The organism is Paraburkholderia phenazinium (genome assembly GCF_900141745.1).
GTDB classification, from domain to species: domain Bacteria; phylum Pseudomonadota; class Gammaproteobacteria; order Burkholderiales; family Burkholderiaceae; genus Paraburkholderia; species Paraburkholderia phenazinium_B.
The window spans coordinates 456,720-572,062 of sequence record NZ_FSRM01000002.1 but is presented as its reverse complement, the minus strand read 5'-3'; the positions used below and the strand labels follow the sequence as shown (position 1 = coordinate 572,062).

General features: G+C 61.4%; 88 protein-coding genes (2 of these 88 cut by a window edge). 53 read left to right on the top strand and 35 right to left on the bottom strand.

What is annotated here, in order from left to right; genetic code table 11:
* Positions 1-215, top strand: partial view of a methyl-accepting chemotaxis protein gene (locus tag BUS06_RS22590; protein WP_074269239.1) — the 3' portion only. Its footprint begins 1,405 nt before the window's first position; 215 of the gene's 1,620 nt are visible here — the last part of the coding sequence; its start codon lies off the left edge, out of view; its stop codon occupies positions 213-215.
* A gap of 36 nt (positions 216-251) precedes the next feature.
* Here the strand turns inward: BUS06_RS22590 and BUS06_RS22585 are convergent, their stop codons facing one another.
* Positions 252-1,349: an AGE family epimerase/isomerase gene (locus BUS06_RS22585; RefSeq protein ID WP_074266660.1), complete on the bottom strand. Its 1,098-nt coding sequence runs from the start codon at positions 1,347-1,349 to the stop codon at positions 252-254.
* A 154-nt stretch (positions 1,350-1,503) separates the two neighbouring features.
* Between BUS06_RS22585 and BUS06_RS22580 the strand changes: the two genes are divergently transcribed.
* The 10 genes from BUS06_RS22580 to BUS06_RS22540 all read left to right on the top strand — a co-directional run bounded on the left by BUS06_RS22580 (position 1,504) and on the right by BUS06_RS22540 (position 8,552).
* Positions 1,504-2,190 carry an MgtC/SapB family protein gene (locus tag BUS06_RS22580; RefSeq protein WP_074266659.1) on the top strand — a complete coding sequence of 229 codons (687 nt, stop codon included), beginning with the start codon at positions 1,504-1,506 and terminating at the stop codon, positions 2,188-2,190.
* A gap of 119 nt (positions 2,191-2,309) precedes the next feature.
* Positions 2,310-3,650 carry a hypothetical protein gene (locus BUS06_RS22575; protein WP_074266658.1) on the top strand — a complete coding sequence of 447 codons (1,341 nt, stop codon included), beginning with the start codon at positions 2,310-2,312 and terminating at the stop codon, positions 3,648-3,650.
* Between the two features lie 255 nt (positions 3,651-3,905).
* A complete protein-coding gene (locus BUS06_RS22570; protein ID WP_074266657.1) occupies positions 3,906-4,214 on the top strand; it encodes a hypothetical protein in 309 nt (102 codons plus the stop codon).
* Between the two features lie 210 nt (positions 4,215-4,424).
* Positions 4,425-4,583 carry a hypothetical protein gene (locus BUS06_RS37910; RefSeq protein WP_167379418.1) on the top strand — a complete coding sequence of 53 codons (159 nt, stop codon included), beginning with the start codon at positions 4,425-4,427 and terminating at the stop codon, positions 4,581-4,583.
* Positions 4,584-5,025: 442 nt separating this feature from the next.
* Positions 5,026-5,316: a hypothetical protein gene (locus BUS06_RS22565; protein ID WP_074266656.1), complete on the top strand. Its 291-nt coding sequence runs from the start codon at positions 5,026-5,028 to the stop codon at positions 5,314-5,316.
* Positions 5,317-5,460: 144 nt separating this feature from the next.
* A complete protein-coding gene (locus BUS06_RS22560) occupies positions 5,461-5,805 on the top strand; it encodes a type II toxin-antitoxin system RelE/ParE family toxin (protein ID WP_074266655.1) in 345 nt (114 codons plus the stop codon).
* On the top strand, positions 5,802-6,113 hold the full coding sequence (locus tag BUS06_RS22555) for a helix-turn-helix domain-containing protein (protein ID WP_074266654.1): 312 nt from the start codon (positions 5,802-5,804) through the stop codon (positions 6,111-6,113). Before BUS06_RS22560 ends, BUS06_RS22555 begins: the two co-directional genes overlap by 4 nt.
* A 260-nt stretch (positions 6,114-6,373) precedes the next feature.
* Complete coding sequence (locus tag BUS06_RS22550; RefSeq protein WP_254369070.1) at positions 6,374-7,249, top strand: 3-hydroxyacyl-CoA dehydrogenase family protein; 876 nt, start codon at positions 6,374-6,376, stop codon at positions 7,247-7,249.
* A 137-nt stretch (positions 7,250-7,386) separates the two neighbouring features.
* Complete coding sequence (locus BUS06_RS22545; protein WP_074266652.1) at positions 7,387-8,001, top strand: flavin reductase family protein; 615 nt, start codon at positions 7,387-7,389, stop codon at positions 7,999-8,001.
* 116 nt (positions 8,002-8,117) lie between these two features.
* Positions 8,118-8,552, top strand: coding sequence for a cupin domain-containing protein (locus tag BUS06_RS22540; protein ID WP_074266651.1), 435 nt, complete (start codon positions 8,118-8,120; stop codon positions 8,550-8,552).
* A gap of 67 nt (positions 8,553-8,619) precedes the next feature.
* Here the strand turns inward: BUS06_RS22540 and BUS06_RS22535 are convergent, their stop codons facing one another.
* Entirely contained in the window at positions 8,620-10,011 is a 1,392-nt protein-coding gene (locus tag BUS06_RS22535; protein ID WP_074266650.1) for a polyhydroxyalkanoate depolymerase, read from the bottom strand.
* A 226-nt stretch (positions 10,012-10,237) separates the two neighbouring features.
* Here BUS06_RS22535 and BUS06_RS22530 point away from each other — a divergent pair, with 226 nt between their 5' ends.
* The gene (locus BUS06_RS22530; protein ID WP_074266649.1) at positions 10,238-10,891 is read left to right on the top strand and encodes a glutathione S-transferase family protein; all 654 of its coding nucleotides are present in this window, start codon (positions 10,238-10,240) and stop codon (positions 10,889-10,891) included.
* 62 nt (positions 10,892-10,953) lie between these two features.
* Here BUS06_RS22530 and BUS06_RS22525 read toward each other — a convergent pair whose 3' ends face one another.
* The gene (locus BUS06_RS22525; RefSeq protein WP_074266648.1) at positions 10,954-12,930 is read right to left on the bottom strand and encodes a methyl-accepting chemotaxis protein; all 1,977 of its coding nucleotides are present in this window, start codon (positions 12,928-12,930) and stop codon (positions 10,954-10,956) included.
* 331 nt (positions 12,931-13,261) lie between these two features.
* Here BUS06_RS22525 and BUS06_RS38685 point away from each other — a divergent pair, with 331 nt between their 5' ends.
* Positions 13,262-13,603: a helix-turn-helix domain-containing protein gene (locus BUS06_RS38685; protein WP_143787632.1), complete on the top strand. Its 342-nt coding sequence runs from the start codon at positions 13,262-13,264 to the stop codon at positions 13,601-13,603.
* Complete coding sequence (locus tag BUS06_RS22515) at positions 13,584-14,891, top strand: type II toxin-antitoxin system HipA family toxin (protein ID WP_074266646.1); 1,308 nt, start codon at positions 13,584-13,586, stop codon at positions 14,889-14,891. Before BUS06_RS38685 ends, BUS06_RS22515 begins: the two co-directional genes overlap by 20 nt.
* Here the strand turns inward: BUS06_RS22515 and BUS06_RS22510 are convergent.
* On the bottom strand, positions 14,884-17,256 hold the full coding sequence (locus tag BUS06_RS22510; RefSeq protein WP_254368935.1) for a heavy metal translocating P-type ATPase: 2,373 nt from the start codon (positions 17,254-17,256) through the stop codon (positions 14,884-14,886). The genes BUS06_RS22515 and BUS06_RS22510 overlap by 8 nt on opposite strands.
* A 125-nt stretch (positions 17,257-17,381) precedes the next feature.
* Positions 17,382-18,023: an FMN-binding negative transcriptional regulator gene (locus tag BUS06_RS22505; protein WP_074266645.1), complete on the bottom strand. Its 642-nt coding sequence runs from the start codon at positions 18,021-18,023 to the stop codon at positions 17,382-17,384.
* 203 nt (positions 18,024-18,226) lie between these two features.
* On the opposite strand from BUS06_RS22505, the gene BUS06_RS22500 reads away from it, so the two are divergent.
* From BUS06_RS22500 to BUS06_RS37175, 5 genes are all read left to right on the top strand, one after another.
* Positions 18,227-19,645 (top strand): DUF1254 domain-containing protein, encoded by a 1,419-nt coding sequence (locus tag BUS06_RS22500; RefSeq protein ID WP_074266644.1) that lies wholly within the window; start codon positions 18,227-18,229, stop codon positions 19,643-19,645.
* Positions 19,646-19,938: 293 nt separating this feature from the next.
* The gene (locus BUS06_RS22495; RefSeq protein ID WP_074266643.1) at positions 19,939-23,859 is read left to right on the top strand and encodes a DUF748 domain-containing protein; all 3,921 of its coding nucleotides are present in this window, start codon (positions 19,939-19,941) and stop codon (positions 23,857-23,859) included.
* Between the two features lie 219 nt (positions 23,860-24,078).
* On the top strand, positions 24,079-25,116 hold the full coding sequence (locus BUS06_RS22490) for an OmpA family protein (RefSeq protein ID WP_367946965.1): 1,038 nt from the start codon (positions 24,079-24,081) through the stop codon (positions 25,114-25,116).
* 28 nt (positions 25,117-25,144) lie between these two features.
* Positions 25,145-25,786, top strand: a complete 642-nt coding sequence (locus BUS06_RS22485) for a response regulator transcription factor (RefSeq protein ID WP_074266641.1) — start codon at positions 25,145-25,147, stop codon at positions 25,784-25,786.
* A 25-nt stretch (positions 25,787-25,811) separates the two neighbouring features.
* Positions 25,812-26,519, top strand: coding sequence for an Hpt domain-containing protein (locus tag BUS06_RS37175; protein WP_083611556.1), 708 nt, complete (start codon positions 25,812-25,814; stop codon positions 26,517-26,519).
* Between the two features lie 26 nt (positions 26,520-26,545).
* Here BUS06_RS37175 and BUS06_RS38680 read toward each other — a convergent pair whose 3' ends face one another.
* The 13 genes from BUS06_RS38680 to BUS06_RS22415 all read right to left on the bottom strand — a co-directional run bounded on the left by BUS06_RS38680 (position 26,546) and on the right by BUS06_RS22415 (position 38,781).
* A complete protein-coding gene (locus BUS06_RS38680) occupies positions 26,546-27,010 on the bottom strand; it encodes a lytic transglycosylase domain-containing protein (RefSeq protein ID WP_367946964.1) in 465 nt (154 codons plus the stop codon).
* 407 nt (positions 27,011-27,417) lie between these two features.
* Complete coding sequence (locus BUS06_RS22470) at positions 27,418-28,245, bottom strand: TadE/TadG family type IV pilus assembly protein (RefSeq protein WP_438803564.1); 828 nt, start codon at positions 28,243-28,245, stop codon at positions 27,418-27,420.
* Between the two features lie 2 nt (positions 28,246-28,247).
* Positions 28,248-28,598, bottom strand: a complete 351-nt coding sequence (locus BUS06_RS22465; protein ID WP_074266639.1) for a DUF192 domain-containing protein — start codon at positions 28,596-28,598, stop codon at positions 28,248-28,250.
* On the bottom strand, positions 28,595-29,476 hold the full coding sequence (locus BUS06_RS22460; RefSeq protein ID WP_074266638.1) for a type II secretion system F family protein: 882 nt from the start codon (positions 29,474-29,476) through the stop codon (positions 28,595-28,597). The genes BUS06_RS22465 and BUS06_RS22460 overlap by 4 nt, the downstream gene beginning before the upstream one ends.
* Before the next feature lie 3 nt (positions 29,477-29,479).
* Positions 29,480-30,328, bottom strand: a complete 849-nt coding sequence (locus BUS06_RS22455) for a type II secretion system F family protein (RefSeq protein ID WP_074266637.1) — start codon at positions 30,326-30,328, stop codon at positions 29,480-29,482.
* A 10-nt stretch (positions 30,329-30,338) separates the two neighbouring features.
* Positions 30,339-32,264 (bottom strand): TadA family conjugal transfer-associated ATPase, encoded by a 1,926-nt coding sequence (locus BUS06_RS22450; RefSeq protein WP_074266636.1) that lies wholly within the window; start codon positions 32,262-32,264, stop codon positions 30,339-30,341.
* 22 nt (positions 32,265-32,286) lie between these two features.
* Positions 32,287-33,987, bottom strand: coding sequence for a type II and III secretion system protein family protein (locus tag BUS06_RS22445; RefSeq protein WP_074266635.1), 1,701 nt, complete (start codon positions 33,985-33,987; stop codon positions 32,287-32,289).
* 24 nt (positions 33,988-34,011) lie between these two features.
* Complete coding sequence (cpaB, locus tag BUS06_RS22440; RefSeq protein ID WP_074266634.1) at positions 34,012-35,121, bottom strand: Flp pilus assembly protein CpaB; 1,110 nt, start codon at positions 35,119-35,121, stop codon at positions 34,012-34,014.
* A gap of 21 nt (positions 35,122-35,142) precedes the next feature.
* On the bottom strand, positions 35,143-35,349 hold the full coding sequence (locus BUS06_RS22435; protein WP_074266633.1) for a hypothetical protein: 207 nt from the start codon (positions 35,347-35,349) through the stop codon (positions 35,143-35,145).
* Between the two features lies 1 nt (position 35,350).
* Positions 35,351-36,064 (bottom strand): hypothetical protein, encoded by a 714-nt coding sequence (locus tag BUS06_RS22430; RefSeq protein ID WP_074266632.1) that lies wholly within the window; start codon positions 36,062-36,064, stop codon positions 35,351-35,353.
* The gene (locus BUS06_RS22425; RefSeq protein ID WP_074266631.1) at positions 36,061-36,948 is read right to left on the bottom strand and encodes a hypothetical protein; all 888 of its coding nucleotides are present in this window, start codon (positions 36,946-36,948) and stop codon (positions 36,061-36,063) included. Before BUS06_RS22425 ends, BUS06_RS22430 begins: the two co-directional genes overlap by 4 nt.
* On the bottom strand, positions 36,945-38,474 hold the full coding sequence (locus tag BUS06_RS22420) for a pilus assembly protein TadG-related protein (RefSeq protein WP_074266630.1): 1,530 nt from the start codon (positions 38,472-38,474) through the stop codon (positions 36,945-36,947). The genes BUS06_RS22425 and BUS06_RS22420 overlap by 4 nt, the downstream gene beginning before the upstream one ends.
* Positions 38,475-38,499: 25 nt before the next feature.
* A complete protein-coding gene (locus tag BUS06_RS22415) occupies positions 38,500-38,781 on the bottom strand; it encodes a Flp family type IVb pilin (protein ID WP_074266629.1) in 282 nt (93 codons plus the stop codon).
* A 689-nt stretch (positions 38,782-39,470) separates the two neighbouring features.
* Here BUS06_RS22415 and BUS06_RS22410 point away from each other — a divergent pair.
* The 5 genes from BUS06_RS22410 (at position 39,471) to BUS06_RS22390 (ending at position 51,672) form a co-directional block, all read left to right on the top strand.
* A complete protein-coding gene (locus BUS06_RS22410) occupies positions 39,471-46,784 on the top strand; it encodes a YadA-like family protein (protein WP_074266628.1) in 7,314 nt (2,437 codons plus the stop codon).
* Between the two features lie 96 nt (positions 46,785-46,880).
* Positions 46,881-48,023, top strand: coding sequence for an OmpA family protein (locus BUS06_RS22405; protein WP_074266627.1), 1,143 nt, complete (start codon positions 46,881-46,883; stop codon positions 48,021-48,023).
* Positions 48,024-48,542: 519 nt separating this feature from the next.
* Positions 48,543-49,148: a response regulator transcription factor gene (locus tag BUS06_RS22400; RefSeq protein WP_074266626.1), complete on the top strand. Its 606-nt coding sequence runs from the start codon at positions 48,543-48,545 to the stop codon at positions 49,146-49,148.
* Positions 49,149-49,159: 11 nt separating this feature from the next.
* Entirely contained in the window at positions 49,160-50,761 is a 1,602-nt protein-coding gene (locus BUS06_RS37170; protein ID WP_083611555.1) for an ATP-binding protein, read from the top strand.
* The gene (locus BUS06_RS22390) at positions 50,758-51,672 is read left to right on the top strand and encodes a hypothetical protein (protein ID WP_074266625.1); all 915 of its coding nucleotides are present in this window, start codon (positions 50,758-50,760) and stop codon (positions 51,670-51,672) included. Before BUS06_RS37170 ends, BUS06_RS22390 begins: the two co-directional genes overlap by 4 nt.
* A gap of 137 nt (positions 51,673-51,809) precedes the next feature.
* On the opposite strand, the gene acnA is transcribed toward BUS06_RS22390, so the two are convergent.
* The 6 genes from acnA to BUS06_RS22360 form a co-directional block, all read right to left on the bottom strand.
* Positions 51,810-54,527 (bottom strand): aconitate hydratase AcnA, encoded by a 2,718-nt coding sequence (acnA, locus tag BUS06_RS22385; protein ID WP_074266624.1) that lies wholly within the window; start codon positions 54,525-54,527, stop codon positions 51,810-51,812.
* A gap of 40 nt (positions 54,528-54,567) precedes the next feature.
* Complete coding sequence (locus BUS06_RS22380; RefSeq protein WP_074266623.1) at positions 54,568-56,019, bottom strand: bifunctional 2-methylcitrate dehydratase/aconitate hydratase; 1,452 nt, start codon at positions 56,017-56,019, stop codon at positions 54,568-54,570.
* Between the two features lie 36 nt (positions 56,020-56,055).
* Positions 56,056-56,571, bottom strand: a complete 516-nt coding sequence (locus BUS06_RS22375; protein WP_074266622.1) for a hypothetical protein — start codon at positions 56,569-56,571, stop codon at positions 56,056-56,058.
* Between the two features lie 104 nt (positions 56,572-56,675).
* Positions 56,676-57,863 carry a bifunctional 2-methylcitrate synthase/citrate synthase gene (gene prpC, locus BUS06_RS22370; RefSeq protein ID WP_074266621.1) on the bottom strand — a complete coding sequence of 396 codons (1,188 nt, stop codon included), beginning with the start codon at positions 57,861-57,863 and terminating at the stop codon, positions 56,676-56,678.
* 25 nt (positions 57,864-57,888) lie between these two features.
* Positions 57,889-58,905, bottom strand: coding sequence for an HpcH/HpaI aldolase/citrate lyase family protein (locus BUS06_RS22365; RefSeq protein WP_074266620.1), 1,017 nt, complete (start codon positions 58,903-58,905; stop codon positions 57,889-57,891).
* Positions 58,906-59,086: 181 nt separating this feature from the next.
* A complete protein-coding gene (locus BUS06_RS22360) occupies positions 59,087-60,070 on the bottom strand; it encodes a malate dehydrogenase (RefSeq protein WP_074266619.1) in 984 nt (327 codons plus the stop codon).
* A 511-nt stretch (positions 60,071-60,581) separates the two neighbouring features.
* Between BUS06_RS22360 and BUS06_RS22355 the strand changes: the two genes are divergently transcribed.
* The 23 genes from BUS06_RS22355 (at position 60,582) to BUS06_RS22245 (ending at position 86,432) form a co-directional block, all read left to right on the top strand.
* A complete protein-coding gene (locus BUS06_RS22355; RefSeq protein ID WP_074266618.1) occupies positions 60,582-61,385 on the top strand; it encodes a GntR family transcriptional regulator in 804 nt (267 codons plus the stop codon).
* Between the two features lie 193 nt (positions 61,386-61,578).
* Positions 61,579-61,995, top strand: coding sequence for a succinate dehydrogenase, cytochrome b556 subunit (sdhC, locus tag BUS06_RS22350; RefSeq protein ID WP_074266617.1), 417 nt, complete (start codon positions 61,579-61,581; stop codon positions 61,993-61,995).
* A 4-nt stretch (positions 61,996-61,999) separates the two neighbouring features.
* Entirely contained in the window at positions 62,000-62,368 is a 369-nt protein-coding gene (gene sdhD / locus BUS06_RS22345) for a succinate dehydrogenase, hydrophobic membrane anchor protein (RefSeq protein ID WP_074266616.1), read from the top strand.
* A 4-nt stretch (positions 62,369-62,372) separates the two neighbouring features.
* Positions 62,373-64,148 carry a succinate dehydrogenase flavoprotein subunit gene (sdhA, locus tag BUS06_RS22340; protein ID WP_074266615.1) on the top strand — a complete coding sequence of 592 codons (1,776 nt, stop codon included), beginning with the start codon at positions 62,373-62,375 and terminating at the stop codon, positions 64,146-64,148.
* Between the two features lie 24 nt (positions 64,149-64,172).
* Positions 64,173-64,877: a succinate dehydrogenase iron-sulfur subunit gene (locus tag BUS06_RS22335; RefSeq protein WP_074266614.1), complete on the top strand. Its 705-nt coding sequence runs from the start codon at positions 64,173-64,175 to the stop codon at positions 64,875-64,877.
* An 83-nt stretch (positions 64,878-64,960) separates the two neighbouring features.
* Complete coding sequence (locus tag BUS06_RS22330) at positions 64,961-65,230, top strand: FAD assembly factor SdhE (RefSeq protein WP_074266613.1); 270 nt, start codon at positions 64,961-64,963, stop codon at positions 65,228-65,230.
* 72 nt (positions 65,231-65,302) lie between these two features.
* Positions 65,303-66,604, top strand: coding sequence for a citrate synthase (gene gltA, locus BUS06_RS22325; protein ID WP_074266612.1), 1,302 nt, complete (start codon positions 65,303-65,305; stop codon positions 66,602-66,604).
* Between the two features lie 326 nt (positions 66,605-66,930).
* Positions 66,931-68,340 (top strand): 3-isopropylmalate dehydratase large subunit, encoded by a 1,410-nt coding sequence (gene leuC, locus BUS06_RS22320; protein WP_074266611.1) that lies wholly within the window; start codon positions 66,931-66,933, stop codon positions 68,338-68,340.
* A gap of 82 nt (positions 68,341-68,422) precedes the next feature.
* Complete coding sequence (gene leuD / locus BUS06_RS22315; RefSeq protein ID WP_074266610.1) at positions 68,423-69,073, top strand: 3-isopropylmalate dehydratase small subunit; 651 nt, start codon at positions 68,423-68,425, stop codon at positions 69,071-69,073.
* A gap of 73 nt (positions 69,074-69,146) precedes the next feature.
* Entirely contained in the window at positions 69,147-70,214 is a 1,068-nt protein-coding gene (gene leuB / locus BUS06_RS22310) for a 3-isopropylmalate dehydrogenase (RefSeq protein WP_074266609.1), read from the top strand.
* 391 nt (positions 70,215-70,605) lie between these two features.
* Complete coding sequence (gene asd, locus BUS06_RS22305) at positions 70,606-71,727, top strand: aspartate-semialdehyde dehydrogenase (protein WP_074266608.1); 1,122 nt, start codon at positions 70,606-70,608, stop codon at positions 71,725-71,727.
* 139 nt (positions 71,728-71,866) lie between these two features.
* Positions 71,867-74,665, top strand: a complete 2,799-nt coding sequence (locus tag BUS06_RS22300; protein WP_074266607.1) for a FimV/HubP family polar landmark protein — start codon at positions 71,867-71,869, stop codon at positions 74,663-74,665.
* An 8-nt stretch (positions 74,666-74,673) separates the two neighbouring features.
* Positions 74,674-75,486 carry a tRNA pseudouridine(38-40) synthase TruA gene (gene truA / locus BUS06_RS22295; protein ID WP_074269234.1) on the top strand — a complete coding sequence of 271 codons (813 nt, stop codon included), beginning with the start codon at positions 74,674-74,676 and terminating at the stop codon, positions 75,484-75,486.
* Positions 75,483-76,211 (top strand): phosphoribosylanthranilate isomerase, encoded by a 729-nt coding sequence (locus BUS06_RS22290; RefSeq protein WP_074266606.1) that lies wholly within the window; start codon positions 75,483-75,485, stop codon positions 76,209-76,211. The genes truA and BUS06_RS22290 overlap by 4 nt, the downstream gene beginning before the upstream one ends.
* 60 nt (positions 76,212-76,271) lie before the next feature.
* Positions 76,272-77,465 carry a tryptophan synthase subunit beta gene (trpB, locus tag BUS06_RS22285; protein ID WP_074266605.1) on the top strand — a complete coding sequence of 398 codons (1,194 nt, stop codon included), beginning with the start codon at positions 76,272-76,274 and terminating at the stop codon, positions 77,463-77,465.
* 11 nt (positions 77,466-77,476) lie between these two features.
* Complete coding sequence (locus BUS06_RS22280) at positions 77,477-78,442, top strand: DNA-methyltransferase (RefSeq protein WP_074266604.1); 966 nt, start codon at positions 77,477-77,479, stop codon at positions 78,440-78,442.
* Positions 78,443-78,548: 106 nt separating this feature from the next.
* Positions 78,549-79,364, top strand: coding sequence for a tryptophan synthase subunit alpha (gene trpA, locus BUS06_RS22275; protein ID WP_074266603.1), 816 nt, complete (start codon positions 78,549-78,551; stop codon positions 79,362-79,364).
* Positions 79,365-79,446: 82 nt separating this feature from the next.
* Positions 79,447-80,319, top strand: a complete 873-nt coding sequence (gene accD / locus BUS06_RS22270) for an acetyl-CoA carboxylase, carboxyltransferase subunit beta (RefSeq protein WP_074266602.1) — start codon at positions 79,447-79,449, stop codon at positions 80,317-80,319.
* 174 nt (positions 80,320-80,493) lie between these two features.
* Positions 80,494-81,807, top strand: coding sequence for a bifunctional tetrahydrofolate synthase/dihydrofolate synthase (gene folC / locus BUS06_RS22265; protein WP_074266601.1), 1,314 nt, complete (start codon positions 80,494-80,496; stop codon positions 81,805-81,807).
* Between the two features lie 29 nt (positions 81,808-81,836).
* Positions 81,837-82,748: an SPOR domain-containing protein gene (locus BUS06_RS22260; RefSeq protein WP_074266600.1), complete on the top strand. Its 912-nt coding sequence runs from the start codon at positions 81,837-81,839 to the stop codon at positions 82,746-82,748.
* 7 nt (positions 82,749-82,755) lie between these two features.
* Complete coding sequence (locus tag BUS06_RS22255; protein ID WP_074266599.1) at positions 82,756-83,250, top strand: CvpA family protein; 495 nt, start codon at positions 82,756-82,758, stop codon at positions 83,248-83,250.
* Between the two features lie 111 nt (positions 83,251-83,361).
* The gene (purF, locus tag BUS06_RS22250) at positions 83,362-84,909 is read left to right on the top strand and encodes an amidophosphoribosyltransferase (protein ID WP_074266598.1); all 1,548 of its coding nucleotides are present in this window, start codon (positions 83,362-83,364) and stop codon (positions 84,907-84,909) included.
* Positions 84,910-85,241: 332 nt separating this feature from the next.
* On the top strand, positions 85,242-86,432 hold the full coding sequence (locus BUS06_RS22245) for an O-succinylhomoserine sulfhydrylase (protein ID WP_074266597.1): 1,191 nt from the start codon (positions 85,242-85,244) through the stop codon (positions 86,430-86,432).
* A gap of 39 nt (positions 86,433-86,471) precedes the next feature.
* On the opposite strand, the gene BUS06_RS22240 is transcribed toward BUS06_RS22245, so the two are convergent.
* Positions 86,472-87,263, bottom strand: a complete 792-nt coding sequence (locus BUS06_RS22240) for a helix-turn-helix domain-containing protein (protein ID WP_074266596.1) — start codon at positions 87,261-87,263, stop codon at positions 86,472-86,474.
* Positions 87,264-87,284: 21 nt separating this feature from the next.
* Entirely contained in the window at positions 87,285-87,626 is a 342-nt protein-coding gene (locus tag BUS06_RS22235) for an FKBP-type peptidyl-prolyl cis-trans isomerase (protein ID WP_074266595.1), read from the bottom strand.
* Positions 87,627-87,833: 207 nt separating this feature from the next.
* Between BUS06_RS22235 and BUS06_RS22230 the strand changes: the two genes are divergently transcribed.
* The 3 genes from BUS06_RS22230 to BUS06_RS22220 all read left to right on the top strand — a co-directional run bounded on the left by BUS06_RS22230 (position 87,834) and on the right by BUS06_RS22220 (position 90,812).
* Entirely contained in the window at positions 87,834-88,631 is a 798-nt protein-coding gene (locus BUS06_RS22230) for a sensor histidine kinase (RefSeq protein WP_074266594.1), read from the top strand.
* A gap of 102 nt (positions 88,632-88,733) precedes the next feature.
* Entirely contained in the window at positions 88,734-90,077 is a 1,344-nt protein-coding gene (locus BUS06_RS22225) for a hemolysin family protein (RefSeq protein ID WP_074266593.1), read from the top strand.
* A gap of 12 nt (positions 90,078-90,089) precedes the next feature.
* A complete protein-coding gene (locus BUS06_RS22220; RefSeq protein WP_074266592.1) occupies positions 90,090-90,812 on the top strand; it encodes a sulfite exporter TauE/SafE family protein in 723 nt (240 codons plus the stop codon).
* Positions 90,813-90,862: 50 nt separating this feature from the next.
* On the opposite strand, the gene BUS06_RS22215 is transcribed toward BUS06_RS22220, so the two are convergent.
* The 9 genes from BUS06_RS22215 to BUS06_RS22175 form a co-directional block, all read right to left on the bottom strand.
* Positions 90,863-92,350 (bottom strand): dipeptidase, encoded by a 1,488-nt coding sequence (locus BUS06_RS22215; RefSeq protein WP_074266591.1) that lies wholly within the window; start codon positions 92,348-92,350, stop codon positions 90,863-90,865.
* A gap of 79 nt (positions 92,351-92,429) precedes the next feature.
* A complete protein-coding gene (gene treY / locus BUS06_RS22210) occupies positions 92,430-95,276 on the bottom strand; it encodes a malto-oligosyltrehalose synthase (RefSeq protein WP_074266590.1) in 2,847 nt (948 codons plus the stop codon).
* Entirely contained in the window at positions 95,273-97,507 is a 2,235-nt protein-coding gene (malQ, locus tag BUS06_RS22205) for a 4-alpha-glucanotransferase (protein WP_074266589.1), read from the bottom strand. The genes treY and malQ overlap by 4 nt, the downstream gene beginning before the upstream one ends.
* On the bottom strand, positions 97,504-99,417 hold the full coding sequence (gene treZ, locus BUS06_RS22200) for a malto-oligosyltrehalose trehalohydrolase (protein ID WP_074266588.1): 1,914 nt from the start codon (positions 99,415-99,417) through the stop codon (positions 97,504-97,506). The genes malQ and treZ overlap by 4 nt, the downstream gene beginning before the upstream one ends.
* 48 nt (positions 99,418-99,465) lie before the next feature.
* Positions 99,466-101,682, bottom strand: a complete 2,217-nt coding sequence (gene glgX, locus BUS06_RS22195) for a glycogen debranching protein GlgX (protein ID WP_074266587.1) — start codon at positions 101,680-101,682, stop codon at positions 99,466-99,468.
* A 95-nt stretch (positions 101,683-101,777) separates the two neighbouring features.
* Positions 101,778-103,994: a 1,4-alpha-glucan branching protein GlgB gene (gene glgB, locus BUS06_RS22190; protein ID WP_074266586.1), complete on the bottom strand. Its 2,217-nt coding sequence runs from the start codon at positions 103,992-103,994 to the stop codon at positions 101,778-101,780.
* Positions 103,987-107,454 carry a maltose alpha-D-glucosyltransferase gene (gene treS, locus BUS06_RS22185; RefSeq protein WP_074266585.1) on the bottom strand — a complete coding sequence of 1,156 codons (3,468 nt, stop codon included), beginning with the start codon at positions 107,452-107,454 and terminating at the stop codon, positions 103,987-103,989. The genes glgB and treS overlap by 8 nt, the downstream gene beginning before the upstream one ends.
* A complete protein-coding gene (locus BUS06_RS22180) occupies positions 107,454-110,897 on the bottom strand; it encodes a maltotransferase domain-containing protein (RefSeq protein ID WP_074266584.1) in 3,444 nt (1,147 codons plus the stop codon). The genes treS and BUS06_RS22180 overlap by 1 nt, the downstream gene beginning before the upstream one ends.
* A 446-nt stretch (positions 110,898-111,343) precedes the next feature.
* Complete coding sequence (locus BUS06_RS22175; protein ID WP_074266583.1) at positions 111,344-112,006, bottom strand: DUF1345 domain-containing protein; 663 nt, start codon at positions 112,004-112,006, stop codon at positions 111,344-111,346.
* A gap of 276 nt (positions 112,007-112,282) precedes the next feature.
* On the opposite strand from BUS06_RS22175, the gene BUS06_RS22170 reads away from it, so the two are divergent.
* From BUS06_RS22170 to BUS06_RS22160, 3 genes are all read left to right on the top strand, one after another.
* On the top strand, positions 112,283-112,864 hold the full coding sequence (locus BUS06_RS22170) for a sugar dehydrogenase complex small subunit (RefSeq protein ID WP_074266582.1): 582 nt from the start codon (positions 112,283-112,285) through the stop codon (positions 112,862-112,864).
* A gap of 88 nt (positions 112,865-112,952) precedes the next feature.
* The gene (locus BUS06_RS22165; RefSeq protein WP_074266581.1) at positions 112,953-114,554 is read left to right on the top strand and encodes a GMC family oxidoreductase; all 1,602 of its coding nucleotides are present in this window, start codon (positions 112,953-112,955) and stop codon (positions 114,552-114,554) included.
* 19 nt (positions 114,555-114,573) lie between these two features.
* Positions 114,574-115,343 carry the 5' portion of a c-type cytochrome gene (locus tag BUS06_RS22160; RefSeq protein WP_074266580.1) on the top strand. Its footprint extends 658 nt past the window's final position, so the window shows 770 of its 1,428 coding nt (coding positions 1-770); the start codon lies at positions 114,574-114,576; its stop codon lies off the right edge, out of view.

The window sequence follows — 115,343 nt, the reverse complement described above, 5'->3', positions numbered from 1 at the left end:
ACCAGGCCGTGGTGCAGATGGACGAGATGACGCAGCAGAACGCGGCGCTGGTCGAAGAAGCTGCTGCGGCCGCGGCCTCGTTGCATCAGCAGACGCAGCAACTGAAGGCGGCCGTCTCGGTGTTCGAGATTTCCGATGTCGTCCTAAGGATGCAGCAGTTCGACGAGTTGCGCGGCGAGCACGAGCGGGAGTTTTCGTTCGGTGCAGCGGTTTAAGCAGGCTTTTCTTAGGTTTATCCAGATCTAGCCGCGTCAGGCAGGCAGCGCTGCATACGCGGTGGCGAGATGATAAGGCGTCGTCGACGGCATGTCGGCGCGCGAAACCTCGCCTGTAGCCGTTTTGCACTCGTACCATCCTTGCGGGTGCAGAAAGCGTTGCTGGAAATGTTCGATCTGCCTTGGCAAGACAGCGCGCGCCGCGTCGTCATTCCGTGTAGCTAGAGCGCGCAGATATTCGCTCTGTGCCCAGATCCGCTGCGTCGCGTCCTTGACGCGCCCAGCTTCGTCGAGCGATGCAGCGACGCCGCCTGTCACCGGATCGACGCCATGCTGTTGCGCAAAGTCAAAAGCGCGCGTCAGAGCCTCGTCGAGTCCCGATCCTTCCAGCAACGTACCTGCCTGTTTGACCAACCAGAACCATTCGAACTGGTGACCCGGCTCCAGACGATTGTCATCCGCCCCTAACGGCAGCTCCGCGATGGAGCCCGTCGGCGCATGCACGAAAGTGCGTTCGATCGCGCCTGCCAGTTTGCGCAGCGCTGTATCGAATGCGCTATCGCCGGTCGCTGCGCGCGCGGCGAGCCACGCTTCCGTGAGGTGCATCAAGGGGTTTTGCACAGGCGTGCCGGTCACCGTCGAAAACGTTGCGTCCAACGCGGCGTTGAGCAGACCATCCTGCGCCGCGAAGCGGTCTTCGATCAGCCCCGACGTACTGTGCACCAGGTCCAGCGCATCCCGATTGCCCGAACGCGCGCCGTATTCGGCACACGCGAAGACCAGGAAAGCGTGCGTATAGAGGTCCTTGGTCGTATCGAGCGGCGTACCTTCTGAATCGACGCTATAGAACCATCCGCCCCGCTGCTTGTCTTGAAAGTAGTGCACGAGCGCATCGAACAGGCCTTCGGCGTGGGCCGTATCACCTGCCTGGGAGAAAACGAACAATTGCCGTGCGCAAGCCATCGCGCGGTAGCGTTCGGCCGGCAGGGGGCGATGGCTTTCGGCGCTGACTGCCTCGTACGGCAGTTTCAATGCAATGTTGAAGCCCGGCCCGCGCCAGATGGGCAGAACGACGCGTGCAAAATGATCGCGCAGGGCGGCGGCAAGGGTGATCGCGGAGGCGGGTGTGTTCATGCTATGAATCTGCTTGGGGTAGAGCCGTACAAGGTTGCGGGCGCTGGGTCCGGCAAGGCAGCGCGGGTCCAAGCATAAAGCAAACCGTCAGCGAGGGCACGTTTGCGACCCTCTCAAATGCGGTTCCAATAATTTCAGATAAGGAGGAACAACCATGCTGGGCAATGTCGAACTGGTCTCGCGGCTGGTGTTGGCCGCGGCGCTTGGCAGCGTCATCGGTATCGAGCGTGAGCGGCTGTCGTGGGCCGCGGGCTTGCGCACGCACATGCTGGTGTGCGTCGGCTCGGCGCTCATCATGATTGTCTCCGCGTTCGGTTTTGCCGATGTGCTCGGCGCCCAGAACGTCGTACTGGATCCCTCGCGGATGGCTGCCCAGGTGGTCTCCGGTATCGGCTTTCTGGGAGCGGGTTCGATCCTGATGCGCGGCGAGATCGTGCGCGGGCTGACGACTGCGGCGAGCCTGTGGTCGGTGGCGGCGATCGGGCTGGCGGTGGGCGGTGGCATGTACACGGCGTCGATCGCGGCGACCATCATCATCCTGATCATCCTGGCGGGGATCAAACCGCTCGAGCGGCGTTTCATCACAGTCAAGCAGCGGCGTCAGCTGACGTTGCTGGTCGAGCGCGGTGCGCTCACGTTTCACTCGCTGCACGATGCGCTCGGCGCGGCGAGCCCGCGTGTCAAACAGTTCGTGATGCAACAGAGCGACGATGCGCCCGAGTTCGATGTGGTGATGATCACGCTGCACCGGGTCTCCTCAACCGAATATGCTGCGATTCGCGATCGCTTGCGTGAACTGCCTTGCGTCAAGGAGCTTCGCGAGGACGATCCGACGGTTTAAATCGGCGATGGGCTTTAGCTGGCGCGGTTGGCCGTGAGACAATGCGCTCTCGAAAAAACTGATGGCATTTTGTAGCGGCATTCGGCGCCCGGTGGCCGGCGACGACCGCTTCTTTCTCTATGGCAGATTCCGCAGCATCCACGCAGTCCCGTACACCCCGCGCCGGCTCGAAGAAGCGGCGCGCCAATACCGTCTCCACCGAGACCGAAAATAAACTGGCACGCGCTGCCCGCTCGGCGCAGCGCTTAGCCCAACTGAGCGACGCGTCGCGCGACGACAGCACGCTCGACATGTTCCCCGACGATCCCACCCGCGCGACGCTGGAGGCGATGAATATCGACATCCGGCAAGGCACGCTGCATGGCTTTGAATTGCCGGACATTGTACTGGCTGCGGTTGGTGCGGCGACCAGTCTGGAGGGCGCGGCGAGCACTTCGTCCGAAGCGCGGGCGGCGCGCCGTGCGCCGCGTGAGAGGACCGAAGCGGCTTATGCGGCGGTGCCGTTGGCCGGGTTTGAACGTATCGAGCCGACGCAGAAAGTGAGTGCGCCTAAGGATTTATCTTCCGATGCTGCGGGCGCTGGCGGGGTGGTGCCTGAAGTGGTAGACGTGGCGGATGGGCAGGCGATACGGGTGGACGATTCGCAGCAGACCTCGCCGGCTGTTAGCTCGACGCTCGTCTCACCGTCGATGGCGGCGGCGAGCCTGGTGCGCAGCGTGACCGCACGGCGTCCGAGCGGCGATTCATCGTTCAGCCCGACTGTGCCGGCTACGTCGATCGCCACGACTACGCCGAGCCCACCGACTACGCCGACCTCCACGGCCGACAATTCTAAGCCGGCGGCTTTGCCGTCTCAGCGCATTGCTGCAAGCTTTGCGAAGTCAGCAACCGCCTCCAGCGAGACGGCGGATGTGAACGGCGAGGCATTGGATCGCGCGTCGACTGGGCCCACGACGGTGGAGGCCAAGCCCTTGCCCAACGACGCGGCGGGATTATCCACCCCGCCGGCGAGCGCACCGGAACTCGACCGGGCTCGCGCGACGGCATTCGCCGACACAGTCGACGCGCTGTACGGCGTGATCTCCGATCAGCGCCACGCGGCGACCGACCATACGCGCCGGATGAAATGGATGCTGTCGATCGTCGTCGGGGCGCTGCTGATGACTGTGGCGATCGGCATCACGCAGACCGTTCTGCTGATGCGTCTGACTCGTGAAACCACGGCGCAGCAGCACCGTATCGAACAGTTGATGCAGAACGAGCAGACGGCAATGACGAGTCTGCTCGACGCACACCTCGCAATGGCGAATCCGGTAGCAGGTGCCGCGTCTACTGCCGCGGCGCCGATTGCGACGCCTCCTCCCGCTGTTGCTACCGCGGCGCCTGCTGCTGCACCCGCCAGCAAGCGAAAAGCGCACACGCACGCTCACAAGCCTAAAGCGCTTCCCGCTGCCCACTGATCGAATCGGGTCGGAAGACGCGATGCCGCTTGCGGCATCCGTCGCCCGCTCAACCTGTTGCCCCTCTTGTCGTCTCGCAAGGCCAAGCCACCACGCCGCTTTCAAAGACACGGCGCGCCGACGCTCGCAAATGATAGGTGCGGTAAGGCGAGGCGACGCCAGCACGCCTCCTGAGGCGAATCGCGGGATTTAAACTTGCATTGTCAAAGCACAAACGATGGCCGGACCCCCGGCCGGCTTTCTGACGAGCGCAAGATGGCGACCAGCGAACACAAATTTTCAATCGACGAACTGATTCAGGCGCTGCTGCGCGCCCAAGGCATCCACGAGGGTCACTGGGCATTGAATGTCGAGTTTCTGGCGAGCGGCACCGCCGCGAATTCCCCGACCGACCCCGCAAAGACGTTGCCGGCGCTGTTGGTATCGGTCGTTAGCGCCACGCTGGTCCGTACCGAAAATGCCGCGCGGGGTACGTTGGACGCAGCCGTCGTCAATCCGCGCAAGCGTGTCGCAGCGGCGAAAACCGCGCGGACAAGGAAGGCGCACCCCAGTACGCTGCAATGATCGCGGAGCTGATAGGGCCGAATCGCGTGTTGTTCGCCTGCGCGCCGGCATAGCTTTCTTGTTGTAATGACGCAACGCAACATCCCGTCGAATGGGTGCGACAAGCGACCACAGTCAAAAAATGTTGCAACGCACTAGCTTTTCCCTAGGGAAAACCCCTATAATGCTTCTTAAGGGAAAACCCTAGCAACCAATCAACCGGGAGTCGCCATGAGCGTTATCTTTGCATTGTTCCAAAAGGTCAGCGACCTCTTCGCGTCGCCCCATCTGCCGATGGATTCGGATTACTCGTACGAAGCGCGTAGCCGCGAAGCTGAACGTCAGCGTCGTGCGCAGTCCACGCTGTTCGGCATCAAGCTGAGCGACTAATTCGCTCAGGTCTGGCGCGGTGAGCCGCGCCGGGTGCGCGCCCTTGGCGCGCGCTGCTGCATACGAGCCACGGCCTTGCCGTGGCTTTTGTTCGTTTACGGCCTGGCATTCGTGCATCTACGGGCCTGAATTAGCTGTCAGAAGAAAAAACAGGGCTTTCGAATGCATTGCTGAATATTTCAACGCCGAAATGAATGTAACGATGACTGACTGCCGTAGCGCGCTGGATCGGCGTAGAGGGGCTCGCCAACGTGCGAAAAAGCTTGCACTTTCCCGACGGAAAGGCTCGTTCATCGATCCCCGAATATTGATACTTCTTCTTACAAGCGCTCACGTCTTTAATCGTTTGGCCCCGTTAAAGTTGTTTTCAAGCGCAGGGCACCGGGCGTCGTGGCGATCAGCCAGCCTGCACCTGAGCAAACCTTGAATCGGAGGTCTCACTATGAAAACGTTGAACAAGACATCGCGTACCATCCTCGCCGCTCTGGTAGCTGGCGGCGCATTGCTCACCGCAGGCAGCGCTTTCGCACAGGCAGACCGCGTCGTGATTTCGGCGCCGGGCCCGGTTGCAACTTATGACCAACCGCGAATGATCCCGGTGGGCGTGCAGATCGATATCGGCTGGCACGGCGACCGTTATTGGGACGGCCATCGTTATTGGGCGCACGACGACTGGATGCGTCACCACCCGCACGATCGGGATCCGTATCGGCACGACGACCACCGTCAGTAATGGTGCGGTGGTAACGGCGCCTTTGGCGCCGATGTGAGGTCTGACGAGGCCGGTCTCTCATGATGAGGGGCCGGCTTTGTCGTTTTGCAATTCCGCCTAGGTCGCCAGATTGCTAAAATATGCGCAAATAGCGTATATTTCGAGATGAGAGCCGTTTTTGTCGAGTTGGTAGCATTCCGGAAGCATCGTAGCGACTATCTGTCGGATGATGAATACAGGTTTTTGCAAGAAGAGTTGCTTGCCGAGCCTGGCGCTGGAGATGTCATTAGAGGCACGGGTGGTCTGCGCAAGCTTCGTTTTGCCGATAAGCGGCGAAACAAGGGCAAGCGTGGCGGTCTGCGCGTGATTTACTACTATTGGGTCGGTGGCTTCCAATTCTGGATGTTCACGCTCTACGACAAAGACGAAATGAGCGATCTAACGAACGACGAGCGCAAAGAGCTGGCGCGCATGCTCGAAGTCGAAATTGCGCAACGGAGTGCACGATGAAGCGGAACCTGTTTGCCGAATTGAAGGAAGGCATGGCTGAACTTGCCGGCGAACGCGAAGGCAAACTGACGCTGCGCACGGTAGACGTCGAGGTTCCTGACGCACTTGACGTTTCGCCGGAGGAAATCAGAACTGTTCGAGAGGCGCTACACGCATCGCAGGCGGTGATGGCTCGACGTTTGCGCGTTAATCAGCGTACGTATCAGAATTGGGAGCAAGGAAAGGCAAAGCCCAATGCGCAAGCGGCCGTTTTGATCAAGCTGGTCGAGAAACATCCAGAGACACTGAGACTGCTCGAAGCACTGTGACTTCCTAAGTGATTAGGCCGCCTTCGGGCGGTTTTTTATTTCCGCTATGTGTTCTCTGCTTTTCTTGGCGCTTTCGCCTGGACTCATCTAGCCGGAGCCGCCGCCATGATGCGACAGCCATCACAAGGCAGCGAGCGAGGTTGACGTCAGCCCGTCCGTCGCAAATCCCGCCTCTGCGCTATCCTTAAACGCTTTCATCGACGCCCCAGCGGGAGAGCAGCTTGGATAACGCAGTAGTAGGTGTGGTAGGCACGGGCCTGATGGGCGTGGGTATTGCGACGCAGAGCGCGTTGCATGGATATCGGACGATCGTGCATGACGTCGACGCAGCGCGTCTCGCCAGCGTCGCGCCCAAAGCGGAAGCGGTGCTCGACGAACTGATCGACGCTGGCCGCATTGATGCAGCAGCCAAGCGCGCGGCCCTCGCGCGCATCGAAACGCACACTACGCTCGAAACGATGGCGGCCGCGCAATTCGTCATCGAAGCGATCCCCGAGGTACTGGAGCTGAAGCATCGCGTTTACGCGTCGCTCGCTCAACTGCTTGCTGACGACACCATTCTCGCCAGCAATACCAGCGGCTTTACTCCCGATCAGCTCGCCGCTCCATTGCGTCACAAAGAGCGCTTCCTGATCGCGCATTTCTGGAATCCTCCGCATATGATTCCGCTCGTCGAGGTGGTGCCCGGCACGCTCACTGACCCGTACGTTACCCAGCAGACGGTGGCCTTGATGAGCCGCATCGGCATGGAACCGGTTGTGCTGACGAAGGCGATACCGGGCTTTGTCGGAAACCGCCTGCAGTTTGCCGTGCTCCGTGAGGCGCTCAACATCGTGCGCTCGGGCGCGGCGACGCCGGAGGTGGTGGATCGTGTGGTGAAGGCTTCGCTTGGACGCCGCTGGGGTGTCGTGGGACCGCTCGAGGGCGCCGACCTCGGCGGCCTCGACACCTTCCTCGATATCGCTTCCCACTTGATGCCTGAACTCGCAAAAGATGAGGACGTACTCGATCTTTTACGCAAGCAGGTCGGTGTGGGGCGCGTAGGCGTTCGCAGCGGCGCCGGCTTTTATGATTGGGACGATGCGCATCTGGCGCAGGTGAAGGAAGGACGCAAAAAAGTGATTAGCCGCGGTTGATCCGCCGTGATCCGGATGGTCGATGCCGTGAAGCCCGAAGGGTTTGCGACACCGCTCCACAAACCAGGCCGCCAGACACGAAACCGGCGCCAGCCATGCAATTAACCCAAAAGTTCCAGACAACCGCTCCCTCCAACATGAACGACACCTACTTCTACGACCCGGCCACAGGCCACGGTCTCAAGCACGATCCGTTCAAGGCGATCGTTGCTCCGCGCCTGATCGGCTGGATCTCGACCCGCAGTGCTGCCGGCCACCTCAACCTGGCGCCGTACAGCTTCTTTGGCGCCTTCGCGACCTTCCCGGCCATCATCGGTTTCTGCAGTGAAGGCCGCAAAGACAGCATCGGCAATATCGAGGAAACCGGCGAATTCGTCTGGAATCTCGCCACCAAGCCGCTTGCCGAGCAGATGAACCGCAGCTCCGCACCGGTTGCCCCCGAGGTCGACGAATTCCAGCTCGCCGGACTCACGCCGGTGCCGGGCCGCAGCGTTTCGGTGCCGCACGTCGGCGAATCGCCCGCAGCGCTCGAATGCAAGCTGCTACAGATCGTGCGCCTGAACTCCCTCGACGGAACACCGATGGATAACTACCTCGCCCTCGGCCAGGTGGTCGGCGTCCATATCCAGAATGCCTATCTCAAGGACGGTCTGTTCGACACGCACGCGGCCCAGCCGATCATGCGCGCGGGCTATCGCGCCGACTATGCGCAGATCGGCGAGATGTTTCAGATGATCCGTCCGACTGCGTGAACCATTGTGGTTCGCCGGTTTGAAAATAGCCACCAGCGAAGCTGGAACGCTTGATGCTTGAAAACGGCGCTCACCGTGCCGTTTTCCTTGCCCGTTCATCTTCCTGGAGCGCGATCATGTCTACCGAATTCGCCACGCAGTTTTCGCATGTCCGTCCGCAAGACACTTCGTATGAGGACCAGGGCCTGCGCGACTTCTTTCTCTATCGCGATCTCGGTATCGCGCAAGCGACGGGAGGCAAGGTTCTGGCGCAACTCGTGAAGGCGAACCATGCACCAGAGCAAGGCACCGGCTGGCACCGTCATGAGGCCGATTTCCACATTGTGATCATGCTGAAGGGCTGGGCGCGCTTCATGTATGGCGAGAAGGAGACGCTTGTCGCCGCCGGCGATTGCGTCCATCAGGCGCCCGGCATCGTTCACTACCTGTTCGACTACTCCGAAGATATGGAGTACATCGAAATTGTTTCGCCTGCGGATTTCAAATCGATCGACGTGGAGGGGCCGTGCGACGTCCCGGCCGTCACGCCGTGGAAAGGCGTAACGGCTTGAACGTGGCAGAAATCGTATCAGGCCGCCGGTAGGGCGCAGGCAACGAAGCGTCTCCTACCGGTTCAACTCAAGCGACGTTGCTTCGTGGCGATGCCAGCGACGCTTTACCCGAAGATGACGCGTCCGCAGCCGCCGCCGTTACAGCAGATGCGGCTGGCGCGGCAATCGGCGCCGCTGCCACAGGCACCGGCCGGATCGCCTGTGCACGTGAGCTGACCGCGACCGCACGCGGCTCGTTGTCGTAGATCACTGCCCGCACACGTGGATAGATATGCCGCTCCCAACGATGGCCGTTGAACACCCCGTAATGGCCGACGCCCGTCTGCACATGATGGGTTTTCAGATAAGGCCGAAGCTTGTCGCACATATCTTGCGCCGCGAGCGTCTGGCCGACCGCGCAGATATCGTCCTTCTCACCCTCGACGGTTAACAAGGCCGTGCGGCGAATCTTCGACGGTTCGATCAGGCGTCCGCCCACCTCCAGCTCATGCAGCGGCAACGCATGGCGTTGAAATACGGTCTCGACGGTTTCCAGATAGAAATCCGCCGTCAGATCCATTGTTGCGAAGTATTCCTCGTAGAAGATCCGGATGGTGTCCGCCTTGGCCGGATCGCCTTTGGCGCGCTCGTAATACATCGTCTCGAACGAATCGAGGTGACGGCCAAGATTCATCGCCATGAACGCGTTGAGCTGCACGAAGCCGGGATACACGCGGCGGTGTGCGCCGGCAAAGCCGAACGGCACCGCGCTGATCAGATTGCGTTCGAACCATTCAATCGGCTTGCTCTTGGCGAGCGCGTTGACCTTGGTCGGATTGATGCGCGTATCGAGCGGTCCAGCCATAAGCGTCATGCTCGCGGGCTGCGCGGGATGGTCGTCCGCGGCCATCAGCGACACCGCCGCGAGGGCGGCAACCGTCGGCTGGCAAACAGCCAGCAGATGGGTACCGGGACCGATTGCTTCAACGAAGTCGATAATGTGCTGGACGAATTCCTCAAAGCCAAAGCGTCCCTGCGACAACGGGACGTCGCGCGGGTTGTGCCAGTCGGTGATGTAGACGTCGTGCTCGGCGAGCATCGTCTTGACGGTGCCCCGCAACAGGGTCGCGAAGTGGCCGGACATCGGCGCAATCACCAGCACGCGCGGCTGAGCGGGTGAGGGGGCCTGTTCCTTGCGGAAATGCAGCAGCGAGCAGAACGGCGTGCGCGCAGCAACTTCCTCGACAAGCTTGATGGGCTTGCCGTCCACCTCGATGGTGTCCAGCTCGAACGGTGGTCTCGAGTGCGTCAGACCGGCCAGCGTGATCAGGTCGCAAGACGCACGTAGCGAACGGCCGTGTGGCGTTTCGCTGAACGCCGGCCATGCGTTCAACGAATGATTGATAAGCGCCGCGCCGTGCCGGGCCGGAAGCATCAGGTCGGCAAACGCCTGGTAAGCGGGATATGCGAACAGGTTCATAGCCTTCGCACGAATGCCCAAAAGGAAGGAGCCCGAATAGAGGCAATACGTGTGCCAATGCGCCAGGCAGTGCCCGGCACCCGCCCACGCTGGCATAGCATTTGCACCATTGCGAGCAGGGTGCTGGTTTTGCCGCGGTTTGGTGCGCGCACGCACCACAGCGTGCATAGGGCGACCCGACACCATGGGCAGCACAGACAGGGCTCCCGCTTAGGAGGAGATTGGTATGGCGAATACGACGCTCACCATCAGCAGCAAGAACTATTCGTCATGGTCCCTGCGGGGCTGGCTGCTGACGAAGTTCAGCGGATTGCCTTTCGAAGAGATCGTGATGCCGGTGGATGACCCCAGCGCGCGCGCCGAACTGCTCCTGCTTTCGCCATCGATTCTAGTGCCTTGTCTGTTTCACGACGGCATCAAGGTGTGGGACACATTGGCGATAGCCGAGTATCTCAACGAGGTGCAGCCCGATGCGAAGCTGTTGCCGGACGACCGGCGCGCCCGGGCGCACTGCCGGGCGATCAGCGGCGAGATGCATTCGGGGTTTGGTTCGTTGCGCTCGGCACTGCCCATGAACCTCAAGGCGCACTTTCCAGGTTTCAAGGTGTGGGCACGCGCGCAGTCCGACATCGACCGGATCGTCGCAATCTGGCGCGAGTGTCTCGAGCAATACGGCGGCCCTTATCTGTTTGGAGAACGTAGTGTCGCCGATGCGATGTATGCACCTGTGGTGACCCGCTTTGTCACCTATGACGTCAAGCTTGACCCGGATATCGTCGAATACGGACAGCGCATCCTCGCGCTGCCGGAGATGCAGCAATGGATCGCCGACGCGCAGCAGGAAATCGACGAGATCGATGAGCTGGACGTCGAATTCTAAGCACCCTCACAACTTCGCGTTTCGCTTCAGACCCGGCACACGTCGGACGGCAGGGCTCCGGATCAATCCCGACGCCCTGCGTCCAGCTTGAACACGCTCACCACCTGCGCGAGCCGTGCGGCTTGATCGCGTAGTTCTGCGGCGGCCTGTTCTGCGTTGCCGACAATCGCGGCGTTCTGCTGGGTCGCTTCGCCGATCTGCGTAACGGCGATATTCACCTGTTCGATGCCGCCCGACTGCTCGCGCGACGCGACGCTAATTTCACCCATGATCGCGCGCACCTGGCCGACCCGTTCAACGATGCCATGCATCGTCGCGCTCGCCTCTTCGGCGATCTTGAAGCCACTTTGAACCCGCGCGGTCGATTCGCCGATCAGCGCTTCGATTTCCTTCACGGCAGCAGCGCTGCGTTGAGCAAGTGCACGCACTTCGGATGCGACCACTGCGAATCCCCGGCCGTGTTCGCCGGCGCGCGCGGCTTCGACCGCTGCATTCAGCGCGAGGATATTGGTCTGAAACGCAATGCCCTCGATCACGCTGGTGATGTCGGATATTTTCTGCGAAGAGCGCGTGATGTCGCCCATCGTCGAGACGACGCGTTCCACTGCGCGGCCGCCTTCCAGTGCTGCTTCAGAGGCGCTCGTCACGAGTGTATTGGCCTGTGCGGCGTGGTCCGCGTTCTGCTGGACGTTCGACGTCATCTGTTCCATGCTCGCGGCAGTCTCTTCGAGGCTGCTCGCCTGCACGGCGATGCGCGAGGCGATATCGCCGCTGTCGGTGGCGATCTTCGCGGTGCCTTGCGTCATGTCGGACGACGCATTGCGCACCTGGACCACAATGCGCGCGATGCCCTCGCCGATGCCGTCTATCGCCAGCATCAAGCGTCCGATCTCATCGGCGCGGGCGCTGTTCCCATCCACGAGCCGCACGCTCAGATCGCCCGCGGCAAGACGCTCGGACGCCTTGGCGGCTTCCTCGATCGGACGACTTACCAGACGCCGCACGGCGATCAGGAAAGCCACGGCGAACGCGACGACCAGCGCGAGGCCAATCAGCAGGAAGCGGTTACGGGTCGCTTTGACCTCGGCCATCACTTCATCGCGCGGTGCAATCCCACCCACCAGCCAGTGCCATTCCGGCACCGTGGCAAACGACACATATTTGTCTTGCGCCGAGCTCTCGCCGAGTGTCGCGTCGGCCGAGCGGTATTCGAGCTGGCCTTGCTGCATGTCGAGCATCTGCTTGTACGGTGCGGTGGTGTCGTCGGCGAGCTGGCCGGCGGCGGCCGGATGCACGAGTAACTTGCCGCGGTCCGCACCGTTCGACGCGTCGAGCACGAAGTAATAGCCGCTGTCGCCGATCTTGAGCTGACGGATGCCGTCTTGAACCGACTGGATCTGCGCGCCCACGTCCACGCCGACGAAGAACGCGCCGATCACCTTGCCGCTGGCGTCCGTGATGGGCCGGTACTGCGTGATGTAACGCTTGCCGAACAGCGTGGCGAGACCGGTGAAGGTTCTGCCTGCAACGATCAGACCGTAGGCCGGGCCTTTACGGTCGAGCAGCGTGCCGATGGCCCGGCTGCCGTCCTGCTTCTTCAGCGACGTGGTGACGCGCACGAAGTCGTCGCCGGTGCGCGCGAATACGGTGGCGATGGCGCCGCTGCTTTGCAGGAATTGGTCGGGGATCGAGAAGTCCATATTGAGGACTTTGTCGCCGGCTTTAATGGTGGGTGTCGCGACGCCGTTGATGTCGACTTTCTGCGATTCGTCGAGCGTGTACGTGGCCGGCAGCAGACTGGCGAATAGTGTCATCGAACGGCCAACTTCGGCTGACAGACCCTGGTTGAACAGGGCGATCATTGCGGCGATCGAGCGGTCTTTCTCGGCAATACGGGCCAGCACCTGCTCGCTCACCTGTTCGCCGGCCGAGCGGGTCAGCGCCCACGTGAACGCGGCAAAGATCAGCGCGACCAGCGTGCACGAAAGCATGGCGAGCCTGGCCCCGACGCTGGCGCGACGCAAAGAGAGTAGTTCCATGGGTTTCTGCGGGTAAGAAGATGAGAGGAATAGAGCGCAGCCGTGCGCCGATACAAAGTGCGCCCTTGCTCTTTTTACGGCAGATCAGGTGATTTCTTGAGGTCGAAAACGTTTGCAGCGGGGAGGGATACAACTCTGGACAGCGCAAGCTGCGGGCGCAGATGAAAAGCCCAGCCCCGACGATTTTGGAGGAGTGATTTAGTCTATGTTGACAAAATAAGGCCTATATTTAGTCAGGATAGACCAATTCTGTTTGGGCTGGAAACTTGATTAACTGTAAAATTTGGTCTATGTTGGTCAAATAACCCGCCTAATTTGTCAACATAGACCTATGCGACGCCAGAACAAGGAATTTGTCTCCCCGGACTTGAGACGCCGCTCCGAAGCGCTAGGTTCGGCAATCTCCGCGGCTCGTATTGCCCGGAACATGAGTCGACAGGACTTTTCAGAGAGGGCCAGCATCAGTCCGAGCACGCTGATGCGAATAGAGAGAGGTGACGTGTCGGTCAATTTTCTGGCGTGGCTTCAGGCCTTGGAACGAGCCGGCTTGCTTGGGCTGCTTGAGCCCTTGTCGCTTCCGCAAGCCGACGTCGTAGGGGAGTCGAAACGAAAGGCCGAGGCGCGCAAGCGGCCTCGCAGGAGCAAGGTAAAGGATGATCCGTACGACTTCTGAAGTAACGGACTGGACGAAAACTGTCTTCATCTGTCTCGACGGCGAGAGTGGGGCCGTTCCCGCCGGCCTGCTTACCATCTATGAGCAGGGTATCAGGCCCGTGCGTTCAACTTTCGTATATGGAAACCGATACCGGGAGCGCAAAAACGCGATTGCCGTCGACCCTGAAAGCCTGGCGCTGGCCGAAGCGAACCGAACAGGTAAGCCTGTCACGTTCGAACCGCCGGCGGGGCTCGCTCTCTTCGGCGCCATAAGGGACGCCGCACCCGACTCGTGGGGACGGCGCGTAATCGAAAACAGTCTCGACGCCGAACCGAATTCGCTGCCTGAGACTGACTACCTGGCCCACGCAGGCCCGCACAGAACAGGAGCGCTCGACTTTCGAGACTCGCCAACGGCCGCAGCGCAAATCGGCAAACTGCCCGACGCGAAAGACCTGAAGTATCTGCTCGATGCGTCCGCGATGATTCAGGAGGGCAGACCTGTACCGCGCAATCTCGACGTGTACTTTACGGTTGGCGCAACATTTGGTGGCGCGCGGCCTAAAGCCGTCGTGCTCGACAAGGCGCGGCAGTGGGTGGCCAAGTTCCCGGCAATCAATGACGGGTTCAACGTGCCGCTGATCGAGAAGGCAACATTGCAACTCGCGCGTCAATGCGGCCTGCGCGTGCCGGATCTCGCGCACGTGCGGCTTGCCGATGGGCGCGATGTGATGCTGATCGAACGCTTCGACCGGTTACCGTTAGCAACAGGCGGGTTCGCACGCCGTCATATGGTCAGCGCGTTGACGATGTTAAGGCTGCACGAGAGCGATACAGCGGTGGCGCGGTACGCCGATCTCGCCGAGGTTCTGAACAATCATGGTGCGAGCGGATTTGTTGCGCTCGATAAGGTCGAGCTTTTCAAGCGGATGGTGTTCAATGTGCTCGTGTCGAATGACGACGATCATTTGCGCAACCATGCATTCGTTTGGGACGGTGCAAGGAACGGGTGGCGCTTGAGTGACCTGTACGACGTAGTGCCGAAACCTCAGGTCGCCACACAACGATATCTGGTTCTTGGCGTCGGCCAGAAAGGCCGGCTCGCTACGCTCGAGAACGCGCTTTCTGCTGCCGGCCAGTTCGGTATCCTGGCCGGCGACGCTGTGGCATACATCAATGAGATCGCGAGCGTCGTGCGTGAGTGGCGAACCTGGTTCGACGAATATGGCGTGCCGCAAAGTGAATGCGACAAGGTGGCGAGCGCTTTCCGCAACCCTAAAGACATAGGGCTCGCGCACATCAAGTAGTCGTCTTTGCGCCGCGCCAGGTTCGCAACAACAGCGCATTGGTCACGACGCTCACGCTTGAAAACGCCATCGCCGCGCCTGCCAGCATGGGGTTCAGCAAGCCGAACGCGGCAAGCGGAATGCCGATCAGGTTATAGACGAACGCCCAGAACAGGTTCTGCTGAATCTTGCGCCAGGTGCGGCGCGAGATGTCGATTGCGTCGGCGACGAGTGCGGGGTCACCGCGCATCAGCGTGATACTCGCGGCATGCATGGCGACGTCTGTGCCGGTCGCCATGGCAATGCCGAGGTCCGCGGCCGCGAGGGCCGGGGCGTCATTGATGCCGTCGCCTGCCATCGCGACTATGCCGGCGGTGCGGATCTTCAGATCGCGGATCACACGCGCTTTATCCTCGGGCAACACGTGGGCGTGGAATTCGTCGATACCGAGCGCCGCCGCGACGCTGGCCGCGCTGCCCTCGTTGTCGCCGGTCAGGAGCACGCTACGGATACCCATTTGCTTGAGGCGTTCGATCGCCGCGCGTGCACTCGGCTTGATGGTGTCGCCAAAGGCGAGCAAGGCAAGCGCTTGTGCGGGCGCGGCGTTGGCGTCTTCACTGTTCGCATGGTCCGCGTAGCTCATCAGCCACGAGACAGTGTTGCCTGCGTGTTCAAGTTGTTGGGCGCGGGCGGCGAGTTCGGGTGTCAGCACGATGCCCAGTTCCTTGAGCCAGCGGCTGCTGCCGATCGCGATAATCCGGCCGTCGATCTCGGCTTCGACGCCACGTCCCGGCACAGCGCGCGCCTTGGAGGATGCTCCAAGGAGGGAGCGGCTGGAAGAGGTCGCTTCGGAGTTCGCCCCGGAGGCCACGGCCGCAAGGGCGTGGCCGGACGCGGCATCCTCGCGGCGCGTGTCTTCATAAGCCTTGACCACTGCCCGCGCAAGCGGATGATCGCTATCCCGCTGCACGGCCGCCGCCAATGCGAGCGCCTCGTCGCGCGCCGTGCCGATCGGCTCGAACGCCGTCAGCGACGGTTGTCCCACGGTCAAGGTTCCGGTCTTGTCGAACGCGACGAGGTTCACTCGATGCGCGATTTCCAGCGCTTCGGCGTCCTTGATCAGCACTCCGTGGCGCGCAGCTACACCGGTGCCCGCCATGATCGCTGCGGGCGTCGCCAGGCCCAGCGCGCACGGGCAGGCAATCACCAGCACGGCGACCGCGTTGAGGATCGCAGTTTCGACGCCCGCGCCGGCGATCAGCCAGCCGACTAGCGTGAGCAACGCAATTACCAGAATCGCAGGTACGAAAATCTCGCTTACCCGATCCACCAGCCGCTGGATCGGCGCCTTTTCGGCCTGCGCCGTTTCGACGAGGCGAATGATCCGCGCCAGCGTGGTCTCCGCGCCGATCGCCTTCGTCGTGATGGTGATCGCGCCCTCGCCGTTGATCGAGCCGGCCGTGACCGGGTCGTCCGGCTGCTTCGGCACGGGCAGGCTCTCACCGGTAATCAGCGATTCGTCAATGTGAGTCCGGCCTTCGAACACCGCGCCATCGACCGGCACCCGTTCGCCGGGTCGCACGACGACGATCATGCCGACCCGCACCTGCGCCAGCGGCAACTCATGTTCCTTCTCGCCGACGCGGATGCGTGCTCGCTCGGGCCGCAACGCGTTCAACGCGCGGATCGCGTCGGTAGTTTGACGCTTGGCGCGCGCTTCCAGCCACTTGCCGAAGCGCACGAGCGTAATCACGACCGCCGAGGCCTCGAAGTAGAGATGTGCCGCGCTGCCCGGATGGGCGACCAGTTCGTAGACGCTGATGCCGTACGCCGCCGACGTGCCGAGCGCAACCAGCAGGTCCATATTTCCCGCGCCGGCCCGCACTGCACGGTACGCAGCCCGGTAAAACCGCGCGCCGAACGCAAACTGGACGACCGTGGCGAGCGCGAACTGTAGCCATGGGGGCACCATCGCGCCGATGCCGTGCGGTGCGAAGCTGCCGCCGAATCCTTCGCCGATCATCGGCAAGACGAGCGGCAGCGTCAGCAGCGCGGAGATCACGACGGCTACGAGTTCGCGGCGGGTTCGGTCCTCGGCGCGGTGTGCGCTGGAAGTTGCCGCGGCCGCCGCGGCTTCTTCGACAATCGGTGTCGCCTGATAGCCGGCCTTGGTCACCGCGGCAATGAGCGCATCGACGCCGGTGGCCGCATCGCTCAGATTGACGGTCGCCTTTTCAGTCGCAAGATTGACCGACACGCTCGCGACGCCTGGCACTTTAGCCAGCGCCTTTTCGACCCGCGCCGAGCACGAAGCGCAGGTCATGCCGCTGATTTCGAGTTCTGCGCTGGCCTGCGTCGCGGCTTCGGGAATGGAAAGATCAGTCATGGTTTGGGCTCGGGCGGCATGTGGCCGCATCATGAGTCCCAGTATTCACCTTCCCATGATGGGAAGGTCAAGGGCTAATATCGGCCAAAATAATGACCGGGGCCAGACCGCGCGCCAAACCACATTTAAAACGCCGGTGGTGCGTTCAGCATTGCCTCGGCGACAGCCTCCTGCGCCTCGCCGCCGCCGGCCAGCAGCGCATCGACCGCGCCACGCCGGTCGCGTGCTTCCTTGTTCTGACCCAGCTTCCATTTGCCGACCAGCCGCGTAACTTCGATCTCGATTCCAACGATGGCCCCGAGCATTTGGGAAATATAGTCAGCCGGTGCGTCCCCCATCTTCCAGGGCCGCGGCTCATTGGCCTCCATCGCGCGGGTGAGCCGCGCCACAAGTCCGCGGACGAACGCTTCATCGTCGCGTACGACGATCTTGCCGTGGGCGTGAACCACCATGTAGTTGTACGTCGGCACCTGACGGTGCGCCTCGTGCTTGCTCGGATACCAGTTCGGCGAAATATAGGCGGCCGGTCCCTGGAAAATCACCAGCGTGTCCGGTTGCGAAGCCACTTCCTGCCAGACCGGGTTGGCCCGCGCCACGTGCGCCCGCAACGTGCCATGCGAACCTTCGGCCGGTGCGAATTCGAACGGCAGATGATTCGCGTCCAGACCGTTGGGACCGGTGGTCACGAGCGTGCCGAACGGCTGATCGGAGATGAGCTGATGAAGAACCTCTGGACGGTTCTCTTCGAAATGGGCAGGGACGTACATGGGCGCTCCGGGGGCGTGAAGGTGCGAGTTGTGCAAAAGGTGCGGTTGTGCCTTTGCGCTTGCTAGCTGTCAAGGATACGATACAACCCGTTGTTGTCGGGATCGAGATATGTGGCGAGTTCGCGGGGGCTTGGGAACCACGTGGGCAGAGCCGCCGCCGACCGACGCCTGTCCCTGGACCGAACGTTCTGCCACCTGAACGAATGATAAAAAATCGCCGAACACTGTTTTCGCTTCATTGGACCTGCGCTTCGTTCGCAGGCTTCGCCTTTCTCGCCGGCTGTGCCTCGACTCACACCGACGCACCCAAGCCCACCGGCTGGATCAAGGACGAGGTGGCCGACTCCTACGTGTTCGGCTACCCGCTGGTGCTGATGGAAGTGGCGCGCGATGTCGCGGTCGGCACCGATCCGGGTCAGGCGCCCCTCAATGCGCTGCGCCACGCGCAGGCGTTGCCGCCGGTCGGCTCGGCGAATCCGCCCACACCCGGTATCGACACGTTCGATTCGAGCGGCTGGCTCGACTTGAGCGCGGAACCCGTGATCCTGACGCTGCCCGATTCGCACGGCCGCTACGTCGATGCCCGCACGCTCGATATGTGGACCAACGTGGTCTGGTCGACCAGCGCCCAGATCGGTCCGCGATCCAGCGGGATCAGGGAGCAGGCGATCGCCTTTGTCGGTCCTGGCTGGCAGGGCGATTTGCCGGCGAACGTCAAACGCGTTGACGTGCCGACCCGCAACGCGTGGGTGACCGTGCGGATCCAGTCGAACGCCGGTCGCGACGTCACGGCGGTGCGCAAACTGCAGCGCGGCATGCGTCTCGTACCATTGAGCGCGTACGCGAGCGATAAGCGTTCGGCGTCGATCGCGCCGGGCGGCAACGCCGCGGCTGCTGCGGCGTTGGCGGCATCCGGATCGCCGGCCGCGCAGGTTGCCGCGCTCGACGCGAGCGGCTTTTTCAACCGGCTTGCGCAGGGGTTGCAGGACAACCCGTCCGTGCCTGACGATCCGCACGCATTGAAGATCCTCGCCGACCTGGGCGTGAAGCCTGGTGAGCCGGTCGAACTGCCGAACGCCAAGGACGTTATTACCGAGGGGATGGCCGACGGCCGTGAGCGTGTGGTGACGCCTCCGCCGAATCTGCTGAGCGTGAACGGCTGGAGCTGGTTCGGTGACGGCGTCGGCAACTACGGTCCGGATTACGCGTTACGTGCTTACGCAGCCTACGAGCAGCCGGGTATCGGCACGAAAGACGACGAAGTGCGCGCCACGGTCACGCTGGATAGCGACGGCCACGCGTTGAATGGCGCCAACCGGTATGTGATCCATTTCGCGCCGAACCAGTTGCCGCCGGTGCGCGGCTTCTGGTCGATCACGGCCTACACGAAGGAAGGCGCGCTCGGTGAAAGCGCGCCGGCACGGCTTGCCGTCGGCGATCGCAACGGCGCGCACCGCAACCGGGACGGATCGCTTGACGTGGTGGTGTCGTCGGCGCACGTGCGGGCGGCCAACTGGCTGCCGGCGCCGCGCACCGACCTTCAACTCGTGCTGCGACTCTACGCACCCAAGCCGCAAGCCACCGACGGCACCTGGCAACCGCCCACCGTCGTACGTCAATGATGACGGGGTGTGCATCGCGCCATTGCGATGCACACCTTCGCTGCTTCCGCAGCAGCGCCGTCAAATAGCCCGCAAATCAATTGTTTCCGAACCCGCAACGCGGGTTCGCAGCGTTGCAAAGATTGTCACAAACGCGTGACTAAACTTTGTGCTCGCGCGCGCCCATGCGCATCGGGTGTTTGTTTGCTTTCGGCTTACATTTCTATCCCGCCTACGTCTCACGACATATACTTGCCCGAGGCAGGACTCCAGTTATCGCGGCGGGCTTGCCGCCGCATCACCCATGACCGAGCATGGCAAGCCTCAATAAAGCAACTCTGACATCTTCCCTGCAGGCCGTGCGCGGTGTCGCGCAGGCGCGTCGTACACGCCGTATCGTGATCGGCCTGCTGATCTTCCTGGTGTTGTTCGGTCTGTTTGGCTTCTTCGCGGCGCCGCCGCTGATTCGCCATATTGCCGAGCAGCAACTCAGCAAACAGCTCGACCGGCCCGCGACCATTGGCCGGATCGCGCTCAATCCGTACACACTCAGGCTCGAAGCCGATCGCATTCATATTGGCGAGCGTGGCGGCCAGGGCGATTTCGTCGATATCTCGCGGTTGATCGTGAAGCCGTCGTGGAGCTCGCTGTTTCGCGCAGCGCCGATTGTCGATGAAGTGCAGCTCGATTCACCGCGCTTCACCATCGTTCGCTACGACGCTCAGCGCTTCAATTTCACGGATCTGATCGAGAAGTTTGCCAAGCAGCCGTCCAGGCCGGATAGCAAACCGACGCTGTTCTCTGTGTCGAACATCAGGCTCGAAAACGGCCAGATCACTTTCGATGACCGCCTGCTCGGCGTGAAGCACGTGATCGATCAGTGGAAACTCGGCATTCCGTTTATCGCCACGTTGCCGTCGAAAACCGACATCTTTGTCGAACCGCTGCTGCGCGCGCGCATTGACGGCAGCCCGCTTGCGATCGATGGCAAGACCAAGCCGTTCGCCGCGTCGCGCGAGTCGGACGTGTCGCTGCGGTTCGATGGGCTGGACGTGCCGAAGCTGCTCTCGTACTCGCCGCAGAAGTTGCCGGTGACGGTGCAGGCGGGCAAGCTCTCGACGGATCTCAAGCTCAATTTCATCATGTCGGACGACGCGCCTTCGTTACGCGTGACCGGTACCGTCGACCTGAACGATATCGACGTCCTCGATGAGAAGAAGCAGCCGTTTTTTGCCGCGCACGCGCTGCATGTCGCGGCGGCCACGCTTGAGCCGATGAAGAGCGTCTATCACTTCGACGATATCCGTCTCGACACGCCTACCGTGAATCTGGCGCGGGACAAGGACGGTGTGCTGAGCGTCGAGCGGACGTTTGCTGCGCCGCCGGCGGCAGCGGCAGCGCCTGTGTCTGCCAGCGAGGCGCAGGCAGCCAGTGCAAACCCAAGTGCGAATGCAGGTGCAGGTGCAAGTGCGCCCGCAGCGGCATCGTCGACGGCTGGCGCAGCCAAACCCGCTGCGCCGCTCGACCTTGCGATCAAGCGCTTTACGCTCAACGACGGCACGGTCAACGTTCAGGATGACGCTGCGTCGAGGCCGGTCGCGCTGGGACTGAAGAGTCTCGCGGTGTCGCTGGCGGACTTTTCGACGATGGCTAAGGCGCCGGCACGCTATACGGTGAGCACGGCATTCAAGGACAGTCCGGGTTCACTGGATGTGGCGGGCTCGCTCGGTCTGGTCACCAAAAGCGCCGATTCGAAGATCGACCTCAAGTCGCTTCCGCTGCCGATGCTGCAGCCGTATCTCGACAGCATGACCGCCGCCCAGGTGACCGACGGCGCGCTCTCCGTGACGACCAACCTCAGCGCCAACTGGGCGAAGTCGCCACCCGACATCCAGGTGGGCGCAACGCAACTGGACCTGCAATCGCTGAAACTGGCAGCGCGCGGCGACAAGGAGGCGGCGGTGGCGCTCGCGCAGGGTCACGTGGACGTCAAGCAGGTGGACGTGCCGGGTCGCAATGCGGCGGTCAATGCCGTTGACGTGACCGGTCTCGTGATCAACGCGCAGCGTATGAAGGACGGCAGCATCGACCTCGCTGCGCTGGCCGGACCGCACCAGGAGGCGCAGCAACGCACCGCGATCCACGCTGCCAAGCAGGCGCAGGAACAGGGGCCGGCGTGGCATTACACAATTGGCCAACTGAGCCTGAAGGACGCGACGGCCAACTTCACCGACAACAGCACGCCGCGTCCGGTCAAGCTCGCCATTTCGCCGCTGCAACTCAAAGTGCAGCAGATCAGTGACGATTTGAGCAAGCCTCTACCGATCGATCTGCAGGCGACGCTCAATCGCAAGGGCACGCTTGGCGTGACGGGCGACGTCACGGCGACACCGCTCAAGCTCGCGCTGAAAGTGGATGCCAACCGGCTGGATGCCGCTGCGTTCGAGCCGTACTTCGGCGGCAAGCTCAACGCGACGATCGCGAGCGCGTTGCTGAACATGAAGGGCGACGTGGCGATGTCGCAGGCATCGAAAGCGCTGAAGGCTTCGTATCGCGGCAACGCGGCGCTCGTCGACGTTCGCATGCTGGACAAGGCGACTTCGGACTCGTTCGCGGGCTGGGGATCGCTCGCGCTGACTAACCTGAAGGCGAACTACGACGAACACGGCACCGATGTCGACGCCGGACGCGTGACATTTTCGAACTTCTACGGGCGTGTGTTGCTGGATCCGCAAGGCAAGCTCAATCTGACGGATGTGGTGGCCCATGAAGGGGGCGGCACGCCGCAATCGCTGACGCGGAGCAAGAGCAAAACGGAGCCGGTGCCGTTGACGCCTGGTACCGCGCCTGAGCCCGCGGAGCCAGCTTCTGCTGGCGTGGCGGCTGTGGTGCCGGCCTCGGAGCCTGCGGTGGCTTCGGCGTCGGTGCCGGCATCCACGGTGGCGTCTGTGGGTGCGTCGGCGCCGCGCGTAGCGTCCGCGAAGGCAGCTTCGGGTGCGACGGTTGCTGCCGGCCAGGCGCAGCCACAGCCGCCCGCTAGTCCGGTTCGGCTGCACTTTGGCCAATTGGTGCTTCAACAGGGCCGCGTGACGTATACCGACAACTTCATCAAGCCGAACTTCACGGCCAACCTGGTGGGGATTCAGGGGACGATTGGCGCGTTCGGCACGCAATCGACCACGTCCGCTCCGGTGGACGTTTCCGCCAAGCTCGCGGCAAATGGTCCGCTATCGATTCGCGGCACGGTTAATCCGCTGATTGCCAAACCTGCGCTCGATTTGACCGCGAGCGCGCACGATATCGAACTGACCAACCTCACGCCGTACTCGGCTAAGTACGCTGGCTATCCGATCACGAAGGGCAAGCTCAACGTCGATCTGCACTACAAGCTCGATAACGACCAGTTGAGCGCGAACAACCACATCTTCATCGATCAACTGACGTTCGGCGATCACATCGACAATGACACAGCGACCAAGCTGCCGGTGCGCTTCGCGATTTCGCTATTGAAGAACTCGAAGGGCGAGATCGACGTGAACATTCCGGTGTCCGGCTCGTTGTCGAATCCGGAGTTCAGTATCGGCGGCCTGATCTGGCATGCGGTGTTGAATCTGCTGGAACGGGCTGTGACCGCGCCATTCTCGCTGCTTGCAAACGCGTTCGGTGGCGGAGGTGGTGAGGAAATGGGCTACGTCGAATTCGATGCCGGGTCCGCGAAGCTTTCGGACGCGGCGGAAAAGAAGCTCGACACCATTGCAAAGGCGCTGGCCGACAAGTCTTCGATCCGGATCGATGTGATCGGACGCGTCGATCCGGCTGTCGACACGCCGGCCTTGCGCACGGAGTATGTGGAGAAGCTGGTCAAGCAGGAAAAGATCAAGGACGTGGTCGGGAACGGTGAAAGCGTCGATCTGTCGACGGTCACGGTTGATCCAAAGGATTACGACAAGTACCTGACCAAGGCCTATAAGGATGCCGACTTCAAGAAGCCGCGCAATTTTGTCGGCCTCACGAAGAGCATGCCTGATGATGAGATGAAGAGCGCCCTGGCCGAACATGCGCCGATCAACGATGCCAGCCTGCGCGACCTCGCGCAGGAGCGCGCGCAGAGCGTGCAGCAGTACTTCGAAGGCAAGATCGACAGCAGCCGGGTGTTCATCGTCGCACCGAAACTCGACGCGCAAGGCATCAAGGACAAGGGCGCCACAACGCGGGTGGACTTCGGCCTGAAGTAATACTCCAATGTCGCGAGGACCGCCGGGCTGCGACGCTCGTGGCGGTCCTGCGCAATGTCAGCGCTGGTCTGCCGCTGGTGGGCGCCATTAGCTCTCTTCTTTTTCGGGCACCACTCTAAGACTCTTCCCATTCCATGCCCGTAGACGTCTCCCCATACTCCTGCTCATTACAAAACAAACGCGTTTGGACGCGGGGCACTGATGAGATTTCAGCTAACTATGGTGGCGTGTGCGCTAGCTTTAACAGGCTGCGCGAGTCGGGCCGACAGGGATCGACTGGGCATTGAAGATCCTACAGTTCTGAAGACTGGTCTTGGCACTGCACAAGATACTGCCTCGGGTGCGGTGACGCCGCAATGGCTGAACACCTACGCGCCGGTTACCCATGGTGGCGAAGCGCTTGCCGCGCTTCAGCAGCGGCTGAACAACCTACCCGCCGACAAGAACAGCTACTTTCACACCAAGGCCCAATGTTGGATCGACGCTGGACGAGCTCAGCGGGATGCGCACGATCAATGGGGTTTTGTTGAGGAAGCCATCGGTCAAGCTGCAATCATCACCTTCGGTCTGGAAAACGACACGCCGCTGTCCGCAGCCAATCCCGAGTTGCGTACTGTATCGACGGTGCGTCCGGATTTGTGGAAGATCGTCAACGTCATCAAGAGCGATCCGGTCACCGCCCGCTGCCCGGAGGCGCAAGCGCCGCTCGCCTGTGCCGAAGTCGAATTGATGCTCGCCGGTCACTACGCATGGACCCGCAATTTCTCAGCTGCCGAAAAGGCGCTCCCCGGTATTAAGGGGAATTTGCACAAATCGGCAGAAGCAGCACTGCAATGCGCACAACCATCCACACCCGCACCCGCCGCAAGCGTCGCCGCACCGGCGATTACGCTTAGAGCCGACTCGGCGTTTCGCTTCAACGGTAGCGATGTCGCCGCACTGTTGCCACGTGGCAAGACTCAGCTAAACGGGGTGGCCGCTGCCTTGCAAAAAGCGAAGGGCATTCGTCGACTGAGTATTAGCGGCTATACCGATCGTTTGGGCAGTGATGCGTACAACCAGAGGCTTTCGCTTCAACGCGCACTGACTGTGAAGGCTTATCTGGTCAAACGCGGTGTGACCTTGCCGATCACCGTCACAGGACTTGGCAAGGCCAGCCCAGTGGTGGAATGCAACCAGACCGATCATGTCGCTCTGGTGCAGTGTCTTGCGCCAAACCGGCGTGTCGAGATTGGCTTCGTGCGCAATAGCGACTGAATCGAAATACCGTTAGGAGGACAACTGTATGAGCACCATCCTGATTGTGGACGATCATCCCGCATTTCGGCTCGTTATTAAAATGCATCTCGCCAAACTGCTCGGCGTCAACGATGTCTTCGAGGCCGACAATGGGCAGACGGCCGTTGAGATAGCCCGGCAGCACTTGCCGGACCTCGCTATACTCGATTTGGACATTCCGCGTATTAATGGGCTCGATGTCATTCCAAGGCTGAAGCTGGCCCATCCGGATATCCGCGTTCTGGTGCTGTCGGGTCAAGATCCTTCAACCTTTGCGCCGCGTGCCATGCGTGCGGGAGCACAGGGTTTCGTCGGCAAATCGCAGGAGATGAAGGAAATCATGCGCGGCGTCGAAGCGGTGATGGCCGCCTATACAGTTTTTCCGATGAACATCGGGGCTACAGGAACAAGCCCAACCTTGGCTGCCGGTGAAGAGGAGGAGAAACTTGAGCTGCTCTCTGACAAGGAGTTGATGATTCTGCAAATGCTTGCGAAGGGCATGTCGAATAAAACTATTGGCGATGCGTTGTTTATTAGTAATAAAACGGTGAGTAGTCACAAAACCCGAATAATGAGCAAACTACGGGTTAAGTCATTGGTTGAACTGATCGATTTTGCGAGGCGTTGCCGCGTCTCACCAGCGCAATGAAGTCAACCGATTTGACGACGACATCATGAACCGCGCATTGCTGATGAGAGCCGATAGAGAATGGGTGCAAGCCAGCGGAATTGAAGCCATGCTCGCCCGTCTCGGATTTACAGTGTCTACCGAGCCAGAAAAAGCGTTGGCCGAGCCGCGACGCGTCCGCCTGGTGGTGGAACACCGCTTGTCCGTTGAGTTCGGCATTGCTTCAATGCCCACCGGAATTTTCCCGCTGCCTGCGGAGACCCTGCGCTTTGCGGTGGTGCCGCATCAAGCGCAAGTGGTTGGGGCGTTACCAGGCTTCCACGCCACCTTGAGCTTGCCGATTGACGAATGCGCGTTCGTCGACGCATTGGCGACGTGCCGGTATATCGCCATTTCCGCGCACGAACGCGACTCGCTCCATACCAGAATCGGGGAACTGGCCTGCGACGACCAGGCAGTTGCACGCCAGCTTGTCCGCTTGCTGATCGACACAAATGCTTCCACGCTCGCGGCGCTACGCGATGCGTTTAGCACCAGGTCTTGGGATGCCGTTGGGCGCGGCGTGCACCGCATTGCCGGATCTGCCCGCATGCTCGATTGTCCGGGCCTGCTAGCGTTGCTGTCGCGGCTCGAAGGTGCCGCGCGCGCACATCAGGTCGAGCTGGCAAGGCCGCTCTTGCAGGTGATCGTCAATACGATCGACAGTCTGGACGTTTCGCTGCAGAAACTGCTCGATGCAGCGTCAACGTTCTAACCGTATAGAACGGCTCGTTGTCTTTCTCACTCTTCCGCTCTGCCGTTTTGCCGGACCAGCAAAAAGCGGCCTTGGCTCGCATCGGTTCCAGAGTTTGAAATCGCTCCATTCGGCAAGCCGGTTACGTTACGATAGTGAAGATAACGTGCCATCACTCGTGGTACATAGTTCATCGTTTCCGCGTAGGGCGGTATTTGGCCGCCATACTTCTGCACCGCACCTTCACCGGCATTGTACGCAGCCAGCGCCAATCGCAGGTCGCCAAACTGCTGCATCAACTGGCGCAAGTAGCGCGCGCCGGCCTCGACGTTTTGCCGTGGATTGAACAGATCTAAGGCACCTTGTCGGGCGCCCGTGTCCGGCATCAACTGCATGAGCCCGGTTGCGCCCTTGCGTGACACCGCCAGCGCATTTCCACCGGATTCGACGTCGATCACCGCCATTAGCAGCGCGCTGTCCACGCCGGCGGTGCGCCCAATTTCGTCGACCATGGGGGCGAGTGCCGTTACACGGGACGCGGTAGACGAGGAGGATGCTATCGATAAGTCTGAAGGCGAGCGGCCGGGCTCCATGATCATGGACAGATGGCCCCCATCATCAGACGGTGCAACGCCTTTGACTTGAACCACAGGTTCTCGGGTTTGCGAGAGAGGCGCGCTGTCGTCGCCGTCCGTCATCCCGCCTATCACCATCACAACGCCAGCCGGTTGACGGGAGCGCAATACCGAAGAGTCGGCTGCTCGCGTGCAGACCGGCGCGCATGTAATACCCACCATCAGCATGCGGAGCAGCAGTTGATGCCACCGCGCTTTCCGCGGCAATTCGCGATGCACGGCGCGACGCCCTATCAGCGGACTGCCGTGAGCGTAATGCATTACGCTGCTTAGCCGGCGGGCCATCACAAACCCGTAGGATTCGGAGAGTCGTTGATCGCTGAATACCGCAGTGGCGACTGCATGCGGACCATCGCTTCCGAATCGAGTGAGAGCGGCCAGCGGTCCGTGGCGATGCCATCCACCAATTTGGTCCTGCAGAGCGCGTCGCCGTTTAAAGGTGCGCCATATGGATCCTGATTGGCCGGTTCGTGCGTCAGGATGCCCATCGTACCGATGCTGCCAATAACGTTGACGGCGTAGTAGATCACCTTGCTAGCGAGCGGCACATACATGTTGTAGCAGTAGTGCACGTGAATCTTGAGCAGGTTCGCATCCTGGATGTTGATGCGAGAGCCCGGCCCTAACGTAGTGGAGTCGCGATACATCAGCGAGTCATTTGGGATTTCGCTATACGTCACACCTTGGTCGGGATAGAAGCGTGGCTGCGAAAAATCCTGTATCGCCGCCTCAGTGGGACTGATGACAGTAATTACCGCAAAATTGCTCGCGTCGATCTGAGCGGCGGCGAGTGCTGCATCGACGCCGTCAGCATCGGCGTGGCGTGCGTAGATGGGTGTAAGACCGCGAGCAAGACCCGCGCGCATGGCCTTCATGGAACCGTTGTTTACTGCGCCTTCACGCGCGGCCTCCAGCACTGCGACGTCCAGTGTCGACTTCGCCTGATAAAGCAGCACGAACTGGATAATAGCGAAGCAGACGAACAGCAACGCCGGAGCGATGATGATGAACTCCACCATCGCCTGGCCCGACTGCCCTGCCCAGCGCGCACGACGGTTCAATGAAGGCCCACGTAACGGCGACTGCTGCAGCATGCCTTGTCGATCACACATACTCATGCGGTCGCCTCAAAAGCAAGAGAAGCCCCGACGGAAAGTCCATGCAGTCGGGCGGCACCACCCGACATCTCAAGGGTTTGGGTTGCACGCAGGTTAAGCAACATACGCCGCTTCGGCACGTCATGATGAATCGCAACAATGCGCTCATGCCGGTCGAGAAACAGCACATCAATGCTGAATTCCATCCCAAACGTATGAACCGAGCGGCATCGCTTGAGAAGCAGCGCTTCATCCGGAGGCAAGTGGTCACGGCCAAGCAGGCCGCGCATGCGCTCATGCGTCGTTTCCGTCACGAAGACCGTGACGCTGGTCTTCTGTCCGCAAACATGCAGGCGGGTCAGTTTCATAGCAGACCTTCCTGCACGAATTTCATCACAATCGGGAATCCCAGCACGATGAAGGTGATTGGGAAGATAAAAAACAAGAGTGGAAACACGAGTTTCACCGGCGCTTCCATGGCCTGCTTTTCAGCCCGTTGAAAGCGTTCACTGCGGCGTTGCTCAGATTGAAATCGTAGCGATTTCGCCAGACCCGAACCCATCCGCTCGGCCTGAACAATTGCGCCGACGAAGTTCGTCACTTCCTTGATACGAAGCCGGTCGTCGAACCGGCGAAGCGATTCAGAGCGATTCAGGCCGGACTTCAGGTCGCGCAGCACGTGCTCGAACTCCCAACGCAACGGTCCCTCAGGTCCTTTCTCAACGGCCTTTTGCAGCGCACCGTTGATATTAAGACCGGCCTCGACCCCAAGGGTGAGGAAGTCAAGATAGATTGGCAAGTGCTTCAGGATTTGCGCCACACGGCGGCGCCGGACGTTCCGTGTCCAGATACGCGGATAAAAGTAGCCGAGCGTGGCCATCCCGACCAGCACCAAAAACGAGAACATGCCGAGCGCCAGCATGAGCAGGACGGAGATCAGCGCCGCCAGAATCGAGACGATGATGGACAACGCAAGAAACTGTCGCGCGTTCATCAGGAACGTGAGCGAGGTTAGGCGCAACTGCAGTTCGGTCTTTTCGATGAGCTTCGCGCTGAACCGATCGCCGAAGTGGTACACGACGAAGTTGACCAGCGGCCATACCATCCGCAGCGACTTTGGTAGCGGATCGAGGAAGGTACGATCTTCTGGCGGTATCGAACCGGTCAAACCGGTGATCGACTTGTAGCCAATCGCGATGAAGGCGATCAAGCCGATACTGATAACAAAAGCAATAACTAGCAGCATAGGTCACACGTCGATGTTGGTGATCTTGGTGATCGACTTGTAGCCGAGAAATTCCATGATGGAGATAACAGCCAGCGTGGCCCACCCGACGGGTTGGTTGAACAGTGGTGCCATTGCCTTTGGCTCCATGAAACGCAGAACCAGCATGAGGAACAATGGCAGACAGGTCATCACAATGCCCTGCATTCGCCCCTGCGATGTCAACGCCTTGATCTTGCCCTCCATCTGCAGTTTTTCACGCAACGTGCGAGCGACGGACTCCAACGCCTCGGCCAGATTTCCGCCCACTTCCCGCGCGATGGAAACAGCGGCTGTGACCATCATGAAATCGGGTACAGGAATGCGCTTCTCGACGTTGCGCATGGCGACGTCCAGATCGATCCCAAGGCGGATTTCCCGCATCAGCAGGTCGAATTCCTGGGAGATCGGCGCGGCGGCTTCGTGGACCACGGCCTCTAGCGCTGTCGGAAAACTCGCGCCCGCGCGCAGTGCGCCGGAAAGCATCAGGAGTGCATCAGGCAATTGCTTCTCGAGCGTATCGATGCGCTTTTTGCGCATGTGCGCTAGGTACTTCTTGGGCAACGTCAACGCGATCGGAACCGTTGCCAGCGCAATGATGATGCTATGGCTTAGCAGGAGCGCAAGAATGGGCAACCCCACGATAGCGACCATGCTCCACGCGGCCATTTTCTGCCGGTTCACGAACACGAAGGCATCGGCGAGCGACGACTCGATTTCACCGACCATCTGGCGTGACCCGGCTTTGACCGTGGACGTACCCATCCGGGCGACTATCCAGATGAGAAAGATGATGCCGAAAAACGCCAGCCCGAGAATGATGGAGAGACTCATGACCGACCTCTCATTCCACGCCGGTAAAGATGTCGGTGTTGACCGGAATACGTCTGCGAATCAACTCCTGATAGAAATCGGGAATATACGCAGTCGGAACAAATTTGCCTTGAATCTTGCCGTTTTCTCCGAAACCCTCTTCCCGGAAGACGAACACATCCTGTAGCGTGATGACGCCCGACTCCATGCCACTCACTTCTGTGATGTGCGTGACGCGGCGCGAACCGCAGGAGAAGCGGGACTGCTGGACGATGATGTCGATCGCCGAGCAGATCTGTTCGCGAATCGCCTGTGCCGGCAGATCGAGCCCAGCCATAAGCGTCATCACTTCGAGGCGAGCAATGCAGTCACGAGGAGTATTGGCGTGAGCCGTAGTCAACGATCCATCGTGACCGGTGTTCATTGCTTGCAGCATGTCCAATGCTTCCCCGCCCCGGCATTCGCCGATGACGATCCGGTCAGGACGCATGCGCAGGCAGTTCTTCACGAGGTCACGGATGGGCACCGCGCCCTTGCCCTCCATGTTGGCGGGACGGGCTTCGAGTGATACGAGATTCGGTTGGGACAACTGCAGTTCCGCCGCGTCCTCGACGGTGACGATGCGCTCGTTATCGGGAATGTAGTTCGAGAGGACGTTCAGCAACGTCGTCTTACCCGAGCCTGTGCCGCCGGAGATGATGATATTGGCGCCTTGCTCGACAGCAGTGTGCAAGAACTCGAGCATATCTGGCGACATAGAGCCGAATTTGATCAGATCCTCACCTCCCAGCTTTTGCCTGGAGAATTTCCGGATGGTGATGCTCGGGCCTTTCAGTGCGAGCGGTGGGATCACGGCGTTCACACGCGAGCCGTCCGCGAGACGGGCGTCGACCATCGGCGAGCTTTCGTCGATACGGCGGCCAATAGGCGCCACGATCCGTTCGATTGCACCGATTACGGCACGGTCATCGGTGAAGATCACGGGCGATCGGGTCAACTGCCCAGCTTGCTCGATAAAGATTTCGTTGTGGCAATTAACCATGATTTCGGAAATCGACGGATCTGCGATGAGCTCTTCGAGCGGACCCAGGCCAATGACTTCGTCAAACACGCTTTTCTTCAGAATCTCTAGCGGAATATCCTTCGTGTGAAAGGTCGGATCGTGGGCGAAGATGTCGTCGAGTGCCGAACTGACGGTCTTGCGCAATTCTCCGTCTTCCATGCGCGCCACGTTCAGGCGGCGCAAGTCGAGCGCCGCGATGACTTTCATGTGCGCCTGTTTGCGCAATTCAATACCAACCGTGCTGTTGATCGGTGCGACGGGCATGGGTTCGGTCGCCGACTTTCTGACGCGCGCTGACGGTGTGCGCGCGGACATTGCCGCAGCATGTGCACCCTCGCGAGCAGCCGGCGAATGGACGACGAACGGGTCCGGGTGGGCCGGTGTGCCCGGCTGGGTTGCGTGGAGTTGCGGTTCTGGGGTCGTTGCGTTGTGGGACGACAGGAGATCGTGCACTGTGTTCGCCGGTATCGAGAGCGCCGGATCAGGTGCAAACGGCGCCATCGTGGGCGGCGAGTGGTGCAGCGCGGCGTGGCCGCCATAACTGGCCTGTGGCGCGCCGAGAGCCGCTTGCGCCGCCATGACCGGTTGCATAGCTTGCGCGGTGACAGCGGCACGGACGATCTTGATCGTCGTGTTGCCAATCTCGATCTGGTCGACTTCGCTCAGCGGACCGTATCGCGTGACAGGCGATCCATTGACGAGCGTCGCAGCAATGCCACCTTGGTCCTCGATGTAATAGGCGTTACTTTCCCTGACGATACGAGCCTGCGTCTTGCCGACAAGCATCCCCTTCACCACGATATCGCAACTGGCATCTTTGCCGATCGTACAACCGAGATCGATCTGGAACGTGCGGACCGGCGCATTGCGCGCGTGTGCTTGTAGATTGAGCATTTTGAGTCTCCGGATCGTCCGGTTAATTGCCTGAGCTACCGAGCACGCCGACCTGTTGCGGAGGGACTTTGCCGTTGGTCGCCGGTTGGGTGCCGTTCGGGACGCTAGCTGGGGAACCCGGTGGATGTTGAGCGGCGCTCAACATGCGTAACGCCTCGGCGACGCCTGCGGGCGGTACGCCTGTTGTGACTGGAGCCGGAGCCGGAGCGGGAGTTGGAGTGGGCGCCGGAGCCGCGGTCGTGGCCGGTGCCTTTTGAGTTGGCGTGCTGCTTGCCGGGAAAGAATGCGTAGCGGGGACGGGGGCAACAACCGCGTCGGTGCTGCGGACCGGCGCGGGAAGGAGCGCAGACGTAGGCTCGATGGCCTGACGCGGTGCGGGCATATGCGAGGCCTCCTCCTTATCTGCGATCAACGGATTCGGATTGCCATACTCCTTGCGATACCGCTGATCTACATTGTCAGCGCGCGCGAGAAGATCTGCATTTGGACTCAGTTCCGGGTCCGAAATAACTGGCGTGACGAAAATCACCAGATCGCTTTTCTTCGCGCGGAAGCTGTCCGAGCGGAACAGATGGCCGATGATCGGCAACTGGCCGAGGAACGGCATGCCGTTGCTGTCATTGACCGCGTCCGAACTGACGAGACCCGAGATGGCGAGTGTTTCGCCTGCACGCATCGAAATATCGGAGGTCGTGCTGCGGGTCAAAAATCCAGGCATGCCGGCGTAGGTCACCGTAGGATCGATCTGGCTAATTTCGGTTGTCAGATGCGCGGAGATAACGTTATTCGTATCGACGACGGGAATGATGCTCAGCTTGACACCGTACGGCTTGTACTCGACATTGGTGGTGCCGAGTGCGCCGGATTGCGGAATGGGGACTTCCCCGCCCGCGAGAAAACTTGCGGTACCGCCGCTCTTGGTGTTCAGTTCGGGCGCTGCGAGGAGATAGGCATCGCCATTGTCGACGGCGAAGTTAATCTGCGAGGTGATATTGGAGGCGAGACCGGCGAGGAAGTAAGTGGTTCCCGCCGTGACGGCCTTTGCGGCGCCGGTCGCAACGCTGGTCGCTCCGCCTACTTGCGGCCCATTGAAGCTGCTGTCCCATGCGATGCCAAGGTTCTTCTGCGCATTTCGGGTGACCTCCATGATCTGCACCTTGAAGTGGATGGTCTTCTTGAGCGCGTCCCCTTCATCGACCGTCGTGGTATCGATCACGTTCTTCATGTCTTGCGTTGCCGCCTTGACGATCGACACCATATCGCGATGGACGACGCCCGACAGCACGATGTTCGAACCAATCGCGTCGATGCGTAACCCCGTCACCGATTTCAGCACGGCACGCAACTGCTCCATCGACGCATTCACTTCAGCTTTCGCGATACGCACGGTGGTTTGCAGCGCGATGCCCTTTTCGTTCCAGACGACGAGCGACGTGACGCCATCTTGTTCGCCAAGCAACATCAGACTACCGTCGACCACATTGGCGGTAATCAGTTTGCCGTTGCCAATCGCGATACGCTTGATGGTGCCGGGCAGATGCAAAATGCGCACCTCGCCGCGGAACATTTCGAGCACACGGCTGTTGGCGGCCGCGGTGTCGTTGACGGACGATAGAGCAGCCTGTGCAAGCGCCGCGGGCGCGGCATTGCACAAGAGGAGGCCGATGAGAACGGATGGCAGAACCCGGTGGCGCAACACCGACGCGTTGTTGTTGACTTTCATGATTCGAAACCTGTGCTCTTTACTTTAATTCTGCTTCGACGTGCTGCGGTCAGCGGCTTTCTGCAGTTGTTGGGCGATCGCGTTGGCCTGCTCGTAGAGGCTCGGCTGATGGCTTGCGGCGGCGGCCGCTGGGTCGGCGAGCGCGCTGGAAGTCGGCTGCGTCGCATTTGACGGCATCGGGTTGGGCTTCTGCGTATCTTGAGCGGCGGAGGACGAGCCTTGAGGCGTCAGCACCGTGCTGCTTACGCCACCACCCGTGATCACCTCGACACCCGGAACGCTGGTGGCGCCGTTCGTCGTGGTCCGGTCAGGGTCCATGAACACGTCGCTTTCCTTGACCAGCGCGGGGCCATCTGCGCCCTTGTCGTCTGCGTTTCGCAAAATCAGGCGGAGTCCGCCAATCTTTTGCGCAAGAGCCACACGCGCAACTTCATCCACCGGCACCTGCAGCGTGACGGTTGTGAAACCCATGCCTTCCTGCCTGCTCATCGCGCTGCTGTTGGCGTTGGCCTGGTCAGGCCCGGCGGCCTCGCCCGCATCGCGCGCCCTCATGTCCTGGCCGGTAGCGAGCACCAGCACATCCGGCATGATCAGCTGAGCCATCTTCTTCTCGTCGGATGCCTGACCCTCGTGGTAGATCTTGCCTACCCAATAGACGTCGACTCGATTGCCTGGACGCACCATCAGTGCAGTCGAGTTGACCGTGTCGATTTCGACCGTTACGGCGCGCTGGCCGGCAGGCAGAATGTCGGAGAAGTCGCGCCCGCGCAGCGCGTCAATGTCGCCGGCGCGTAACGGCAGGCCACGACGCACGGCCTTGACCAGATGAGAAGCGCGGTACTTGGGGAAGTCGTCAACGCGGATCATGTCGTCGTACACCATGTCCGAGTCGATTTCCCTCGAGACGAAGTCGTTGCTTGTTAGCGGCGTGCCGACGGGAACATCCTGTGCGGGCACAACCACCTCGACGCCAGCCCGCGCACGATGAGCCGTGATGTCGGCTTTGAGCTTGTTCTCACGGTCAGTCAAATACTTGTACAGCAGGAAAGTCAGGCCACCTGCGACCAGTACAGCCAACGTGAGCAGAACCCAGGAATTCCCGAGGAGCGAGCGAAAATTGATTTTTTTCAACATGACAAATTGATCCTTGCCGGATCAGGGCAACGAAAGAGCGAAGCTATAAGCACTAAAGAACGATTTAAAGCCGGCGATGAGCGCGGCAATCGGGGACATCGTGTCGCCCGCCTCCATTAGCAGGAGACCGGCAAGCGCGGCGGTAACCACGAGGTACTCGGCATAGGCCTGACCGGATTGGCGGCTGCGCGGTGCCCCTGGGTGATTGACCTTTCCCGGTAGATTCATCTCAACGGTTCCTTGTTACGTTGATGACCGCCGCGGTCTTTCCGTCGCGATCCGAAAAACTCACATCCAGGCTGTCGACGCCATGCTGCATGGCGAAGGCAGTGTTCGAGACCATCCGGCCACCGTCCGACTGATACGTAGGCTGAAGGCCGACGCTTACCCATCCTTCCGTCACCAGCAGGTCGCGGTATCTCTGGGCATTCCAGCGCGCACTTCCCGAGATTTCGACTAGCCATGTGCGCCCGGTTTGGCCCGGATCGTGGCTTTCGATATCCGAAACGGTCTTTCCGCCTTCGGGTAGTGGTACGGCGGAATCGGGTACTTGATGTCTTGTAGCGTCACCGCCCATCCTGATCACGCTCATGAGCCCCCGGGTGTGCGCACCGTTTTGTTGTGGCGAGATACTCAGTACATAGAGGCAGTGATCGTCCAGGGCGCTTAGAAGCAGTCCGGATGGGCCGGTTTGAATCTTTGTCCGCACGTTTTCGCGGGACCAGAACTCCCGGAATTCGCTAGACACGTCACCTGGAGTTCCTGCCATCTCGACACCGACGATGGAAGTGGGCACCCCGTTCACGATCATGTCGCGACCGATAGCGACGACGCTTCGTGTCTCGACAGGTTGCTTGTTGCAGGCGGTGTCGGCGAATGCCGCGCCGGAAATCAACGCACAGGTGAGCCAACTGCTACGCGCGAGACCAGGAATAACTTTCATGGGCTTAAACGGTTCCCAGGTACGACGTCTTGCTGGATGCGACCGAACTGAAGCGTGGAAATCTCAGGCGCATACTTTTGCAGCCCCATATAGGTGGACGAGGGCACAAGCGCGGCGTTGGCGGCCGGAACCGCAGGGTTAAAGACGGCTTTCGCGTTGTCTGTACCTTCCGGCACCCAGGTGTTGGTCATCAGCACGTTTGTGTCCGTGAAAGTCAATCCGCTGAACGCGGGCAATGAACCGTTCTTCGGCCACAAGCGTTTCAATGTTTCGTTGTTCTGGGCGATGGAAACGCTCAGCGTGCCGAATTGCGTCGTGCGTGTCGGAACGCTTAACTTCGCACCGTATGCGTTGCCGGCAGCGGTCTGTATGGATCCAAACGGTACGTTGGCGGAGCTCGTCTGACTGGTCGACGGATCGTTGCTCACGCCCGTTGAGACAAGCACGTCGCCGGTAGAGGCGAGCAGCGGCTGGCCGCTGTAGTCGTCCCACATTGCCGGCCGGACTGCGGGCAACTGGGTTTGTGTTCGGTCGGCGCTCGTAGGCGTTGTGCTGTCACCCGCCATGAATCGCTGTATGACCTCGCGCTCAATCTCCGTATCAGCCTTTGAGGCTGCGAGAGCTGAACTGCCGTACTTCGTCGACCAGCCTTCGGTGGTAGCAGGATCGCTGGCGTAGTTCTTCGATGGATCGTTGTCCGTCCATACCGTGCGTTCCCATGCCACATAGCGCGAACCCATCAAGGTCCGGTTGCGCACGTCGTTGAACTTGCCGAGCATCACGATTCCGAGGAACAGCACGCTCATGACGGCGATCATCGAAACCAGGAATTCCGCCATCGCCTGTCCAGCCTGGGCGGACCTCTTTGCGTCGATTCGTTTCATTGCTTTGAAGCCTGAGGTGTCGCCGACATCTGGCTGCTTTGAGCGGCTTTGCGCTCGCTTTCGCTCACGGGTGCCAGCGTGGCTTGCCAGTACGGACTGAACAGGCTTGGGTATTCGGTTTTGTTGTCCGCACGAGCCCATTCGTTGGCGTGTACCAGCCCGCCTGCAAACGAACCAGACGACGTTTCATCGGGACGAACTAAGTAGGCGTGCGCGCTCGACAGCGCGCGCATCGCGCCGCCGGCGCCGTTGTTGTCTATTTCCATACGTCCGCCGCCTTGCAGGCCTATGGTTTGAATCAGAGTGTTGGTGTTGCGCGTGACTTCGATGGTGATGCGAGGAGCAGCGTTGGCGAATGGCGCACCGCTTACCTCGTCGTACGGAAGCAAGCCGCCGTTCGCTGCATCAAGGGATGGTCCGGGGCCGTCTCTGAACTGCTCAGCCATCGAATCCGGAACTTGCCATCCGGGTGTCGAGCTTCCCTGATAACCGAAATTGATATAACCGCCATAGCCCGCCCAGTCTTGCCACGCAGCGAACGGTGGATTTGCCATGAAGCTGCTGACGTTGCCATTGGCGCTGCCTCCGGACCCCGACGAGGCCTCAATCGGGCCGATGCAGCTAATCTGCACATGCCCGGTACTGGCATCGATCGATTCCCAGCCGGCCTTGTCGTTGCGCAACTGAGTGCCGCCATCATGGGTAACGTTGATAGTGATGGTGCCGCCCGCGCCGCAGATAGTCGCGGCCGTATCGTTCAGCTGCTGAAAATTTGGTGCGACGCTCCGGCTGGAATCGCGATTTTTAACGAAACCGTCGAGTGTGTGGGTGTCTGTGACCACATCGGCAAAGTCGTCCGAGCCGTTTGTGCCGGCGGGGGCGACAGTACCCGCGTAGGAGCGCCACGCAGCAAGCTGCGCCGCGTTGCGCGAGCTTACGAAGTAGCCCTGTGTAACCTGCGTGTTCGGCTGATTTTGTTGAGCGATGACATTGGCGGTATTGGGTACCGCCGCGAAGACCGCCGCATGGTAGCGGACCTGAGCATTGCTAAGTGCACGGTTAATGGAGCCGATGCCTCTTTCCACAGTGGGCAGCAGTGCATCCAGGGCCGCGCGCACCGGTGCGGTGTCCGCCTTTCCAGCGTTTCTGGGCGTATTCCATTTGTCTGGATGGTCAGCAAGTCCTTCATTGACGATATCGTCGATCTCCGTCGGACTGTATGTAGAGTCGAGTTCGTCGATCCAGGATTTCAGTGCTACGAGTTGCGCGGCAGTGACCTGGTTGGCAACCATCGCCCGGTTGGTATAGGCGGAAAAATTGTAGTCGCGCGCCTGCAGCACGGCTGCGCTATAGGCAGCTGCGTCAGCGGTATTCTGGAGCTTGATCTTGGCGCTCGTCATCTGAAACGAGTTGAACGCCACATAGAGGCCGATACTGCCTACCAGAAGAAAAATCATTGCAGGGACCAGCGCCTGCCCGCTAGCGCTGGCGACCCTGGCCCTGCCCTTGCGGGCAGAGCGTTTCATGATGGATGTCGCTAATCTGAAGAGATTAGTTGCCCGAGTTGTTGTCGGCGTTATACGTACCCATGTTCTTCGTATGGTTCGCATTGCTCGTCGCGGTGTTCGCGTTGGTTTGCGACGTCGTGATGTTGCTCTGGGCGTTCTGGCCGGACATTTCTACTGCGAGACCAGCGGTCTGATTGCGCAGGGTTTGGCCGAACAGCGAGTACACACCGATTGCCGAAACGGCGATCAGAGCGACGATGATGATGTATTCGGTCATGCCTTGACCGAGCTGTGTGCTTTTGCGACGAATTTGAGAAATTTTCATGATCTATATTTCAAATAAATAACGCGGTTATTAAATGTTGCCTGGAGGCAGCTTTAAATGATTTGGTGTGTCGAGCAGGAGTGGAATGAAAACGACTGCTCAAAAAACAGGCGCAACGATGCCGGACCCGAAGTATAGGAACGTACCGGTTATGTAGGAGTGGGAAATTTCCGAACGTGTTGGGCGGAATTCTGCGTGACGGGTGATACGGCGTGTTGACGAGTTGAGCGCGTCTTGAGTTGGGTGAGATCGTTCGCCGAGTTGCGGCTAGTCGAGGGTTCGGCCTGTCAGGTTGTGGTGGCTGCGCATGACTTGGCGTAGGCGTGCAAGCCCCGAATTTTCTAGATTCCGGAAGGCGCAGGCGTGCGTGTTTCGTTGCAACGAGATCACGATGGAGCGCCGCATAAAAAATTGTTCGTTGTACTTATAACTAATGGATATCAGGATCGAAAGCGACGCGTTAGGTAGCGGTGACATGTCTCGCAGCTGTTCGGAAATTTCCCGCCTGCGTTTCGTGTTTCCTGATTTTTAGGGATAGGTGTGACAGTTAAATTTTGCCGCGTGTGAAAAGTCTGGGTCGAGCCATTGCGGAGCGCGGCCAGTTTTTTGCCGCGACCGTGTTCCACGGTTTCTCAATTCAACTGCAATCGGGACTCGCCCGCTACAGCTACATAGGGAATGCAAGAAAAATGAACAAGTCGTATATCAGCGTCTGGAACGACGCGTCTGGAACGTGGGTTGCTGCGCCCGAAACTGCTAAAACTCATTGCGGTACGGGAGTCGCGACCTCCCGCGCCATCTCGGCAAATGTCGATGGGGTGGACCGGCCGGCAACCCGGTTGAGGGCCTCCTTTATGCCGATTGCTATGGCAATCGGCACGGCGATGTTGCCAGGCATGGCATTTGCCCAGGCTGCAACCGGTAACGGTGGCCTTGAATTATGTCCAGGGGGGGTAGGTGGAACCGGCTCTTCCTGGGGGATATTGTCGAGTTCGGCGTTGAATTGCAACGGTGCCAATGGTTCTGCCGGGATGTCGTTCTCGTTGAACAACGGTGCAGATACTAGTGGCGCCTGGGGCTTCAACGATAACGCAATCAGTGCCCGCGTGACCGGCTATGACGACGGCCGCCTCGTGCTGGTGGGTGGTGCTGGCATTACGATGCAAGATACCGTCTACATGAGCAGCAATAACATCACGGGGTTGGCGGCGGGTGACCTGTCGACGGCGAGCACGGATGCGGTGAATGGCTCACAACTGTACCAACGCACGCGATACTTCCAGGCAAACTCTCCTTCGGACGACCCATCTACCGATGCAAAGGCAACAGGAGCCAACTCGGTTGCCTCCGGGCCAGCATCGATGGCAATTGGTCGAAATTCGAGTGCATATGGCGCGAACACCGCCGCGATTGCGGCCAATTCAGTCGCGCTGGGCGAAGGTTCGATCGCCAGTCGTAGCGACTCCGTGTCAGTCGGATATCTGTCGGCGGACGGCACCTCGCAGTACACGAGACAGATTACCAACGTGACCGCAGGCGCCGCTGGTACGGATGCTGTGAACGTTAATCAGTTGAATGCCGCGATCGCAAACCTCAGCGGCGGCGGCGGTCCAGTGCCTAACGCCGTAACGTACGACAGTTCCGCGGCTGACCTGATTACGCTGCAGGGTGCAAAGGGCACCAAGATCACAAACCTCACGGCTGGCGATATTTCGTCTGCGTGGAGCACGGATGCAGTGAATGGTTCGCAGCTGTATCAGACGAACCAGAACGTGACGAACGTTGTCAACAACGTCGCCAACGTGTCCGGAAATCTTGCGAATGTGACGAACATCGTCAACAACATCGTGAACAATGGCATTGCCGGGTCGCCTCTCGTGGTGACCTACGACACGTCGGCCCGTGACACGGTGACGCTCGGCGGCGTCGGCGAGACGACTGCGGTCAAGTTGACTAACGTGGCAGCTGGCGATATCTCGTCGGCCACCAGCACTGACGCAGTCAACGGCGGGCAGTTGTACTCGACTAATCAGAACGTCATCGCTCTTGCAAACAACTTGAGCAGCGTTGTGGTGAACATGTACAACAGCGGCCTCAAGTATTTCCAGGCCAATTCGGCGCTTGCCAATGCGTCGGCGGCAGGCGCAGAGTCTGTGGCGATCGGCGGTTCGTCCGTTGCGACTGCAAAAAATTCGGTAGCGCTGGGTTCGAACTCGTTGGCTGATCGTGAGAATGCGGTTTCGATTGGTTCTGCGGGTGCGGAGCGACAGATCATTAACGTGGCCGCCGGCACTGACGATACCGACGCGGTGAACGTCGCACAATTGAATCAGGCAATTGGAAGTGTCTCCGGCGGTGGTTCGGCTGACGCGGTTATTTACGACACGTCGCTGCACAACAAGCTGACGCTGGGTGGCACGGGCGCCACGGCTGCGGTCGGCCTGACGAACGTGGCAGCAGGCCAGGTTGCGTCCGGCAGCAAGGATGCGATTAACGGTTCGCAACTGTACGGTACGGCAAACAGCGTGGCCGTTGCCCTTGGTGGCGGTACGGCTGTCAACGCGAACGGCACTCTTTCGGCACCTGCGTACGCATTGGAAGGTACCACGTACAACGACGTCGGCTCCGCGCTCAGCGCGATGGATTCGGCTATCAGCGGCCTCGACAATCAAGTCACCAATACGTCGAAGTACATCAAGGTCGTGTCCTCATCGTCCGCAGCAATCGCAACTGGCGCGGAATCTGTTGCTATTGGTGGGGGATCGTACGCGAGTGGGGCGAATTCGCTGGCTATCGGATCGGGCGCACGTTCACAATTCGCAGACTCTGTGGCGATCGGCTCAGACTCGAGCACCACGGTCGCGAATACGATTTCGGTTGGCTCCAAAGGTTCGGAGCGTCGCATCATGAATGTGGCGAACGGCGTAGCGGCAACTGACGTAGCAACGTTCGGTCAGTTGAGCGCACTGCAAACTTCATTGCAACAGCAGATCACGCAGCAGACACAACAGTCGAGCGGTGTGAAATCGATGCTCCTGGGCGCAACGCAGGTGGGTGCGACACCAGTGGGTGCGACGCCGCCGGTCACGAGTTACATCTCAGTTAGCACGAACGTGACTCCGGGTACCGAGACCAATACAGACAATTCAATGGACGCTATGGCGATTGGTCCGACCGCCACCGCAGATGGTCAAGGCTCGTTGGCCGTCGGCGCGGGCTCTGGCACGTCGCTCGCCGGCTCTACGGCTATTGGTTCTGCCGCGGCGGCATTGGCATTGAATACAACTACGGTGGGTGCTGGCGCGTCGACTAGCAGCAAGGCGACTAACGGCGTGGCAATTGGTTACTACGCCAATGTCCAGGGCGTTGACGCACTAGCACTTGGCTCGAATAGCCAGACGAACGGCGCGGAATCCGTTGCTATGGGCACGGGCTCGTTTGTGGGCAAAACAGGTACGGGTGCGATGGCTTTGGGCGCGGGCGCTACGGTTCGGGGTGCCAACGACGACGATACTATCAGCGTGGCGTATTCGCTTGCATTGGGGACCGCTTCTAGCGTCAGCGTGGCGAATTCCGTCGCGCTAGGTTACGGCTCGACCGCAACTCGCGCGAATACGGTTTCCGTTGGCAGCAGCACGGCGCAGCGCCAAATCGTCAACATGGCATCGGGTACAAGCAGCACCGACGCGGTGAACGTTAGCCAGTTGGCCGGCGTCGCCGCCGCATTGGGCGGCGGAGCGGGTGTGAATGGCACCGATGGCTCGATCACGAAGCCGTCCTATACCATCGGCGGGAAGACTTATAACGACGTCGCCTCGGCGCTTGTGGCGGTGGCCACAGGTTCTTCGCCTGACTCGGTGCAATACGATACGTCAGCGCACGACAAGGTCACATTGGGCGGTTCTGGCACGACGGGGCTGGTGACGCTGTCGAACGTGGCAGACGGCAAGGCGAACAACGATGCGGTGAACGTTGAACAGCTGAAGGCGATGGGTGCAAACATCGACACCAGCGGTAACATCACGAACGCATTCGTTTCGTACGACAGTTCGGCGAAGAACAAGGTGACGTTGGGCGGAGCCGGTTCGACGACGCCAGTGGCACTCTCGAACGTGGCCGACGGTAAAGCGAATACCGATGCCGTGAACGTTGAGCAGCTGAAGGCGATGGGCGCAAACATCGACACAAGCGGCAATATCACGAATGCGTTTGTTTCGTACGACAGCTCCGCGAAGAACAAGGTGACGCTGGGCGGAGCCGGTTCGACGACGCCAGTGGCACTCTCGAACGTGGCGGACGGTAAAGCGAATACCGATGCCGTGAACGTTGAACAGCTGAAGGCGATGGGCGCAAACATCGACACGAGCGGCAACATCACGAACGCGTTTGTTTCGTACGACAGCTCCGCGAAGAACAAGGTGACGTTGGGCGGAGCCGGTTCGACGACGCCAGTGGCACTCTCGAACGTGGCGGACGGTAAAGCGAATACCGATGCTGTGAATGTTGAGCAGCTGAAGGCGATGGGCGCAAACATCGACACGAGCGGCAACATCACGAATGCGTTTGTTTCGTACGACAGCTCCGCGAAGAACAAGGTGACGTTGGGTGGCGCCGGTTCGACGACGCCAGTGGCGCTCTCGAACGTGGCCGACGGTAAAGCGAATACCGATGCCGTGAACGTTGAGCAGCTGAAGGCAATGGGCGCAAACATCGACACGAGCGGCAACATCACGAACGCGTTTGTTTCGTACGACAGCTCTGCGAAGGACAAGGTGACGTTGGGTGGTGCGGGCACGACCACACCGGTTGCGCTGACGAATGTGGCTGCGGGCAAAGTGAACACTGACGCAGTGAACGTCAGCCAACTGACGGGTGTAGCGACTGCATTGGGTGGTGGTGCCGGTGTGAATGGCACCGACGGTTCGATCACGAAACCGACGTATGCCCTCAGTACCGGGACGTTCACCGATGTCGGCTCGGCGCTCACCGCACTAGATTCGACCGTTGGTTCGATCAACAACACGATTACTGACACGACGAAGTACATCAAGGTCGTGTCGACCTCGTCCGCAGCGATCGCGACCGGCGGAGAGGCTGTCGCGATCGGTGGCGGAGCCTACGCAAGCGGAGCGAATTCGTTGGCCATCGGTGCGGGCGCTCGTTCGCAGTTTGCCGATGCGATGGCACTGGGTTCGGATTCCGTGACGAGCGTAGCGAACACGATTTCGGTCGGCTCTAAGGGTTCGGAACGCCGCATCATGAATGTGGCGAACGGGGTGGCAGCAACGGACGTTGCAACGTTCGGTCAATTGACTGCACTGCAGAGTTCGCTCCAGCAGCAAATCACGCAGCAGACGAGTGGCGTCAAGTCGACGCTCCTTGGCGCAACCCGAGTTGGGGCGGCGACGCCGGTCACGGACTATATCCAGGTGAGTTCCAATATCACTCCGGGTTCCGCACCGACGTACACCGATGACTCGATGAATGCTATGGCGATCGGTCCTCAAGCTTCGGGCATGGGTGTCGACTCGTTGGCCATTGGCGCGGGCGCTACGACGTTCCATGACGGCTCGACCGCGATAGGGTCTAACGCGGTTGCAGGTTCGCTGAACACAACGGTTATTGGTGCGGGCGCTTCGACCAGCAGCAAGGCGCCGGATGCCGTGGCAATCGGCTATATGGCTAACGCTCAAGCAAGCGACGCAGTTGCGCTGGGCTCAAACAGCCAGACGAATGGCTCGGATTCGGTTGCAATGGGTAGCGGCAGCTTTGTAGGCTCTGCCGGTACAAACGCTATGGCTCTGGGTGCCGGCGCATCTGTTCGCGGCGCGAATGACGATGACACCATTAGCGTGGCCTATTCGTTGGCGTTGGGCTCGGGCTCAAGCGTGAGCGTGGCGAACTCCGTTGCCCTGGGTGCGGGATCCGTCGCGGATCGTGCAAACACGGTATCGGTTGGCGCCGCTGGTGCAGAGCGTCAGATCATCAATGTCGCGGCGGGTACAGCGAACACTGACGCAGTCAACGTTTTGCAGCTGAATAACGCGATCGCAGCGGTTTCGGGCGGAGGATCACCCGATTCGGTCATGTATGACTCGCCGTCCCATAACAAGGTGACGCTGGGCGGTACCGGCACGTCGACGCCGGTTGCATTGACCAACGTGGCAACGGGTTTGATCACGTCGAGCAGCACGGACGCAATCAATGGCTCGCAACTGTACAACACGGCAAACAGCGTGGCAGCGGCCCTCGGCGGCAACGCCACCGTGGGTACGGACGGCAAGCTTTCGAAGCCAGCCTACGCCCTCGACGGCACCACCTACAGCGACGTTGGTGCAGCACTGGCCGCAGTCGATGCGAAGGCCAGCAGCGGTTCGACGAACGGCGTTTCGTACGATTCGTCGGCTCATGACAGGGTGACGCTTGGCGGTACAGGCGCGTCGACGCTGGTGACGGTATCGAATGTGGCTGATGGTGTGGCGAATAACGACGCGGTGAACGTCGAGCAGTTGAAGGCGTTGGGTGCGAACATCGATAGCAGCGGTCATGTGGTGGGTGCTTTCGTTGCGTATGACGACACGTCGAAGAGTACGGTCACGTTCGGTGGTAGCGGTGCAAACCCTGTTTTGCTGACCAACGTGGCAGTAGGCCAGGTGACGCAGAACAGCCGGGATGCGATCAACGGTTCGCAACTGTACGGCACAGCCAATAGCGTGGCTCAAGCGCTAGGCGGCAATTCGTCGGTGAATTCGAACGGCCAGATCACTAAGCCGTCGTACAACATTGAAGGCGGTACCTACAACGACGTCGGTTCGGCGATCAACGCAGTGGCTGCACTCGCCGCTACGGGCTCGTCCAACGGCGTGGTGTACGACACCTCGAAGCACGACATGCTGACGCTTGGTGGCGCGGGTGCAGAGACCGGTCCTGTGACCGTAGCGAATGTGGCAGCCGCCACGACTGACGACGAAGCGGTCAATCTCAAGCAATTGAAGGACGCCGGTCTTAACGTCGACACGTCGGGCAACGTGACCAACGCGTTTGTCGCATACGACAATGCTCTGAAGAACACTGTGACCTTCAACGCAGGCGGGGATCCGACTCAGTTGAAGAACATTGCTGCAGCAACCGATCTGACAGACGCGGTCAACTTCGGTCAGATGCAGTCGTATGTTGCGGACCACGCAGGCAGTGGCGGCACGCCGAACGCGGTGGCATACGACGACTCGACGAAGAGCCAGGTGACGCTGGGCGGTGTGGGCTCCGCAACGCCAGTGGTGTTGACGAACGTGGCGGCCGGTTCGAACGCGACCGATGCAGTCAACTACTCGCAGTTCTCCAGTCTGGAAAGCCAGGTGAACAACCTTGCAGCCGGCGGTGGAACGAGTAACACATACGTCAACATCGGCGTTCCCGCAGACGGTACGACCGGTACCGCAGCCTCCGCCGCAGGCACGGACGCGATCGCGATCGGTAACGGCGCCGTTGCATCGGGTGATTCGGCGATTGCTATCGGCGCGCGCACCACGACGACGGGTAACCACTCGGTTGCGCTGGGTGATGGTGCATCGGCATCGAACAACAACTCGGTCGCGCTGGGTTCGAACTCGACGACGGATCGCGATAACTCGGTATCGGTGGGTTCTGCCGGTGCGGAGCGTCAGATCACCAACGTCGCAGCCGGTACGCAGGCAACCGACGCAGTCAATGTCGGTCAGTTGAACAACGCCATTGGCGGTCTGAACAACTCGATCTCGAACGTGGACCGCAGTGCGGCCAAGGGTATCGCTTCGGCGTCGGCGCTGAACATCGTTACGCCGTACCTGCCGGGTCGTACCACGCTGAACGCGGGCGTTGCCAACTACCGTGGCTTCCAGGCCCTCGGTATCGGTGTGTCGCGCTGGAACGAGAAGGGCACGATCAACTACAACCTTGGCGTGTCTACCTCGGGTGGCAATAGCACCATCGTCCGCGCCGGTATCGGCATCGTCCTCGGCAACTAAGCAACGGCCCCAAGGCCTTGAATAGAAGCTCGAGACGTTAGCTGTCTGGGTCGCACGGGAAGCTTCCGTGCGACCCTCTTTCCATGAGAAACAGACATGAAGTATTCATTGATTGCCATCGCGCTTGCCGCGATGCTCAGCGGCTGTTCGTCGTCCGCGACGCGCGACCGGCTGCAGATCCAGGACCCCACGGTCTTGCAGACGGGCTTTAGCGCGACGCAAGGCACCCCCGCGGGAGCTGTCACGCCGCAGTGGATTGCGACGTACGGCGGTATCCACAACGCGCAGATGCTGGGTACGGTGCAGGCGCGCCTGAACGCGCTGGGCGACCGCAAGAACAATTACTTTGGCGATAAGGCCCAGTGTTGGCTCGACGCCGCGCGTAACGAACGTTCCTCCCACGACGGCTGGGGCTTCGTTGAGGAAGCGCTGCATGAGGCGGATCGCTTGACCGCAGCGCTGGAAACCGGACGGGGGCTGTCGGTCGATAATCCGCAGCTACGCACCGCTTCAGTGATCCGGCCGGATTTGTGGAAGCAGGTCCTGGCCGCAAAAACCTCGCCGCTGTTCCCGCAGTGCCAAGAGGCGCAGCGCCTGACGGCTTGCTCCGAGGTCGAGTTGATTCATGCAGGGCATGAGTCGTGGATCCGCAACTTTGCCGAGAGCCAACGCCTCGTCGACGGTGTAGAGAAGGGCGTGCCGGGCGTCGCTGCGGCACTGGGAGCCTGCACGCCGCCGCCAGTCGCGGCGCCCGTGGCTTCGCCAATCCCACCGAAAATGACGCTACAGGCGGATGCAACCTTCAAATTCGACCGTAGTGATCTGGTTGGCATGTTGCCGGAAGGTAAAGCCAAGCTCAGTCAGTTGATTAGCGATCTGAAGCGCGTGGATGATGTGACGGGTATTCGCATCGAAGGTTACACGGACCGCTTGGGTAGTGACAGCTACAACCGGCAGTTGTCGGCGAAGCGCGCTGAAACCGTGAAGCGCTATCTGCGCGACGGTGGCGTGCAGGTGCCGATGAGTGCACGTGGTCTGGGCAAGGACGATCCGCTGGTGCAGTGTAACAACCGGAACCAGCAGGCCTTGATCGACTGCCTCGCCCCGAATCGCCGGGTTGAACTCGACTTTATGCGCAGCAATGCACAGGCGCTGGATACGTCTCAGTTGCAGCAGCAGCAACCGCAACCGCAACGGCAACAACCGTCGCAAATGCAGCAGATGCAGCAGGACCAGTAACGTAGTCTGGTTATACATCACGATCGCCGGACCGATATGGTTCGGCGATCGCGTCTAACAGACCTCGATGAGCCGCGCGCCCGCTGCCCATTGAGGTGGTGGCCTTTTCTTTGCTGACGACCCCATGAGCACCCGCCTTGCGTGCGAGTGACGCCTAAGCACGTCATGCGACCGCCGAAAAACCGGACTTCGCAGGGCATGCGCGCCCTGATGTCTAGCGGTAAATCGCAATGATCTTACCGAAGTTCAGATTCATCTGATATCCGTAAATCGATTGGCGACCCGATATACGATTTAAATCTGCAGAACTTATACCAATAACGTACGGCTTTATAACCTGTCCGCCAGAAATGGAATGGACGCGAGTAGGAAAAATCGCACAAATTTGCGGAAATTTCGCAGTCCTCCAGCGAAAACATGTTTGCGGGTACTTGGTAAAATATTTGTCTATTTATGGTGTGCGCCATTTCGATTCGAATCTGCGCCCATTAATCAATATTAGGAAAAATGGAGCAGTAAATGAAGCGAATCGTTATTATCGACGATCATCCCATAATTCGAAATACAATTTCGGGCGTATTGCGTGCAGATCCGGAGTTCGACGTCCTCGGTGAAAGCGGCGACGGTGAGGACGGTCTTCAAATCGTCCTGTCTGAAAATCCCGATCTGCTGATCCTCGACCTCGACTTGCCTCGCCTGGATGGTTTGTCCATGATCCGGCGAATTCGGGCAACCAACGACAAAGTCCGGATTCTGGTTCTGTCCGCGAAGCCGGAACAGGTTATGGCCGGCCACACCAGGTTTGCTGGCGCAAACGGTTACGTCGGAAAGGGGCGTGATATCAGCGAATTGATCACTGCCGTGAAAACCGTCCTGTTCGGTTACGACTGCTTTCCCGCAGATACGCAAATGGGCAGGGAAGGTGGTCTGAATCTGTTGTCGCCTCGCGAGGTGGAGGTGTTGCAGTATCTCGCGCGTGGGGTAAGCAATAAGGATATAGCTGCGCACCTGTCTCTGAGCGATAAAACAGTCAGTACATACAAAGGTCGAATTCAGGAGAAGTTGGGTCTGTCTTCGTTGGCGGGGCTGATCGAATTTGCAGCCCTTCAAAAGCTGATCGACTGACCGGGCGGCGTATGAACATGATGAAGCGGTCGGGTTCTCCAGTGCCCACACGGACGTGCGCCCGCCGTTTCTCTCACGCAGCGCGGGCGGTCTCGATTCACGATGCGATCGCATTTGGCAGCGTCGTTGCGTTCGCGTTGCTGTGCATCGTGTCGGCGCGTGCCGACACGATGCCGGCTGCCGTTCGCGGCACGGGATGGGATGTCACGAATATTGCCCGCCCGCTGGCAGCGTTGCGCATCAGCGATGCGGCGGTTGCCTGGCAATGTTTAGCCGTATTGCTGTCCGTGCTTATGATCCTCACAACCATCGCCTTGGTTGGATGGTGCAGAACGCGTGTGCTGCTCAAACGAACCGTCGCGTCCGCGCGCGCTGTCGAGAACGAATGGCAGCGCCGGTTCGCAGCGGTCGAGTCCCGAGAGCAGGCCTCCGGGGTCGGTGTAGCGTCGCAGGCGTTTGTCGCCGCCAATCTGGAGCGCGAGCGTGTATACGCAGCCATGCGCGACTTCGTCGGTGGCCCCTTGTCCGCGATGGCCAGCTTGCTGGATGAGCTCAACGAATCATCATCGCAGCCGCCAGAGAAGAAACTGGTGGGCAAAATTCACGTTGCCGTGCGCGCATGGGCACGCGCGCTAGAGGACATGCTCGCGTCCATGCCAATCCAGTCGCGCACCGTTGTCTTTGATGAAACGTTGACGGACGTGCGGGAACTCATTGATGGGGTGGCTGCACTGTTCTCTCACACCACGGCGCAGAAGGGCGTGTGCCTGAGCACCGCCGTAGATCAGTCGGTCGACGCTTTAGTTCTCGCCGACGGTACCCGACTCGGCCAGATTATTTTTCATCTCTTGAGTCATGCGGTGCGGATCACTGAGCACGGCCAGATCACAGTTACCGCACGCGCGGAAACACTAAATGCCGGCTCGCAACGAATATTCGTGAGCGTAACGGCTGCAGGCGCTGACACGCCTGCTTCTCCCACTTGCTCAGCGCGAATGCACATACCCACATCGTTTGACGTGCCCGCGCCTGAGGGAGAGTTACGTGACGAGGAAGCTCTCAGTCTGGAACTCTGCCAGCAACTGACGCAATGCATGCGCGGCGAACTCAAGGTATCGAGTGACGCTGCCAAGGGCACATGCAGCATATTCAGTGCGCCATTCACTATTGAACGCCCGCAAGCGTTTAACGCGTCGCACCGTGTAAATCTCCAGAAGACGACACCACAGCCCATTGCGGCGGAACCTCCGGCGGATTCCCCCGTCCCGTCGACCGAATCGTTTGATCGCAACTACCTCGACGCGCTATCGAATGAAGGCGTCGACCTCCGCGCGTTCATCCACGGTTGGCGCCGATCAGTGCACGACGATCTGCAGCAGATCCGCGGACTGCGGACCCGGCACGACATGGACGGAATGCGCTCCTCGTTGCACAGATTGAGCGGTGCAGTCGGTCTCGTCGGCGCGCATAGTCTGATGGAAGCACTACGGCATGCCAGCGCGACTCAGCGCGAGTCAGCGGGACATTTGCTCGACGAACTCGAAAAGCGCATTGCCGCGCTGATGATGCAACTCGACCAGGCGGTCGAGCCACACCGGAGCAACTCGCAATGACTCGACCGCTAGCATTGATCGAGGGCGATCTGACGATCCCGCTGCCGCGGCCGTACGACGGCCTGCCGCCACCTTTTGGGTCGCACCGGAACGTGATGCGCGAAGCCGTGCAGCGCGCTGTTCGTCAACCCGCGGCACCGCGGCCGGCTGGCCCCTTTCCGCCGGGCGTAAAGCACATCCTGTTTTATAAGATGCTGCCACAACGCGCGGACACTGGGCGCTACGACGCCGCATTGGCGGAGGCGAAGCGGTATCTTGAAATGGGTACGGTTCGTCCGCGCTCGACGCGTTCGGATCATCTGCTCGCGGCGTCGATTTTCGCCGGTTGCACGATGGCACTCACGTGGTTGCTCGTTACATGTTCCATGAAGGACGCTGAGAAGACGAAAGCGCTTCAGGTCGCTCCAGCGAGCACCACTGCTGCTGCGGGTCACGTCAAGCTGCAGCCGCTTAGACAGGAAGTTAAGCCAGCCGCCGTGGAAACAGAGAAAGCGGCCGCAATCAATAACTCGCCGCCCAAGCAAATCATCCAGTTAGTGCCAAGGCAGACCGTACAACTCTCCGCTCGTGAAAACGACGCACACACCGCCTCGCCCACAAAACCGCCGAAGCGAGTGAAGATGGCACGCTTGTCCGGAGCCCATGTACACGAACGGGTCGCACTGAACCGCGCCACCCATCCGGCAGCACGTCCCGCAGTATCGACTCAGCCCGAATGGCCCACCAGCGCATCGCACGCCCATGAAAGCGCATCGACCGACGACACCCCATGGCTGAACTGGTCCATCCAACAGCGGCATCCAGCCACTCGCGCCGCAACGCCGCTCGACAACAGCTGGAACGACCACATGACCCAACGCCGGATCACCGATGACCCCGCTGCCTTCCACGTAGACCGCGGCACGCAATAACGCGCCAGACAATAAAAAAACCCGGCCAAGGCCGGGCTCTCAAATCGGCTGCGTCCTTCCACAAGGACGCAGCACCTGCAAACCGCTTCTGCTTCCGCTTTCGCGTCGGACGTCTACTTAACGCATCAAGCGTTAAGTTAAGCAGCCAGCAGCGAACGCAACACGAACGGCAAAATCCCGCCGTGCTTGTAGTAGTCCACTTCGATCGGCGTATCGATACGCAGCAGAACTGCCACGCGCTTCTCCTTGCCGTCCTTGCCGCGAATTACCAGCGTGACTTCCTGCTGCGGCTTGAAGTCGTCACCGAGACCTTCGACGTCAAACGTTTCTTCGCCAGTAATGCCCAGCGATTGAACGCTATCCGAGCCCTTGAACTGCAGCGGCAGCACGCCCATACCGACCAGATTCGAACGATGAATCCGCTCGAAGCTGCGAGCAACCACAGCCTTCACGCCCAGCAGTTGCGTACCCTTGGCCGCCCAGTCACGCGACGAGCCCGTGCCGTACTCTTCGCCTGCCAGCACGACGGTCGGTGTACCCGCGTCGATGTACTTCATCGCTGCGTCGTATATCGACATGTTTTCGCCGCTCGGCTGATGAATCGTCAGACCGCCTTCAACGCGCGTACCGTCTGCCTTCGCCGGGATCATCAGGTTCTTGATCCGCACGTTGGCGAACGTACCGCGCATCATCACGTCGTGGTTGCCACGGCGCGAGCCGTAGCTGTTGAAGTCGGCTTTCTGCACGCCGTTTGCCTTCAGCCACTTGCCTGCCGGCGAGTCTTCCTTGATCGAGCCTGCCGGGCTGATGTGGTCGGTCGTCACCGAGTCACCGAAGATGCCCAGTGCACGTGCACCCTTGACTGCAGCAATGCTGTCGGCCGGCTGCATCGAGAAGTCCTTGCCGAAGAACGGTGGCTCAGCGATGTAGGTCGACTTCGGCCAGTCGTACACCTGACCCTCTTCGCCTTCGATCTTGCTCCACAGGTCGCCCTTCTTCGTGAGCTGTGCGTAGTTCTTGCGGAACGCTTCGGCGTCCAGTGCGAACTTGAGCAGGTCGTTGACTTCGTCGCTGGTCGGCCAAATGTCGCCCAGGTAGATGTCCTTGCCGCCCTTGCCCTTGCCAACCGGCTCGGTCATCAGGTCGCGCGTGATGTTGCCGGCGATTGCGTAGGCGACAACCAGCGGCGGCGATGCCAGGAAGTTGGCGCGGATGTTCGGGTGAATACGCGCTTCGAAGTTGCGGTTGCCCGAGAGCACAGCCGCTGCGACGATGTCGTTCTTCGTGATCGCTTCGTTCAGTTCCGGCGTCAGATCACCTGCGTTACCGATACACGTCGTGCAACCATAAGCAGCCAGTTCGAAACCCAGCTTCGACAGGAACGGCAGCAGACCCGTCTTCGTCAGATACTCGGTGACGATACGCGATCCGGGGGCGAGCGACGTCTTGATGTGCGGAGCCACGGTCAGGCCAGCTTCCACAGCCTTCTTCGCCAGCAGACCCGCAGCCAGCAGCACGCTCGGGTTCGATGTGTTCGTGCACGACGTGATGGCAGCGATCAGGATGTCGCCGTTCTTCACGTTGACACCGTTCGTCGTCGTGTATTGCGCGTCCAGATCGGCAGACTTCTTCGCAAAACCGTTTTCTGCAACCGGCTTCGAGAACAGATCGCTGAAGGTCGACTTTACGTGACCGATTTCGATCCGGTCTTGCGGACGCTTCGGACCTGCCAGCGACGGCGCCACCGTGCCGAGGTCGAGCTTGACGACCTTCGTGTAGTCGATTTCGCCAGCCTTCGGCACGCCGTACAGACCTTGCGCCTTGAAGTAGTTCTCGAAGGCGGAGATTTCTGCGTCGGTGCGGCCCGTGCCCTTGAAGTAGTCGATGGTCTTTTCGTCGACCGGGAAGAAGCCCATCGTTGCACCGTATTCCGGCGCCATGTTGCCGATCGTCGCGCGGTCCGGCAGCGACAGCGTGCGCGTGCCTTCGCCGAAGAACTCGACGAACTTGCCGACAACCTTTTCCTTACGCAGCAGTTCGGTAACCGTGAGCACCAAATCGGTTGCGGTCACGCCTTCGCGCAGCTTGCCCTTCAGTTCGACGCCCACCACGTCCGGCGTCAGGAAGTACACCGGCTGGCCGAGCATGCCCGCTTCCGCTTCGATGCCGCCCACGCCCCAGCCCACCACGCCGATACCGTTGATCATCGTCGTGTGGCTGTCCGTGCCGACCAGCGTGTCCGGGTAGTACACCGTGTCGCTGCCGTCCGTCTTCTTGTGCACGCCGCGTGCGAGGTACTCGAGGTTCACCTGGTGAACGATACCCACGCCCGGCGGCACGACCTTGAACGTGTCGAATGCCTGCATGCCCCACTTCATGAACTGGTAGCGCTCGTTGTTGCGCTGGAATTCCAGTTTCATGTTCAGATCGAGTGCATCCTTTTGACGGAAGTAATCGATCTGCACCGAGTGATCGACCACCAGATCAACCGGGACCAGCGGTTCGATCGACTTCGGGTTCTTGCCGGCGCGTTGCGCGACACCGCGCATTGCCGCGATATCGGCGAGCAGCGGCACGCCGGTAAAGTCCTGCAGCACCACGCGCGAAACCACAAACGGGATTTCGTCGACGCGCGAAGCGGTCGGCTTCCAGTTTGCCAGTTGCGTGATGTGTTCTTCGGCGATCTTCTTGCCGTCGTAATTGCGCAGCACCGACTCCAGCACGATACGGATCGAAACCGGCAGGCGGTCGATCTTGATATTCAGTGCCTTGCCGAGTTGCGGCAGCGAATAGAACTTGCCTTTGCCGGAACCGCTGTCGAATTCCTTGAGCGTTTTGTGGAGGTTGTGGGCCATGGTGTTTTCCTTGGTTTGATCGCGGAACTACAGTACTGAACTAGATGACATACAGATCGACGTATTCATTGACCGGCATGGCTTCGAGCCTTGCCTGGTCCAGCGACACATCGAGAATCGCTTGTTGCTGCTTGACCGGAAACTTGCGCGCGAGGTTGGTCCTGAACTTCTCGACCAGCAACGGGATGCCGTCTTCACGGCGGCGCTTGTGTCCGATCGGGTATTCGACCACTACCTCGTCGAATGTCGACCCGTCGTTGAATTCGACCGTCAGTGCATTGGCGATCGAACGCTTCTCCGGATCGTGATAATCCTTGGTGAACTGCGGGTCTTCCACGCAGCTCATCTTGTCGCGCAACGCGTCGATGCGCGGGTCCTGCGCGACGGAATCTTCGTAGTCCGCGGCCGTCAGGCGCCCATAGATCAGCGGCACCGCGATCATGTACTGGATGCAGTGGTCGCGGTCGGCCGGGTTGTTCAACGGCCCTTTCTTGTCGATGATACGGATCGCGGCTTCGTGTGTGCGAATCGTGATCTTGCTGATGTCTTCCACAGTCTTGCCCGCTGCGCGCAGTTGCGCATGCAGCGTCATGGCCGCTTCCACTGCAGTCTGCGAGTGAAACTCAGCCGGGAACGAAATCTTGAACAGCACGTTTTCCATCACGTACGAGCCGTACGGGCGCTGGAATTTGAATTCCTTGCCCTTGAACAGCACGTCGTAGAAGCCCCACGTCTTCGCTGTCAGAACAGACGGATAGCCCATCTCGCCAGTCTTCGCGATCAGCGCGAGTCGCACGGCGCGCGAAGTGGCGTCGCCCGCGGCCCACGATTTGCGCGAGCCGGTGTTCGGCGCGTGGCGGTAGGTGCGCAGCGCCTGACCGTCCACAAGGGCCAAGGAAACCGCATTGATCAGCTCGTCACGCGTGAGGCCAATCAGCCTGCCGATAACGGCGGTCGAAGCCAGCTTCACCAGCAGGACGTGATCGAGCCCAACCTTGTTAAACGAGTTTTCCAGCGCAATACAGCCCTGGATTTCATGCGCCTTGACCATGGCGATCAAGACGTCTTTCATCGTCAGCGGCTTTTTGCCGGTGGCGATGGCGGTACGCGACAGCCAGTCGGCCGTGGCGAGAATCCCGCCCAGGTTGTCCGACGGGTGGCCCCACTCGGCGGCGAGCCAGGTGTCGTTAAAGTCCAGCCAACGGATCATCGCGCCGATATTGAAGGCGGCCTGAACGGGGTCGAGCTGGAAAGACGTGCCAGGCACCTTGGCGCCGTTGGGGACGATCGTGCCGGGCACGATTGGTCCCATCAGCTTGGTGCAGGCCGGGTAAGTCAGTGCCTCGAGTCCGCAGCCGAGCGTGTCGATCAGGCAGTGACGCGCCGTTTCCAGCGCGAGCGTGCTGTCGATCGGGAAATCCAGAACGTAATCGGCGATATCGACCAGGACTTGGTCCGGGTCGGGCCGTACGTTGGATATCGGAGCGGACATCGGGGCTTTCCTTCCTGAAACGAAACTAAGGGAAACTTAGTTCTGCGGGTTCTTGATCAGCTCGTTCGATTGCGTCGGAGCCGGCGCGCCTTGCGACATTTCAGCTGTCTTGCACTCGTCCGCGAGACGCGAACCGTCGTTGTCCGAGAACAGCATCGCCTTGGTCGGGATCACGACCAGGTCCAGACCCGAAGCGGCGTCGTGGAAGCGGTCAGCGCCCGTCGTGGTGGTTTCGCGCGGCAGGTTGTAGTTCTTGTTCGCCCAGTGAACAGTGACGATCTGATCGCGCTTCATGTCGCCCTTCATATCGAACGACAGACCTTCATTACACGACCACTTGATTGCACCGTCCGGCACCGGATCGACTTGCGCTTCTTTCTTCGGGTTCGGCTTACGCTTGATCAGGCGTTTCGGAGCCGGCCTTTTCGGCGTGGCCTTCTTGGCGGTAGTCGCGGCGGTGCCCGACGCCGTTTGTGCGGAGGCGTCCGTCGTGGCGATCAGCATCGTCGTGGACAAGGCGCCGACAACGGCGGCGATCAGCAGCTTTTTCATGGAGTTAGCCTTTTCTATCTAATATCGGTTGAACAGTGCGCGGCTACCGGTGGGAGCAGCCGCCAGGGTGGAACTGCACGCGCCCTGAAAGCGCACAGCGGACGCTATTTTCTCCTATTTAGCGTCACGAACTTCAAATTCTCTGGGCCGGTGTAGTTCGCGCTCGGCCGGATGATCTTGTTGTCGATGCGTTGCTCGATGATGTGCGCGCTCCAACCCGCCGTACGGGCGATCACGAACACCGGTGTAAACATCGCTGTCGGCACACCCATCATGTGGTACGACACCGCGCTGAACCAGTCCAGGTTCGGGAACATCTTCTTGGCGTCCCACATCACGGTTTCGAGCCGCTCGGCGATGTCGAACAGCTTCGTGCTGCCGGCTTCCTTCGAGAGCTTCTTTGCGACTTCCTTGATGACCTTGTTGCGCGGATCGGAGATCGTGTACACCGGGTGGCCGAAGCCGATCACGACTTCCTTGGCGTCGACGCGGCGGCGGATATCCGCTTCAGCCTCGTCGGGACTCTGGTAGCGCGACTGGATTTCAAACGCGACTTCGTTGGCGCCGCCGTGCTTCGGGCCGCGCAGCGCACCAATCGCGCCGGTCAGTGCCGAGTACATGTCCGAGCCGGTGCCGGCGATCACGCGGCCGGTGAAGGTCGATGCATTGAATTCGTGCTCCGCATACAGGTTCAGCGAGATGTGCATCGCCTCGACCCACGACTTCGACGGCTCGACGCCGTGCAGCAGATGCAGGAAATGGCCGCCGATCGAATCGTCGTCGGTCTCCACCTCGATGCGCTTGCCGTTATGCGAGTAGTGGTACCAGTAGAGCAGCATCGAGCCGAGCGAGGCCATCAGCCTGTCGGCGATATCGCGTGCGCCGGGGAGATTGTGGTCGTCCTTCTCGGGCAGCACCGTACCGAGCACCGAGACGCCGGTGCGCATCACGTCCATCGGATGGGCTGCGGCCGGAATCCATTCCAGCGCGGCCTTGACGTTGGCGGGCAGGCCGCGCAGCGCCTTCAGCTTGGCCTTGTAGGCCGTCAGTTCAGCCTGCGTGGGCAGCTTTTCGTGCACCAGCAGGTAGGCGATTTCCTCGAATTCGCAGGTGCTGGCGATGTCGAGAATGTCATAGCCGCGGTAATGCAGGTCGTTGCCGGTCTTGCCGACCGTGCACAGGGCAGTGTTACCCGCCGTCACGCCAGACAGTGCAACGGATTTCTTCGGTTTGAAGGCGCTCGGGGCTCCGCTCTCGCCTGGTGTCGCTGCGGCTTGCGTCTTTTCGCTCATCTCCAGCAGTCTCCTGTATGTCCGCTCATGATGCGGACTCTTTGGTGGAACCGGTTTTAGCAAAGAGCGGCGCGGCTTCAGCCGGCACCGTGCGTCCCGTCGAGCGCGCGCGGCGCAGCACCGACCAGTAGTAGCGATAGCTCGCGCGGTCGTGCAGGGTGTCGTGATGGCGCGTCGGGCCCCACTGGGCGGCCTGCGCCGCCAGCAGGATTTCGGCGGCCGTGGCGATCTCTTCATCGCGCGGCGAAAAGGCGGCCACGATAACCGGCACCTGCGACGGATGGATGCTCCACATCCGCGTATAGCCGAACTCGTTGCGGGCGCGGGTGGCGTCATTGGCTACCACGCTCATGTCACGCACTTCGGTGCTGACGTTGTGCGACGGTACCTTGCCATGCGCGTGACAGGCCGCGGCGATCTCGAGCTTGGCGCGCCGCACCAGCGGGTGATCGAACTGGCCGGGCGAGCGCATCGCCGTATCGGGGATCGCGCCGTCATGCGCGGAGACGAAGTCCATCAGGCCGAAGCTGAGCGCTTCGACGCCCGGCAGGGCGGCCAGATCGAACGCTCGCGCCAGTGCGCCATGGGTTTCGACCAGCAACTGCACCGGCACGGCTTGAGCGATGCCGAGCTCACACCGCGTCGCTTCGATGTACGCGCACATTTCGGCAGCATCGGGAACGCTGCGGATCTTCGGTAGGGTGATATACGCAGGGGCGCGTTTGGCGGCGCGCAGGATCAGGCGCACGTCGTCGCGCCAGTGCGCATGATTGAAATCGTGGATCCGTACGCCCACGCGGCCGAAGCGGTCGTGCTCGCTGCCCAGCAGCGACGCCACCAGCTCCGCATGCTCGGCTTCGCGGCCCACCTGGGCGCCGTCTTCGCAATCGAGCGTGATGTCGAACACCGGCCCCAACTCCTGCTGCAAAGCGAGCGATTTCAGCATCAGCTTTTCACTGCCGGCGTAGTGATCGCAGGCAGGCAGGACTGTGGGCGGCGCTTCGCCGTCAAACAGCACTTCGGCGGGTGTGAGGGCGCGCATCTTCGGCGTCAGGGGCGTATTGGCTCGTTGAGAATCGGATTCGACCGCGTTCTGCCTGGTGTTGCCTGACGGGCTGGAACAGCGCATCAAGCGGCGCAAAACGCGTTCGGATCAAATACGGACGTAAAAAACCGGAACCCGTCGGCAAGCAACAGAGTCCCGGCTGGTCTACATCAGGCGCTTAGCCGAGCAGGTGTTGAACGCCTTCGCGCTCTTCAAGCAACTCGTTCAGCGTAGCGTCCATCTTTTCGCGCGAGAACGTGTCGATTGCCAAGCCTTCAACGCGCTTGTACTCGCCGTTTTCGCATGTTACCGGCACACCGTAAATGATGTCTTCCGGAATGCCGTACGAGCCGTCCGACGGGATACCCATGGTGACCCACTTGCCGTTCGTGCCGAGCACCCAGTCACGCACGTGGTCGATGGCGGCGTTAGCTGCCGACGCTGCCGAGGACAGGCCGCGCGCTTCGATGATCGCTGCGCCGCGCTTGCCGACGGTCGGGATGAACGTGTTGCGATTCCATTCGTCGTCGTTGATCAGCTTGGTCAGGTCCTGGCCTTCTGCCGTTGCAACGCGGAAATCCGGGTACATCGTCGGCGAGTGGTTGCCCCACACAGCCAGTTTCTCGATCGAAGCGACCGGCTTGCCCGACTTGGCAGCCAGTTGCGACAGAGCGCGGTTGTGGTCCAGGCGCAGCATGGCGGTGAAGTTCTTCTTCGGCAGATCCGGTGCCGACTTCATCGCGATGTAAGCATTGGTGTTGGCCGGGTTGCCGACCACCAGCACCTTCACGTCGCGGCTGGCGACTTCGTTGAGCGCCTTGCCTTGCACCGTGAAGATCTCAGCATTCGCCGACAGCAGATCCTTACGTTCCATGCCTTTCGAACGCGGACGCGCGCCGACCAGCAGGGCAACGTCAGCGTCCTTGAACGCAACCTTGGGATCGTCGGTGATCACGACGCCCTGCAGCAGCGGGAATGCGCAATCATCCAGTTCCATCACGACGCCTTTGACGGCGCCTTGCGCTTGCGGCAGATCGAGCAGTTGCAGGACCACCGGTTGATCCTTGCCGAGCAGGTCGCCGTTGGCGATGCGGAATAGCAGGGAGTAAGCGATTTGACCTGCGGCGCCGGTGACGGCAACGCGCTTTGCGGGCTTAGCCATTGAGAATTCTCCAGGACGATGCGTTAGACGCTAGGGAAAACGCCATTCTATATGCGCGTTAGGCGAAGCGTTGTGAAACAGGGCGGAATTCACTGTTACGCGGGGCGCCTCAGGCCGAAAGCCGAGGCTGGAAGCGCGTTGCGGCAAGACCGCCATGCCGGAAACCTGTACAGCGGAGCGGGTGCTTGGGACACCGGTGGCCGCTGCATGGTGCCGGGCTCCTGCAAGGGTGTGTTTCCGAAGCGTCTGACGGGACAAAGACCGGCGAATCGAAAGCGGGACCGCGAGGGACAACAGCGTGATGCAGAGCGGCTTTAGGTGCCGGGCGGCCTGCCAGGAGTACCTGTGGATACCCTGGAAAAAGCCGTTGAACAACCCTCGAACCCTTGCTCGCCAAGGAGTGTAGGAGTCGGCACACGCAAAGTCAACAGTATCTTATGTCTTATATAAGACATATCTGTTGCCGGGAAAGTAATAGACGGCAGACGGGCCTTTATGATGAAATGCGCGCATGAATTCGAACCCGGCGAGCACTCCGAATCCTAACGGCCCTGGGGGGCCGGGCGAGGGTGCGTCCGCTGCTGCTGCGCCCGCTACATCGCCCACTTTCAGCCCCTTGTATCAGCAGATCAAGGCGTTGATTACACACAGCCTCGAGTCGGGTGAGTGGAAGCCGGGTGAGATCATTCCCAGTGAAGTTGAACTGGCTGCCCGCTTTAAGGTGAGTCAGGGGACGGTGCGCAAGGCGATCGACGAACTGGCGGCGGATAACCTGCTGGTGCGCCGTCAGGGCAAGGGCACTTTTGTTGCAACGCACAATGAGGATCGCGCCCAGTTTCGCTTCCTCAGGTTACTGGCCGATGACGGCGCCGAACACCCTCATGTTAGCCGCCTGCTCGAATGCCGCCGCCTGCGCGCGTCGGCCGATATCGCTCGCCAGCTCGATCTCAAACCAGCCGACCCAGTGGTGCTTATAAAGCGCCTTTTGCAGTTTGATGGTGAAATTACGGTTCTCGACGAAATCTGGTTGCCCGGCGTCGTGTTCCGCGGACTCACTCTCGAGCGGCTTTCCGAGTACAAGGGTCCGCTCTATGCGATGTTCGAGACTGAGTTCGGAACCCGTATGATCCGGGCGTCCGAGAAGATTCGGGCGGTGGCGGCCGACCCCACGGTCGCCGACCTGCTGAAGGTGCCGCCCGGATTTCCGTTGCTGTCGGTGGATCGCGTGTCCTATACCTATGGGGACCGCCCTGTCGAAGTGCGGCGCGGATGGTATGTCACAACTGGGTACTACTATCAGAACGATCTCAGCTAAAACCGGGCTGTCGGAGACCCGGAAGTTCGAGCTGGATCGATGTGTTTAAGGGTGATGGGCATAACGCGCGGAACCCGCTTGAGAACGCCATTCTCGCGTGCGCAGGAAAGGACCGTTGGGGTTTTTCGCTGCAGCGCGATATGAAAAGGCGCTAAAATTCAGGATTAGTGTTACTACATAGTAGGGGTCTAGCATGGCTGAAGCCGTAAAAAAACCGAGGCCGGAGTTCCGGAACATCGGTATCGGGCAGATATTGACGGCGTATCGCCTCCCACTAGCGGGGCGTGTGTCGATTCTCCATCGCGTCAGCGGTGGGCTGCTGTTTGTTTTTCTTCCGTTCCTGCTTTACCTCTTCGATCAAAGCCTTACCTCAGAGCTCAGCTTTGACGTCTTCAAGGGCTTCCTCTCCAACATCATCGTCAAGCTCATCACGCTGGTTCTCGCGTGGGCCTTCCTGTTTCACTTCTGCGCTGGCGTGCGCCACCTGTTCATGGACACGAGCCACAGCCTCACGACGAAAGAGAAGGGCAAGCAAACCTCCATCATCGTACTGGTCGTTTCGTCGCTTCTGACAATTGCATTCGCGCTCAAACTCTTCGGAGCATTCTAAAAAAATGTCAGCTAATAACCGAATCGGTCCGAAGCGTCTCGTCGTCGGCGCGCACTACGGTCTGCGCGACTGGCTCGCACAGCGCATTACCGCGACGATCATGGCGGTCTACACGATCATCCTGCTCGCGTGGTTCTTCGGCGCACAAGACTTTTCGTATGACGGCTGGGCGTCGATCTTCGCGACGCAATGGATGAAGCTCGCCACCTTCGTGACGCTGCTGTCCCTGTTCTACCACGCGTGGGTAGGTATTCGCGACATCTGGATGGACTACATCAAGCCCGTCGGTGTGCGTCTCCTCCTTCAGGCCCTGACGATCGTCTGGCTGCTGGCGTGTGCCGGCTACGCTGCGCAGATTCTCTGGAGAGTATAAAAGAATGGCTGCAATCAAGAATTCTCTGCCGCGTCGCAAGTTTGACGTGGTTATCGTCGGCGCAGGCGGCTCGGGGATGCGCGCTTCGCTGCAACTCGCACGCGCCGGCCTGTCGGTCTGCGTGCTGTCCAAGGTGTTCCCGACGCGCTCGCACACCGTGGCTGCTCAGGGCGGCATCGGCGCATCGCTCGGCAACATGAGCGAAGACAATTGGCACTATCACTTCTACGACACGATCAAGGGTTCCGACTGGCTCGGCGACCAGGACGCGATCGAGTTCATGTGCCGCGAAGCACCGAACGCAGTCTACGAACTGGAACACATGGGCATGCCGTTCGACCGCAATGCGGACGGCACGATCTATCAGCGTCCGTTCGGCGGCCACACGGCCAACTACGGCGAAAAGCCAGTGCAACGCGCTTGCGCGGCTGCCGACCGTACGGGTCACGCGCTGCTGCACACGCTTTATCAGCAGAACGTAGCAGCGAAGACGCAATTCTTCGTCGAATGGATGGCGCTAGACCTGATCCGCGACGCCGAAGGCGACGTGCTCGGCGTGACGGCGCTGGAAATGGAAACGGGCGACGTCTACATCCTCGAAGGCAAGACCACGCTGTTCGCTACGGGCGGTGCAGGGCGGATCTTCGCGGCATCCACGAACGCGTTCATCAACACCGGTGACGGCCTGGGTATGGCCGCGCGTTCGGGCATCGCACTGCAAGACATGGAATTCTGGCAATTCCACCCCACCGGCGTGGCGGGTGCGGGCGTGCTGATTACCGAAGGCGTGCGTGGCGAAGGCGGCATTCTGCGCAACTCGAACGGCGAGCGTTTCATGGAACGCTACGCGCCGACGCTGAAGGATCTGGCTCCGCGTGACTTCGTTTCGCGTTCGATGGACCAGGAAATCAAGGAAGGTCGCGGCGTAGGTCCGAACAAGGATCACGTGCTGCTCGACCTGTCGCACATCGGCGCTGAGACGATCCTGAAGCGTCTGCCGTCGATCCGCGAAATCGCGCTGAAGTTCGCGAACGTCGATTGCATTAAAGAGCCGATCCCGGTTGTGCCGACCATCCACTATCAGATGGGTGGCATTCCTACGAATATTCACGGCCAGGTCGTGGGTACGTCGAAGGGTCATGAAGAGCCGGTCAACGGCTTCTACGCAGTGGGCGAATGCTCGTGCGTGTCGGTCCACGGCGCGAACCGCCTGGGCACGAACTCGCTGCTCGACCTGGTGGTGTTCGGCCGCGCGGCCGGCAACCATATCGTCAAGCACGTGCGGGAAATCAAGGAACATAAGCCGTTGCCGGCTGACGCCGCTGATTTCGCGCTCTCGCGTCTCGACAAGCTCGACAAGTCCTCGTCGGGCGAATACACGCAGAACGTGGCCAACGACATCCGCGCCACGATGCAGGCACACGCCGGCGTGTTCCGTACCTCGAAGCTGCTTTCCGAAGGCGTGGAGCGTATCCGCGAAGTGGCCGAGCGCGTCGATAACGTGCATCTGAAGGACAAGTCGAAGGTGTTCAACACGGCCCGCGTTGAAGCGCTGGAACTGGCGAACCTGATCGAAGTGGCACGCGCCACGATGGTGTCGGCAGAAGCGCGCAAGGAAAGCCGTGGTGCGCACGCACAGGACGACTTCGAACATCGCGACGACGAAAACTGGCTGCGCCATACGCTATGGTTCAGCGAAGGCGATCGCCTCGACTACAAGCCGGTTCACATGCAACCGCTGACCGTCGAATCGGTGCCGCCGAAAGCGCGTACCTTCTAAGGCACAAGTCAAAGGAATTCAGAAATGGCCAAGCGTACATTTGAAATCTACCGCTACGATCCGGACAAGGACGCAGCTCCGCGCATGCAATCGTATGAGATCGAAATCGACTCGCACGAACGCATGCTGCTCGACGCGCTGCTCAAGCTGAAAGCAGTGGATGAAACGCTGTCGTTCCGTCGCTCGTGCCGCGAAGGCGTGTGCGGTTCGGACGCAATGAACATCAACGGCAAGAACGGTCTGGCGTGCCTGACTAACATGAACGACCTGCCGCAGAAGATCGTGCTGCGTCCGCTGCCGGGTCTGCCCGTCGTGCGTGACCTGATCTGCGACTTCACGCAGTTCTTCAACCAGTATCACTCGATCAAGCCGTACCTGATCAACGATACGCCGCCGCCCGAAAAGGAACGTCTGCAGTCGCCGGAAGAACGCGAAGAGCTGGACGGCCTGTACGAGTGCATTCTGTGCGCAAGCTGCTCCACGTCGTGCCCGAGCTTCTGGTGGAACCCGGACAAGTTCGTCGGTCCGGCTGGTTTGCTGCAAGCTTATCGTTTCATCGCGGATAGCCGCGACCAGGCGACCGGCGAGCGTCTCGACAATCTGGAAGACCCGTACCGTCTGTTCCGTTGCCATACGATCATGAATTGCGTCGATGTGTGTCCGAAGGGACTGAACCCGACGAAGGCGATTGGCAAGATCAAGGAATTGATGGTTCGCCGTGCAGTCTAATGAAACAACCCCCACGCTCCCTTTCGTTCGCTGCCCCCCAAGGGGGCGGTCAGTACACTTGGGGCGGCCCGGCGCGTACTGACATGCAAGAATCGCATCAAGCTGACCCGCTTCGGCGGGCGCGCCTTCGCTGGCGCGCCCGCCGCGGCCTGCTGGAAAACGATCTGATTTTCGAGCGTTTTTTCAGCAAATACGAGCATGACCTCAGCGATGCCGACGTAGGCGCACTTACGCGCCTGCTAGAGCTGAGCGATAACGACCTGATGGACTTGCTCCTCGCGCGCAAGGAACCAGAAGGCGACCTTGCAGAGCCGGATGTGATCCGGTTGCTGGAGCTGCTGCGCACTGCTTGAGTAAAGCCAGTCCGTTGTTCCACGCGTGCAATTATCGAAACCCTGTTTCCATACTTCGATTGAGGATGTGCCATGACCCCGTCAGATGTTAAAGCCACGCTATCGTTCAGCGACAACTCGCCGAGCGTTGAAATGCCGATCTACAAGGGCACGATGGGCCCGGACGTGATCGACATCCGCAAACTGTACGGCCAGACCGGCAAGTTCACGTACGACCCGGGCTTTATGTCGACGGCGGCGTGTAACTCGGCCATCACCTACATCGACGGCGACAAGGGTGAGCTGTTGTACCGCGGCTACCCGATCGATAACCTCGCACAGAATGCCGACTTCCTCGAAACGTGCTTTCTGCTGCTGAAGGGCGAACTGCCGAACGCAGCTGAGAAAGAAGAGTTCGTCGAGACCGTCACGAAGCACACGATGGTGCACGAGCAGATGCACTTCTTCTTCCGTGGCTTCCGTCGCGACGCGCATCCGATGGCGATTCTGGTGGCCGCAGTCGGCGCGCTGTCGGCGTTCTATCACGACTCGCTGGACATCAATAACCCGCGTCACCGTGACGTGTCGGCGATTCGCATGATCGCGAAGCTGCCGACGCTGGTGGCGATGGCGTACAAGTACAGCATCGGCCAGCCGTTTGCGTACCCGAAGAACGAACTGTCGTACAGCGCGAACTTCATGCACATGATGTTCTCGAACCCGTGCGAAGAGTACAAGGTCAACGACGTGCTGGTGCGGGCGCTGGACCGTATCCTGATCCTGCATGCGGATCACGAACAGAATGCGTCCACGTCGACGGTGCGTCTGGCCGGCTCGTCGGGTGCAAATCCGTTTGCGTGTATCGCAGCCGGTATCGCCTGCCTGTGGGGCCCGGCACACGGTGGCGCGAACGAAGCGGCGCTGAACATGCTGGAAGAGATCGGCTCGGTCGACAACATTCCTGAGTTCATCAAGCAGGTGAAGGACAAGAACTCGGGCGTGAAGCTGATGGGCTTCGGTCACCGCGTGTACAAGAACTACGACCCGCGTGCCAAGCTGATGCGCGAAACCTGCCACGAAGTGCTGGAAGAGCTGGGCCTGCACGACGACCCGTTGTTCAAGCTGGCCATGGCGCTGGAAAAGATCGCACTGGAAGACGAGTACTTCGTGTCGCGCAAGCTGTACCCGAACGTTGACTTCTACTCGGGCATCGTGCAGCGCGCGCTGGGCATCCCGACGTCGATGTTCACGTGTATCTTCGCGATGGCACGTACGGTGGGCTGGATTGCGCAGTGGAACGAAATGATTGCCGATCCGGAACAGAAGATCGGCCGTCCGCGTCAGCTGTTTGTTGGCGATACGCCGCGTGAAGCGAAGGCTATTTCGGACCGGTAAGCAGGTGTAGATTGTCGCGTAGTGTAGTTAGCGGTTAAGCGATTCAGACTGCTGTGTACTACGCGTGATGCTGCGCTGCGGTTAAGGAAACGCCCCAACGGGTTAAACGTTGGGGCGTTTTGCTTTTGGGGTTGATGGCGGGTCAGATCAGGCGTGACTTTGTGCGCCGCACCTTGCCGGGTGCCATCGATACAGGTATCGCCACTACCACCCAACTCCCTGTTTTTTCTGGGTTTTTCCGTTAAACGGTGCGCAAAATCGCGGATCAGCGTGGCATAATCAATCGCACACACAGCTTGCCCGCAGTCATCACTACCCCGCATACCATGGCACAGACTCTCTACGACAAATTGTGGAACACACATGTGATCCACACGGAAGAAGACGGTACGACGATTCTTTACATCGACCGTCACCTGCTGCACGAAGTCACCAGCCCGCAGGCGTTTGAAGGCCTGAAGCTGGCTGAGCGTCCCGTGTGGCGGATCAGCGCGAATCTGGCCGTGTCCGACCACAACGTGCCCACTACGGACCGCAGTCATGGCATCGCCGATCCGGTGTCGAAGCTGCAAGTCGACACGCTCGATACGAATTGCGATTCCTACGGCATCACGCAGTTCAAGATGAACGACCTGCGCCAGGGCATCGTGCACATCATCGGGCCGGAGCAGGGCGCTACGCTGCCGGGCATGACGATCGTCTGCGGCGACTCGCATACGTCCACGCACGGCGCGTTCGGGGCGCTCGCGCACGGTATCGGCACTTCGGAAGTCGAGCACGTGCTGGCTACGCAAACGCTCTTGCAGAAGAAGAGCAAGAACATGCTGGTGAAGGTCGAAGGGCAATTGCCGCGCGGTTGTACCGCGAAGGACATCGTGCTCGCCATTATCGGCAAGATCGGTACGGCAGGCGGTACGGGCTATGCCATCGAGTTCGGCGGTTCGACAATCCGCGCGCTCAGCATGGAAGGCCGCATGACCGTCTGCAACATGGCGATCGAAGGCGGCGCGCGGGCTGGCATGGTCGCCGTTGACGACACGACAATCGAATATCTGAAGGGTCGTCCGTTCTCGCCGGAAGGCGTCGAGTGGGATCACGCAGTCGAATACTGGAAGCAGTTCAAATCGGATGACGGTGCGAAGTTCGACCGCGTCGTCGAACTGAATGCTGCGGAAATCGTGCCGCAAGTCACATGGGGTACGTCGCCGGAGATGGTGACCGCAATCGATGGCCGCGTGCCGGATCCGGAACGCGAGAAAGATCCGGTCAAGCGCGACGCGATGGAACGTGCGCTGAAGTACATGGCGCTCGAACCGAATCTGCCGATCGAATCCATCAAGCCGGACAAGATTTTTATCGGCTCGTGCACCAACGCGCGTATCGAAGACTTGCGCGCCGCAGCGTATGTCGTGCGCAAGCTGGGCCGCCGCGTCGCGCCGAACATCCGTCTGGCGATGGTCGTGCCGGGCTCGGGTCTGGTTAAGGCGCAGGCTGAGCGTGAAGGGCTGGATAAGGTCTTTACCAACGCCGGTTTCGAATGGCGCGAGCCAGGCTGCTCGATGTGCCTCGCAATGAACGCGGACCGGCTGGATCCGGGCGAGCGTTGCGCGTCCACGTCTAACCGCAACTTCGAAGGCCGTCAGGGCGCAGGTGGGCGTACTCACCTCGTGAGTCCGGCGATGGCTGCTGCTGCTGCCATCGAAGGTCACTTCGTCGATATTCGCAAGCTCGGCTAAGCCGCTGCGATTCTGTTTCGATTCCACCGGCGGCGCGCCCAGTGGCGCAGCCGCCGGTCTTTACTCTGATGGGTGATGGGCCATGGATAAATTCATCGTACATACCGGCGTCGTGGCGCCGTTGGATCGCGAAAACGTCGACACGGACGCGATCATTCCGAAGCAGTTCCTGAAGTCGATCAAGCGCACGGGCTTCGGTCCGAATGCGTTCGACGAATGGCGTTACCTCGACCACGGCGAGCCGGGTCAGGACAATTCGAAGCGCCCGCTGAATCCCGACTTCGTGCTGAACCAGCCGCGCTATCAAGGCGCGTCGATCCTGCTGGCGCGCAAGAATTTCGGCTGCGGCAGCTCGCGTGAGCACGCACCGTGGGCGCTGCAGCAGTACGGCTTCCGCGCGATCATCGCGCCGAGCTTCGCAGACATCTTCTACAACAACTGCTTCAAGAACGGTCTGCTGCCGATCGTGCTCACAGAGCAACAGGTGGATCATCTGTTCAACGAAACGTACGCGTTCAACGGTTTCGAGCTGACCATCGATCTCGAAGCGCAGACCGTGCGCATCGGCGACGGCACCGAGTACCCGTTCGAAGTTGCCGGCTTCCGTAAGTACTGCCTGCTGAATGGTTTCGACGATATCGGCCTGACGCTACGTCACGCTGACAAGATTCGTCAGTTCGAAGCAGAGCGTCTGACGAAGCAGCCGTGGCTGGGCCACCGTATCGTCGGTTAAGTGCACGCCTGAGTTTGAGGCGGTAGCGCTTTTGCGTGCCCAGGTTTAAAAGAAAACAATCAAGGAAATTCGCATGAAGATCGCAGTGTTGCCCGGCGACGGCATCGGTCCGGAAATCGTCAAGGAAGCCGTCAAGGTTCTGAATGTGCTCGGCGAGAAATTCGAGCTCGAAGAAGCGCCGGTTGGCGGCGCGGGTTACGAAGCCAAGGGCCATCCGCTGCCCGATTCGACGCTCGCGCTCGCGAAGGAAGCCGATGCGATCCTGTTCGGCGCCGTCGGCGACTGGAAGTACGACAAGCTCGAACGCGCGCTGCGTCCCGAGCAGGCCATTCTGGGTCTGCGTAAGCATCTGCAACTGTTCGCGAACTTCCGTCCGGCGATCTGCTATCCGCAATTGACGGGTGCGTCGTCGCTGAAGGAAGAGATCGTTTCGGGCCTCGACATCCTGATCGTGCGCGAACTGAATGGCGATATTTACTTCGGCGCACCGCGCGGTCTGCGTGACGCACCGGACGGCCCGTTTGCCGGCGCGAAGGAAGGTTTCGACACGATGCGGTATTCGGAGCCGGAAGTGCGCCGCATCGCGCACGTTGCTTTCCAGGCAGCGCAAAAGCGCGGCAAGAAACTGACTTCGGTCGACAAGGCCAACGTGCTCGAAACGTCGCAATTCTGGAAGGACATCATGATCGATGTCTCGAAGGAATACGCGGACGTCGAGCTGTCGCACATGTACGTCGACAACGCGGCCATGCAACTGGTGAAGGCGCCGAAGTCGTTCGACGTAATCGTCACCGGCAACATGTTTGGCGACATCCTTTCCGATGAAGCCGCTATGTTGACGGGTTCGATCGGCATGCTGCCGTCGGCGTCGCTCGACAAGAACAATAAGGGCTTGTACGAGCCGTCGCATGGGTCGGCGCCGGATATCGCCGGCAAGGGCGTGGCGAATCCGCTGGCCACGATCCTGTCCGCCGCGATGATGCTGCGTTATTCGCTGAACAAGGCCGAACAGGCCGATCGCATCGAAGCCGCCGTGAAGAAGGTGCTGGAGCAAGGCTTCCGTACTGGCGACATCCTCACGCCGGGTTGCAAGCAGGTCGGTACTGCGGCGATGGGCGATGCTGTCGTCGCCGCGCTTTAAGGCTGTTGTTGGCGTTGTGTTTTACCCGGGCCGCGAACGTTTCGTGGCCCGTAAAGACGTAGTGACGATGTCGTAAGTCCGACACGCGCACACGCGCGAATGGCCCGAAATCCGGCCCATTCGCGCGCAAAAGCGGCGAATCAGGCCGCCCAAATCCGGTTTTCGTGTAGACTGTAGAAATGGCTAGCGCTCACCAAATCACCTCGATTTCTAACCATCACGGCAAAACGGCCCGTGTGGTTGAGCTCGCCATTAGCGTCAAAACGCTGATTAAAGCAATTACCCCGAAAACGATCACGATTCGCTGATCGTCCGTCGTGCCCGCCCATCTTCCCCGCGCGGTCACTGCGGGCAAAGATGCGGGGAAGCCTCCACTCGAAGGGTAAGTGTCATGAACGTAGGTCTCGTAGGTTGGCGCGGCATGGTCGGCAGCGTCCTGATGCAGCGTATGCAGCAGGAAGGCGATTTCGATCTGATCGAACCGGTGTTTTTCAGCACCAGCAACGCGGGCGGCAACGCGCCGTCGTTCGCTAAAAACGAGACCAAGCTCAAAGATGCCTCGAGCATCGACGACCTGAAGAAGTGCGACGCCATCATCTCCTGCCAGGGCGGCGACTACACCAATGACGTGTTCCCGAAGCTGCGCGCAGCGGGCTGGAACGGCTACTGGATCGACGCGGCTTCGTCGCTGCGTATGAAGGACGGCGCCGTCATCATTCTCGATCCGGTCAACCTCGACGTGATCAAGAACGCGCTGGTGAAGGGTCAGAAGAATTTTATCGGCGGCAACTGCACGGTCAGCCTGATGCTGATGGCGCTGGGTGGCCTGTTCCGCGAAAACCTCGTCGACTGGATGACGGCCATGACGTATCAGGCTGCATCGGGCGCGGGCGCGCAGAACATGCGTGAATTGCTGCAACAGATGGGCACGCTGTATGGCTCGGCCAAGGAAGATCTGGCGGATCCGTCGTCGGCGATCTTGGATATCGACCGCCGCGTGCTCGCCGCGATGAACAGCGACCGCATGCCGACCGAGCATTTCGGCGTGCCGCTCGCCGGTTCGCTGATTCCGTGGATCGACAAGGACCTCGGCAACGGCATGTCCAAGGAAGAGTGGAAGGGCGGCGCGGAAACCAACAAGATCCTCGGCAAGCCGGCCATGGGCACGCCCGGTTCGATCCCGGTGGACGGATTGTGCGTGCGCATCGGCGCCATGCGCTGCCACTCGCAGGCTTTGACGATCAAGCTGAAGAAAGACGTGCCGCTCGACGAGGTGAGCAGCATCCTCGCCTCGGCCAATGACTGGGTCAAGGTTGTGCCGAACGAGCGCGAAGCGTCGATCCGCGATCTGTCACCGGCGGTGGTCACGGGCACGCTGACGGTGCCGGTTGGACGTCTGCGCAAGCTGGCGATGGGCGGCGAATATCTGTCGGCTTTCACGGTTGGCGACCAGCTCTTGTGGGGCGCCGCAGAGCCGCTGCGCAGGATGCTGCGCATTCTGCTCGACAAGTAAAGTAAACTACGCGGCTACGACGCGTAAAAACTCAAAAAGCGTCGCGCTCGCGCGGCGCTTTTTTCATTGGTGTGCTCCCAAAATCTTGTCTCAATCCAACCGCAAACAAGGGCTGAGCGCTGACGCGCCCGTGGTCCAGATGACCGTCCGACACGCTTACCGTCGCGCTATCGCGCGCAGCCGTGTGTGCCGGTTCGCCGCCGCGGCTAGCCTGGCCTTCGTGCTGGGCGGCCTGGGTGGGGGTGCAACCGGCGCTCAGGCAGCGACTGTCGACGCGGCCAGCGCGCCAGCCGGTGCTTCCGCGCCGCTCGCCGCCGGCAGCCAGTATTCGATTCATCCGGGGCAATCGCTGAATGACGTAGCGATCGCGGCCACGCAGTCGCACGATCGCGCGACGCTGGCGCGCGCCTCGAAGGCCTTGTTCGACGCAAACCCGAACGCGTTTATGTCGCACGACCCGAGCCGGCTGAGACTGGGGTCAGTGCTGACGATTCCGGCGCTGGATGCGACGGGCGCGGCGATCGTGGCTTCGGATGCCGCGGGGGCCTCGGCACCATCGGGGGCGGCAGCAAGTTCGGCTGTAGCGGCGAGTTCGTCGTCGTCGGCGGCTTCACCCGCTACGGCGGCCACGGCAACCGCGGCAAGTACTGCGGTCAGCGCTGCGTCGCAGCCTGCCAGTGGGCAGGCGAATGCAGCGAGTGCTGCCATGCAGGCTGCTCCGGCCGTCTCTGGGCTCGCGAGTGCAGCGGTTCAGGCGAGTTCGGCCACCGCTGCTGGCGCTGGCGTTAGCGCGCCGTTGGCCGGCAGTGGGGCCGCTATGGCCGCGTCCGGCGCGGTGTCTGGCGCGGCTTCGGCGCCTGCCGGCGTTTCGTCGACAGCCGTCGCGCCGTCTGCCTCGCAAACGGTGGGTGCGCATGTCTGGACGGGCTCGATCCAGCCGGCGACCGGCGCATCGGTCGCCTCCGCGGCGTCTGCGTCTGCGACGCTGCCGGTTACGCCTTCCTCCGCTCCGCAGGCCTTGCAGGCTCCGACGCAGGTTTCCAGTCTGCAACAGTTGCTCGCGCTGAAGAGCCGCGTGCTGTTGGAATTGCAAAAGCATGGCATCGGCGGCAAGCCGGCGCAGCCTGCTCCGGCGAGCGGTCCTGCGACGGTTGAGAGCAGTCCGGCGGTCGTTGCCAGCGGGACTCATGTGCAGAGCACGGGTGCTGTGGCGAGTTCGCACACGCAGAGTGGCGGCTTCGACTTGTCCCCGGTGAACCTCGGCTTTGCCGCTGCAATCGGCGCAGCGGCGGTCGCCTTGCTGGCTGCGCTAGGGATGCGTCGGCGTAAGAGTCGCGTGACGTCGGCGGAGGTTGCTGGGGCGTCTGAAACTGAAGCCGTGGCGGGGCCGGAGACTGTGCTGGCGCGAGATAACTTCGCGCCGCATGATGAGATTGGCACGTCTGACCCAGTGGTTGCCGGCGGGTACGCGGCGCGCGAAGCTGCAGCTGGCGAGGCTGCGGCACGCGAAGAAGCGGCTACCCGTGAAGCGGTGGAGCGGGAGGCAGCCGCCCAGCAGGCCGTAGAGCGCGAGGCAGCAGCCCGTGAGGCTGCGGCACACGAGGAAGCGGCTGCACGTGAAGCCGCGGAGCGTGAGGCGGCAGCCCATCAGGCTGCAGAGCGCGAAGCAGCGGCTCGCGAGGCTGCTGCGCACGAAGAAGCAGCTGCACGTGAATTGGCGGATCGGGAGGCAACGGCCCGGCAGATCGCAGAGCACGAGGCAGCGGCTCATGACGCGGCATCTCATGAAGAAGCGGCCTCGCATGAAGTGGAAGAGCACGAGGCCGCAGCACGGAAGTCAGCGGAGAGCGAAGCAGCGCCGTACGAACCGGCCGATCACACTTCTGCACCGTTCTCCTTCGAAGACACCACCGCCTCGGCCGATCACGCCCCGGTCATAGAACCCGGGACTGACGTATTGCGTCCAGACCAGTTCCACCCAGCGATCGAGCATCCGATCCACCCTGCGCCGGCCGGCCCGAATCAATGGACCGAGCCCGCGGCGCATCCCTCTGAGGAGAGTGTTGCCGAAGAGCCGCCGCTTGAACGCAACGAACCGCCGCATCCGCAGATGGATTTCGGTGCACCGGCGCCGCTTGGCGAGCCGCAAGCGGGGTCGCCATTCGGCCAACATCCCGCCGAGCCGTCGCTCGATCACGCAGGAGCCCCGCAGCCGCTCCCCTCGCCGCCGCAACTTGAGCCGGAGTGGGGCGAGCCGCTGACACCCGAGGCATCTGAACCGGTGCCGCACGGAGAATCGCTGTCGCCCGAGGCATTTTCCCCATCGGCGCACGAACAGCCCTCCGCGCCCGAAACATTCGAACAGGCGCCGCAGGTCGAGGAAAACGCATCCCCGGCAGAGCAGCCCCTCAGCGACGCCCCATCTGAGCCGGCCGCCGCAAGCAGCTTCCCCCGCGACGCAGTCGACGCCTTCGGCAGCCTCGACATGGCTTTGCCGCCGCGCACGGAGCCAGTATCGCCAGCCACGCCGGTAACGCCACCTGCTTCGCTGTCGACGCAGCCGGTTGTGGAGCCCGTAATCACCGCGCAGCACGCCTTCATGCACGGTTCCGCGGGCTCACTCCCTGTCGCCGAAGAAATCGCTGCAGGCACGGCAGGCCCAGCGGCCGTCGCCGGGCTAGGCGCTGCCGGCTTCGGCGCGCTGAATCTGGACTTCGATCTGGAGTTGCCGCCGAGTCCCGCGCAACCGCTGCCGTCGTTCACGCCGCATGACCTGGTCCGGATTGCCCGCAACAAGCTCGATCTGGCCTCCGAGTACATCGAACTGGGCGATCTGGCCGGCGCGCGAGCGCTGATCCAGGAAGTGATTGATACGAACGACGCTGCCACGCGCAGCGAAGCGCGGGCGTTGCTGTCGACGCTGCGGCCTCTGTCGTAATGCCCGCCGTGACACGGATTGCGCTAGGAATCCAGTACGACGGCTCGGCATTTTGCGGCTGGCAGTCGCAGCCGCATGGCAAGACGGTCCAGGATGCGCTCGAAAGAGCGCTCCGCGAATTTGCGCAGACGCCCCTGCAGACCGTGGTGGCCGGCCGTACCGATACCGGCGTGCACGGCCTCGGACAGGTCGTGCATTTCGACACCGAACTGGATCGTACGGATTTCTCGTGGGTGCGCGGCACCAATGCGTTTCTGCCCAAAACGGTCGCGGTTCAGTGGGCGAAGCCGATGCCGGAGACGTTCCACGCGCGCTTTTCGGCGTTCGAGCGGACCTATTACTACGCGCTGTACGTCCACCCGGTCCGCTCGCCGATGCTGGCCGAACGCGCCGGCTGGGTGCACACGCCGCTCGACGTCGAGGCGATGCGCGCCGCCGCCGCTTATCTGATCGGCGAGAACGATTTTTCAGCGTTCCGTTCGTCGGAATGCCAGGCGAAAACACCAGTCAAGCATCTGTACCAGATCGACGTGCGGCAGCAGGGCGACTTCATCCACTTCCGCTTCCGCGCCAACGCCTTCCTGCACCACATGGTGCGCAATCTGATGGGCTGTCTCGTGGCAGTCGGACGTGGGCGCTATCCTGCGGCGTGGATGGCCGATGTGCTGGCGAGCCGCGATCGCAATCAGGCCGCCCCTACTTTCATGCCTGACGGCCTATATCTCGCGCAAGTGGGCTATCCTCAGGAATTCGCGGTGCCCGCTGCGCAGGCGGCCAGTGTGCCGTGGAGTACCGTTTGGACCGAATCAGCGCAATCATGAATTCAACCACCTTGAACCAGCCGGCCGCGGCCGGCGCACCCCAGCAGGAGGGCGCGACGCAAGCCGCGGCGCCCCATCGGACCCGCATCAAGCTGTGCGGGTTGTCGAAGCCCGAGGACGTGGCCCACGCCATCGACCTCGGCGCGGATGCTATCGGCCTCAATTTCTATCCGCCCAGTTCGCGCTCGATTAACGTAGCGCAGGCGCTCGAACTGGTGCGGGACGTCCCGCCGTTCGTGTCGGTGGTAGGGCTGTTCGTGAACGCGTCGCCCGAGTGGATGCGCGAGGTGGTAAGCAACGTTCCGCTCACCCTGCTACAGTTCCACGGCGACGAGACGCCTCAGCAGTGTGAGGCGCTCGCCAGCGTTGCGGGTTTGCCTTGGTTGCGCGCTTTGCGGGTTGAGGCCGATACTCAGCAAGCCGATTTGGTAAAATCGGCACTTAACTATGCAGCTGCCAGCGCTCTTCTGTTCGACACCCATGTCGAAGGCTATGGCGGCGGCGGGAAGGTTTTCGATTGGTCACTTATTCCAGCAGAGCTCGCGCGTCGGGCCGTTTTGAGTGGTGGGTTGAACGCGCAAAACGTCAGTGATGCGATTCATCGCGTGCGCCCGTACGCGGTCGATGTCTCGAGCGGCATCGAAGTAGCGGGCGCCAAGGGCGTGAAAGATCATGCCCGGATGGCGGCGTTCGTACGCGCAGTGCGCGCGGCGGACGCAGAGTGATTCCGCCGGAGCCGGCCTCGCACGAAGCGGGCGGTCCGGTACACTGAGAAGAGTGACACCATGTATAACTTGCCCGATGAACGAGGCCATTTCGGCCAATTTGGCGGCGTGTTCGTCGCTGAAACGTTGGTCCATGCACTCAACGAGCTGCGTGAAGCCTACGAAAAATTCCAGAAAGACCCCGAGTTCGTTGCTGAATATGAACGCGAACTGAAGCACTTCGTTGGCCGTCCTTCCCCGATTTATCATGCTCAGCGCTGGAGCGAACTGCTTGGCGGCGCTCAGGTTTTCCTCAAGCGTGAAGACCTGAATCACACTGGCGCCCACAAGATCAACAACGTAATCGGCCAGGCCCTGCTCGCCAAACGCATGGGCAAGAAGCGAGTGATCGCGGAAACCGGCGCGGGGCAGCACGGGGTCGCCACGGCGACCATTGCTGCCCGCTTCGGCATGGAGTGCGTGGTCTACATGGGTTCGGAGGACGTACGCCGGCAGGCCGCCAACGTGTATCGCATGAAACTGCTTGGCGCTACCGTTGTGCCGGTCGAATCGGGATCCAAAACGCTGAAAGACTCGCTCAACGAAGCAATGCGCGACTGGGTCACCAACGTCGAAAGCACGTTCTACATCATTGGCACGGTCGCGGGTCCGCATCCGTATCCGATGATGGTGCGCGATTTCCAGCGCGTGATCGGCGATGAGTGCAAGGTGCAGATGCCCGAACTGGTCGGCCGTCAGCCGGATGCGGTAATCGCGTGCGTGGGCGGTGGATCTAACGCGATGGGCATCTTTTACCCATATATCGATGACAAAGAAGTGCAGTTGATCGGCGTTGAAGCTGCCGGGGATGGCCTCGACACGGGTCGCCATGCGGCTTCGCTGATCGGCGGTAGCCCGGGAGTCTTGCACGGTAACCGCACCTATCTGCTGCAGGACGAAAACGGCCAGATTATCGAGACGCATTCGGTGTCGGCGGGTCTCGACTATCCGGGCGTCGGCCCGGAGCACGCCTGGTTGCACGAAACTGGCCGTGCGCAATACGTCGGCATCACCGACGAAGAAGCGCTCAAGGCGTTCCACGATTGCTGCCGGATCGAGGGCATCATTCCGGCGCTCGAATCGAGCCACGCGCTGGCCTATGCGGCCAAACTCGCGCCGACCTTGCCGAAGGACAAGTGCCTTCTGGTGAACCTGTCGGGTCGCGGCGACAAGGACATGCACACGGTCGCTGAGCGATCGGGTATCACGTTCTGAGCGCCGCGACGATGCGCGACGAGTTCGACGAGCCGCAACCGGCGATCGACGACCCCGAGGCTGGAGCGACTGAGGCCGCGATGGCCGAGGCTGTAACAGCTCAAGCCGAAACGCCCCAGGTCGAAGCAACCGAGGCGCCTGCATTGGCGTCTCCGGCTGCTTTGCCTGTGGTGCCCGCCGGTATTCAGCTCTTGAACCGCGATTTTCTGACCGATGTGGCGAACCTGCCGGATGCGTCGATCGACCTGATCCTTGCCGATCCGCCGTATGGGCTCGGCAAGGACTACGGCAACGACTCCGATATGCGTTCGGGCGACGACTTTATCGCCTGGACGCGTAGCTGGCTTGAGCTGGCGATCCCGAAGCTCAAGCCGTCCGGTTCGCTGTATATCTTTTGCACGTGGCAATACGCACCGGAAATCTTCTGCTTCCTGAAGACTCGTCTCACGATGGTCAACGAGATCATCTGGGACCGGCGCGTGCCGAGCATGGGCGGCACCACCCGTCGCTTCACGTCCGTGCACGACAACGTCGGCTTTTTCGCGGTGTCGAAGGATTACTACTTCGATCTCGATCCCGTCCGCATCCCGTACGATGCCATCACGAAGAAGGCGCGTTCGCGCAAGTTGTTCGAAGGCAGCAAGTGGCTGGAGCAAGGCTATAACCCGAAGGATGTCTGGTCGGTATCGCGCCTGCATCGGCAGCATGCCGAGCGGGTCGATCACCCGACCCAGAAACCTTTGGAGATCGTCGAGCGGATGGTGCTCGCGAGCTGCCCGCCGGGCGGCCGCGTGCTTGACCCGTTCATGGGTAGCGGCACCACGGCAGTCGCTTGCGCACGTCAGAGGCGCGAATTCGTCGGCTATGAAATTAATGAAAGTTACTGCGCGATAGCGCGTGAACGCGTCAGCGCGGCCGCGCCGGTTGCGCTGACCGAACCCGCCACGCCCGTTGCATCTGTGGATGTTGAAACCTGAGCTAACGCCCCTAAGCGCGTATATAGCGCCGAACAGGTTGTAAAAATCAGGGAATAGGCTCCAAAAAGCAACGAACGCGCAGCTAACTATTTTCGAGAAAATTTCCATGTCCCGTATCAAGAACACATTTGCAGCATTGGCTGCGCAAGGCAAGAAAGGACTGATCCCATTCATGACGGCGGGCGATCCGGATCCGGCTCGCACCGTCGAGTTCATGCACGCGCTGGCCGCCGGCGGCGCGGACGTGATCGAACTGGGTGTCCCGTTCTCCGATCCGATGGCCGACGGCCCGGTCATCCAGGCCTCGTCGGAGCGCGCGCTGGCGCATGGCGTCTCGCTGCGCCACGTGCTGGCCGACGTGAAGAAGTTTCGCGAGCGCGATGACAAGACGCCGGTCGTGCTGATGGGCTATGCCAATCCGATCGAACGGATGGGCGTTGAGGCGTTCGCTGCAGCGGCGCAGGAAGCCGGCGTGGATGGTGTGCTAGTGGTCGATTATCCGCCGGAAGAGTCTGTGATCTTCGCCGAAAAGATGCGATCTTCTGGCATCGACCCTATCTTCCTGCTCGCCCCCACGTCGACTGACGATCGCATCGCTGAAGTCGGCAAAATCGCCAGCGGCTACGTCTACTATGTGTCGCTGAAAGGGGTCACCGGAGCGGCAAATCTGGACGTTTCCAGCATCGCGAGTAAAATCCCCGCCATCAAGTCGCGCGTTCCCCTGCCGGTGGGCGTCGGTTTTGGCATCCGGGACGCCCAGACAGCGCGCTTGGTGGCCGAAGTCTCCGATGCCGTCGTGATCGGCAGCCGTATCGTGCAATTGCTCGAAAAAGCCGCACCGGAGGCAGCCGCCGAGACGCTGACGCGTTTCATCGCGGAGATCCGCGAGGCGCTCGACGGCATTGGCGCGACCGCCCGATAACCGTTATTTTTTGTCTGCTGTAGGCTTGCGGCGGGGTTTATCCCCGCCGTTGTGCGTACCGAAGACCCAAGAAGGAATCACCATGAGCTGGCTCGACAAGCTGCTGCCACCCAAAATCAAGCAAACCGATCCGAAAAACCGTAAAGGGATTCCGGAAGGCCTGTGGATCAAGTGCCCGTCGTGCGAAGCGGTGCTGTACCGCAACGACGTCGAGGCCAATCTGCACGTGTGCCCGAAGTGCGACCATCACATGCGCATCGGCGCACGTGAGCGCCTCGACGGTCTGCTCGATCCGGAAGGCCGCTACGAAATCGGCCAGGAGATCCTGCCGGTCGATGCACTCAAGTTCAAGGACAGCCGCAAGTACCCGGAACGCCTGAAAGAGGCGATGGATGAAACCGACGAAACCGACGCGATGGTCGTCATGGGTGGCGCGATTCACACGCTGCCGTGCGTGGTGGCCTGCTTCGAGTTCTCGTTCATGGGCGGCTCGATGGGTTCGGTAGTCGGCGAGCGCTTCGCACGCGGCGCGCAGAACGCACTCGAGCAGAACGTGCCGTTTATCTGCTTCACCGCTTCGGGCGGCGCGCGGATGCAGGAAAGCCTGTTGTCGCTGATGCAGATGGCCAAGACCACGGCAATGCTGACCAAGCTGTCCGACGCCAAGCTGCCGTTCATCTCGGTGCTGACCGATCCAACCATGGGCGGCGTGTCGGCGAGCTTCGCGTTCCTCGGCGACGTGGTGATCGCGGAGCCGAAGGCGCTGATCGGCTTTGCCGGCCCTCGAGTGATCGAGCAAACCGTGCGCGAAAAGCTGCCGGAAGGCTTCCAGCGTGCCGAATTCCTGCTGACGAAGGGCGCGGTCGACATGATCGTCGATCGTCGCAAGCTGCGTGAGGAAATCGCGCGTCTGATGGCTCTGATGTCCCGCCAGCCGGCTGACGCGGTAGCCTGAACGAACGCAGCGAACGTAACGAACGCAGCTGCCACAAAAGCCTTCGATGCCGCGCTACACAGCACGGCAGTGTAAAAACAGCGCGCCGCGAGAGGTCATCAAGCGGCGCGCTGTCATTTCCGGGATAATCGCGGTCTCGCGCAAGTTCGCAACACCGCCTAACCGACGCAGCAGATGACCACCACATTCCCGACTCTCGACGCCTGGCTCAAGCACCTCGAATCCGCGCATCCGGTCGGTATCGACATGGGGCTGACGCGGATCAGCAAGGTGCGCGACGCGCTGCAACTGTCGTTCGACTGCCCGGTGATCACGGTGGGCGGCACCAACGGCAAAGGCTCGACGTGTGCGATCCTCGAAACGATCTTGCTGCGCGCAGGTTATCGAGTGGGTTGCCACACTTCCCCGCATCTCCTTACGTTCAACGAACGGGCGCGGGTAAACGGCGAGGTGGCGAGCGACGCCGACCTGCTGGCACATTTCGAGGCGGTCGAAGCGGCGCGCCTGAGCCTCGCGGAACCGGTCTCGTTGACGTACTTCGAATTCACGACGCTGGCCATCATGCATCTGTTTGCCGCGAGCGGGCTGGATGCGGTCATTCTCGAGGTGGGCCTCGGCGGACGTCTCGATGCGGTCAACATCCTCGACGCCGATTGTGCGATCGTCACGAGCATCGACATCGATCACACCGAATACCTCGGCGATACGCGCGAGAAAATCGGCTTCGAGAAAGCCGGCATTTTCCGCGCCGGCAGGCCGGCGATCTGCGCGGACCCGGTGCCGCCACAAACGCTGATTGATCATGCAGAAGCGATCGGAGCCGATCTATGGCTCTTCGGCCGCGATTTTCGCTATGAAGGCCAGGCCGGCAGCGAGCGTCAGCAATGGAGCTATGTGGGCCGCACGCTGCGCCGCTCAGCGCTCGCCTACCCGGCGCTGCGCGGCGCGAATCAGCTCATCAATACCTCCGCCGCGCTGGCGGGCCTCGAGGCTTTGCGGGACCGTCTGCCTGTTTCCGCGCAGGACATCCGTCTGGGTCTGGCGAACGTCGAACTGGCGGGCCGTTTTCAGGTGCTGCCGGGCAAACCGGCCATCGTCCTCGATGTTGGTCACAACCCACATGCTGCTGCAGTTTTATCGCAGAATCTCGGCAATATGGGTTATTTTCCGTACACGTATGCCGTATTTGGCGCGATGCGCGACAAGGACATCGCTGGCGTGATCGAACACCTGAAAGGCGAAGTCGCCCATTGGTGCGTAACCGGTCTGCCGAGCCCGCGAGCGGCGTCCGCCGAGTTTCTCGACGCCACCCTGCGCGAGTGCGGTGTGACGGATGGCCCCGATAGCAGCATCACGCGGTTCGAATCGCCGGCCGAGGCTTTCCAAGACGCGCTAAAACGGGCCTCGGAGAATGATAGAATCGTGGTTTTCGGCAGTTTCTATACGGTAGCCGGCGTAATGGCCTACCGTAAATCGCAGCAACACTGAACGGGCGGCAGCCTCGAACCAAGCCATTCATGGGAATTTTCTCGTTCGGCAAGAAAGACGACACGCCTACCCGGCGTGGCGCAAATACGAGTTCCACCCGGGCCGCCCGTGGCGAGCGCGTGGAGCGGCGAACCACCCGCCGCACGGAACGGCCTGACGCTGATGCAATGCTGCTCGACCCTACGTTGCCTGAAAAACAGCGCGCGCGTCGCCGCCTGGTAGGCGCGATAGCCATGGTGGTGGCAGCGGTCGTGATCCTGCCCATGGTGCTGGATTCGCATCCGAAACCTGTAACGGACGATATCGCCATCGATATCCCCACCCGTCCGGCGCCCAAAGCGGCCGCTGCCGATGAAGACACCCAGGCAGGTGTCGCACCTGATAATCCGGCCCCAGATAGCGCGAATAGCGCCCTCGCAGCCTCCGGCGTAGCGCCGGCTCCGGCCGCGCCCGCTCCGACAAACACCATGACGCAGCAGGGCACGGCCGCTGCACCGGCGCAAGCCGGCAAGAGCAGCAAGTCGCAAGCGTCCGCTGTGGCGTCGACGCAAGTGCCTGCTTCGAAGAAACCGTCTAAGCCGACCCCTGCGCCGACTCAAAGCGCCGCCAACACGAACAATACGAACGCCACCGCGACCACAAGCAACCCCGACGCGGCCGCCGCAGATGCCGATTCCGGCACGCCGGCCTCGCCGCCGGGCAGCCGTTTCGCGGTGCAACTGGGTTCGTTCCCGGACGACGCGAGCGCGAAAGCCTGGACGTCCAAGTTGAAAGCAGCGGGAGTGCCCGCATATATCGAGCACAGGAAACAGGCTGACGGCACGACCCGTACGCTTCTGCGCGCAGGCCCGTTCGCTGACCGGACCGCCGCCTCGGCAGCGATTGCGAAGGTCCGTGAAGCCGGCCTGACGTCGGGCTCGAACAACGGCTCGGCACAGTAAGTCAGCGATGTTCACTGCCTTCGACTACGCTGTAATGGCGGTGATAGGTTTGTCGGCCCTGCGGGGCGGTTGGCGCGGTTTTCTGTCCGAGATATTCGGGCTGATCGGCTGGGTTGCAGCGTTTTTGATTGCCTGCCATTTCGTCGGCTATGTGGTGCCGTATATGCCCGCCAGGTGGCCGGGTGGCGCTTTGACTCAATGGCTGCTGGCTTTTGCCTTGCTGGTGATCGGCGTGATGCTGGTGGTGGGTGTCGCCAACGCGCTGTTGAGCCGGCTCGTGCAGGCGTCCGGTTTGAGCGGTGTGGACCGCTCGCTGGGTTTGATGTTCGGCCTCGTTCGCGGGGTCATCCTGGTGCTGATTCTGGTCGCCCTCGCAGGCCTGACCGAACTGCCCCAGCAGGAATTCTGGCGCAACGCCTTGTTGCGGCCCTACGCGGTCCAAGGCGTGCACGAACTGAAACCGCTGCTTCCCGAGACACTCGCTGCTTACGTCCGTGTGTGACGATCACAAGCCGGCGAGGCGTTGCAGGAAGTACGCAGGACATCGGCGCGACCCGGATGCTTCCCCGGCACCGGCCGCCGTCACGAATTTCGTACCTTTGAAGGACATGCCATGTGCGGCATCGTAGGCGTAGTTTCCCAATCTCCGGTCAATCAGCTGATCTATGACAGCCTGCTGCTCCTGCAGCACCGCGGTCAGGACGCAGCCGGCATCGCGACGGCGAACGGCAGCAATTTCCACATGCACAAGGCTAACGGCATGGTGCGCGACGTGTTCCGCACGCGTAACATGCGCAGCCTGCCCGGCAACACTGGCATCGGCCAGGTGCGGTACCCGACGGCCGGTTCGGCGTCGAGTGAAGAGGAAGCCCAACCGTTCTACGTGAACGCACCGTTCGGCATCATCCTCGCTCACAACGGCAATCTGACCAACTGGCAGCAACTGAAAGACGAGATGTTCCGCGTCGACCGCCGCCACATCAACACCAATTCCGATACCGAAGTGCTGCTCAACGTGCTCGCGCACGAACTGCAACTCTCCACTTCCGGCCTGCAAATCGATCCGGCATCTGTGTTCAAGGCGGTCTCGGGCGTGCATCGCCGCGTGCATGGTTCGTATGCGATCGTTTCGCTGATCGCCGGCTACGGCCTGCTGGCTTTCCGCGACCCGTTCGGTATCCGGCCGCTGTGTCTGGGCAAGCAGGAAACGGCGCATGGCGTGGAGTGGATCGTCGCGTCGGAATCGGTAGCGATTGAAGGTATCGGCTTCGAATTCGTGCGCGATGTGGCGCCGGGCGAAGCGCTGTTCATCGACATCGAAGGCAATCTGCATTCGCAACAATGCGCGCCGAACGCGAGCCTGAATCCGTGTATCTTCGAACTCGTGTATCTCGCGCGTCCGGACTCGGTGCTCGATGGCGTGCCGGTCTACAACGTGCGTCTGCGCATGGGCGATTACCTCGCAGAGAAGATCAAACGTGAACTGCCGGATGTGCCGATCGACGTGGTGATGCCGATTCCCGATTCGTCGCGCCCTGCGGCAATGCAGGTCGCCAAGAAGCTCGGTGTTGAATATCGCGAAGGCTTCTTCAAGAACCGCTACGTTGGCCGCACGTTTATCATGCCGGGCCAGGCTGTGCGTAAGAAGTCGGTGCGCCAGAAGCTCAATGCGATGGCGATCGAATTCAAGGGCAAGAACGTGCTGATCGTGGACGACTCGATCGTGCGCGGCACGACCTCGCACGAAATCGTGCAGATGGCCCGCTTCGCCGGCGCGAACAAGGTCATCTTCGCCTCGGCAGCGCCGCCGGTGAAATTCCCGAACGTCTACGGTATCGACATGCCGACGCGCGGTGAACTCGTCGCCCACGGCCGCACCGATGATGAAGTCGCACGCATGATCGGCGCGGATCACCTGGTGTACCAGGACGTCGAGGCGCTGAAGCAGGCTGTGCGCGACATCAACCCGGCGCTGAAGGAATTCGAAGCGTCGTGCTTCGACGGCAACTACATCACCGGCGACGTCACCACCGAGTATCTCGACCGCATTGAAACCGCGCGTCTCGCGCCGTCCGCGCAATCGGACCGCGACACCGCCAGCGAAGCAATGGAAGGTGGTGCAGCGCGCTCGCAACTGCACCTGCAACTGTCGGTGGAGTAATCCATCGCACGGGGCGTGCGGGCCGTGCAGATGCACGCCGCGCGCCACGCATGTTAGGATAATGGCTTGCGTCGATTTGATCTCAGCTTGCGGACGCGGGGCAACCCAAAACAGCTAAAGCGAACGGTGGAAATGTAGCAACCGTCCGCCGCCGCTCCAGCTTTCCCCCGCACATGAAGCCCGCTTATGCCGACGCAAAGCGGGCTTTTTTGTTGCCGGCGCGTTTGACGTTCATCCAGCTTGACGATGGACGGCAAGCAATACGCGTTAAGCGCCGGTCTGGAAAACGTGGCAACACGTGACGACACGTGGAAAATGGAACTAGAACCAACATGGACGACTCCCTGAATTTCGACACCCTCGCGGTCCGCTCGGGCACGCTGCGCAGCGACTTCAACGAGCATTCGGAAGCGATTTTCCTGACGTCGAGCTTTGTGTTCACAAGCGCCGCTGACGCTGCCGAACGCTTCAAGAATTCCGAGGACAACTACACCTACTCGCGCTTCACGAACCCTACGGTCACGATGTTCCAGGACCGTCTGGCCGCGCTCGAAGGCGGCGAGGCTTGCATCGCGACGGCCTCGGGCATGAGCGCGATCATGTCGGTGGTGATGTCTGCGTTGCAGGCGGGCGATCACCTCGTCAGCTCGCGGAGCCTGTTCGGTTCGACGCTCGGCATGTTCTCGCAGATCTTCAGCAAGTTTGGCATTGTGACTACGTTTGTCGATCCGACGGATCTGGACGCGTGGAAAGAAGCCGTGCGTCCCGAGACGAAGATGTTCTTCCTCGAAACGCCATCGAATCCGCTGACGGAGATCGCCGATATCGAAGCGATCGGCAAGATTGCGAAGGCGTCGAACGCGCTGTTCGTGGTCGACAACTGCTTCTGCAGCCCGGCGCTGCAGCAGCCGTTGAAGCTCGGCGCGGACGTCGTGATGCATTCGGCCACCAAGTTCCTCGACGGCCAGGGCCGCGTACTTGGCGGTGCGCTGGTCGGCTCGAAGCAGTTCATTATGGAAAAGGTGTTCCCGTTCGTGCGCAGCGCCGGGCCGACACTGTCCGCGTTCAACGCGTGGGTGTTGCTCAAGGGCATGGAAACGCTTTCACTGCGCGTTGAAAAGCAGTCCGATAACGCGCTGGAAATCGCCCGCTGGCTGGAAGCGCATCCGGCGGTGAATCGCGTGTTCTATCCGGGGCTGGAATCGCATCCGCAGTACGAAATTGCCAAACGTCAGCAGAAAGCCGGTGGCGCGGTTGTGTCGTTCGAGTTGAAGGGCGACACGCCCGAAGCGCAGCGTGCGAATGCATGGCGCGTGATCGACGGTACGAAGATCTGTTCGATCACCGCGAACCTCGGCGATACGCGCACGACCATCACCCATCCTGCTACGACGACGCACAGCCGCATCACGCCCGAAGCGCGTGCGGCAGCGGGCATTTCGGAAGGGCTGATTCGTCTGGCGGTCGGGCTGGAGAATGCGGGCGATATCCGCAACGATCTGGCGCGCGGCCTGGCGGGGTAAATCTCAGGTCGTAAGTTGTTTTCGGGCCCACAGCTCGGGTCAGTGGCGCACGGCGCGCCATTGACCCGGCGCAAGCCCAAAACGCCGCGTAAAAGCGTGCGTGTAAGCGCTTTGATCGCCGAAGCCAACATCAAGCGCGATATCGGTCAACGAATGCCGGGGATCCGCGAGCAGGGTGATCGAGGTATCGAGCCGCAGACGCTGCAGATAGCGATTCGGCGTCTCACCGAACGCTTCGATGAACAACTGATGGAAACGCCGCATGCCGAAGCCGCAATGCGCGGCAAGATCGGCGATGCGTAACGGCTCCGACAAATGCGCGCGTAACCAGCGGTCGATGCGTGCGAAGTCGAGACCTGCGCCCAGCGCGCCACTGACCGTCGCGGACCGCGTCGTACCGGCATCCGCCAGCATGGCCGCGCACAAACGCGCGGCGGCATCCCAGTGAAACCGCCGCGTGCTCAGATCGTCAGCGGCCGGTGTGTGGCCCATCGCAGATGCGGCAATGCGATGTACAAGCTGCTTCAACGAAGCATCCACCGACACTGCCCGCGCGCGGTCAAACAAACGCTCCGGCACGGCCATCGACGCCGCGGGCAAATCGAGCACCAGTTGCCGGTTCTCGCCGATGCCCGCGTAGTCATGCTGCGCGCCCGCGGGAATCAGCCACGCCGAGCCTGAATCGATCTGCTGGCCAACGCCATCCACCGTCATCACCATCGCGCCGTCGAGCCCCAGCACGACCTGATGAAAGTCATGCAGGTCCGTGGCTTCAATCGCACCATAACGGCGCAACGAAACGCAGGGGGCGGTGACGGCAGCGTGGCTCATCGGCAGGCAAGTGCGGAAAACTTAGACGTCGAGCAGTTCGACTTCGAACACGAGTGTCGCATTCGGCGGAATCACGCCGCCTGCACCGCGCACGCCGTAGCCGAGTTGCGGCGGAATCGTCAGCTTGCGCACGCCGCCCACCTTCATGCCCTGCACGCCTTCGTCCCAACCTTTGATGACCATGCCGCCGCCCAGCACGAACGCAAACGGATCATTACGGTCCTTGCTGGAGTCGAACTTCTGGCCGTCGGTCAACCAGCCCGTGTAGTGGACGCTGACGGTCTGGCCGGCTTTCGCTTCAGCGCCGGTGCCTTCGATCAGATCTTCGTATTTGAGGCCGGAATCGGTAGTCACGGTCGACATGAGTTGCTCCTTGGGACAAGTCGTAAAAACCGACATTGTAGGCGTTTGAGGCGGCATCGCCCAGAACACCCGGGTTCTTGCCGGGCATGCGGCGCATGAGCGGACAGTGCGACGCATTGGCGACACAACTGCGTCCTGATTCGCGGGGGAGCGTGCCTATAATGAGGACTCTGTTCATCCATACGCACTGCCTAGAGGGCCCAGATCGTGACAACGTCTTCCACCGGAGCCGGCAGCGGCCAGCAGACCGCTTCCGGCGCTTCCTTGTCCGAACGCACTGCGCATCTGTGCGCCGAGGCTGCGCTGTTCATGCGCGACCACGTGCTGTCGCTGGTCTCGCATGATTTACGCGGTCCGCTAAATGCGATCCATAGCTGGGCGTATGTGCTCGAGCGCAAGCTCGACGCCAACGACCCTGCCGCGCAGCGCGCCATCGTCGGTATCCGTAGCGGGGTGGATCAACAGGTCAAGCTGCTGGAATCGATCGTCGATACGACCCGCGCGGGGACGCGCAACCTGGCGCTTGCCCGTTCGCCGTTTCCGTTGCAGGCTTTATTCTCGGATTCGGCTGACGAAGTGCGTTCGGGACTCGCGAGGTCGCGTGGCGTGTCGGTCGCGTTCGACTCGGGTCTTTCCACCGAGCAGTTCAGCGGCGACCGCGAGCGTCTCGCCGCGGCGCTGTGGCTGATGCTCACGTTCGCGGTCGAAGCGAGCGCGGATGGCGCGAAGGTCACGCTTGCGTCCAGTGCCGACGCCACCGCATGGCACGCGCTGGTCACCTTTGACGCAAGCCCGGCGGTCCTCGACGATCCTGCGCTCCCACACCTGCTCGAACCGTTCGCACGTACCCAGGCGCGCGCACCGCGCGAAGCGGGCCGGATCGCGTGGGTGCTGGCGCTGTGCAAGCGTGTGGCCGAAGCGCACGGCGGCACCTTCGAGCAAGGCGAGATGCAGGACGGCCAACCGGCGACGCTTGCACTGCGCATTCCGCTCGCCGCGCCTTGAAGGCACAGTGCCAGGCGGCGCGCAAAGTTCGTCGCCCGCCGAAACTCTTTCATATTGCTTTCGCCCCTATACTGACGACTTTTGTTGCCGGAGCCTTTTCACTTGACTCAGGTCTTCGCCCTTATTGGCGCGTTGTTGCTCGTTGCGCTCAACGGGTTCTTTGTCGCGGCCGAATTCGGCCTGGTGAAGTTGCGGCAAACGCGCGTCAAGAGTCTCGCCGCGCAACACGGCGTGCGCGGCCGCTTGCTGGCAAAGGTGCATGGGCATCTGGATTCGTACCTGTCGGCGTGCCAGCTCGGTATCACGCTCGCTTCGCTGGGCCTTGGCTGGATCGGTGAGCCGGCCTTCGCGGATCTGATGACGCCGGTATTCCGCGTGTTGGGGATCGAATCGGAGAACGTGATTCACGGCGTCTCGCTGTTCTTCGCTTTCTCGTGCATTTCGTTCCTGCATATCGTGGTGGGCGAGCTGGCGCCGAAGTCACTGGCGATCCGTCAGTCCGAGAGGCTTTCGCTGTGGGCTGCCACGCCGCTCTATGCGTTCTACTGGACGATGTATCCGGCTATCTGGGTGCTCAACACCAGCGCCAACGCGGTGCTTCGTCTCGCGGGCCTGACGGCGGATCATGGCGGCGACGCGCATTACTCCACCGAAGAACTGAAACTGATCCTGCGTGGCCGCCATGCCAATATCGCACCCGGCGTGGGCGCGACTGAAGGCGCGTATAGCCAGGACGAATGGAACACGATCGCGCATTCGCTGGACTTCTCGCGCATGACGGTTTCCGATCTGATGCGGCCGGCTCACGAGATGGTCGGACTGCGGCGCGATCTGCCGTTGCGCGAAAACATGCAGGTGGTGGCGCGGCATCGCTTCAGCCGCTATCCGCTGTTCGAAGACGACTCAGGCGAGCGCGTGGCCGGCATGATCCACTTGAAGGATTTGCTGTTGGCACGCCAGGCAGGGAGCACGCTCGACGATCTCTCGAAGTATGTGCGCCCGGTTCAGTACGTGAAACCGGATATGCCCGCGCTTGAGCTGTTCCGACGGTTCCGCAAGGGCGCGCCGCATATGGCGCTGGTAGGACACAAGAACGCGGCGCCGATCGGCTTTCTCACGCTCGACAATCTGCTTGGCGCGCTCGTCGGGCAGATTCACGACGAATTCCGCCAGGGCGATGCCGACTGGACGCGGATGGACGACGGCACGCTGATGGGCAAGGGCAGTTTGCCGGTGGTGTCGCTTGAGCGGGCGTTGGGGATCGATATTGACGAGGGGCGGGCCGAATCGGTCGGCGGTCTGGTGATCCAGGCACTCAACGATATTCCAACGGAGGGTAAGCGCGTGGAGTTCGATCGCTTCGATATCGTCGTCAAGAAGATGAAGGGGCCGCGCATTCTGCTGGTGCGGGTTTATCCAAAACACTTTGATGATGAGGGCGGTTAAGGGGCGCCTGTTATGGGATATCTGCTTGTACTGGGCGTAGGTCTGCTGGCGGGCATGCTAAGCGGCGTGATCGGCACAGGTTCGTCGATGATGTTGATGCCCGTGCTCGTCATGCTGTTCGGTCCGCAGCAAGCGGTGCCGATCATGGCGATTGCCGCAATCATGGGCAATCTCGGCAAGGTCCTCGCGTGGTGGCGTGAAGTCGACTGGCGAGCCTGCGCGGCATATTGCTCGACTGCGGTGCCGGGCGCTGCGCTTGGCGTGCGTACGCTGCTGGCGTTGCCGCCTCATGCCGTCGAACTCGCCCTTGGCATCTTCTTCTTGGCGATGGTGCCGACACGGCGCTGGCTCGCGCGTCGTTCCATCAAGTTCTCGCTGTTGCATCTCGCCTTGATTGGCGGCGTGGTGGGTTTCCTGACGGGCATCGTGGTTTCGACCGGGCCGATTACCGTGCCGGTGTTCATGTCGTACGGGCTCGTGAAGGGTGCGTTTCTCGCCACTGAGGCCGCGGGTTCATTGGCGGTGTACGGCACCAAAGTCGCTGTGTTCAAGCACTTTGGCGCGTTGCCCTTGCATGTGATATTCGATGGCCTGATTACAGGTTCGGCGCTGATGGCCGGCTCGTTTGCCGCGCGCCACGTGGTGGTGCGCATGAGTCCGAACACGTTCAAGCTGGTGGTCGACGGGTTGATGTTGTCCTCGGGGCTGTCGCTGCTGTGGGCGGCCGGGCGGTAGACGGTAGCCCTGCAACGTGAGGCAACGGCCGCGGTCGACGCTTGCCGCCTTCAACCAACAGAAGCCTCGAACACTCGCCGGTAATTACCGCCAAGAATCATCCCCACCTCTTCGTTGCTGAAGCCTTCCGCCAACAACGCATCGGCCAGCGACGGCAATTGCTCATAGCTGCGAAACACCGGCGGCAAGATGAAGCCGAGCATATCCGAGCCTAACCCGACATGTTCGACGCCCACCACATCGGCCATGCGTTTGTAGCCGTGCGCCATGGCCTGCAGATCGGCGAACGTTCCTGAACTCGGCCACACGCCGATCACGCCGCCGGTGCCTGCGATCACGCGCGCATGGTCCGGTGTGATAAGACGGCTACGCGCTGATGGGTGAGTCGCCAAGGCGGTATGCGAAAGGATGAGTGGCTTCGTCGTCGTTTCGGCGGCACGCTTGACCAGATCGTAGGTACCGTGCGCAACGTCCACGACAATGCCTAGCTGGTTGCAACGGCGCACCACGTCCGCGCCGAAGTCGGTCAACCCGCCGTGCAGCGGCGGCTCGGTCTGAATATCGCCGAGTTCATTGACCCGGTAATGTGTGAGCTGCAGATGGCGCAGTTGATGCAGCGTATAGGCTTCATCGACGCGATCGACTCGACCTTCCAGAAAGTCCGCACCCTCAGCGGCGATGATGACACTCGGACCTGCTTTTGCGTTCGCAGACAGCGACGCCGTGTTCGTCACAACCTGCATCTGCTCGCGTTCAACCAGCTCATGGGCACGTTTGAATTCAGCTTGCCCGAGAGCGTATAGTTCGCCATCCTGAGGAATGCGCCATGCTTCGATACGCTTGTGGTCTGCAGTGACGTGAGTCACTGTAGTGTCGGTGACGATGGCGAGACAGATGACGTTCATGCCGCCGGCGCGCATCGGCGCTGCGAGGGGAAGAAAAGGGCGGTTAGCGCCGATCGCCGGATCGCGCGAGACAATCACGCGTCCGGCGTGGCTGTGCATGTCCATGGTCAGCGTGTCGGGAGTGCGCCAGGCGAGCGTGCTATCCGACGCTCGAGCAGCGCTCGACGCAGCGGCGTCCGAAGCCCCGGCATGGACTGCCCCCGCATCCGGTTTCTCGGTGTAACCGGCGAAGCGCCCAGGCGCGCAGGCCGCGAGTCCCAGCGCAGCACCTGAAGCGAGAAACGCGCGCCGACTCGCGCTGCGCGGTGCACGTTCAGGCTGCAAATCGAGTGGTATGGCATCAATGAGTTGATAGCGCCAACCCGCAGGATCGTCAATTAGGCGTTGCAAGCGCCCCGTGAAAGTGACGGCATGCTCCTGCGGCGCGCAAGGCGCGGCCGCATACACCTCGATGGACGACAGCGGATCGCGCGGCAAACAACCGCCGCAGCAAGGAGCATCCGCCGCCAAAAGATAATAGTCGGCTTTATCCGCTGTGGCGTCGAGCGGGATCATCCAGCCGGATAGTTCGACGATCGCGCCGTGCAGTGCATCGGCTTCGCCGCTACGGATACTCGACCAGTCCAGCGTCATAGGCTTTCTCGCAGTCAAGGTTGCAAGGTGGCCGTTAGACTCGCCGATGAGCATCAGTTGGCTCTGGCGTGCAAAAACACTAAGCTCGCGGCACCCCGTCCTCTACCAGCACGGCTACCGGCATCGTCGCCAGTGCGTCGCGCAGATAGAGCACGCCATTGTCCTCGACTTTGGGCGCGGCGGTGCTCATCCAGTCGAACAGCGCACGTGATGTTAACTCATCCGGCATCGCGACCGCAGTATCGTCCCACTGTGCCGCATCGACGAGCGGTAAATCGCTATCTGCGTCGAGCAGACCCGCAGCGAGATGCGTGACGATGATCACGGCCCAGGCGTTGTTATGCCTGCGCGCAAACGCGACCACGTGTGCCGCGTGCTTGCCCGTGACCGTCAGCGGCAGATACGCGCCGTCGCTCAGTAACGAGGGCAGATGCGCGCGCAACGACAGCAAGCGCTGTATGACACCCAGCTTGACGCGTCCGCTGCGCCAGTCCGGCAAAAACTCCGACGGCGGCGTCTCAACGAGCCACGCTTGGCGCTGTGCGAAATCTACGGGACGCCGATTGTCGGGATCGACGAGGCTGAAATCCCACAGCTCGGTGCCTTGATACAGATCCGGGACGCCTGGTGACGTGAGCCGGAGCACGGTCTGTTGCAGGCTATTGATTGCACCGGCCTGGCTAATGCGTGCCACCAATCCGGAGAGCTCGCTCAGGAAGCCGTCGCGTCGTTGCGGTGCGAGGATGTCGAACAGGAAATCGCGGCACGCGTTCTCATACGCTTCGTCAGGCGCAAGCCAGGACGTGCGCAGTTTCGCTTCGCGCAGTGCCTTCAACTGCCATTGCGCGACCCGTTCAGCCAAGGCCTTCACGCCGGTTTCGTCGTCGGGCGAAAGATTGGGCGGCCAGCAGCCCACCAGCGTTTGATACAGCATCGCCTCGGCTGCTGGACCGGGCGCCCAGTCGTGGTCCATGGTGCCCACGCTGCCGTCGGGCGCGCGGCGCTGTGGCGCGTTTAGCGTCGACCATGCGCGCAGCGTTGCGCAACAGTCGTGGGCGATCTCGCTGAGCACCGCAAGACGGGCGCGCACGTCCTCGCCGCGTTTGTGATCGTGCGTAGCGGTAGCAAGCATCGCATGCGGGAAACGTTGCGCGCGTTCGAGGTTCGATGTATGAAACTGATCGACCGAAATGGCGAACTCAGCCGGGTCTGAACCCACCTCATTGCGCGACAACAGGCGCCCATAGCGATAGCACGCCGTATCCTCGACCGCTTTTGCGGCCACAGGCGCAGTCAGTTGCGAAAATAACGTCTGCGCAGTGCGTCGCGACGATCCCGAGTGGCTGAGCGGCGCGTTGTTCAAACCCGGCTGAGCGTTGGCGGTCGAACGAACCGGCGCGGCGTCTTCAGCTGCGCTGCCGCCTAACCAGGCGTCGACCTGTTCCAATGTGGCGTGATCGGCAGGCGAGAGCGTCTGTTTCGCGCCAGCCAGCGCCTGGTTGTAATAGACGTTGTCGGCTTCGGTACGCAGACCATTCTGCGGATACACACGATACACGGGGAAGTGCACCACGAGCTCGGTCAGCACGCGGCGCAATGCAGTGAACGTAAAGTCGCGCGTACCAAGCGAATCGCGCGCGATCCGGTGCAACGCCCGCGCTGCGCGGTCCAGTTCTGCCGAAAGGTTCTCCGCGAGAATCTTGCGTCGCGCCATCATCGCTTCATCGGCGAAATTCGCACTCCTTCCGCTCAGCTCGGCCCATGTCGTAGCGAGCGGTTCGGCGCCGGCCGGATCGTGCAAAAGCGCGCCGACGTCGGTCATAAAGTCGTAGCCGGTTGTGCCGTGGACGGGCCAGTCGTCGCGCAACGGCTCGCCGCGCGCGAGGATTTTCTCGACCACGATATACGGTTCGCCTTCGCGCAATTCGTTGAGCCGCTGCCGCAGCCGCTGGCAGTACTCACGCGGCTCGGCGAGGCCGTCCACGTGGTCGATCCGCACGCCGTCGATCACGCCTTCCGCGTAGAGGCGAAACGGCAGCGCGTGCACTGCGTCGAACACCTCGGGCCGCTCGACGCGCACGCCTGCCAGCGTGCTGATGTCGAAGAAACGCCGCCAGTTCACTTCGTCCGACGCGGTGCGCCACCACGCGAGCCGGAAGTGCTGCCGTTCCAGCAGACGATGCAGCCGATCGCGTGTGACCGCCTCGCCGGGCGCATAGTTTGCCAGCGCCGCGTCGATCGCTTCCGTACCGTTTTGCGCGACGAATTCGCGTAGCAACTCGCACGCTTCGGCGGCGCGGGGCTGGTCTGCGGGCTGCGTGGTCAAGCCCTGAAAGCGTTCGGCGAGTGCACCCAGATCGGCGCGTTCGGCGCTTTGCAGAATCGACGCATAGTCGATCGGGCAGATCGGTCCCACGTGAGGTCCATAGTTTACGTAGAAGCGTCCTGTAGCGGCGGCGAAATGCAGTTCGATCCGGCCGGCCGCTAGTTCGTCGCCGTACGGCGCGCCGAGACACGGCATCAGCACCTTGCCGCGCAATGCCGGATCGGGCGAATGCCAGTCGATGTCGAAATGTCGCGCGTGGGCGCTATGACGCCCCCACTCGAGAATATCGAGCCACCATGCGTTGCTCGATCCGCCCACACCCATATGGTTCGGAACCACATCGATAATCAGTCCCATGCCGCGTTCGCGCAGTTTGTCGACGAGCCGTTTGAGGCCCGCTTCGCCGCCGCATTCGGCGCTCACCTGGGTGTAGTCGACCGTGTCGTAGCCGTGCATCGAACCCGGCTCGGCTGTCGTGATCGGCGACGCGTACAGATGGCTGACGCCGAGCGCAGCGAAGTATTCGACGCGTGCGAGCGCATCATCGAACGTGAAGTCCTTGTGGAACTGAAGCCGGAGTGTGGAACGCGGGACTGTCATGGTGTGTCGGGCCCCGAAGAAGCGGTGGTGGAATGGGAAGCTGAAGTGGCAGAGGCCGAAGCCGAAGCCGGGGTGGCAGCCGAAGCAGCGGTGCTGCGCGCCCGGTCGACCGCCAGCAGCCGGTCGCTGAAGGCCGGCTCGTCGAACAGCTCATCGATCGGCAGCACGAGACGCCGGCGCCAGTTCGGATGCTCGTCGATCGAGCCCGGCAGGTTCGGTTGATCTTCGAGCGCGAGCAGATCCTCGAGCGGATACGTGACGAGCGGTGACGGCGTAGCGGCGACGAAGGCAAGCGCTTCATCCACAGGTGCGCTTTCGGGCGGCGGCGCGGGCACATCCTTCGCGGCGACGCCTGCTTGCTGGAACGCATCCCACAGTAAAGCGCGATCCTCGGCACGCTCGGCTTGCGCCACTTCGACAGGGTCGCGGCCATCGGCGCGCGGCATGGTCTGGCCGATGCGGTTGCGCCAGGTGATGTCGGCGCCGCGCCACCATCCGGTGACGGTCGGCAGGTCGTGGGTGGTGGTCGTGCCCACTGCATTGCGATCCCAACGATTCGGCGGTTTGAAGCCTTTGCCCGATTCGCTGCCTTCGAACCACAGCACGCGAATGCCCTCAATGCCATGCTCGTCGAGCCGCTCGCGGAAGCCCGGCGGTACTGTGCCGAGATCTTCGCCAATCACGATCGAGCGATGGCGCCACGATTCGAGCGCGATTAGCCGCAGCATGTCTTCGAGTGGATAGCGCAGATACGCGCCGTTAGCGGCGCTTTCGCCATCGGGCACGAGCCACAGCCGGCGCAGTCCGAGAATGTGGTCGATGCGCACGCCGCCCGCATGCGCAAACGCGGCGCGCAGCATGTCGATGAACGCCGAAAATCCCTGGGTGCGCATGGCACGCGGCGAGAACGTGGTAAGCCCCCACGCCTGACCGGCCTGGTTGAACAGATCCGGCGGTGCACCGACCGACACGCCTTGCAGCATGTCGTCGCGATACGACCACGCATGGCTGCCCGCGCTGTCGCAGCCGACGGCGAGGTCCGCGATCAGGCCGACCGCCATTCCCGCATCGCGGGCCGCGAGCTGGGCTTGCGAGAGTCCCTTGGCGGCGAGCCATTGCAGGAACAGATAAAACTCCACCTCGTGCCGGTTCGCGTTGGCAAACGCTTCGACTTCCGCGCTGCGCGGATTGCGCAACGCTTCGGGCCAATTACGCCAGTGTCCGTTGGGCTCGGCTTGGGCAAGCTGTACCGCCTGCAACGCTTCGAAGCGCGCGTGATCTTCCAGCGAGCGGCCGCCGTGCACGCAGAACGCGTTGAATTCGAGCGCAAGCGGCGCGTCTTGAGCGCGATCGTGCACGCAGAACTGTTCGAACAATGTGCGCAGCACCTTCAGCTTCAGTCGGACCGCCTTCGGCCAGTCGATCAGGTTCAGCCTTTCCAATTGCGTCCACGTATCGCCGGCTTGGGCTGCTTCAATCGCACCGCGTGCCGCTTGCGCGCCGAACACAGCCTCGACATCGATATGCGTGACGTTGAGCCACAAGCGTGACGACGGCGAATACGGACTGAAGCGCTCCGGCTCGGCGCTGAACATCGCATGCGTGGGGCTGACGGCGAGCGCGTGGGCGCCGCGCTTCGCACTTTCGACAGCAAGACGCGAGAGTGCGGAATAGTCGCCAATACCGCCGTCGCCGGTGCGGCGCAAGCCGTAGAGTTGTGCAGCCACGCCCCACAACGGCCGCATCGGCTCGTTCCGCGACGCCTGCCATGCATCCGCCACCGTATAGCAGCGTGCTGGCGCAACCGCGAGCGTGACGCGGTGATCGTTGATGATGAGCGTGTGATAGCCGGGTTCATCGATCGGTGACAGCAGCGCCGCTTCGCCTTTTGGCGCCGTGAAGCGGCCATCGATCTGCGAACCGCTTTCGAGTTCGATCCGATAGTGGCTGCCGGATTTGATCGCGGCCAGCGGCAGCGCGATGCCGCGCTCGCATTCGGCGGTCATCAGCGGCGGCAGCTTGCGGCCGGACAGTTCTGCTTCGAGCGCCGCGGTGCTCTGGCGCGTCTGGGTCGCGTTGCCGCACGGCAGACCCATGCGGTCGAGCAGCACGGAGAGCGTGCTTTCGGGCACGCGCTGCGTAACGTGATGTGCGTTTTGCCATTCGACTTCGAAGCCCGCACGCGCGGCGAGGCTGTCGATCGAACCGGCAGGGCGACGAGCGGGGCTCATGCGTGCCACTCCCGTTCGATCACCTTGCGCGCATCGTGAGTGTTGGCGTATTCGCAGACGTCGCCAGTCATCCACGCGATGCATGTATGCGACGGCAGTTGATGGCCCTCGATACGATCGCGCGCACGCGGCGGGGTCTCGAAGATCACCTTGCCTGGGGGTATGTCGGAAAGCTTCACGTCGTCGGAACCCAGATTGAGCGCAATGGAAAGCGTTTCGCCATCGCCAAGCCGCCAGCGGGCGACAAGCGCGTTGGTGTCGCTGCCGTCCTGCGCAGTGAGCACGCTTGCGCCGAGTGCCTTTGAATGCTCGAGGCGCGGTGTAATCAGCTTGGCGCGCACGGCGAGCGCGGATTTATAGAAGTGCATCCAGTCGAGTCGTTCCTGAGCGTTAGGGTGTGCAGCGTTATCCACGGGCGGCGACGATGCGGCGAAGGTCTGCGGCGCGTTGGGGTCGGGAATCTGCGCGCGGCGTTTTTCGTCGCTAAAGGAAGCGAAGCGCGCGAACTCGCGGCGCCGTCCTTCGCGCACGGCGTCGGCGAGGTCACCCGCGTAGTCGGTGAAGAAGAGGAACGGCTGGTCGGAGCCGAATTCCTCGTCCATGAACAGCAGCGGAATCTGCGGGGATAGCAGCAACAGGGCGGTGGCAGCACGCAGCGCGTCTGGAGTGCTGAGCTTGCGCAGACGCTCGCCAAAGGCACGGTTGCCGATCTGGTCATGATTCTGCAGGAACATCACGAACGAAGTGGGCGACACGTGTCCGCTTGGTTCGCCGCGCGGCTTGCCGTCGTGGATCGGTGAAGGCTCGCCCTGGTACACAAAGCCCTCGCCAAGCACGCGTGCCAGTTTGCGGATCGGCTGATCCGCAAACGCGTGGTAATAGCCTTCGGTCTCGCCGGTCAGCAAAACGTGCAGCGTATTGTGCGCATCGTCGTTCCACTGCGCATCGAAATGCGTTTCGAGCAGACTGGCCGAGTTGTGCTCGTTTTCGAGCACCAGATGCACATGACGGCCATGCCTCACCTTGGCGCGAATATGGTCCGAGAGATCGCGCAGCCATTCGTGATTGTCGATGGCGTGCACGGCGTCGAAGCGCAGGCCATCGAAGCGATACTCGTTGATCCAGTAGAGCGCGTTATCGCAGAAGAAATCGCTGACTTCCGTGCGATTGAAATCGATCGCCGGTCCCCAGGGCGTATGCGTGCCTTCGCGAAAGAACGGCTTGGCATACTGGTGCAGATAGTTACCGTCGGGGCCGAAGTGGTTGTAGACGACGTCGAGGAACACGTTAAGACCGAGACCGTGGGCCGCGTCGATCAGCGCTTTCAACTCGTCGGGGCGGCCATAGGCCGAATCAGGAGCGTAAGGCAGCACGCCGTCGTAGCCCCAGTTTCGCTCGCCTGGAAAGTCGTTTAGCGGCATTAACTCAATGGCCGTCACGCCCAGTTCGGCAATCGCGGGCAGACGTTCCATCACGCCGGCATAGCCGCCGAGCGTGCCGACATGCAATTCGTACAAGACGGTCTCTTCCCACGGCCGGCCATGCCAATGCGCGTGCTGCCATGTGTAGGCGCGCGGATCGATCACTTCGCTCGGACCATGCACGTCCTGCGGCTGGAAGCGCGAAGCAGGATCGGGCACGGCCAGTTCACCGTCGAGCCGGTAGCGGTACAAGGTGCCCACGCCGCAATCGACCTCAGTTTCGAACCAGCCGTTACCGGTCGACGTCATTTCGTACGTGCCGGCAGCAGCAGCCGGGCCTTCGATCTCTACCTGTACCGCCTTGCACGACGGCGCCCAGAAGCGAAAGCGCGTGCGCGGCCTGGCGCTCGCTGCGCCGAGCAACTGCGCGCCGAACGGCAGGCAATGCGCATGATGACGCGCATGAGGATCAATCGGACTTTCGGACATGATTCATCACCATTCGGTTTTGCTCCGCCACCTCGGGTCCGCACAACATTACGTGTGCGATTCGCCGTCGGTGGGCGACTGCGTGCCCGGATCAGGCGGCAACGCCGTCAATAGCCGCTGGCCGTGTTGCGGACCCGCTTTCCAGCCGGCCTGCCAATCCGCATCTCCTACCGCTTGCGCGGCCAGGATGACGAGGCCGTGTGCCGCCACTTCGACCTCTGGCATGGCCAGCGGATGAGTTGGCGAATCGGGGTTCGCGGTATCTAGCAGCATGCGCCATTCCAGGTGCGGCGGGGGCGGCGAAAAACGCAACGTGTCGCCCGACGCATTGAGCATCATCAACAATACTTCGGTTTCGCCATTGATTCCGGGACCGGCGCGGCGCAACGTCAGCGCGCGTCCTTCAGGGTCTTGCCAGGCCTCGATGGTCAAGGGATCGCCGCGCTCGTCGAACCAGCCAATGTCGTAGAGGCCGGGCAGCACTTCGCGGTCGCCGAACAGAAAACGCGTCTCGCGCAGCAGCGGATGTTGCTTGCGCAAGCCAATCACGCGAGCCACAAACTCGGTCATCCTGCGACCTTCTTCCGAGCCCGCGCGCTCCCAGTCGATCCATGATAATTCGTTGTCCTGGCAGTAGGCATTGTTGTTGCCGTTCTGCGTGCGGCAGGCTTCGTCGCCGGCCAGTAGCATCGGCGTGCCGAGCGCCATGAACAGCGTCGCCACTAGCGAGCGCGCCACGCGCGCGCGAGTTTCCAGAATCGCGGGATCTTCCGTGGGACCTTCCACGCCCCAGTTGGAACTGCAGTTCTCGTTATGCCCGTCGTTGTTATTTTCGTTGTTGGCTTCGTTATGCTTTTGCTCGTACGCAGTCATGTCGGCGAGCGTAAAGCCATCGTGCGATGCGACGAAATTTACCGACGCCCACGGCTTTCTGAAGCGGCGGTTAAACAGATCCGCGGAACCAGTCAGGCGCGCCGCAAGATCGGGCCGCAGCCCTGCGTCGCCGCGCCAGAAACGGCGCACGGTATCGCGGAAGCGGTCGTTCCATTCGGCGAAGCCCGGCGGATGATTGCCGAGTTGATAGCCGCCGGGGCCGATGTCCCACGGCTCGGAAATCAGCTTGCGTTGCGACAGGATGGGATCCTGGCGCAGCGCGTCGAAAAAGCCCGAGCCCGGATCGAAGCCCGAGTGCTCGCGGCCTAACGTCACGCCGAGATCGAAACGGAAGCCGTCGATGTTGAATTTCGTCGACCAGTAGCGCAGCGAATCCATCACCATCTGCAGAACGCGCGGATGCGGCAGGTTCAGTGTGTTGCCGCAGCCGGTATCGTTGATATGGTGACGCTCGTCGCCGGGCACGAGGCGGTAGTAGCTGGCGTTGTCGAGCCCGCGCCACGAGACCGTCGGGCCCATCTCGCCGCCTTCGCAGGTGTGGTTGTAGACCACATCGAGGATCACTTCGATGCCCGCGGCATGCAACTGCCGCACGGCAATGCGCATTTCGTCGAGCCGGTGCGTGCTCAGATACGACGGCTCCGGTGCAAAAAACGACGCGGTGTTGTAACCCCAGTAGTTGCGCAACCCGCGCTCCACCAGAAAGCGGTCGTTCAGGAACGCATGCACGGGCAGCAGTTCGACAGCAGTCACACCGAGCTTTTGCAGATGGTCGATGAATTCCGGCGAGGACAGTGCCGCGAATGTGCCGCGCTCATGCGTGCGCAGATCGGGCCGCAGCATCGAGGCACCACGCACATGCGTTTCGTAGATGACGGTCTCGCCCCACGGCACGTTCGGCCGTGCGTCGTGCGACCAGTCGAACGCTTCGTCGATGACCACGCACTTCGGCATGCCCGGCGCCGAGTCGCGCCGGTCGATCGAAAGATCGAGCCGGTTCGAATGCACGCGATAGCTGAACAGCGCATCGGACCAGCGGAACTGTCCGACCAGCTTGCGCGCGTAGGGGTCGAGCAGCAGCTTGTGCGGGTTAAAACGGTGTCCGTTCTGCGGCTGATAGGGGCCATGCGCGCGAAAGCCGTAGGCGGTGCCGGGATGCGCGTTCGGCAGATAGCCGTGCCAGACCTCGTCCGTGCACTCGGGCAGCGTGAAGCGCCTGATTTCCTTGCGGCCGGTCGGATCGAACAGGCACAGCTCGATCTGCTGGGCATTGGCCGAAAACACCGCGAAGTTGACACCGAGGCCGTCCCAGCTCGCCCCTAGTGGATAGGGCGAGCCCGGCAACAGCCGGTCGGGTAATACATGCGACATGGTTCCCGTCCTTGTTCTGATTGGTCGTGTCTTGCGGGGCCGCCCACCCGTTCTTTGCCTTAGCCGCCTCAGTCCGGTTGACCTGGTTCAGTAGCCTAATTATCCGCGCGCAGTACGATCGTCGAGAGCGGCGGCAAAATCAGCGAGGCCGATTGCGGCTTGCCATGGCTCGAGATCTCCTCGGTATAGATCAGCCCGGCATTGCCGACATTCGAGCCGCCATACACGCTGGCGTCGGTGTTGAGCACTTCGCTCCAGCGTCCGGCGAGCGGCATGCCGAGGCGATAGCCCAGACGCGGCACCGGGGTGAAGTTGCAGACCACCACCAGTTCGCGGCCGGCGCCATCGACGCGTCGATAAGCGAACACGCTGTTGTCGCTATCGTCGCCGATCAGCCATTCGAAGCCGCCGGGTTCACAATCGAGCGTGTACAGGGCCGGCTCGTCGCAGTACAGGTGATTCAGGTCGCGTACCAGCTTTTGCGCGCCGTGGTGGAGCGGATCGTCGAGCAGATGCCAATGCGGCGAGCCGTCGTGATCGAACTCCGCCATCTGACCGAACTCGCCGCCCATGAAGAGCAGCTTCTTGCCCGGATGGGTCCACATAAAGCCGAAATACGCACGCAGGTTGGCGAAGCGTTGCCAGCGGTCGCCCGGCATCTTGCCGAGCAGCGAGCCTTTGCCGTGTACCACTTCGTCGTGCGAGAGCGGCAACACGAAGCACTCCGAATACGCGTACACCATCCCGAACGTCATGTTGTGGTGGTGGTAACGGCGGTACACCGGGTCCTCGTGCATGTAGTTCAGCGTGTCATGCATCCAGCCCATGTTCCACTTGAATTCGAAGCCCAGGCCGCCGTCTTCGACGCGCGCGGTGACACCCGGCCACGCCGTGGATTCTTCGGCGATCGTGATAGCGCCAGGTACGCCCGGCACATAGCCGACTTCATGATTGAGCCGCTTGAGAAACGCGATGGATTCGAGATTCTCTCTGCCGCCATAGATATTCGGCACCCATTCGCCAGCGGCGCGCGAGTAGTCGCGATACAGCATCGAGGCAACCGCATCCACGCGCAAGGCGTCCACGTGATAGCGCTTGAGCCAGGCCAGCGCCGAGGCCACGAGGAACGCGCTCACCTCGTTGCGGCCGAGGTTGTAGATCATCGTGTTCCAGTCCTGGTGGTAGCCCTCGCGCGGATCAGCGTGTTCGTAGAGCGGCGTACCGTCGAAATTGATGAGGCCGTGCGCGTCGTTCGGAAAGTGCGCCGGCACCCAGTCGAGAATCACACCGAGCCCGACTTCGTGTGCGCGATTGACAAACTGCGCAAACTGTTCGGGTTTCCCGAAGCGAGCCGACGGCGCGAACTGCCCCAACGGTTGATAGCCCCATGAGCCGCCAAACGGATGCTCGGCAATCGGCATGAATTCGATGTGCGTGAAGCCCATGCCTTGGGCGTACGGAATCAGCCGGTCTGCGAGTTCGCTCCAGTCGAGGCCACGGTGGCCGTCCTCCGCGATCCGCAACCATGACTCGGCGTGCACTTCGTAAATCGAGATCGGTGAGCGTGGCGTCTGATTGGCGCCGCGCGATTGAATCCATGCGGCGTCGGTCCACGGAAACTGCTCGATCTCGTCGACGTGCGCGACCACCGATGCCGTTGCAGGCGGCTTCTCGGTCTGCATCGCGCAGGGGTCGGCTTTCAGCGGCAACGGATGGCCGTCGCGCGAAAGCAGCTCGTATTTGTAGCGCGTGCCGGCACCGACACGCGGGACGAACAGCTCCCACACGCCGGCCTGATGACGCAGGCGCATCGGATGGCGTCGGCCGTCCCACGAGTTGAAGTCGCCGACCACGGAGACGCGCCGTGCGTTCGGCGCCCACACCGCAAAGCGCACGCCAGGCACGCCGTCTATTTCCATCGGACGCGAGCCGAGGCACTCGAGCACCGCATACGGGTCGCCGTTGGCCAGGCGGTGCAGCGGTTCATCCCCGAGGATCGGCCCAAACGAATAGGTATCCTCGATTTCCTGCAGCGGTCCGTGCCAGTCGATGCGCAACCGGTACGGCACGGCTGCACTGACGCGGCCGACGAACAGTCCGTTGTGATGAATCTTCTGCAGCTCGCCGAGTGTCGAGCCGTCGGCGCGCGAAATGACCGTGACATGCGCGGCATTCGGCAAGAGCGCACGTACCACGGCTCCCGCGTCGCTCTGATGCGGGCCCAGTTGTGAAAAGGGATCAGGGTGCCGCGCTTCGACTAGTGCGTCGAGATCGAGCGGTTGCAGGTCGGCGGTCGGATCGTATTCACTCATAATCGCCCTCAGCCGGGTTAGGCGGTGTGGCGCCAGGGGAGCCTGGCGTCGATGTGTCGTGGGGAGTACCCGTATCGCCGAGCATCCGGCTCGCGAGCGCGGCGAGACCACGCACCGGCAAGCCGAGCCACGTCGGACGATTGGCGGCCTCGTAACGGATCTCGTAAGCGGCCTTTTCGATCAGGAAGAGATCGAGCAAGCCCTGTTCCGACGCGGGCGCCACGAGCGGTTGTGCGGCAGCGGCGACTGCTGCGCGGTATTCGCCAAGGAAGCTTTCCGCAGCGTAGACGCGGAAGCGGTCGAACAGCGCGCGCTTGCGGTCTGCGGTCTGTTGCGGAGCGCTTTCCGTAGTGGATTGCGCCGCTGCGCTTGCATACGAAAACGAGCGCAGCAGACCGGCGACATCGCGCATCGGACTCGACTTCTGACGACGTTCGTCAAGCGTGCGCGCCGGCTCGCCTTCGAAGTCGATCAGATACGCATCGCCTTGGGCGACCAGCACTTGCCCGAGGTGGAAGTCGCCGTGAATCCGTGTGCGCAAGGCGCCCGCATCCGCAGGTACGAGCTTCGCCACTGCTTCGGTGAGGGCTCCACGACGATCGAGCAGGCTCTGCGCGAGCTCTTTCGTATCGTCGGTCAACTGATCGATGCGATGCGAGAGCAGGTCGAGCGCCGTGGAGAGCATGCTTTGCGTGCCTTCGGTCCACGCGCGAATCTGCTCGGGTGTGGCCGGCTCCGGTGCAAACGCTGGATCGTCCGACGGCGCGGCGAGCGCGACATGTAACTCACCGAGGCGTCTGCCGATGATGCCGGCCATAGCCCGGTAGCCTTCGATAGCCTGCGCTTCCTTTTCCGGATCGGGGACAGCGTCGTCGGCGTCGACGGCGAGCGCGAGATCGTCGATCGTGCGGCGCAGATAATCGAGCGCCCAGTTCCACGCATCGCCCTGGTTGTCGATAAAGCCTTGCAGGATGCACAGCGTGTGCGGCACACCGGCGGGATCGATACGCACCACTTCGCCATACAGCGGCGCGGTGTTCGCGTAGCCGATCTTCGTCAGATGGCGGCTGATTTCTGCTTCAGGGTGGACGCCGCTCACGAGGCGCCGTACCAGCTTCAGGACCACGGCGTCCTCGATGATCAGCGAGCTGTTGCTTTGCTCGGCTGCCAGCCAGCGAATCTCGGGGCGGTCGCCCAGATCGAGTTCGTCGAAGCGATCGGTCGGGATGAAGCAGATTTCGCTTTTCTGCACCGTCGGCACGACCGCGCGTTCACGCAGCTTGCGCAGGACGTTGTGGGCGAAGATCGGCAGTGCGAACGCATCCGTCAGGTGACCGACGTTGCGGCCGCGGCGCACGCGCGCCAGCGCCAGTTGCATGAACAGAGGCGTGGTGGTTTCGCCGCCCCATGTAATCGCAATCGGCAACACATAGCGTTCGGTGTGATCGCCAACGTCTGCTTCGATCTCGGTGAAAGCGAAACCGCCGTTCGGGATTGTCGTCAGTGCCGCAAGGCGTACGGCGTGCAACGGCTCATCCTTGGACGCAAACCAGCGGCGCCGGCTTAACCACGAAGGCAACACTTCCGATTCGAGCAGCCGAACGTTCTCCGGCGTCGGGCCAGCCTGGCCTTCGCGAATCACAATCGTCACGAACTCGGGCAACGGCTCCGAGTGCGGTTGTGCCCACGTCGGACGCTGCGTCCCCGGACAGATGAGGAACCACAGAAAGCCGTAGGGCGGAAAGGTCAGCAGATAGGTAAGCTGACCAATCGCCGGGAATACGGAGTCCGCGGTCATCTCGATCGGCACGGAGCCCGCGAATTCGGAGAGATCGAGTTCGACCGCTTGCGGCGCACGCGACAGATTCGCGACGCACAGAATGGTCGGCTCGCCTGGCAATTCGCGTAGATACGCGAGAATCTTGCGATTGGCCGGCTTCAGGAAGCGGATCGTGCCGCGCCCGAAGGTCTGCTTGGCGCGACGCGTGGCGAGCATGCGGCGCGTCCAGTTCAGCAGCGAGTGCGGATCGCGACTCTGCGCTTCGACGTTGACCGCATCGAAGCCGTACAGCGAACCCATCACCGGCGGCAGCACCAGTTGCTCCGGATCGGCACGCGAGAAACCACCGTTACGGTCCGATGACCATTGCATCGGCGTACGCACGCCGTCGCGGTCGCCGAGGTGGATGTTGTCGCCCATGCCGAGTTCGTCGCCGTAGTAGATCACGGGCGTGCCGGGCATCGACAGCAGCAGCGAGTTGATCAGCTCGATGCGGCGGCGGTCGCGTTCCATCAGCGGTGCGAGACGGCGCCGGATGCCGAGGTTCAGCCGCGCGCGGCGGTCGCTCGCATAGGTGTTCCACAGATAGTCGCGTTCCGAATCCGTGACCATTTCGAGCGTCAGCTCATCGTGATTGCGCAGGAAAATGGCCCACTGGTTTGTCTCGGCGAGATCCGGCGTTTGCCGCATGATGTCGGTGATCGGGAAGCGGTCTTCGCTGGCAATCGACATGTAAATGCGCGGCATCAGCGGGAAGTGGAATGCCATATGGCATTCGTCTTCGTCGCCGAAATACTCCTTCACATCCTCCGGCCACTGGTTCGCTTCGGCGAGCAGCATGCGGTTCGGATACTCCGCGTCGATGGTGGCGCGAATCTTCTTCAGGATTGCGTGCGTTTCCGGCAGGTTTTCGTTGTTGGTGCCTTCGCGTTCCACCAGATAAGGCACTGCATCGAGACGCAGCCCGTCGATGCCCATGTCGAGCCAGAAGCGCATGACTTGCAGCACTTCTTTCAGCACGGCCGGATTGTCGAAATTCAGGTCGGGCTGGTGCGAATAGAACCGATGCCAGTAGTACGCCCCGGCCACGGGATCGTGGGTCCAGTTCGACGGCTCGCTATCGATGAAGATAATCCGCGTGCCGGTGTATTTCTCATCGGTATCGGACCAGACGTAGAAGTTGCGATGATTCGATCCGGGCTTCGCAAGACGGGCGCGCTGGAACCACGGGTGCTGGTCAGACGTGTGGTTGATGACCAGTTCGGTGATCACACGAATGCCGCGGGCATGCGCTTCCTGAATGAAGTGCTTCACATCGGAAAGCTGGCCGTAATCCGGATGGACGTTGCGATAGTCGGCAATGTCGTAGCCATCGTCGCGGCGCGGCGACGGATAGAACGGCAGCAGCCAGATCGCATTCACGCCGAGTTCGGCAATGTAGTCGAGCTTGGCGATCAGTCCGGGGAAATCGCCCACGCCGTCGTTGTTCGCATCGAAGAACGACTTGATGTGCACCTGATAGATGATCGCGTCTTTGTACCAGAGCGGATCGTCACTAAGCGTCGAAACCTTGCCGCGGCGGCCTGGCTTCGGTTTCGCCGCGCGGCTGCCCGTGCCTGTAACTGCGGCTTCTGCGGTGAGGGCTTGCGACGTGCTCTCGGTCGGGTCGTCACGTTTCATTAGGCACCTTCGGTCGGGGGTTGGGCGCCAGCGTCTGCATGGCTGCCGCTATCGTCGTCTGCGCTGGGGGGCTCGGGTGGCAGGCCGCCGGCTGGCGCAATGCGCCAGATCGCGAACGGCATGACGCTCGGGTTCAGCTGTACATGCTGCCAGCGGCCGTACCACTCGGAGCGGGCACCGGTCATCTGGTCCACGACTTCGAGCGCCGCATGATCGTGCAAATGCCAATGCGCAAAGGTGTCCCATGAAAGCTCGACATCCGCGCCCTGTTCGTTGAACGGATCGAGATTGATGGCGACGACGATCACGTTGTCGCGCGCCTCGGTGGCTTTCTCGAAGAACAGGATATGGTCATTGTGCGCCGGTAGGAACGTGATGCCCAGATGCGATTGCAGCGCGGGGTTGGCGCGGCGAATCCGGTTCAGGGCAGTGATCTCGCCGACGATGTTGCCGGGACGGTCCCAGTCCCACGCGCGCAGTTGATACTTTTCGGAGTCGAGGTATTCCTCGCTGTTGGGCAGCGCCGCTGCTTCGCAAAGCTCGAATCCGCTGTACACGCCCCACAGGCCCGACAGCGTCGCGGCCAGTGCGGCGCGCATCACGAAGCCCGCGCGTCCTGAGGACTGCAGATGCCGCGGGTTGATGTCCGGCGTGTTGACGAAGAAATTCGGCCGGTAGTAATCGCGGACGTTGGTCTGCGTGAGTTCGGTCAGGTAATCGGTGAACTCGCGCTTCGATTCGCGCCACGTGAAATACGTGTACGACATCGAGTAGCCGATCTTGCCAAGGCGATACATCATGCGCGGCCGCGTGAAGGCTTCCGCGAAGAAGATCGTGTCGGGATAGCGCGCCCGCACGTCGTTGATCATCCATTCCCAGAACGGCAGGGGTTTCGTATGGGGATTGTCGACGCGGAAGATATGTACACCCGCTTCAATCCAGAACAGGATGACGTCGCGCAATGCGAGCCACAGGTCGGGCTTGGCGTCGTGCGCATAAAAGTCCGGGTTGACGATGTCCTGGTACTTCTTTGGCGGGTTCTCGGCGTACCTCAGCGTGCCGTCGGGGCGCCACGCGAACCAGGTGGGATGCTCCTTCAGCCACGGGTGATCCGGCGAGCACTGGATCGCGAAGTCGAGCGCGATCTCGAGACCATGCTCGTGTGCGGCAGCCAGCATCTGCTTGAAATCTTCGAGCGTGCCCAATTCTGGATGGACGGCGCTGTGGCCGCCTTCCGCCCCGCCGATCGCGTAGGGGCTGCCGACGTCGCCCGGTTGCGCGGTTAGCGTGTTGTTGCGGCCTTTGCGATTCGCGACGCCGATCGGGTGGATCGGCGGGAAGTACAGCACGTCGAAACCCATGTCGCGGATGCGCGGCAGTTTCTTCGTGACATCCGCGAAGGTGCCGTGCCGTGTTTCGTCGTCGCTCATCGAGCGCGGGAAGATCTCATACCAGCTTGCGAACCGCGCGGCGGTCCGTTCGGCATCGATGCGGTACGTGACCGGATCGCGTGTCTGGAACGGCCGATGACGAGCCGCAGCCATTGCTTTGGCCGTGGTGGGGGCGAGCAGCAGGGCGAGCTTGGTGTCCGCGTCGGCTTTGGTGAAGACCTTGACGATATGTTCGAGCGGTTCAGTCACCGCGCCTTCCACCGTTTCCACTTCGGCCAGCACCAGCGCGAACAGATGGCCCGCTTCAGCGATTTCCAGCTCCACCGTTTGCCCGGCCTTCAGCTTCTTCTGCACGTGCTCGACCAGCGAGGCGAAGTCGTCGCGCCATGCAAGCACCGTGAATTCATGACGGCCCACCCGTTCGAGCGGGATGCGCGCGTGCCACAGGTCGTTGCCGGCGGGTGGCGCGGGGACCATCGGCGTTTCGTGCCAGGCGGTTTCGTCGGCGGCGCGCCACATCACGGCGGCGGCGATCTTGTCGTGCCCTTCCGCGAAGATCGCAGCTTTCACCTCGACCCGCTCGCCTACATTGCGTTTGACGACGAAGCGTCCATTGTCGACCGACGGCGTCACGCTTTCGATCGCCACGCGTGGGGCAGAGATGGCTTCCAGCACCGATTTGCGGCCGCTGCGTTTGCTGCCCGCCTTGTCGATGGGCGGGGCGAGCCGCACCGGCTTTTCGGCTTGCGCGCCAAACAGGCGGCAGGCGCCGGGTCCGAGCGTAAAGGGGCTCAGCGTCGCGGGTTTGGCGTTCGCGGCGGCATCGAGCGGTACGAAGCGCGTGAAGTTGCCAGGCACCCCGGCGAGGAAACGCGCGGGATCGACCCGCAACGGCGTGCCCAAGTCCGGGTTGATGACGATCAGGATCGCCTGCTGACTGTCGCGCAGATCAAGCCGATCGCCGCGCAACAGCACCGCCGCGGGCGCGCTCGGACCACTCAGCGCGCGCAGTTCGCCGACGCTCTGCAGCGGCTCGGACGCACTTAACACTTCGTTGATGTGCTTGACCGGCCCGGACAGGTCGAAGCGCGCCGTCTTGCACTGCTCGCCGTATTGCGCGGCATTGGCACGTGTGTACGACATCGGTGTCGCGACGCCGTATTCGAAGCCCATCGGCAGCAGCCAGCCAGTGCCGGTCGACGCGGCGGTGAACAGCGCGCGGCGGTAGGCGCGCTCGAGCATCGCGGCATCGTGTACGTCGTCGAGATCGGCGGCGAGGCGAGTGCCATACGGCGCTTCCGGAAACGCGATCGGTGCGCCGATGCGAATCAGCGCGGCATGCTCGTCGGTCATCCAGCTGGAGCGGAAGTCCCACCAGCGCACTGACGAAAACACGCTGTCGAAGCCCGCGTCGTCGAGAGGTTGCAGATCGCCGCGTGCGAGACCCGGTGTGGCCGCAAGAAAGCGGATCTCCGGATACTGCTCCCGCACGGCTGCACCAAGCTGGCGCCAAAACGCGATCGGCACGCGGTGCGGCGAATCGAAACGAAAACCGGCGACGCCCGCTTCGGCGAGCCCGACCAGTTCGCGAGTCCACCAGTCGAGAAGGGCGGCGGTGCTGCCCTCGTTGCCGAAGTTCACATAGGCGACGTTGTCCTCGCGATGCGCGTGGCGCGGATCGAGTCGCGCCTCTTCCGATTCGAACGGATGAAACCAGTCGGGGTGCTCGGAGAAGAGGGCGCTGTCTGCCGCGAAGCGATCGATCACGACGTCCGTCAGCACTTTCAGGCCGTGCTGGCCCGCCGCGGCGGTAAGGCCGCGTAGCGCTTCGGGCGCGTCCTGCTGCGTGCCGAAGACAGGGTGCAGCTTACGGTGATCGCTGACAATCTGCGCGTGTCCCGCCCGTCCGGGCTGGAACAGCGCGCCGATCAGCACATGGTCGAAGCCTAGCTCGGCGGCGTGCGCAAATTGCGCTGGCCACGCGTCGAGCGGCCCGACGAGGAGAGAGTGGAGAAAATAGATCCGCGGCGCATACCTTTGTGAAGGTTCCATCGGTCGTTTCCAGATTCGTCCTGCCGCGATGTAGATGCATCGGGATGCGATTACACCGCTGTTTGGGGCTTCCAGAGCCGGAGGCCGCACGCTGCGTGAATTCAACGTGCGTACTGGTCAATGTAGTGCAAAGATCGCTTGCCCGCCGGGCAGTAACGAACACTACGCACGCGCATGCGCCAGTCGCGCGGTTCTGGACCAGATAAATGTAAAGTCTGCAGCAAACGCTGTGCCAGCGGCTATAGCTGCCGCGAAAACGGAGGGAAGTGCGAGTACTCAGGGAGCGCGTCGGTGCCGCAGGTTTTCTGGTCCGCGGCCGGCGTGTAAATCGGGTGAGCGCCCAGCGGGTTTTACACGAAACGGATTTCTGCGGCCGGCACCGTTAACAATTCACGATGCCGGCTGGTCTGATTATGGGCGCATCCTGGTGCGCTGGTCCAGTTGCGTTACGAGCCGAGCAGTCCGGCCGCGATGTTGACGCATAGGCCTAGCACGGCAACGTTGAAGTAGAACGACAGGATCGATTGCGCCAATGCGGCACGCCGGATCGTGCGCGATCGCAGCACCACATCCGAGGTCTGGGACGCCACCGCGATGGTGAACGAGAAGTACAGGAAGTCCCAATAGTTCGGTTCGAGCTTGTCATCCGGGAATAGCAAGGCGCTTTCGTGCGCGTCCGGAGTGTAGTAGAGGCGTGCGTAGTGCAGCGTGAAAATGGTCGGAATCAGGAACCATGCGCCGAACATGGTCAGGCCTGTGAGCAGGTAGTGCGCGAGCGTCGACGCGGCGGCGAGATTCTTTGCGGATGCCAGTTCGAGGACGATGGCCGCGATGCTCGCCAGCGTCGCCAGGCAGATGACGAACAGGACGACGCCGGCATTTTCGTCGTCGCGTTGCGCGAATTCGCGGACGTCGTGTTCGTCTGCCTTGGCCATATGCAGCCAGATGAGCACAAGGTACAACCAGACTGTGATGTCCCATCCAGCCAGCACGCGTACCATCGGCCGCATGTGGGCGGGCACCACCAGCGCGCCGATGATACCGATTCCAAGCGCGACAACCATGCGTGGACGGTTGCGTAGAACCTGCGGGTAAAAATTCGTTGGCATGTGCGGTATCAAGCAGGATTGAGGGTGGCGGATTCTACCTTGAGCTTCCGGCGCCAATTGTCGAATGCTCGTGAGGCAGCTATAGTCTGTCGCAACGGCCTTGCGCCGGGCTTTCACTTTGTCATTTCTTTTCATATCGCAGCAGCAGTAAGACGAGACCGCTTAAGCGGCGTAGACCAGGTTTGGGGCGGGCGACCGGAACAACTTGCAGCGTAGGCATGCCAATACCCGCAATGTTGGCCGGTTGAAAATCGATTCATCATCTGTGGAGCCGCCATGACAGATGTCCAACATAACGATAAAAATCATGCGCACCCCAGGGTGACGTATGTCCAATCAGCCGGCCGCCGAACGTGGCTGCTCGGCGCATGCGCAGCGGCTGCTGCGCTGGCGTTCACGAGCGCTGGACGCTTCGGGATGTCATTCGGCATTCCTTCCGCCTTTGCCGACGCGCCCGCAGGCGGCGGACTCGATGCTTTCCTTGCGTTGTCCCAGCATTTAACTGCTCGAACCAGCTTCAACCCGGTCCTCGCCAAGCGTGTCTACGATGCGTTAGTCCACGCTGACGCCCAGTTCCCGCAGAACGTCAGCGCGCTCAATACGTGGCTGCAGGGCCATGGCGGTGTGCCATCGGACACGGTCACGCAAGCGCTGCAGACCGATCAGCCGGTGCTCGCGAAGACGGTGAGCGCCATCATGCGCGCGTGGTATCTCGGGCTTGTCGGCGAGATGCCACATGTCCAGGTGGTGGCCTACGAAAGCGCGCTGATGTTCGATCCGGTCAAGGACGTGTTGACCATTCCGTCCTATTGCCGCGACGTGCCGTTCTACTGGACACAAAAGCCAGCCGGCGCTTGAAGCACAGCATGCCTCTCGAACGTGTCGTGGCTCGCGTCGTCTGCGACTGCGGCATGCATAAATAAGCAAGCAGCAACAGAGGGCAACAATGGCAAATTCCAATTCCGCCGACGTCGTTGTAGTCGGCTCGGGCGTCGCGGGTGGTCTGGTCGCGCATCAGATGGCACTGGCCGGCGCTTCGGTGATCGTGCTCGAAGCAGGGCCGCGTATTCCTCGCTGGCAGATCGTCGAGAACTTCCGTAACTCGCCGGTCAAGGACGACTTTGCGACACCTTATCCTTCCACGCCCTACGCGCCGCATCCCGAGTATGCGCCGGCCAACAACTACCTGATCCAGAAAGGTGAGTATCCGTACAACTCGCAGTATGTGCGGCTGGTGGGCGGCACCACCTGGCACTGGGCGGCTGCCGCGTGGCGCCTGCTGCCCTCGGACTTCCAGTTGAAGAAACTGTACGGCGTGGGCCGCGATTGGCCTTATCCGTATGAAACGCTGGAGCCCTGGTATTCCGCCGCTGAGCTGCAGCTCGGCGTGTCCGGTCCGGACAGCAGGATCGATCTCGGCTCGCCGCGCTCGAAGCCGTATCCGATGAGTCAGTTGCCGTTGTCGTACATGGATCAGCGCTTTAGCGACGTGCTCAACGCGCAAGGCTTCAAGGTGGTGCCCGAGCCGGTGGCGCGCAACAGCCGGCCCTACGATGCTCGCCCCACCTGTTGCGGCAACAACAACTGCATGCCGATCTGCCCGATCGCCGCCATGTATAACGGCGTGGTGCATGCGGAGAAGGCCGAGCAAGCGGGGGCGAAGCTGATCCCGGAAGCCGTCGTGTATCGCGTCGAAGCGGACAACAGTGGGCTCATTACCGCGGTCCACTATAAGGATCCGAACGGCAACAGCACCCGCGTGAGCGGCAAGCTGTTCGTGCTCGCGGCGAACGGCATCGAAACACCCAAACTGATGCTGATGTCGACCTCCGACAAGTTTCCGCACGGCATCGGCAACAGCTCCGACCAGGTGGGCCGCAATCTGATGGACCATCCAGGCACGGGTGTGACTTTCCTTGCCAACGAACCGCTGTGGCCGGGACGCGGGCCGATGGAAATGACCTCGGTGGTGAACTTCCGCGACGGCGCGTTCCGCTCCGAATACGCAGCGAAAAAGCTGCATCTCTCCAATGGTGTGCCGACGATGGCGGTCACCGCGGGTCTGATCAAAAAAGGCGTGACGGGCGCCGAACTGGACCGTCAGATTCGTGACCGCGCGGCGCGCACGCTGAACATCAACAGCTTTCACGAACATCTGGCAGAACCGCAGAACCGTATCGTGCCCTCGGCGGATCAAAAGGACTCGCTTGGTATTCCGCAGCCGGAGATCTACTACTCGATCAACGACTACGTGAAGAAGAGCGCAGCCAACACGCACGAACTGTATGCGCAGATCGCAGCGCTGTTCGGCGGCACCGAGGTCTCGTTCGACGACACCTTCGCGCCGAACAATCACATCATGGGCACCACGATCATGGGCAACGATGCGGCGGATTCCGTCGTCGATGCGGATTGCCGTACGCACGACCATTCGAATCTGTTCATCGCGAGCAGCGGTGTCATGCCCACGGCTGCCTCGGTGAACTGCACACTGACGATTGCGGCCTTGTCGCTCAAGCTGGCCGACAAGCTCAAGCATGAAATCTGAACCGATCCGGAGAGCCACAATGACGAACAAAACGTCTCGCGTGCAGCCGGCCGGTTTGCTCGCACAGGGCGTGCGCCGCCGCCGTATCCGGATGGCGACGCTTGCCGCTGCTTTCTCGCTGTTTGCGATGTATCTCGCGTGGGACAACGCCTATGGTCCGCCGGTGCGTCGCGACGACGAATCGCCGATTACCCAGGCGATGGCCGATGACTCGCCGTCATCCGGGGACGCAGCGCCGAGCGGGACTGCATCCTCCGATCCGGATCTGGTGAAGCGCGGCGAATACCTCGCGCGTGCCGGCGATTGCGTGGCGTGCCACACGGCCGATAAAAGCCGCCCGTTTGCCGGCGGTTTGCCGATTGCCACACCGTTCGGCACGATCTATACGCCGAACATTACACCGGACCCGGACACCGGTATCGGCCAGTGGACCGACGCCGATTTCCAGCGCGCGATGCATGAGGGCATCGGCAAAGGCGGCGAACGGCTCTATCCGGCATTCCCTTATGCCGAGTACACGAGGGTCACCGGGCAAGATGTGCAGGCGATTCGCGCCTATCTGAACACGCTGCCGCCGATCCATTACGCGCCGCCGCGCAACGAAATGCGCTTTCCGTTCAACCAGCGCTGGCTGATGGTGTTCTGGAATATGTTCAATTTCACCGAAGGGCGCTTCGTGCCCGATCCCAGGCAGAGCGCGGAATGGAATCGCGGTGCTTATCTGGTGGTAGGGCTCGCGCACTGTGAGGAGTGCCATACGCCGCGCAACATCCTGCAAGGACTGAAGTC

Bases quoted from the DNA above. Each gene is read 5' to 3' on its own strand.
- treS (WP_074266585.1), bottom strand. From the start codon at position 107,454: ATGAAACGTGACGACCCGACCGAGAGCACGTCGCAAGCCCTCACCGCA.
- BUS06_RS37910 (WP_167379418.1), top strand. From the start codon at position 4,425: ATGAGCGTTATCTTTGCATTGTTCCAAAAGGTCAGCGACCTCTTCGCG.
- BUS06_RS22575 (WP_074266658.1), top strand. From the start codon at position 2,310: ATGGCAGATTCCGCAGCATCCACGCAGTCCCGTACACCCCGCGCCGGC.
- BUS06_RS22365 (WP_074266620.1), bottom strand. From the start codon at position 58,905: ATGCGCGCCCTCACACCCGCCGAAGTGCTGTTTGACGGCGAAGCGCCG.
- BUS06_RS22430 (WP_074266632.1), bottom strand. From the start codon at position 36,064: ATGAAAGTTATTCCTGGTCTCGCGCGTAGCAGTTGGCTCACCTGTGCG.
- BUS06_RS22425 (WP_074266631.1), bottom strand. From the start codon at position 36,948: ATGAAACGAATCGACGCAAAGAGGTCCGCCCAGGCTGGACAGGCGATG.
- BUS06_RS22280 (WP_074266604.1), top strand. From the start codon at position 77,477: ATGCGCGACGAGTTCGACGAGCCGCAACCGGCGATCGACGACCCCGAG.
- trpA (WP_074266603.1), top strand. From the start codon at position 78,549: ATGTCCCGTATCAAGAACACATTTGCAGCATTGGCTGCGCAAGGCAAG.
- BUS06_RS22585 (WP_074266660.1), bottom strand. From the start codon at position 1,349: ATGAACACACCCGCCTCCGCGATCACCCTTGCCGCCGCCCTGCGCGAT.
- BUS06_RS22245 (WP_074266597.1), top strand. From the start codon at position 85,242: ATGGACGACTCCCTGAATTTCGACACCCTCGCGGTCCGCTCGGGCACG.
- glgB (WP_074266586.1), bottom strand. From the start codon at position 103,994: ATGAGTGAATACGATCCGACCGCCGACCTGCAACCGCTCGATCTCGAC.
- leuD (WP_074266610.1), top strand. From the start codon at position 68,423: ATGGATAAATTCATCGTACATACCGGCGTCGTGGCGCCGTTGGATCGC.
- sdhD (WP_074266616.1), top strand. From the start codon at position 62,000: ATGTCAGCTAATAACCGAATCGGTCCGAAGCGTCTCGTCGTCGGCGCG.
- BUS06_RS22255 (WP_074266599.1), top strand. From the start codon at position 82,756: ATGTTCACTGCCTTCGACTACGCTGTAATGGCGGTGATAGGTTTGTCG.
- BUS06_RS22355 (WP_074266618.1), top strand. From the start codon at position 60,582: ATGAATTCGAACCCGGCGAGCACTCCGAATCCTAACGGCCCTGGGGGG.
- BUS06_RS37175 (WP_083611556.1), top strand. From the start codon at position 25,812: ATGAACCGCGCATTGCTGATGAGAGCCGATAGAGAATGGGTGCAAGCC.
- treY (WP_074266590.1), bottom strand. From the start codon at position 95,276: ATGACAGTCCCGCGTTCCACACTCCGGCTTCAGTTCCACAAGGACTTC.
- BUS06_RS22300 (WP_074266607.1), top strand. From the start codon at position 71,867: ATGACCGTCCGACACGCTTACCGTCGCGCTATCGCGCGCAGCCGTGTG.
- BUS06_RS22400 (WP_074266626.1), top strand. From the start codon at position 48,543: ATGAAGCGAATCGTTATTATCGACGATCATCCCATAATTCGAAATACA.
- BUS06_RS22535 (WP_074266650.1), bottom strand. From the start codon at position 10,011: ATGAACCTGTTCGCATATCCCGCTTACCAGGCGTTTGCCGACCTGATG.
- BUS06_RS22570 (WP_074266657.1), top strand. From the start codon at position 3,906: ATGGCGACCAGCGAACACAAATTTTCAATCGACGAACTGATTCAGGCG.
- BUS06_RS22525 (WP_074266648.1), bottom strand. From the start codon at position 12,930: ATGGAACTACTCTCTTTGCGTCGCGCCAGCGTCGGGGCCAGGCTCGCC.
- BUS06_RS22505 (WP_074266645.1), bottom strand. From the start codon at position 18,023: ATGTACGTCCCTGCCCATTTCGAAGAGAACCGTCCAGAGGTTCTTCAT.
- BUS06_RS38685 (WP_143787632.1), top strand. From the start codon at position 13,262: ATGCGACGCCAGAACAAGGAATTTGTCTCCCCGGACTTGAGACGCCGC.
- BUS06_RS22540 (WP_074266651.1), top strand. From the start codon at position 8,118: ATGTCTACCGAATTCGCCACGCAGTTTTCGCATGTCCGTCCGCAAGAC.
- BUS06_RS22495 (WP_074266643.1), top strand. From the start codon at position 19,939: ATGGCAAGCCTCAATAAAGCAACTCTGACATCTTCCCTGCAGGCCGTG.
- BUS06_RS22460 (WP_074266638.1), bottom strand. From the start codon at position 29,476: ATGCTGCTAGTTATTGCTTTTGTTATCAGTATCGGCTTGATCGCCTTC.
- BUS06_RS22470 (WP_438803564.1), bottom strand. From the start codon at position 28,245: ATGTGTGATCGACAAGGCATGCTGCAGCAGTCGCCGTTACGTGGGCCT.
- glgX (WP_074266587.1), bottom strand. From the start codon at position 101,682: ATGTCGCATGTATTACCCGACCGGCTGTTGCCGGGCTCGCCCTATCCA.
- prpC (WP_074266621.1), bottom strand. From the start codon at position 57,863: ATGAGCGAAAAGACGCAAGCCGCAGCGACACCAGGCGAGAGCGGAGCC.
- BUS06_RS22170 (WP_074266582.1), top strand. From the start codon at position 112,283: ATGACAGATGTCCAACATAACGATAAAAATCATGCGCACCCCAGGGTG.
- BUS06_RS22555 (WP_074266654.1), top strand. From the start codon at position 5,802: ATGAAGCGGAACCTGTTTGCCGAATTGAAGGAAGGCATGGCTGAACTT.
- accD (WP_074266602.1), top strand. From the start codon at position 79,447: ATGAGCTGGCTCGACAAGCTGCTGCCACCCAAAATCAAGCAAACCGAT.
- BUS06_RS22290 (WP_074266606.1), top strand. From the start codon at position 75,483: ATGAATTCAACCACCTTGAACCAGCCGGCCGCGGCCGGCGCACCCCAG.
- BUS06_RS22375 (WP_074266622.1), bottom strand. From the start codon at position 56,571: ATGAAAAAGCTGCTGATCGCCGCCGTTGTCGGCGCCTTGTCCACGACG.
- BUS06_RS22415 (WP_074266629.1), bottom strand. From the start codon at position 38,781: ATGAAAATTTCTCAAATTCGTCGCAAAAGCACACAGCTCGGTCAAGGC.
- BUS06_RS22360 (WP_074266619.1), bottom strand. From the start codon at position 60,070: ATGGCTAAGCCCGCAAAGCGCGTTGCCGTCACCGGCGCCGCAGGTCAA.
- asd (WP_074266608.1), top strand. From the start codon at position 70,606: ATGAACGTAGGTCTCGTAGGTTGGCGCGGCATGGTCGGCAGCGTCCTG.
- purF (WP_074266598.1), top strand. From the start codon at position 83,362: ATGTGCGGCATCGTAGGCGTAGTTTCCCAATCTCCGGTCAATCAGCTG.
- BUS06_RS22220 (WP_074266592.1), top strand. From the start codon at position 90,090: ATGGGATATCTGCTTGTACTGGGCGTAGGTCTGCTGGCGGGCATGCTA.
- BUS06_RS37170 (WP_083611555.1), top strand. From the start codon at position 49,160: ATGAACATGATGAAGCGGTCGGGTTCTCCAGTGCCCACACGGACGTGC.
- BUS06_RS22390 (WP_074266625.1), top strand. From the start codon at position 50,758: ATGACTCGACCGCTAGCATTGATCGAGGGCGATCTGACGATCCCGCTG.
- acnA (WP_074266624.1), bottom strand. From the start codon at position 54,527: ATGGCCCACAACCTCCACAAAACGCTCAAGGAATTCGACAGCGGTTCC.
- cpaB (WP_074266634.1), bottom strand. From the start codon at position 35,121: ATGTTGAAAAAAATCAATTTTCGCTCGCTCCTCGGGAATTCCTGGGTT.
- sdhA (WP_074266615.1), top strand. From the start codon at position 62,373: ATGGCTGCAATCAAGAATTCTCTGCCGCGTCGCAAGTTTGACGTGGTT.
- BUS06_RS22165 (WP_074266581.1), top strand. From the start codon at position 112,953: ATGGCAAATTCCAATTCCGCCGACGTCGTTGTAGTCGGCTCGGGCGTC.
- BUS06_RS22565 (WP_074266656.1), top strand. From the start codon at position 5,026: ATGAAAACGTTGAACAAGACATCGCGTACCATCCTCGCCGCTCTGGTA.
- BUS06_RS22500 (WP_074266644.1), top strand. From the start codon at position 18,227: ATGATAAAAAATCGCCGAACACTGTTTTCGCTTCATTGGACCTGCGCT.
- folC (WP_074266601.1), top strand. From the start codon at position 80,494: ATGACCACCACATTCCCGACTCTCGACGCCTGGCTCAAGCACCTCGAA.
- BUS06_RS22180 (WP_074266584.1), bottom strand. From the start codon at position 110,897: ATGGAACCTTCACAAAGGTATGCGCCGCGGATCTATTTTCTCCACTCT.
- trpB (WP_074266605.1), top strand. From the start codon at position 76,272: ATGTATAACTTGCCCGATGAACGAGGCCATTTCGGCCAATTTGGCGGC.
- BUS06_RS22175 (WP_074266583.1), bottom strand. From the start codon at position 112,006: ATGCCAACGAATTTTTACCCGCAGGTTCTACGCAACCGTCCACGCATG.
- BUS06_RS22405 (WP_074266627.1), top strand. From the start codon at position 46,881: ATGAAGTATTCATTGATTGCCATCGCGCTTGCCGCGATGCTCAGCGGC.
- BUS06_RS22445 (WP_074266635.1), bottom strand. From the start codon at position 33,987: ATGAAAGTCAACAACAACGCGTCGGTGTTGCGCCACCGGGTTCTGCCA.
- leuC (WP_074266611.1), top strand. From the start codon at position 66,931: ATGGCACAGACTCTCTACGACAAATTGTGGAACACACATGTGATCCAC.
- BUS06_RS22260 (WP_074266600.1), top strand. From the start codon at position 81,837: ATGGGAATTTTCTCGTTCGGCAAGAAAGACGACACGCCTACCCGGCGT.
- BUS06_RS22420 (WP_074266630.1), bottom strand. From the start codon at position 38,474: ATGAAACGCTCTGCCCGCAAGGGCAGGGCCAGGGTCGCCAGCGCTAGC.
- BUS06_RS22410 (WP_074266628.1), top strand. From the start codon at position 39,471: ATGAACAAGTCGTATATCAGCGTCTGGAACGACGCGTCTGGAACGTGG.
- malQ (WP_074266589.1), bottom strand. From the start codon at position 97,507: ATGAGCCCCGCTCGTCGCCCTGCCGGTTCGATCGACAGCCTCGCCGCG.
- treZ (WP_074266588.1), bottom strand. From the start codon at position 99,417: ATGTCCGAAAGTCCGATTGATCCTCATGCGCGTCATCATGCGCATTGC.
- BUS06_RS22435 (WP_074266633.1), bottom strand. From the start codon at position 35,349: ATGAATCTACCGGGAAAGGTCAATCACCCAGGGGCACCGCGCAGCCGC.
- BUS06_RS22215 (WP_074266591.1), bottom strand. From the start codon at position 92,350: ATGACGCTGGACTGGTCGAGTATCCGTAGCGGCGAAGCCGATGCACTG.
- BUS06_RS22485 (WP_074266641.1), top strand. From the start codon at position 25,145: ATGAGCACCATCCTGATTGTGGACGATCATCCCGCATTTCGGCTCGTT.
- sdhC (WP_074266617.1), top strand. From the start codon at position 61,579: ATGGCTGAAGCCGTAAAAAAACCGAGGCCGGAGTTCCGGAACATCGGT.
- gltA (WP_074266612.1), top strand. From the start codon at position 65,303: ATGACCCCGTCAGATGTTAAAGCCACGCTATCGTTCAGCGACAACTCG.
- BUS06_RS38680 (WP_367946964.1), bottom strand. From the start codon at position 27,010: ATGGTCGACGAAATTGGGCGCACCGCCGGCGTGGACAGCGCGCTGCTA.
- BUS06_RS22240 (WP_074266596.1), bottom strand. From the start codon at position 87,263: ATGAGCCACGCTGCCGTCACCGCCCCCTGCGTTTCGTTGCGCCGTTAT.
- BUS06_RS22330 (WP_074266613.1), top strand. From the start codon at position 64,961: ATGCAAGAATCGCATCAAGCTGACCCGCTTCGGCGGGCGCGCCTTCGC.
- BUS06_RS22235 (WP_074266595.1), bottom strand. From the start codon at position 87,626: ATGTCGACCGTGACTACCGATTCCGGCCTCAAATACGAAGATCTGATC.
- BUS06_RS22515 (WP_074266646.1), top strand. From the start codon at position 13,584: ATGATCCGTACGACTTCTGAAGTAACGGACTGGACGAAAACTGTCTTC.
- BUS06_RS22530 (WP_074266649.1), top strand. From the start codon at position 10,238: ATGGCGAATACGACGCTCACCATCAGCAGCAAGAACTATTCGTCATGG.
- BUS06_RS22335 (WP_074266614.1), top strand. From the start codon at position 64,173: ATGGCCAAGCGTACATTTGAAATCTACCGCTACGATCCGGACAAGGAC.
- BUS06_RS22545 (WP_074266652.1), top strand. From the start codon at position 7,387: ATGAACGACACCTACTTCTACGACCCGGCCACAGGCCACGGTCTCAAG.
- leuB (WP_074266609.1), top strand. From the start codon at position 69,147: ATGAAGATCGCAGTGTTGCCCGGCGACGGCATCGGTCCGGAAATCGTC.
- BUS06_RS22380 (WP_074266623.1), bottom strand. From the start codon at position 56,019: ATGTCCGCTCCGATATCCAACGTACGGCCCGACCCGGACCAAGTCCTG.
- BUS06_RS22455 (WP_074266637.1), bottom strand. From the start codon at position 30,328: ATGAGTCTCTCCATCATTCTCGGGCTGGCGTTTTTCGGCATCATCTTT.
- BUS06_RS22550 (WP_254369070.1), top strand. From the start codon at position 6,374: ATGGGCGTGGGTATTGCGACGCAGAGCGCGTTGCATGGATATCGGACG.
- BUS06_RS22560 (WP_074266655.1), top strand. From the start codon at position 5,461: ATGAGAGCCGTTTTTGTCGAGTTGGTAGCATTCCGGAAGCATCGTAGC.
- BUS06_RS22510 (WP_254368935.1), bottom strand. From the start codon at position 17,256: ATGACTGATCTTTCCATTCCCGAAGCCGCGACGCAGGCCAGCGCAGAA.
- BUS06_RS22450 (WP_074266636.1), bottom strand. From the start codon at position 32,264: ATGCTCAATCTACAAGCACACGCGCGCAATGCGCCGGTCCGCACGTTC.
- BUS06_RS22580 (WP_074266659.1), top strand. From the start codon at position 1,504: ATGCTGGGCAATGTCGAACTGGTCTCGCGGCTGGTGTTGGCCGCGGCG.
- BUS06_RS22490 (WP_367946965.1), top strand. From the start codon at position 24,079: ATGGTGGCGTGTGCGCTAGCTTTAACAGGCTGCGCGAGTCGGGCCGAC.
- BUS06_RS22465 (WP_074266639.1), bottom strand. From the start codon at position 28,598: ATGAAACTGACCCGCCTGCATGTTTGCGGACAGAAGACCAGCGTCACG.